The following is a 115343-nucleotide window of genomic DNA, read 5'->3' on the forward strand; positions in this document are numbered from 1 at the left end:
ACGTAAAACAAGAGCCTCTTAAAAGAACGTTTAATTTTGATTAAAAACAGTAAATTTAAGTCAGTTAACAAATGGAGTTTTTCACAAAACCCAACAGCACTTGAATCAATTTTATAGGAACCCATCAGATACGGGTAACAAATAAATGAGAAAATCTGAGGAGAAAAACGTTATTTATTGAGATAATAAGCCGACTAAAACTATTCTCAAAATAAAATGCCGATACTCGACCGAATACCGCTTAACTCCTCAGACAAATTCGATCTTCTCTTAAAAACTATCGCTTGCCAAGTGCATGGTGCAGTTTCTTCTCTTTCTGATGAATTTAATGTTTCTCGTAAAGCCGTTTACTCCGCTAAATATGCGGCTCAATCGGCACTAAAGTGCCTTGTTACTACCAACGACGAATCTGATGTCATTACATCTGTAAATGTTGACGTACCACATCTTCGCCGTTCTATTGTGGCTTTATCAATCACAGCACCTAACTCTATTCGAGCAATTGAAGAACAAATCCCACTCATTTATCCAGGCTGTAAAGTCAGTTACGGTTACATTCAAGGCGTTATCGTTGAAGCTCAAGAGCAGGCTAAGTTATTTAACGAAAAAGTGTCGCTATCAGCCATAAAGAGTGTGGCCATCGATGAGATGTTCAGCCAAGGTGACCCCGTACTTGCTGGGATAGATCTCGAAAGTGGTTATTTATTTTCACTCTCTCACGAACAAAAGCGTGACGGTGAAACTTGGGCACGAGTTTTAGGTGAAGCTAAATCACAAGGATTATCACCTCAGCACGTCGTTAAAGATGGAGCAAAAGGAATAGCGAAAGGCGTTAGCATGAGCTTTGAACATGCAGAGCAACGTGATGATGCTTTCCATGCGTTGTATATCGTAGGTAAGGCGCTGAGAAAGGTTGAACGTCGGGCGTACTACTACATTGATAAAGAGGCTAGTTTGGAAAAAAGATTGCATAAAGATGTATTCGATACAGAGAAAAAGCAGCAGGCAATGGTTGATTTATTAGGCGTGCAAGCGAAATGTGAGCAAGCGATTGAGCAATATGAAAGTGGAACGAAAAGCAGAAATCATCTCCACCAAGCTTTGACCAGTATTTCCATGAAAACGGGTAGCCTCATGACGAAAAAACAGGCTGAAGCCTTGCTAACGAAGGCTGTTGATGGCTTAAAAAATACTGAGCATAAAGATGGCATCACCGCTGCTAGATACATAAAAAATCGTTTGAAAGGACTGACATTAGCAACTCAAGCACTTCACGAAAAGTTACTGAAACTTGGCGAACTTTATCCTCAAGAATGCGTTGAAGTGGCTTGTCGCTTCTCTGAACGAAAGCGCCAATTACGAAAAGCTAAACCTTGGAAAATAGCGCGGTATCAGAAAGAATTAGTTGGCAGTTATCAGTGGTTGCGACTCCGTTTAGGCAAGAGTGCCAGCGAACTTATGCTGCAAGTGGAAGCGTTGCATCAAACTCGCCACAGAGCATCAAGTGCCATTGAAGGATTTAATGCCACTCTACGGTCTTACCTTTATGTCCGTAAAGGAGTCAATCAAGGTTTCCTCGAATTATTTAAAGCTTGGTACAACCTTCGCTCAAGACGCTGGGGGAAACATAAAGGAACTTCATCGTATCAGAATATCACAGGGAAAAAAGTTGATGACTGGCTAACAATGCTGAATTTTCCACCTTCGGATTTACACCACTAAGCACTCACAAACTTTGTGTGATTTACGGTAGCGGTTCAACTGAGGTTGAGCTGGCGATCTCTCTTTGATTTGTTACCTTTAAGACCTATATTTTGATCAGTCCTAATGAAATTGATTGCACCGAGCATATATCCAATTTCAATAAGTACCAGTAATCAACCTAACTTGTCACCTTAATATTAACCCCCTGTGTCAGACTTGTTGTCACTCCTAAAATTTAATCAATTTAAACTGTTTAGGGAGCGGAAGTTAGACACCTAAATGACACATTATTCAATTGAACGTAAAGAAGCTGTACTGAGTAAAATGCTTCCTCCACACAATATGACAATCGCTGCGATTTCAAGAGAAGAAGGCATTTCTGTACATACCCTGTATTATTGGCGAGACAAAGCAAAAGAAGCAGGACATCCAGTGCCAGGGAAAACATTAAATACAAACAATTGGTCAGCCGAAGCAAAGCTAGCTGTTGTCATTGAAACCGCAATAATGACTGAATCTCAGTTAAATCAGTATTGTCGTGAGAAAGGAATATTTGGTAGTGGGCTGAAGCAGCTTTCAGTAATGTCACTGCAGGGCCCCATTGATTACCGTCGAGTTGTCCGGATGGATAATTGTGTAAGCTGCAAAATCCAGCAAAGTTGCGCGATGATATTGGTGAAGGTCTTGGGCGATATTTACTGTTCGATGGCAGTTGTGACCAAAAAGCTGCAGCCATTGCCCAGTCTTCACGAATGGGAATGATTGCGCTGTCAGCTAATTCAGACTTTAACGATGAAAGACATTGGTCTAGTTGAGACAATGAGCTTGCCATAACCGTTAGTACTAAGTGATGTTCACCATAGACAATTCGACCTGATGCTAAGTCATCAAGGCCGTCACCAATGGCATGTACTTGTGAATGAGCTAGATCGCCTGTGCTCTATAAACGGTTTTGTTGTCGGAGTAATAATTCCGTTGCTACAGGCTTGGATAGAAACTGAAAGCTTTGAGTTAACACTAATTCAAATGGAGTTGATAACAATGCATTAAGCAAACCCGCTTCCGTGTTTTCTGGATATTCCGAAATCCCCAAACATGCACCAAAACGGGTTTGCGTAATACCTTTCAGTGCAAACGTATCGCCACCAAATAATGGTCTGACTCGGCTAATGCTTTTTGAAATATCGGCTTTGGGGCTAATACGTGACTGCCATTCACCATTAACAAGATAATCCAAGAAGGTCAGTACTTCAGAATAGAAATGGTCGTTTTTAAAATAAATGTCTAATCGCTTAGGTTGATAGGCACTTAATGACGCCATAACCGTATCAACAATACTGTCTAACGCTTTCAGTGCTTTGACTTGCTTGTCGATTAATTGCGTATGCTTAGCGCTTCGACTCAACCAGCTTAATTTATTGTTTTCGCCAGTGGCATACACCACCGTTAGATAAAGTTCATTCACCACCAATTGACTTTGACAGACTTTTTGGGCGTATTTTTCGTTGAGCTTACGGTCAAACTCACAATCAAAAGTTCCTTCAGGAAATACTTTATGCTCACGGCGGATGATATGCGTCCATAAACAAACGTTCGGACTACTGATATTTCGCAGCAACAAATTAAATTGCTCTTTCCAAAGATTGATTTGCTCAGCATCTAAGGTTTCATGCGGTACACCTTTGAGCTTTATGACTTGCAGTAAATCGCCGTTATGAGTATTAACGGTATGCTCATCAATATGAGTTTGAAATGGAATGAACTCAGCAACAGTATTTTCACGCTGCCATTCATGAGTTACGGCTTCAGCTGTCATGCGAGTTTCCTCTTTTTTGTAATGCCTCTTGTGCTAGCTCTTGTATTTGCAAATGGACTGGCAGTAGCAACACCAAAATGACGCCAACCTAATGATTTGGCCTTCGTTGAAAGCCACAATTGGATGAGCCGAAATTGTCTTGGGTCGCGTAAGCAAAGGCTATACATGCCAATGTGAGCAGGAATATAAAGTAGTAATATGAGTGGATTTTTAGTAGCTATCATCACCATAGCAACTAAACCGCCAGCGACAATAATGCCATCTAACGTCACCCCCCATTTCATCGCAGGACGAGTGGCAGCAACAAATAACGGATCTTGATTATTCATACGACTTATCCTAAATAAGTAGCCTTAAGAAACTGCAGAGATAATGAGATCAACAATAGTTGCACCACCGAACACCAATACGATGCCAGCGATGTACTTGCCGCAGGTCTCGCCAGTAATGCGGCCGAACCAAGCCAGATAACCCAAAATGGCAATTCCGATAATGGCAGCACTACGAGCAATGCCATTGGTTAGCAGGTCCATCACCCAATCCACACCTTCAGTAATTGGGTTAGCAAAGGCCAGTTCAGGCACAAGGAATAAAATGAGCAGTAAAAAAAGACGGGCAAACATCGCCCGACAAGGTGGTTGTGGAAATCTTGCGGATTGAATGTTGAGTAGTGAGTATATTTTCATCTTTGCACTCCAACCTCTTAATTGAGTTGAGCATAAAGACACTTAACATCCCTGATAGCATCAAGCTGAATAAGTCGATGTCAGGATAATTGCATTGCGTAAATTTGCTGTAAACCACTCACAACAAATATAATTTCAAATGTTTAAAAATGTTCAGAGATGTTTAGTTTTGGGATGGGATTGAGAAACAATAAAGGTAGAAGAAGTCATGAGATATCTTCTATCGGTAAACTTACACGGTAAACCTTTATACCTACATCACGATAAGATTGTGACAAATGTCACCGAAATATCATGACATACAGCCTTTACATTAATTCAGCAACTCCGCATTATAGTTGTCGACAAAGTAAAAGAAAAACTCTTATTTTACAAAGAATAATCAATAAAAAATGGATTTCAGGAAAACAACAATAAGGATATCAATGTGCTGACATTAAACGAATATAGAAGTAATTTTGAACAATCAACAAACCGCTCTGTCTCAATGCCAATTGCAGGAACAATTATATGGAGCCTAGTTGGGTTATTGAGTACGCAATTTGATCAAGATGTTGCTATCTATATTTTGCTTTTTGCAACAGGTGGCATTTTCCCTCTTGCTATCGTAATTGCCAAATTCAGAAAAGAAGATTTAATGTCTTCTTCAAACCCTCTAGCAAAACTTATGGGTCTTTGTATCTTAATGGTCAATTTGTTATGGGCATTGCACTTACCTCTTCTTTTTAGTGCACCTGAATTTGTTCCTATGAGCATAGGAATTGGATTAGGACTCCATTGGGTAGTTTATTCATGGATAGTTAATCATCCTGTTGGGATCATTCATGCCGTTCTCAGAAGTATTCTGATATTCATAGCTTGGTACTTGTTTCCTAACAACAGCTTGCTTGCAACGTCTTGTGTGGTTGTGTTTGTTTATTTGATAAGCCTTTATCAAATGCTGAATAGAGAAATCAAAAAATCATAATTTGAAGTTGGTAATTGGCTATAAACCGTAAACAGAAGGTGTGCATATCGGTCAACGAACACTTTGATAAATATTTATGGAGTTAAAAGTGAATAAAAATAATTTAAGAATAATAATTGCTTTGCCAATAATTGGGATATCTACTTTTAGTTATCAATATTTTGAAATTGGTAAAAAGTCCATAACCATTTGGGAACAAGAAGCAGGTAAGATCAAAGAAACAGCTTATATTAGTAAGATTGGCATTTATGATGAATCTTGTAATGAAATTATTTATGAAGTTTTCTATAAAAATGTAAAAAATAAGCCCAAAGAAATAAGTGAGCTTGGAATTAGTCATAAAGATGTAAATAGTGGTTATGCAAAAAAAGAAGATGGAACTCCTGATTATTCCTTATGGGTTAGCTCAGAAGGTGGTAAAGGTTTAAGAAGTCTATCATTGAGTGAGCTTAAAGATGGTAGTGGTTCAATCAAATATAGAGTCTGGATAACCCCTGAAACAAAATCTGCTGAAACAGATAGATTTTCTGCATTTATCAGATCTTTTGATGATAAAGATAATCAAATAAATCATTTTGACCAAGTTGAAATTAAGCATACTAAACTTTGGGATAATAGCTGTATTTAGAGGCAGTTAAACAAATGGAGTTGGTTGTCCCATTGGTAGACAGGTATGATATCAAGAGGTGATTTTCATACTTTTTTAGATAAACACTGTTAGCAGTAAAATATCTAGTAACTTTAGTAACCGACATCAAGATTAGATATTAATCATCTGATTTATAATGAGTTTATCGGTTACATAATCTAGTAACTTGGTGTAAACCACTATGTGACCTCATTGATTTATAAAGAATTATATATTTCTTAAATTAACTACTTTATGTGTAACTCGGTCACTTAGTGGTTACTAAAACGGTTACTTTTTGATATGCAATAAAACCTATATAAATCAGTCAAATAAATCTTAAATTTTTCTCGGTTACTATAGTTACTGGTTTTGAAGTGTATTACAGGAATTTAGAACCCTATCGTAGTTTTTGAGCTAAACCTTGGTACTGCAACAACTTGATAACCTGTGTTTAGTACTGAAACTACAAGGTAAAATGCACCAAGTTCAAAAACACTTAGCTCAATATTTTACACTCATTTTAGAGGTGGGTTTTGCGAGTATTTTGCGGGAGTTTTGCGAGTTAGAATTTTAAGCTGTACGGTAAAACGAAATTTCCTTTTGCATTTCAACTAGATAATTGGTCGGTATGAGAGGATTCGAACCTCCGCCCCCTGACACCCCATCATTACCACCCAACAAATTTAAGTAGTTAATAAATATAGAAAAATACCTAATACCCATCACAAAAAAATATACATTAAAGGTCAAAATCGACATTATGTAAATCAATGGCTTAAACCATAGTTTTGCGCACTTTTAAAATTAACTTACGTGATCTTACGGCTTAAAATTCAGCTTTAATTTAGGTTCTGATTATTATTAGATTTATTGAATATTACTTCATTCAAAGCAAAATGGTTCAATATCAAAATATCTCCTTAAGTGTGTTTTAACCAGTTGTACGCTTATTATATTAAAAGTGAGGTTCGGTAGACGCTTAAGATAAGTTTAAAGGGTAATTTAGGTAATCGAACACAACAACCAACTCAAGCAATTGTAAATAAACACTTTAATTTGATTTTTTAAACAATAAAAAGGGTAACATCAAGGGTAACTAATAGGTAATATGATTACCCTATAAAAAGTAATTTTCCTCCAAATTAAATTATTTATAAATCAATGGGATTACTTTTTTGTTACCTATAATTACCTCTGAAAGGTAATCAAATTTATCATTAATTTTCAAAATGTTATATGTGAACTCGATTAACCATTACCTTATTACCTTGAGGGTCGATATATTTTGACGTAGGCAAATACTCAATGGAAACTGACAATACCTTAAAACTCTTTGTGCAATCACAATTCAATCTTCATAGAAAGGCAACTTAAATTCACCTAGGCTCTTTCCTGATAAACTCCAGAGCATTTGCTTTTCCTATTTCTACGTCTTCAATACGTAACTCTATAGTTGCTATGCAGTCACCAATTAAGCTTATTTTTACAGACATAACCTTTTCAAAAAATTGTAAGCCCCAAAAATCACTCTTACTTTTGAAGCTCCAATCTAAAGTTGTATATTCAATTTCTGAAAGATATTTTTTAGAAAGTGGAGTTCCAAAGCTTTTTATTAAGTATGACTCAGTAACTCGTAATGGTAAGTTAAAGGCTGAATCCACTACATTTGAGAACTTACTGTAACCATCTACCGGCGCTTTTTGTATGTCATTTAAATAAACTCTTCTGTATCCTTGGTATTTAAAACGCTTCCAATCCCCTATTTTGGCGATATCACTACAAACAGGTTTGTAGTCCATAACACTTTTGCCGGGTTCGGGGCCAAATAGCACTTCAGCTTCTACCTGTGATGTGATAAGGGATAGATATAGAAACAAAGTTATTGTTTTGAAATTTTGCACGTTATGGTCAGCTCAAACTTAATTCAGTAGGTTATAGCAATGTTTTTTTGTATTGCTAACATCTTGCCTTATGTGCTTTTCGTTCGATAATCGATTTAATGAAAAGCAGTTAAAAGTAACATTAGTTTTAATTGAAGAAAGATTTCTGTACTTCTGAGGCTATAATAGGAAAAAGTGATTCCCGTTTATTTTCTGGCTGTTTTAGCCAGTTATCAATTAGTTTTTTGCTTGCCTCCATTCCCTTGACTTTGTCGAAGTCAACAACCTTCAAATACTCATTAGTGTACAAATCTAAATTTCCATTCATGAAAGTTAGCAATGGATATTCTGAAAAAGATATCAAGTACAAATCATCACTTAATTGGTAGACGCTCTCAATTCCTAAAGATGTCGCAGGAATGCTTGTTTTAGACAATCCATTCATTCGATTGCAATCACTATCTGAAATATGTGCAGTATTTCGGTTTAAGAGAATTGATTTTTTTATACTTAAAGCCTTACCTTGCCTATCAAAGCGCACATAACCATCGAAGGGGGAAGAACATCGCCCCCCTATTCCTTTATAAAGTTTGTTTTGACCAATACGATAAAATCTTGAATAGTTTTCACCATAACTAGTTATCAAAGAAGATACATCTTTTAACTCAAGTGTTTTAATTTTTTTGAACACTCTTGTTGCCGAATCTAGTTGACCAGTATATGTTTCCTCTTCGACGACTTTCCTGTTTTCAATATCGTACAGTACTGCTTTTTTTATTTTATCTCCGAGATAAAATGCTGAAAGCAAGAAAAAATTTTCGTGATTTTTATATAGAAGGTAAGTGATATATTCGCCATTATAATCATCTGAATATAGAAATATTGGACTCTTTTTTAAGGAATCTGACTCTGTACTTTTCGAGTGGGCGAAAGGCACTAGAAATAGGCTTACAAGTACCGGAAAAATCAAAACCCAATTAGTAAATTTATCTATCTTCATATCCCTAAACTCCTTCTCAGCTACCACATAGGGTACTTCCTACACTTTAAAGACGAAATTTAACAGAACAGGTAACTATTGACTACGTTTAAATGACATCGTTTCTGTTCAATATTAATCTCTATCCTTTTTGATATTGTTATTTATTCTTCCTCAGTGACTTATTTATCAATCATCACAACTCAAACGCCCGTTTAGCAATTTAAAACTCTTTCTTTTCTATGCCATTTACTCACCTATTCCTGTGTGCAATTGTTTCCACATCGCCATTTAATAAACTGTTTCATGTTGCAAACCGTTGCATACCGTTGCAAAAGCAATTCTATTTTCTGTGAGTGGTTTACAACCTTTATCTGGCATGTGATTTTCTAAATACGTTCAATTTACTCGATGCTTTCAACGGATTTTAAGTGTCTTTCATTTAGCTCAATGTTTGGAGTACGAAATGAAAGTGAACTCACTCATTTCAACTAAAACAGCAAGCACTCATGGCTTTCGGGCGCTTAGCGCCCATCTTTTTTTGCTGTTGTGTTTATGGCTGGTACCTGAACTGGCCTTTGCTAACCCGATTACCGAAGGTGTTGATTGGGTTATGGATTTGCTGACCAATGGTATTGCTCGAAGTGCAGCAATTATTGGTATTGCCATCTTGGGTTATTTGGCGTGGTTTGGTCGTATTACTGGCGAAACTTGCGGTAAATACATTGCAGGTATTGTACTCGTCTTTGGCGGCACCACCATTGTCGACCTCATCATTTCAGCTGTGAAATAGGAGCTGATGCTATGCAATATCAAGATCCTTTATTTGTCGCCGTTACTCGCCCAGCGATGAAATGGGGCGTGACTTTAGACGGCTTAATTGTCGCAGCAGGTTTAGTCGCCATTTTGATGATTGCCACTAAAAATCCGTTCACCTTACTTCTGTATTTTCCAATCCATGTCGTGATGTACGGTTTGTGTTTGCGTGATCCCCGCATTTTTAGACTGCAACATTTGTGGTTTATCACTAAAGCAAAATCCCTTGGCTGGCGTCACTTTGGTGTCGCAACCGCTTGCCCGGTTATCAACACTCGCAGCCCTCATTACGTTGCAGGCCGTTGGAAGATGACATCATGAGTGTCCATTCAATGCCAAAGCGTTTACCTAAGCAAAAACTCGCATCAAAACTATGGCAACAAGAAAACCCTGTCGCTGATTTTATTCCTTATCAAACTTTGTGTGATTCACATACGGTTAAAACCCGTGATGGTGAACACCTGCAAGTCATTAAGCTGCAAGGTATTGCCCACGAAACCAAAGATGCTGAGCAAATCGAGTTATGGAAAGAGCAGCTTAATTTAATGCTACGAAATATTGCAGCGCCTAACGTTTGCTTATGGTCACACATTATTCGTCGTGAGTATAAAGCCTTTCCGGATGGTAACTTTGAGTGTGAATTTGATCGTAAACTCAACCAAAAGTATGCCGCTAAGGTGTGCCAAAGCCAGTTGTTTATTAATGAGCTGTATCTGACGGTGATTCACTCTGATGGTATTACTCAGCCATTAAGCCTGTTTAAGAAAACACCGACACCAGAGCAATGTATTGCCCAGCAAATGAAAGCCATTCATGCACTCAATGAAGTGGTCAGTAGTGTTAAAGCATCGCTTGCTGAGTACCAACCTGAGTTGCTTGCTACCTATTTTAAAGACGGCCATTTTTATTCAGAGGTTTTGACCTTCTTAGATTTCTTGGTGAATGGAGAATGGCAGCAACGCATCTGCCCTACCATCGATGTAGCTGATGCTTTGCCTCGGGTACGCCCGCTATTTGGTGTCAATACCTTCGCTCTTAAGGGCATGATTGACACTCAATACGGGGCTTGTTTGAGTATTGCTGAATATCCTGAACGTACTGAGGCGGGTTTATTAAATGCCCTACTCTCTGCACCTTTTGGCTTTATTCTCAGTCAGAGTTATCAGTTTTTATCTAAGCCACTGGCGACTCAACTACTCATTCGTCAACAAAATCGATTAGTGACTACCGGTGATTTAGCGCAGTCACAAGTAGGCGCTATCTCGTTGGCCTTGGATGAACTGACGTCCAATCGCATCGTCTATGGCGAACATCATCTGGTACTCACCATTTTGGCCAAAAACACCAGCGATCTTAATCAGCATTTAGCCAGTGTAAAATCTCAAATGGCCGATTTATCGATCATCCCAACTCGTGAGAGCACTGGATTAGCTGCCGCTTATTGGTCACAACTGCCTGCTAACAGTAAATACCGACCTCGCCCAGCACCGATCTCTTCTCGCAACTTCGCAGGATTTTGCAGCTTTCATAATTACCCAACGGGACAGATTGATGGCAATCAATGGGGGGCAGCCGTCACCTTGTTCAAAACCGAATCGAGTGCGCCTTACTACTTTAACTTCCACGAAAGTCGCACCGAACACCAGTGCACCTTAACCAACCTAACTCATAAGGAGAACATAGAACGTGAAAATGGTATGAACGTCTCGCTCAAGGATGAGCATCACGCTTTGGGTAACACCTTAATTATTGGTGCATCTGGCTCAGGTAAAACCGTATTACAGGGGTTTCTAATTTCGCAAAGTAAGAAGTTTACCCCGACACAAATCATCTTTGATAAAGATCGTGGTTTAGAAGTTTATGTTCGGGCTTGTCGTGGGTTATATCTGCCACTGCAATTGGGGCAAGCTACTGGACTAAACCCGTTTCATATTGACGATACGCCTGATAACCGCTTGTTCTTAACCTCATTGATGAGCAAATTAGTCGGTGCTGAACTCACTCATCATCAGCAACAAGAAATCACCGATGCCGTTAGTGGCGTAATGGCATTAACTAAACCTTTGCGCCGTTTAAGCCGCTGTTTGGAATTCCTCGATCCCGTTGACAAAGATGGTTGTTATGCCCGGCTACAAAAATGGTGCAATGATGGCGAACTCGCATGGGTGCTCGATAATCAGCTGGATGAACTGGATGTAACTCAGCAAACATTATTAGCATTTGATGTGTCTGAGTTTTTAGATCATCCCGAAGTCAGAACCCCAATCGTCATGTACCTGTTTCATCGTATTGAAAAGCTGATTGATGGTCGTAGGCTACAGATCATCATAGACGAGTTCTGGAAGTTGCTGCTCGATGAATATTTTGAAGATTTAGCCAACAACAAGCAAAAAGTCATTCGTAAACAAAACGGCATTATGGTATACGCCACTCAATCGGCTAAAGATGTGTTGAAATCACCAATCGCACATACGCTGATTGAACAATGCGCCACCTTCATTTTTATGCCCAATCCCAAAGCCAAACGAGAAGATTACATTGATGGCTTCAACCTCACCGAACATGAATTTGAAATCATTAAAACCAAGCTGCAACCTAGCTCACGCAAATTTCTTGTTAAACGAGGCCATGACAGCATAGTCACGGGTCTGGACTTACAGAATTTTGATGAAGAGTTGGCCGTCATTTCAGGTACTACCGACAAAGTGACTTTATTGCACCAGTTAGTCTCAGATGTCGGCAGCGATCCCAAAGACTGGCTGCCGCTGTACTTCAAAGCATTAAGCGATAAACGAGGTGAACAATGAAACGCTTTGTTCAAACCGTCATTGCCATATGCAGTCAACGGCAATCCAGCGCCTATTTCTTTGGTACCTTGATGACTATGTTGCCTTTAACAGCGCAAGCCTTTCCTGTTATTGATGTCGCAAACCTACATCAAAACATCATTCAGGTGAAACATCTGCTTGAAGAAATCAACACCCTCAAACAACAGCTACAAACTGCAAAAGATCAATTACACAGCATCAACGGGATTCGGCATATGTCTGGTGCCATTGATTCGGTGTATGACATCAGCGTTAAAGTTGACCCAAATTTGTCTCTCAAACAACAAGGCTTACACAACAGCCAATGGCTTAACTTGGGTGGTGATGTAGCTGGACTGTATGACGATGTTAATCGTTATCGAGGTCGCTGGTTTGGACAAACTCAAGTATCACTGCAACAAACTCAAACTCGATATCAACAGCTCATGCGCTTAATTCAGAAAATTGATAATGCACCTCAACAAAAAGACATTGAAGACTTACAAGCTCGGATTGATGCCGAAGGCGTGATGATGGCCAACGAACAAGCCAAACTTCAATTACTTGAAGCACAAGCCAAGGCCAGTGACGCCCTAACTCAGCAACGCATTACCCAAATGGCCGTTGAATCTGGCGGGGAATTACACCCGATTCATGTGAACTATTAACAACCTTTTACCTTAAAAAATCCAAGGACGGGTACAACATAAAGAGAACGTACCCATGAAAGCACAACATTTATCTATTATTGCCATCGGCTCATTAGCCTTAACCGCTTGCTTTGATAGCAAACAAACTCAAGACAATACCACTGCTGCGCATACCGTTAATTGGTATCTGGCGCATAACAACCAGCTAGATGACACCTTAAACCGTTGCAGTAATAATCCAGCCAAATATCGTAATCAGCCTGATTGCATAAATGCTCTGCAAGCGGCCAATCAACGCAGTGCAGGTGAATTACACCCACTTCACATTGATGTCGACAAACTGCCTAAGCATCATGGCTGGAAATAGGTGCCCACGCCCTAAATGGAGAAATGATTATGGCAGCTCAAAGTAATCTCTATCAAAGCATCTTTCACATGGTTGACCATGCGCTCAATAACTATGTGCAGCAAGGCTCTGTACGTTTGATTGATTTTTTGTTGCCGCTGTTCAGCAGTTTGATGATTATCTGGATTTCGATTTGGGGCTTCAGCCTGATGATGGGAAAAAGTGATGCGCCGTTGCAAGAAGGCTTTTTTCGTATTCTGCGTGTCGGCTTTATTTTAGCCTTGGGGCTGACGGCAAGCCGTTACAACCAAACTGTGGTCACGTTTTTAAGTGATACCCCGCAAACTCTCGCCTCAATAGTTACGGGCAGCTCAAGTCAAGATGCTGCTGCTTTATTAGATAGCTTGTTCAGCCAAATCTTTGCTCTTGCTGATACCTCATGGAAACAAGGCGGCATCATGAACGGCAACTTTGGCATGTACTTTCTGGCCATTGCCGTGGTGCTAATAGGCAGCTGTCTCACCTTGTTAGTGGCTTTCTTTATTCTGCTCAGTAAAGTAATGGTTAGCATTTTACTTGCAGTCGGCCCGGCATTTTTTGTGTTATTACTTTTTCAAGCGACCCAACGCTTCTTTGAAAGCTGGCTGGGCATGGTGCTCAACTTTGGTTTTGTGCTGTTGCTTGGTGTTGCTTCCGGTCAGTTAATGACAACTGTAGCCGCTGATTATCTACAACAAATTTCCAGCAATCACTCTACGGTTTCTACCCTTAGTGACAGCTCAATGCTTTGCGTTGTTTTGGGGCTTTGTATTTTAGTGATGAAACAAATCCCGGCCATGGCCGCAGCCCTTGGCGGTGGAGTAGCAATTGCAGCGAACGGCGCCATTGCTCACAGCCTGCATTCACTCAGACCAACAACACTCCGCAATCAATACCGTAACTTACGCCGAGATTTGAACTACACAGGCCAAGCCATCGGATTACCGTTAAAACCTGTCGGGGCTGGCTATCACGCTTATCAGCAACACTTTGGTGGCAATAGCATGTCACAGCGTAATGGAGGAACACCTTAATGAAGAAACTACTCAGCCTGAGTTTAATTTTATTGTTGTCCCATTGTGCCAGTGCGCCTAAGCCGCCTCACTGCAAAGACGATGGTAAAGGCTTGAAGCCAGTAAACACAACTCCGATAACGCTTACCGCTAAGGAGAAAAATGACTAATATGCTGCCTGACACACTCAACCTACCGCTTTCAGAGAAACAGTTTACAAAGCAATATTTCAAAGAAGCCAGAGGTTGGGATGCCGAGCTAAGCACTCGTACTCAACGTTCTGAGCAACGAGCATGGCGTTGCTGCGCAATATTAACGCTCATTGCCGTGCTTCAAGGTATTGGTTTAGTGTGTTTACTGCCACTGAAATCCATCGAGCCATTTGTGATTCGAGTCGATAACAATACGGGCTTGGTGGATGTCGTTTCAACATTATCTAGTCACGGTAAGGTCAAATTACACGCACAAGAGTTGATGGATAAATATTGGCTCACTCAATACTTACGTCATCGAGAAAGTTATCAGTGGGAAACACGCAGCTATGACCGCAACTTAGTTGGCGTGATGTCATCAGAGCCTGTGCAACTCAATTATTCGGTGTTCACTGCGCCTAGATCCAACCCAAAAGCACCAATAAACCTATACGGCCAGTCCGCTCAAGTGCGAGTGCATATCGAAGCCATCAGCTTTATCGGTAATGAAAAAGTGGCAGGAGAACAACGTAAAACGGCATTAATACGTTACTCAAAACAAATCAAAAGACTTGGTGAGCAGCATCCTGCCAGTCATTGGGTTGCGACCATCACTTTTGTCTATCGTAACGCTCCAATGAAGCTTGAAGATCGACGTTTAAATCCGCTTGGGTTTCAAGTGCTGAGTTATCGTAATGATCAGGCAACGGGAGGTGGTGAATGAAGCCATGTTTGATTTTATCTCTTTCGAAAACAAAAAGTCGCTGGATGCCCATTTTCATAGGCATGAAGATGTTATTCATATCTTTGAATGTTAATGCTCTCGAAACCCCACACACAGGAAATCTTGATAAACGAATACGTCACATTAACTACCAAGCTGAACAAGTGGTGAAGTTGGTCGGTCATTATGGCTTTGCGACTGACATTGCTTTTGCTCAAGGAGAGAGCATCAAACAAATTGCCATGGGTGACCGTGATGCGTGGTCAGTAACGCCAGTGGCCAATCACATCTTTATCAAACCGAAAGCACAGCAAGCTATCACCAATATGACAGTGCTCACCACGCTCAATAAAAGAAGTAGAGTTTATAACTTTGAGTTGTCAGCCCATTGGTCACAACACGGAGCGCATCCTTATCCCAACGATATGATGTTTGCGATTGATTTTCGTTATCCTGCAGATCAGCAACGAATCAACATCAAAGAGCAACGCCAGCAGCAACTCAAACAACAACTGAATGCTGTACAGTCTCCACAAATTCGGAATCAGAATTACTCCTACAAAGGTGATGACAGCATTAAACCCATTCACGCCTTTGATGATGGTCGTTTCACTTACCTGACGTTTAACCGTAAGCAGGATTTACCTGCGGTCTACATTATCAATTCTGATAACAGTGAAAGTTTGGTGAACTCTAACGTTAATCCAAATTATCCAGATACCGTCATTATTCAACGAGTCGTTAAGCAGTTGGTTCTACGCCAAGGCAACGCTGTGGTGTGTTTGTTCAATCAAAACTTCGATAAAGAAGTATCTGCCAACTACCAAACCAGCAATATTCCCAATGTATCTCGCAAGCTAAAAGGAGAGCATCATGAATAATCCGCAATCCCATGAAGAAGCTTCAATAGAGACTCAAGCAGTACCAGAACTCACCGCAAATCAAGCGAGTCGCATGGCTTTGTCCAAACCCGTAATGATTATTTGTTGTTTGGTGTTGATTGGTCTATTGGTCTTAGTTAACGGTGGTTTCAGTCATGCTAAAGATGAACAACAGCAACCTAACACCAACAAAGAGATTGGGAATCATTTAGGTAAACCACCTGAGTTACCTAAGACCAACGATGAACTGAACAACACAGATGACAGCAACAATACAAAATCCAGCTTGTTGCATACGGGATTGGCCGACCTCACTTCACAGCCCGCTAATCCAGAATATGCTGCGGTATCAGCTCGCAAACAATGGACGCCTACAGAGCGTAAGCAGTTCGATGAGATTTTAGTTATCAATCGTAATTCGCAGTTGCCAAGTTCAGAGACTACGCAAAGTGAAGTCAGCAATAGCTTCACAGCTCAACAATCAAGCTCACTATCGGTACAGCTGCAAGCCACCAAACTCAAAGGCAGTGTCGCCAGTCACGTTGTCGACCCCAACCTGTTCATTACTAAAGGCGCTTTTTTAGATTGCATCTTAGAAACAGCTATCAGCTCAGATGTGCCAGGCATGACTCGTTGCCAATTAAGCCGAGATATTTATTCCACCAACGGTAAAGTATTGTTATTGGAAAAAGGCAGTCACATTGTTGGCCAGTATCAAAGCGGCTTACAGCAAGGTGTCGCTCGAATCTTTGTGTTGTGGAATAGAATTGAAACACCAAACGGCGTGATCATCGATTTAGATTCACCCGGTACCGATACTTTAGGTCGCAGTGGCCACAGCGGATTTGTCGATAGTCATTTTAAGCAACGTTTTGGCTCGGCCATTTTACTCAGCTTAATTGGTGACGCTGGTAGTTATGCTGCTAACAAAGCCAATAGCGGAGACAAAAATCAAATCCAATTCGGTAACACCATTGGCAGCAGTAAAGATTTAGCCTCCACTGCCCTGCAAGATTCCATTCGCATCAAACCCACGTTACTCAAAAATCAAGGTGAGCACATTAATGTGTTTGTTGCTCGTGATTTAGATTTCAGGAGTGTCTATGACTTGCAACTTGCTAATCACTAATTCAGCTAAGACAGACTTTAAGACGATTGAGCATTGCCGTGCTGTTGCCTTGCTGGAGCACCTTAAAGTACTCACGCCTTACATAGAGCAAGATGGCGTAACGGAGTTAGTGATCAACAAACCCAATGAATTAATGACGGAAAGCAACCAAGGCTGGCTCCAATACCAAAACGAAAAGATCACTATTGATTACTGTCAAAGACTGGCCAAATTGATTGCCACCTATTCAGGGCAAAAGCTGGATGGCAGTCATCCGATATTATCTGCCACATTGCCCTCTGGTGAGCGAGTACAAATCGCCATTCCACCTGTGACGCTTATTGGACAAATCAGCTTTACCATTCGCAAACCTGCCAGCGTAAATCTCACCTTGGATGACTATCATCAACAAGGTTATTTTCGCTCAATCAGTATTGAAACTGAGCAGCCACTAGAGTGCCAATTAACTCACCTTTACGGTAATAACAAGATAGCGACGTTTCTCAAGCTCGCCATTGAACAGAGAAAAAATATCATCGTTTCAGGCGCAACAGGCTCAGGAAAAACCACCTTCTTTCGCTCGTTACTGCAACAAGTTCCGCAAAGTGAGCGTTTGATCAGCATTGAAAATGTCGATGAACTACAACTGTATCGCACTCACCCAAACAGTGTCAGTTTGTTTTATTCAGCTGGTAATCAAGGTGTTGCACCTGTTACTCAAAAACAGCTTTTAGAATCCAGCTTACGGATGAAGCCAGACAGAGTATTTCTGGCTGAACTTATTCGTGGTGATGAAGCCTTTTACTTTTTGCGCAATATTAACTCTGGTCATCCCGGCAGTATCACCACCATGCACGCTGGCAGCCCCAAACTGGCCATGGAGCAATTAGTGTTGCTGCTGAAAGAAAGCCAAGCGGGGTCAACGCTATCCAAAGCAGACATCAAGCAACTCATCAACTTGTGTGTCGATGTGATTGTGCAGCTGCAGAATGTGAATGGCCGAAGGTTTGTTACCGAGGTCTATTATCGTGGTTAACTCGAGTAAGTCGCTGAGCATCAAAGTTTACCTATTCATCGCAAGCTTAGGCTTAATTGGCAGTCTATGGCTAAGCGGTATGATTTACCTCTATTTTGCTCACTTAAACTATCGCACAGCCACACCGTTAACCGTCATTCGCTACGGCTATTTCTACGGCCACGATAAGCGCACTCAAATATGGTTAGGACTGTCACTGCTATTAGGTTTTCTTCCTATTGGTGTCCCTATCACTTTTAAATTTAAACCTAAAAAGCAGCCGCTGTATGGTGAAGCTCGTTTTGCAACTCAAAGAGAAATCAAACAAGCGGGATTATTGGCCAACAAAGGCATCATCGTTGGTAAACAACAAGGTTTATTAACACAAGCTTATTTACAGTTCTCAGGTCAGCAACATGTTCTCATGTCAGCCCCAACTCGCAGCGGTAAAGGTGTTGGTGTCGTTATTCCTAATTTACTAAGCTGGCATAATTCGGTTGTGGTATTAGACATCAAACAAGAAAACTGGAACATCAGTGCTGGCTTTCGGAAAGCTCATGGCCAGCAATGTTTCCTGCTGAACCTTGCGCCACGGGATTACCAGAGCCATCGCTGGAATCCACTGCATTACATTTCAACCGATCCAAGTTTTCGCATTAATGATATTCAGAAAATAGGTCAGATGTTGTTTCCTAATATCGACAGTGAATCACCAATTTGGCAAGCTTCCGCTCGCTCATTATGGCTCGGTTTAGTTTTGTATCTATTAGAAACGCCGCCCTTACCTGTGACAATGGGTGAAGTGCTTAGGCAATTGAATAAAGGCGATAGCTACTTAATCGAACTGATTAATGAACGCATGGCTGGAGAATTGCCACTCTCTAATCAATGCCATTCGTCATTGAAAGAATACCTCGAAACACCTGAGCGAACCCGTGGCTCAATTCGTAAGAGTTTTAGCTCAGCATTAGAGCTTTTTTACAATCCAGTGATTGATGCGGTTACTGCTAGCAATGATTTCGATTTGCGAGAATTACGCAGCAAACGATTATCCGTTTATGTCGGTGTAACGCCTGATGATTTACAACGTCTAGCGCAGTTGATTAACTTGTTCTTCCAGCAACTAATTGACCTCAATACCCGTGAGTTGCCGGAGCAGAATCCACAATTGAAACACCAAGTTTTATTGTTGATGGATGAATTCGCCGCTATCGGAAAAGTGAACATTCTGAGTAAAGGGATCAGCTACATTGCAGGTTACGGCATACGATTACTCACCATCATTCAATCCCCTTCGCAGCTGCGTGAAATTTATGGCCATGATGGGGCTGAAACCCTGATTGAAAACCATGCCCTACAAATTGTATTTGCGCCTAAAAACCCCAAAGTGGCGAGAGAGATCTCTGAAAGCCTTGGCACCAATACCATTAAACAACGCAGTCGCAGCAAACAGTTATCAGGGCGTGGCGGTCGAAGTGAAAACATCAGCGATCACAGTCGTGCCTTAATGTTGCCGCAAGAGATCATGCGTCTTGGCACTAACAAAGCCATTTTGTTATTAGAAAACTGCTCTCCAGTGAAATGTAACAAAATCAGTTGGTATCAAGACAAAGCATTTATGCATCGAGGCAATGGTCAAACTCAGCAGTATTGGTCGTTACCCACTATTCCAAAAGTTGTGGTGAAAACTCATAAAACCACAGCCGTTACACCCATAAAAATCGCTACGGATGATGGCGAACAAACCGCTGCAAAACCGAAAAAGCAACAGTCACAACCAGTAGCACCTGAAGCCACACCACAAAACCCAAACGCCATTGGTGATGAGCAAGTTAATTCATTAGTCAATGAATACCTCAGTACTTTACCGCAAGGAAATGTTGAATGAATGATGATGCCGTTCTCGAACAACAAACCTTTTTAGCCGTGCCCTATGAAAAACGGGAGCAAGCTCGAAAAGCCATAGGTCAACTGCCCAACGGCAACAATGCACTGAGTTTTGATGGTGATTTAGGGTTATGGTTTGCTCGAACGGGTACGCCCCTTTCAAAAGTTGAACCTTGGCTACCAAACCCTGACTTGTTTCAAACACCCACACATCAAGACCCTGTTATTGAGTTATCTCAGATATTAGAAGCATCAGGATTTGTGCTACCTGAATCCCCTATCTTTGATGGACAAAAACATCGTGTTGCCACTCAAGATGATAAGCGAGGTCAAAAGAGCGGTGTCTATTGTGCTTACAATGATGGACACCCTGCTGGTTGGTATCAAGATCATCGTAATCATAGTGAGCCACAAAAATGGTCGGCCAGTTTTTCTCACAGTGATCCATTAGCAAAATTACACATTAAAGCTCATCAAGCCAATAAAAGAACACTCAGAGAGATCACCACAGCAAAACGTTACCAGCATTATGCTAAACGCTGCAGCCAAGCTTTTCAGTTGATGCCACATGCCAAGGTTGACCAGTCATATTTAGTGAAAAAAGATGTTCAACCCTTTCCAGATGTGATGCAGGATAAAAAAGGTCGCTTAGTGATCCCACTCATGGATGAAAACCATAACATTCATTCGCTGCAGCGGATCAGCCCAAACGGCTTTAAGTGCCTCAAGAAAGCCGCACAAAAGACAGGACACTTCTTCGTCGTCGGTTACAAACCACTTAAAAATGGTGAGCCCATTTTATACGCCGAAGGTTATGCCACTGCAGCTAGTATTGCCGAAGCGACGAATCGTAGTGTGGTAATGACGGTCGACGCAGGCAATATGCCTAAAGTGGCTGAAAAGCTTAAAGCTACTTATCCCGATAGTCAGCATCTATTTCTGGCCGATGATGATAGAAAAAACACGATTAATAAAGGGATTGAGAAAGCCAGAGAATCAGCCAACCTCACTCATGGCCACTTGCTCAGCCCAAGCTTTATTGTTGATGAACAAGAAGCTGGAATGACTGATTTTAATGACCTACACATCAGTCGTGGTTTAGGAACGGTTAAAAGCCAAATTGAAACTTATCTGGAGCGTTGCTGGCCACAACTTAAAAACAAACCCAAAGCGGCAGAATTAAACTCAATCACACTCGTGGGCGAGCAAGCCATTTCACCTGCGGAAACAAGTAAACCTAAACCTGCTAACCAACAGCTCAATGATCAACTTAAGCCACTGACAAAACTCGGTCACACTGACGCTCAAACTGACGAAAATACAGAAAATACAAAGCCAATAGAGCCAAAACCTAATACACTCCCTGACCGAATAAGCAAACTCTACCTTGAAGTCGATAGTAAATATTACTTTAGCAGCCGCCCTAAATGCTTAGCCTTTATCGATAAAGGCAACAAGTTGCAAACCAAGCTCAGTCACACACAAGTGATTAGTGATTTGCTCAGCATCGCTAAACAGCGCAATTGGGAATTCATTAAACTCTCAGGTACTAAAGCCTTTAAACGCCAAGCATGGCTGCAAGCCTCAGTGCAGAATATGAATGTACGAGGCTACCGACCTGATAAAGAAGACGTTAAGAAGCTCCAAGCTTTACAAGCAAAATCAAGTGTTCCAGCCACACAAGCTATCACTCCGAAAGATGAACAACTCAATGAGATTGTACAAGTAAAACCCAGCAAGCCCTTAGATAAACAAGCAACATTGAAAGCAGCACAAAAATTTAGCCAATCCTTGCAACCCGAAGCTCAAAAACAGTTTATGAAAAAGGTGATGCATAAGCTGGAGCATTTTTTTTTGAAGCCTCAAAAAACTGAACACTTATCAACCCAAACCATTAAGGAACCACAACATGACCAACAACTTGAGCACTAATTTAGACGAGAAGCTTTTTGCCTTAAACATTCCCGGCAACGTGGTTGAAGTCACGACTACAGAAGCAGAAAAACTCGGTGCATTCGAAGAAGATGCGCTAACTGAAAATGAAGCATTGGATGCCTCACAAGAAACTTCCGAAAGCGAAGATGAGGAATAGCCTATGCCAGCATCAAAACCAGCAAAAGTGCCTTATCACGAACAAATCGCCAATAAGCTTATCGAACAATTAAAAGCTGGCACCGCACCGTGGCAAAAACCTTGGAAGGCTGGTGAACCACGGATGCCGCATAATCCAATCAGTGGCACTCGCTACCGAGGCTCAAATGCCATTTGGTTGGCGATGCAATGTCGTGAAGATCCCCGCTGGATGACGTACAAACAAGCCAGCGGTATTGATGCGCAAGTTCGAAAAGGACAACACGGCACGATTGTTCAATATTGGAAACTATTCGATAAAGTAGATAAAACCGATAGTAACGGCCAAAAGATATTAGGCGCAGATGGCAAACCAATTAAAGTGAATGTGAAACTGGATAAACCAAGAGTATTCAGTGCAGTCGTATTTAATGCCGAACAAATTGATGGCTTATCAGAGCTTGAAGTTAAACAACTTCCAGAATGGCAACGCCATGAACGAGCAGAAAAAATCCTGCGAAACTCAGGCATCACTATCCATCATGATCAATATGACAACGCATACTACTGCCCCTCTTCTGACGACATACATCTACCCGCCAGAAATCAGTTCGACAGCAATGATAAATTTTATGCTACAGCTTTGCATGAATTATGTCATTCGAGTGGCGCCAGTCACAGACTCAATCGTGATATGACTGGCCGCTTTGGTGATGAATCCTACGCTAAAGAAGAACTCAGGGCAGAAATTGGTTCACTGATGCTCGGCGATGAGCTGCAAATTGGCCATGAATTTGGCCAACATGCAGCTTATGTTGATCACTGGGTTAAGGTGTTACAAGATGATCCGAAAGAGATTTTACGTGCATCAAGGGATGCTGAGAAAATTCATAGATTTGTGATTGAATATGATAAAGATATTTCACAACAAAAAATTTCCATAAAACAATCTTCTAGTTCTGCAGCATCCATCCAAAGTTCACATCAAATAATAGCCAATCAACATAAGGAAGCTGAGCTCTAACAATATTTTCTTACCATTGTTTTTAGATATGACATTTACGTTTAAATTTTACTCGGCTGTGATTCTGAACAGAGAATTTCTGACTTACTTTTAGTATGATGTTCATGAATTCAGTGAAGTAATATGTTTGGAGTAAGATTTGGATATCGAGCTATGGGAAGGCGGCTTGTTGGCGCATGAAGTTACAGCCATCGAGAAAATTAAGAAGTGTTTTCAAGATATAAATAAAACAAAAAGCAAGAACAATCAAAATACATCTAGGGGCTCTCTAAAAGATCAACTTGGAAGCCTAAAGCAACAAAACACTGACAGCATATTTCCATGGAAAGGTTATGCAGGTTTTCGCCTTGTCGATAACGGAAAAGAAGGTGAATTCGATTTAGTTATTATTACTCATTGCAATGTGATTATTGTCGAACTTAAGGATTGGAAAGGGAGAAAAATCACATATCAGAGAGGGAATTGGTTTCTCGGTAATGAAGACCGAGGTAAATCACCTGTTGAGATAACTCGCAATAAAAAGTATTTATTAGAGCGGAAACTAAGAAAGTATAAAGGGAAATTTACAAACAAGGCTCATCTTCCACAGATTCATTTTTTAGTGGTTATAACTGGAGATGCAGATGTCACTGAACTTACTGAAGATCAGCGTCAACATACGCTAACGTTGAATGAATTTTTATCATTTAAAGACAGAAATAAATTCAATAAAATCTATAGACCGCATCCTGATTCTCAAGTCCTCAATAAAGATTTTCATATCTTTGATAAGGTTTTTGATCGTAACACTACAAAGCCAAAGCAAATTTCTCTTAATGGATACTCTTCACAAGAGCTTATTTTTAAACACCCTAAAGATATTTATCAGGAGTTTGAAGCTGCCGCTGATGGAAGAACTAAAGACACTGCATTAATGCGGATATGGGATTTTGATAAAGTCGCTGGAGATAAAGCAAAAACACCAGACGGTAGATATGACATTATTTCTCGAGAAAGAGAAGTGTTGACTTATATTAAAAATTCTAATTATGACTTGTATCAGCACTGCTTAAATTCTCTTGCAACAGTGCAAAAAGACCAAATTTCTGCACAGCACACTGAACTTTATGAGCTGAAACCAAACCACATCCGAGTTAACACATTCATAAATCGTTACCTTCCAACATTTTCAGAAGCTGACAGGATTAAATTAATAAAGCTATTACTGAGTAGGTTTGCAAACTTGCACAAGTCTCAAGTTGCACATAGAGATATTGGTGACCATAGCGTTTGGTTTGCGCCAAGTAAAGACGTAGCACTTTCAAGCTTTGTGTCGGCTTACCACAAACCTCAAGGTACTGTTGGAGATCTCAGAGAGTTGCTTTCTGTAGAAGGCTCAATCCCCTTTGGAATGAATACGGATAAAAACACTACTCCGTATCAGTTAGATGTTTATACCCTTGGTGTTATGGTTTGGCATTTATTAAATGGCAAACAAATTGATGAAAAAAGTTTAAAAACATTCAAGGCGCAATTAGAAAATGATACTCACTGGACTTCTACAGTTATAAATGAGGCCATTTGTGGTGGTTTTAATAATGCTGGCGAAATGTATGATGCACTTTTAGATATTGAGCCAAAAGCTAAGATTAATTTAGATTTTGATGCCTCTTTGTTAGAGCCATACCTTCATGGTATTAAACTGAATCGTCAATACCAAGAAGATGATGCCCCTTTTATAGTTGAGACAGATGAAAAAGAAGTTTACTTATCAGATGGACTCCTTGTAAAAGCATGGTTGAACGTTTCTGTTTCTAAAGCTGACGCTCAAATCTGTACTCGGCTACTTCACTTTTTACAAAAAGTTTCTAAGCTCAAAAGCATCTCACCTACGTATTTACCTAATATTTACAATTTTGGTATTGCTAACAAATCTAATGAACTGTTCATTGTTTCTGAATTCATTAATGGCAACACTTGGAACGGACTGAAAGTTGGTGAAAACAATTTAGTTCTGGTTGAAAAACTCATACATGTCATAGAGCATTTACATTCACTGCAAATTGCTCATGGTGATCTTCATCCTGAAAATATAATCATCGATGCTAATACTCAAGACATAAAATTAATCGACTTGCCTGATTTTTCACTGAGCAGTGAAGAATGTAAAAACCACCTATACAGCCCTGACAATATTGATGGCGCTTCAGCCTTTGAAAGAGATAACTTTGCCGTAATGAAGTTGTCATTAGAAGCTCTAGGTGGAGATTGGGATGAAGTTCAAGAAGAGTTTGCAGAGCTGCATCAAGCCATTCAAGTTGAACTTAACGACAATGAATATGGCTTTAAATCACTCGAACGTTTTAAAGATGCTTTAAATCCAACAGTTGAAGAAGTAGAAATGGCTGAAATCTCAGTTCGAGGTGAGTTTGAATCTCTGGAGATTTTGCCTGAAAATGGGGTGCTATATGCTGATATCTTTGAAAATGATAGAAATGAAAATGAATTAAAAATTGAGCTTTCTGGCGTTGGTGGAAGTATCACTTTAATTTATATTCCAACGGAAAATAGATTTAAACTCGGTTTAGCTCCAAGACAACGTTCAGATGTAAGTAAAAGATTTAAAGATAAAGCAAAACTAGAACTCAATTTTGGTCTAAAAATTAGCTCTACAGAATATTCTCAGTTAAATGCATTAAATGAACGAATTTTGCAATTACCTGAGTTCAAGAGAGCTGTAGAGGTTGCAACATACAAAGAAAATAGTACAAATGTTTCACTGGAATCTGAAAGTCAGGTTACATCACATCATCACCCAGAATTAGAGTCGCAACCATCTATTACACCAATCGGCATTCGTACAACTGACTTGTGGAAAAACATCCTCAAAACTGAAGCAGAATCTTATCCATATGTCATCTTAGATACAGATTCCGAGTCTGTTCAAGATGAATCAGACCAAGTTATTCTTAACTATGAATCAGAGACAGACCCTTTGGCCAAATTCAAAAAGACAGATGTAATAGAAGCCATTAAGCTCGATGATGATAATGAAAAACTACTTGGATTGGTTGATTTAAAAAAATCTAGCTTTAAAGAAGTCCGATTATTCAAAGCAAGAAGCGCAGCAAAACATCTTCAGGAGACAGAAGAAGTCTTTTTCAGAACAAAAGCTGATAAATCATCATATGAAAAACGCAAAGATGCACTCCAGCGAATTCTGGACAATGAATCAACTATCATGGATTTAGTGGATTACTTTGAACCAACCTCTAATAAACCACCAATTGAATATGATATAGAAGTCACTGATAAAGACTTTGAAAGATACAGACGTGAAGATGATAAAGGCAATGTCATTGAGCTGAACGACCAACAAAAAACAGCTTTTAGACAATTGTTAGCTACTGGTCCAGTTTCTTTATTACAAGGCCCTCCCGGCACCGGTAAAACAGAATTTATCGCAGCATTTGTACATTATTTGGTTGAAAAGCAAGGGGCTGAAAAAATCCTATTGGTCAGCCAATCGCATGAAGCCGTAAATACTGCAGCTTCAAGAATTCGCAAACATTGCTTAAGACTTAAAACTGATCTAGATGTCGTACGCTTCAGCAATAAAGAAGCTTCAGTGTCAGATGGTCTTAAAGACGTTTACTCCCAATATTTGATTGATGAACGGCGTGCCATGTTTACCGCAGAGTCTAAACAACGGATATCTTCATTACATCAATCTCTGGGGGTACCAAAAGACTTTCTTGAAGATGCATGTGAACTAGAACTTTCGATTGTTAAACAAATTGATTGCTTCAATAAACTTACTGAAGAAGCTCATGCCGACACGACTGAAAAAACAGATAAAGAAGAATTAAGCAAGCAAGCTAGCCAGTTAATAGCACAAGTAAAAATCACAATAAGTGAACTTTTTGACATTGAAGTCAAAGACGACGACTTAAATGAATTAAGCAGCAAATTATGGGCACGATTAGAAAAAAGTTACAGCATAAAACCTCAAGAGCTTCAAAGGGCAAAAGCCTTATGTAAGATTTCACGGGATCTTATTGATGTATTAGAAAATGAACGAGTAAATTATGATGAATTCTTTGCTCGTTCAAGGCAATTGATCACAGGAACCTGTGTTGGCATCGGTCAACGACATATCGGCATCAGTGAAAACCAATATGATTGGGTGATCATAGATGAGGCAGCACGATCAATAGCAAGTGAACTTGCTATTGCAATGCAGGCTGGTAAACGAATTTTACTTGTTGGTGACCATCATCAATTACCGCCACTGTACACAACGCCTCATAAAAAAGCCTTAGCTAAAAAGCTTGGTGTTTATTCTGACGATATTGATTTAGACGAACTCCTTCAATCTGATTTCGAACGTGCATTCGAATCTAAATACGGGAAAGCTGCTGGTGCAAAGCTGCTTACTCAGTATCGAATGGTTGAGCCAATTGGAGACTTAGTCTCAGAATGCTTTTACAAAGGTGAACTTAAAACAGGCATCAGACCAATACCTGATTCTTATCAGAATTTACCTGAGGTAATGAAGTCATACACAACTTGGATAGATACAGCATGGTTGGGTAAAAGAGCCTACCACCAAGATGATTCTGGTAGCAGTATTGCAAATACGGCCGAAGTCAAAGTGATTATAAAGCTACTCAATCAAATTCATTCAAACGCAGAACAAATTGAAGACTTAGTCACGCTAAAAACAAACGATAAAGGTGAACTACCCATCGGTATTATTTGTATGTATGCCGAGCAGAAAAAACGATTAAGAAGAAAAGTCGCTGAGCAATCTTGGAGTGATACGTTTAAGAGCTTGATCCGTATTGATACCGTCGATAGCTATCAAGGTAAAGAAAACAGAATTGTCATTTTGTCTATTTCAAGAAGTGATTCTAAATTATCACCGGGATTTTTACGCTCACCTAATCGAATTAACGTTGGTTTGTCGAGAGCAATGGATAGACTTGTGATTGTCGGTAATAGCAATATGTGGCGTGGGAAAAATCAGAACTTACCTTTGGGTAAAGTTATTGATTACATTGAACAGCATGCCAAAACAGAACCAAAGGGATTTAAAGTGATAAATGCTAATACATTTAAAGAGGTGAAAAAATAAAATGGAAGAATACACAATCACCTTTAATGAAATTGACTTTATCGTACCAAGTTATCGTTATAACTTTCAGTTTTCTTATACCTCACAACAGGGGCTGCCTTTTATCCGTGAGTATATCTTACGATTAGTTCAATTAGGTGCAATGTGGCCTGAACAAATCGCCACGTATTTTGACTTGAATGAACGCGAAGTAAAAGAAGCAATAAACGATTTAATACAACGTGAAGAACTCAAATATAACGAACAAAATCAAGTTGAATTAACAGATAAAAGCAAAGGTTACTTTGATGTACTAGGTGGTGACTTAAATACAACCGAATTAAGATCATCTGGAGCATCACTTGGATTTGAACTTACATCGTTCAGCTGCGTTTCAACACAAAATAAACGTTTGCCGAATGAGTGGGGATTAGGTTTCAGGCTAGAATTACCAAGCAAAAAAGTTGCTAACAGAGACAAGTTAGTTTCAAAAGCATTTCAAAAGCATTTTCAAGAATTAATTGAAGATGGCTACATGGAGCACATGACAGGCCGAAGTGGTGGATTACCAAAAATATACAAAGTGGAGTCAGTTAAACAAATCGGTGCAGAACCGTTAAGACTAAAAATACCATTTACGATGGACTCAAATGGTAAAGCCCAAGATCTTGAAGATTTTGACAATCTAAAAGATTCTACTGAAGCATTAGAGCTCATCGCAGCCACTATAAATACCTATACTGGGCGAAACAATTACCGTGAAGTACTAGACGCAATAGAAATGTTAAATGACCGTTTCAGCAGTCAATTATTCACTTCAGAAAATTTGAAGCCACAAGAGTTTGCGCACCTTAAACTAAGTCAAGAATCACAGAGCCAAAAGCATATCCCATTCATCGGTTCACTATATAGTGATAACAACCGAAAAATGTTCGAAGATTTTTTCAAAAAACAAAAACAGAAGCTCACGGCAGAACATCACAATGGTTCGGTAGTACTGCAATACCTTGCACCTAGCGATCCATTTTGGGGTAAAAACGATAGACTAAAATCGTTCTTACTTGAACTTGCAAACCAGAATAAATCTAAGGGCAAGAAGCCTAAAAAGTTGTATGACTTTAACGTAAAACTCCCCTTTTCATCACCCATGAACACAAGAGAAGGAAGACGGGAAAAAATCGAATGGACGAGAGGCTTTGATTTTATCAAAGATAACTTATTCGGCTACATTGAAGGTTATTTAAATGGTGTAGCAGAAATAATCTTACTCGAAGATAGATTTGTTGCTGTTACCTATCATTTAAGGCTGCCAGAGTCATACAGAGTACCTGTACCAATCGGTTTTATTTCTACTGACAACGGAATTATTAATACAGTGACTCAATCCTTAGAGTGTAACCGTGCAGTAAACCCCATCTTTTCAGAGTAAAAACCATCCCTTAAAATCTTTGCCACTTTTCAACTATTGAGACGCGGCATGACAAACCGAAAAACACCTGAACAGTGGCAAGCTCTGGTAAGGCAGCAAAGCGAAAGTGAATTAACCGTTACCGCTTTTTGCCGCAAGTATAAGTTGGCCATCAGTTGCTTTTACACTCACAAAAAAAAATCGAAGCAACAATCAAGTTTTACTCAAGCCGTTGTTACTACTGCATCAGCTCCCCCCATTCCAGCTCAACAGCCAGTGATCAAACTTGAAACCAAGATAGGTGATTTAATTTTCCCTGCTCAAATACCTCCTCAAATTATTATCGATGTCATCAAAGGATTGCAATCATGATTATGTTTCAACAATTGCCCAATGTGTATTTATACCGTGACTTCATTGATTTTCGTAAATCGATTAATGGGTTAAGCGCCGTTGTTGAACAACAAATGGAATTGCCTTCTACCGATGGCAGCGTGTTTGTGTTCTGCAACAAAAACCGAGATAAACTTAAAATCCTTTATTGGGATAAAACAGGTTTTGCGCTTTGGTATAAACAACTGGAAAGAGACAAGTTCAAGTGGCCAGCCAAGATTGATACCGAGCAGATGGTGCTTTCTGAGCAGCAATTTCACTGGTTACTTTCAGGTTACGATGTCGTTGGTCATCAACAAGTTTTTGTTGAAAGTTATTGTTGATTGATCGCTAAAACGGATGTTGATTTCATTAATTAGATCACTGATATCGCCTATTATCATTTGGTTTTTGGTAAAATAATGCCATGACCAAAAGTATCCAATCTTTACTCGACGACAACGCCTTACTCCAACAATTACTGTTGAAGCAACAGGCTTTGCTTGAGAGTAAGGACAGTGAAATTGCAGAGTTAAATCAATCATATCAAACCTTACTGGAGCAATTTCGTTTAGCTCAGCATCATCGCTTTGGTCGAAGCAGTGAAGTTTGTGAGGCTCAAGGTGAATTGTTTAATGAAGCTGAAACTCTGGTTGAAGACGATATTTTAGAAGCTGATACCACACCTGAGCGAGAAACCACTCCGCCAAAGACAAAAGAAAAGCCTAAACGCAAACCATTACCTAAACACTTACCACGTGTTCAAGTGATCCATGACATTGATGAAGCAGACAAACAGTGTGACTGTTGCGGTCATCAGCTTCAACAAATGGGCAAGGATGTCAGTGAAAAACTGGAGTTTATCCCTGCTAAAGTTAAAGTTATAGAAAATATTCGCTTAAAGTACAGCTGCCAGCATTGTGAGAAAAGCGGTACTCAACCCAACATCAAGCAAGCATCTGTGCCTAGCAGTCCAATACCAAAAGGTTATGCTACGCCGAGTTTGCTCAGTCAAATTATCACCAGTAAATATCAATATGCCTTACCGCTTTATCGACAAGAAACCATGTTCAAACAACATGGTATTGAAATCAGTCGACGCACCATGTCGGACTGGATGATGAAATGCGGTGCGTTATTTAAACCCTTGCATCAACGGTTGAGAGAAATACAGCTTTCACAACCCGTGATTCAGGCAGATGAAACTACAGTAAAAGTCATCAATGATGAACGAGCGAAATCGTATATTTGGGTGTATTGCTCAGGTGCTGATTCACCAGCATCGAGTAATATGGCATTTAAAGGCGTTTCCATCATGCGTAATATCGTGCTGTTTGATTATCAAAATGGCAGTCGCTCCGGTGCTTGTCCATTGATGTTCTTGGGGGATTTTAATGGTTACCTGCAAACTGACGGCTATGCGGCTTATCAAAAGGTTAACGCTGAGCTTGTCGGTTGCTGGGCGCATGCAAGAAGAAAGTTTATTGAAGCTCAGACAGCGCAAGGGAAAACCAAAGTTGGTAAGGTCAATGTCGCCATCAGTTTCATTCAAAAACTGTATGCAATAGAGAAAAACATTGCTGACTTATCTGTTGATGAAAAAATGAAAAAAAGACAAATTAAGTCCGAACCTATCTTGGCAGATTTTAAAGCTTGGCTGGATAAGTCAGCACTGCAAGTATCAAGTAAAGGCAAACTAGGTGAAGCCATTACTTACAGCTTAAATCAGTGGAGTAAATTAAAACGCTACACAGAAAGCGGCTTGTTGAATATCGATAATAATCGTGCCGAACGAGCAGTAAAACCGTTCGTCATCGGCAGAAAAAATTGGTTGTTCAACATCAATCACAAAGGTGCTGAAACCAGCGCCATGCTCTACAGCATAATCGAAACTGCAAAAGCTAACGGTCTAATTCCTTTTGATTACATCAATCATTGCTTAGAAGAACTCGCAAAATCACCGATCGAGCTTGAAAGCTTGCTGCCATGGAATGTTAAGCTGGGCTAGATGTAGTTCAGCGGACGTTTACCTTAGAGTCATATATGTCTGAATATTTTGATGATGAAAACTCAAAACATTTAGGAAAACTGAATAAGTAACACTAAATTAAGCAGTGGTTATCAATTCAACTACTGCTTAATAATTACTCATAAAAACAGTTAATTACCATTGATTAATAAACCTGATTAATAAACCTGATTAATATCATTGTTTGTTCCACAATATTCTCATATTATTCCAATACTCAATTTTTGAGGCTCTCATATGACTGATGAAATATTAACGATTCAAGAGTTAGCGGGCTATCTTAAGCTAAATAACAAAACGGCTTACAGGCTTGCCAGTGCAGGTAAACTTCCAGGCTTTAAAGTGGGCGGGAGTTGGCGCTTTAAACGAGTAGATATAAATCAATGGATAGACCAACAAAAACGACAGGGATAGTGGTTATATTCCCAATTTATTCATCGAGTGTTCACTTTAACAAATGCGTTAAAGCAGAATGTTAATTTCATCATTTAAAAATCAGTCGCCTCACAGTATTACTTTCAGGATTACATAAATAATGGCTAAAAAACCTGCGGCAAAAAAGAAAGAAAAATCATTTGAAGAAACACTCTGGGATGCAGCGAACAAGCTGCGTGGTAGTGTTGAATCGTCAGAATACAAACACATCGTATTGAGCCTGATTTTCCTTAAATTCATCAGTGATACGTTCGAGAAGCGTAAGCAAGACCTGATTGATGCAGGGCAAGAAAAGTATGTTGATTTAGTTCAGGCATACACCAAAGAAAACGTCTTTTACCTACCAGAAGAGAGCCGCTGGAGCTTTGTTCAGCAAAACGCTAAACAAGAAGATATTGCGCTGAAGATTGATACTGCTCTTAGCACTATCGAGAAAACCAACAAAGCCCTGCAAGGGGCATTACCTAAAAACTATTTCTCTCAGTTAGAATTTGATACCAGTAAGCTAGCTGCATTGGTCGATGTTGTTGACAATATCGAAACTCTAAATAGTCCACATAAAGATATTGTAGGTAGGGTTTACGAATACTTTTTAGCTAAGTTTGCGATAGCTGAGGGTAAGGGAAAAGGTGAGTTTTACTCCGAAAAGTGTTGTTAACCTCATTGCTGAGTTGATTGAGCCATACAGAGGAAAAATCTATGACCCTTGCTGTGGCTCTGGCGGTATGTTCGTTCAATCAATGAAGTTTATAGAAAACCATAAAGGTAACACTAAAGATGTTGCTATTTACGGACAAGAAGCAACTCCTACAACATTTAAGCTAGCAAAAATGAACCTTGCTATCAGAGGAATTTCTGGAAACCTCGGTGTTGCAGCTAAAGATACATTTGCTAAAGACCAACACGATCTGCTAAAAGCTGATTTTATAATGGCAAACCCACCATTTAATCAGAAAGACTGGCGAGATAGTAGTGAGTTACTTGATGATAAACGTTGGAGTAGTTTCGATGTCCCTCCTGTAAGTAATGCTAACTATGGTTGGATATTACATATGGTGTCTAAGCTATCCGAAGAAGGTATTGCTGGATTCATTCTATCAAGTGGGTCTACTTCAGCATCAGGAAATGAATACAAAATACGTAAACAACTGGTCGAAAATAATTTGATTGAGGCAATAATAACTCTTCCAAGAGATATGTTTTATAACACAGATATAAGTGTAACACTATGGATTATAAACAAAAACAAAGAGTTTAAAGAACATCAAACAGAAGAAGGTATTGTTAACCTTCGAGCGAGAAGCGAAGAAGTTTTATTTATGGACCTTAGAAGGCTTGGCTCTGAATTTGAGAAAAAATATATAGAGCTGACAGAAAATGATATTAAGGATGTTTCTAGTATTTTTCACAACTGGCAAAGAAATGATCGTTTTGACAATTATAAGAATAAAGTTGAATTCTGCTACTCTGCATCAAAAGAAGAAATCATAAAGAAAGATTACTCTCTTGTTCCTAGTAAATATATTCCTTTTTCAGCTACTGATTCAAAGATCGATTTTGAAACTGAAATGTTAACAATTCAATCTGAGTTATCTGCATTGATGAAAGAAGAAAAAAAAGCACAAGAAGAATTATTTGAAGCATTTAAAGGAATAGGTTATGAAATCTAGTCTTATTGGTGAGCTAATCTCGATGGTTGACGAGAAGAATAAAGATCATAGTGTATCAAATCTGCTGGGGATAAATATTTCCAAAAACTTTATGCCATCAATCGCTAATTCAACTAATTTAGATTTGACTAAATATAAAGTCATCAAGAAAGGGGTCTTTGCTTGTAATATTATGCACGTTGGTCGTGATGAAAGATTACCGATTTCACTCTACAGAGATGATAAACCTGCTTTAGTATCTCCTGCTTATAAAACCTTTAAAGTAATTGACGAAAAATCTGTTTTACCAGAATTTTTAATGATGTTTTTTCAACGGCGGTGTTTTGCAAGACAGTTGTCACTCTTTGCATGAAATTTAAGCTACATTTTTTTCATCTTTCTCAGTATCGTTTTCATTATCTGGGTTTAACATCACATCCCCAGCAGGTTCGCAGTTCCTAACATCACCCGACCAGCGAGATGGATGCTCAGCTTTTGCAGACTTCAATACTTCTTTTCGCTTCATTAATACCAAATTGTCTCTCTCTTCATGCCTCTCTTGAGGGGTGACGTAATTGATCTTGCTGTGTTTATGTTCTTTGTTGTACCACTGTACAAAGCTTTCAACCCAATCTTGAGCCTCTTCTAAGCTTGCGAAACCTTTCGCCGGCCAGTCTGGGCGGTACTTTAATGTTCTGAATAATGCTTCAGAGTAAGGATTATCATTACTCACACTTGGGCGACTCAATGATGGTGTAACGCCTAATTCTTCTAGCTTTGCTTTCATAGTAAAAGACTTCATTGGCGCACCATTATCTGAGTGCAAAATCAGTGGTGTATTAAAGCATTGCTCTCGTAACATCGTCCTCTGTATAAGCTCTGCGGCCTTAATTCCACACTCTTGTTCATGGACTTCATAACCAACTATTTTTCGGCTGTAAATATCTTCAAACATATACAGATAATAGAACTTACCTTTGATGATCGACGCACAATAAGTGATGTCCCATGACCAAATCTGATTCGGCTTTGATGCCTTGTAGCTCTTTGGTTTGCTTCTCTTTTTCACTTCTTTTTCTCGGCCTCGACGATTAAGTTGGTTATGTTGCTTTAGCACTCGATAGAAGCTCGACTCTGACGCAATATAAATCCCTTTATCCAACAAAGACGGAACAATTTGTGACGGTGGCAAACTGGCATATTCATTTTGATTACAGGTATCTAAAATCAGCTGACGTTCCTGCTCAGACAACTTGCTTTGAGGCTCGGGGCGAACCGAGTCAGGGCGCAAATCTTTTTGAACTTGACCATCTTTATACCAACGGCGATAGGTTCTTTTGCTCAACGGAACTTCCTTACAAGCAGGTTCTAGTCTCGCACCTGCACGGCACGCTTCTTGGATTAATTCGATAAGTTGCTGCCTTAGATTCAGTGGCGTTAATTCTCCTCGTTTTCGTCCTCCCATAAGAGGTTGAGCTTTTTTCTTAGCACCAACAAAGCCGTTGTTTCTGCTAAGGCTTTTTCCTTTCGTCTTAGATCTAATTTCAGTGATTTAATCTCAGATTTGTCGAGTTTAGCCTGTTTTTTTGCTTTTACTTTTTGCGCTGTGCTTGACTGAAAACCACCGAGGCAATCTTGTTTCCATTGCTTGACTTGCTCTTTAAATATTCCTTTCTCACGACAATACTGATTTAACTGAGATTCAGTCATTATTGCGGTTTCAATGACAACAGCTAGCTTTGCTTCGGCTGACCAATTGTCTGTATTTAAGGTTTTCCCTGGCACTGGATGTCCTGCTTCTTTTGCTTTATCTCGCCAATAATACAGGGTATGTACAGAAATGCCTTCTTCTCTTGAAATCGCAGCGATTGTCATATTGTGTGGAGGAAGCATTTTACTCAGTACAGCTTCTTTACGTTCAATTGAATAATGTGTCATTTAGGTGTCTAACTTCCGCTCCCTAAACAGTTTAAATTGATTAAATTTTAGGAGTGACAACAAGTCTGACACAGGGGGACGGCCAGAGTTTGATCGATTAACTTGGTTTTATTGTGATTCCAGTATTCGTGGCGGATTAGATTGGGATCGATTCTGCGAAATTGAAGTTCCGTTACCTCATCTAGATATTCAAAAAAAGTATGTTGCAATACACCACGCTTTAGAAGTTAGAAAAGAGATAAGTCAACGCTTTGAAGCGATACTTAAACCATTATCTCCTATATTGCTGCGTGGTGTAGTTGAACAAATGGAAAATGAAAAATAAGAGTTAACTTAAATGAAATTCACAGAAGAAAGGCTGGAACAAGCCATCATTGAACTGCTAGGGAAAGAAGGTTATCCACATACGTGTGGTTCGGTGCTGGACAGAGCACCCGAAGATGTTTTGATTAAGTCTGATCTTCGTGAATTTCTAGCGAAACGTTATCAAACCGATGGCATTACTGCTTATGAAATAGAGCAAATCATCCATAAGCTTGAATACCTTCCTGCTTCGGATCTCTACGATACCAACAAAGCCATTATGAAATTTATTTCTGATGGATTTTTGCTAAAGCGTGAAGATGCCAGCCAAAAAGATTTATACATTCAGCTTATTGACTTTTTATCGGTAGCTGAAGGCTCGAATCCTTCAGATAATAACATCTATCGAATGGTCAACCAGATGGAGATACAAGGCTATGAGCTGCGTATCCCTGATGGCATTCTCTACATTAACGGTTTGCCGCTTGTGGTGTTTGAATTTAAAAGTGCCATTCGTGAAGAAGCGACCATTTATGATGCATATAAGCAACTAACTACTCGTTATGACCGAGACATCCCAGAGCTATTCAAATACAACGCCTTGTGTGTAATAAGTGATGGTGTAAATAACAAAATGGGTTCTTACTTTGCCCCGTACGAATTTTACTACTCTTGGCGCAAAATTACGGGTGAAGAAAAGCTTGATAAGGACGGTATTAATTCACTCTTTACCATGATCAGCGGCTTGTTTAACAAGCAGCGTTTAACCGATGTGATCCGTCATTTTATATACGTACCTGACACCTCAAGCAAACAAGAAAAAATCGTTTGTCGTTATCCTCAGTATTACGCAGCTACAAAGATTTTTACCAATATTAAGCAACATATGAAACAGGTAGATAACCAAGGTAATTTGATTGATGCTGATGGCTTACGAGATGGTAAAGGTGGTACTTACTTTGGAGCAACAGGCTGTGGCAAGAGCTACACAATGTTGTTTTTATCTCGCTTATTGATGAAAGATGTTGAGCTGGGTAGCCCGACCATCATTCTTATTACTGACAGGACTGATTTAGATGATCAGCTTGCTGGGCAATTTACCAATGCAAAAACTTATGTAGGCGACCAAAACATCATAAGTGTAGAAAGCCGTGCAGAGCTTCGTGAGCAGCTGAAAGGTCGGAAAAGTGGTGGTGTTTTTTTAACAACCATTCATAAATTCACTGAAGATTTAGCACTACTCACTGAACGAACCAATGTTATTTGTATTTCAGATGAAGCGCACCGTAGCCAAACCAATTTAGAACAGAAAATTACGGTTACCGAAGATGGCGTAAAAAAGACGTTCGGCTTTGCTAAGTATCTACACGACTCGTTACCAAACGCTACTTATGTCGGCTTTACGGGTACACCAATTGACGCAACACTCGATGTATTTGGTGCAGTGGTGGACAGCTATACAATGACAGAATCGGTCTTTGATGAAATTACGGTTCGTATTGTTTATGAAGGTCGTGCGGCAAAAGTGCTATTAGATGGCAAGCAACTTGAGCAGATAGAAAAGTATTATAAAGAATGTGAAGAAGCAGGCACAAACGAATATCAAATTGATAAAAGTAAAAAGACCATGGTCAGTATGTCTACCATACTGGGCGATCCTGATCGTATTAAAGCCATTGCGAAAGATTTTGTTGAGCATTATGAAAACCGTGTTGAAGAAGGCACGACTCAAAAAGGCAAGGCAATGTTTGTCTGTAGTAGCCGTGAAATTGCTTATCAACTTTTCAAACAATTAGTTTTACTTCGCCCTGAATGGGATGAAGTAAAAGTATGCGAGGACGGTGCGACATTATCTGAAAACGATAAGAAAAAAGTTAAGCCGATGGAACGAGTTAAAATGATCATGACTCGTGACAAAGACGATGACAAAACGCTTTGGGCGAAGCTTGGCACTAAAGAGCATCGTAAGGAGCTGGATCGTCAATTTAAAAATGAGAAATCGAACTTCAAAATTGCCATCGTGGTTGATATGTGGCTAACCGGTTTCGATGTGCCATTCCTCGATACCATTTATATTGATAAGCCTCTTCAGAAACATAATTTGATTCAAACTATTTCTCGAGTAAACCGTAAGTTTGAAAGTAAAGAGAGTGGTCTGGTTGTCGATTATATCGGTATTAAGAAGCAGATGAACCTTGCTCTTTCTCAATATACTGGCGGTCAAAAGCAAGACATGGAGGACATTAAACAATCTGTGATTGTGGTGAAAGATCATCTGAGTTTGCTCGATGCTTTATTTCATAAGTTCAATTCCATGCCTTATTTTAACGGAACATCATTAGAACAGCTGCACTGTTTAAATGCTTCCGCTGATTATGCTTTGAGAACAAAAAAGTTTGAAACAACCTTTATGGATTTAACCAAACGCCTTAAGTCGGCTTATGACATTTGCGTAGGCAGTAGCGAGTTAAACCAAGCCCATAAAGATAAAATTCATTATTACCTAGCAGTTCGTACTATTGTATTCAAGATCACCACTGGGGGCGCACCTGATGTTGATCAAATGAATCGTAAGGTACGAGATTTAGTTAAAGACGCATTACTTAGCGATGGTGTCGAAGAGATTTTTAAACTTGGTGATGACCATGACGGTGAGATTGATATTTTCGATGAAGATTATCTTGTCAAGTTAGAGGTGATTAAGCAACCAAATACCAAGCTACAGTTGCTTCAGCAAATGCTTACTAAGGCTATTGGCGAGTTTAAAAAAACCAATAAGGTTAAAGGCATAGACTTTACAAAAAAGATGAATGAGCTGGTTGAGAAGTACAATGAGCGCGATGAACAGGATGTGCTTCGCTCTGAGGTAATTAACGACTTTTCTGACGAAATTATTAATCTATATAATGAACTGCGTGAAGAAATGGCTTCGTTCGGTGAGATGGGAATAGATTTTGAGGAAAAAGCTTTCTTCGACATTCTGATCACATTGGCACAAAAATATGACTTTACCTATCCAGAAGACAAATTGCTGGAGCTCTCCAAAGAAGTAAAAAAAGTAATCGATGATAAGGCTAAATACACCGATTGGAACAAACGAGAAGACATTAAAGCTGAGCTACATTTTGACTTAATTATCCTTCTTGATGAGTGGGGTTACCCACCAATTGATCGTGATGAAGTGTATAAAGAAATTTTTGAACAGGCTGAGAATTTTAAAACAAATAGAGCGTCGTAATCAGTTAAAGGGCAAGGACGAATGATAACTAAAGAAAAACTTAAAACGCTGATTTGCGCTGCACTATCTGAAGCGAATTTGACAATAGTTGATGCCGATGTAGATAAGCATTCACTTGAAATACTTCCTAAGTTGGAAAAAATAACAAGTTACCCCGATTGGGATGATTCAGCTACTCGCCCTGATACGATGGCAGAAATTGAGTTCATTGTTATTCAATTAAATGACAATGAGAAATTTAAATCTCATTTAATGCAAACCCTAGTTAAATGTTTAAAGCTAAGTGACAAAGCAAGCCGTCCATGTTGGTTTGTTGGTGCTCATTGGAGTGGTGTTGATCAAACTAAAAAGTTTCTTGAAGAAGGGATCTGGGAAAATGGTTACGATGAAAGATACATTCAGGAAGTAAACAGTATAAAAGTCGGCGATAGGATTGCTATTAAATCTACTTATACCCGAAAAAGAAATCTGCCTTTTGATAATCGAGAGCACACTGTATCTGTTATGGGTATCAAAGCTGTCGGTACAGTTTTAGAAAATAAAAAAGATGGCAAGGTTGTATCCGTCGTTTGGGATAAAACATATGAAAAGCCAAAAGAATGGTATTTTTATACTGGTAGGCAAACTATATGGAAAATAGAACCAGGAGAATGGATCACTGATGCTCTGATTGATTTTACCTTTAATGAAGCTGAACAACAGTATAAGAAATTTACCAATAATAACTTTTGGAAAGAAAGGTTTGGGGATATTCCAGAGGTAGATGTTAGATTTAAATGGACAAAATTTTATGAGTCAATTGCAGACTCTTTACTTGAATTTAAAGAAAATAGACAACCTTTAATTGATTTTGTTCTCAGCGTTGCAGATAAGTTTGAACTTTCATATTTACGAAATAAAGGACTTACAGATATTGACCCGTTGACTGTTATTGGGTTATTCAATCGTGGGATAACAAACGAAAATCGAAAAGCTATTGCAAGTGAATTAGCTTCTTTTTTAAAGGTTGACGTTCCTGCACCAGATTCGTTTGAAGCTATACCAATCCTCAATAACCAGAGATCTTGCTTTTTTTGGGGCATGGGAAAACGGGATGATGATGTTATCGATGAGCTTTGGACTTTATTCGAAACAGCAATACTTTTTGCTGATGAAGAGTCCGGTGTTCAACCTGAAAATTTTGTTTTTAATTACAATACTGTTGCCTCCCATAAAGGAATAAAATGGAACCTTACAATGGGGCTCTACTGGATTCGTCCTTGGTTTTATCCTACGTTGGAAAGCCAATCACAAGATTATCTAAAATCTCTTTCTGTAAAACCGCAGTTCACAGGCGTAAAAAAAACTTGTACAGGCGATGATTATTTGAGGCTTAGAGAAAATTTGCTACTACGCTTTTCTGAAGATACTTTTCCTGTTCACTCATTCCCTGAACTATCTTTAAACGCTTGGCAAAAGCCTATTCAAGTTGAGCCTGATTCAACATTAACATGGAAAAAATCAATTTTATCAAGAATCGAAGATTTGTGTAAAAATAAAGAATCTTCTGAATTTTCCCGTACTGAATTCTTAGAACTGTACTTTGACGAACTTAGTGATCTATTCCCTGAAAATAATGCAGTTAAATCCACAATTGATAGACATATGCAGATTTTGAGAGATGAGGGTGAAATTGAATTCTTAGAAAGAGGAAATTATGAGTGGCTTAGCTATGACTACGTAGAGGTGCCATTGATGGCTATTCCTGCACAAGCGGCTATCGAATCTTATCACATAGACAGTATTATTAATGATGGCTGCTTTTTAAGTAAACAAATCTTAACCGATGTACTAAGCCGTTTAAGAGACAAGAAAAACTTAATTCTTCAAGGCCCTCCTGGCACTGGAAAAACTTGGCTGGGAAAACGATTGGCATACGCTTTAATCGGTAAAAAGCAAAAAGCATTTATTAAGGCAGTACAATTCCACCCTAACTTATCTTATGAGGATTTTGTTAGAGGCTGGCGTCCAACTGGTGATGGCAAACTATCTTTGTGTAATGGTCCATTTATGGATTTTATTGAACTTGCACAGCAAAACCCAGCAAATAAATATATTGTTGTCATTGAAGAGATAAATCGTGGTAATCCTGCCCAAATTTTCGGTGAAATGTTAACCCTTCTTGAAACCGATAAACGAACACCCAGTGAAGCATTAGATTTGAGCTATCGAAAAGAGTCAGATGATCCTGTTTACATTCCTAAAAATCTATATGTAATAGGCACAATGAATATTGCTGATCGGTCTCTAGCATTAGTTGATCTAGCTTTAAGGAGAAGGTTCGCATTTATAAATTTACACCCTTCTTTTGGTGAGCCTTGGCGAAATTGGGTCAATAATAAAGCTGGTATTGAAAAATCCATTCTAGAAACAATTGAAGCTAGAATAAATTCATTGAACAACGAGATTGCAACCGACAGTAGTTTAGGAGCACAGTTTAAAGTTGGTCATAGCTATTTTACACCTAGTGAAGAGATTACTAATCCTGAAAACTGGTTTCAGCAAGTAGTTAAAACTGAAATTTATCCTTTGCTTGAAGAGTATTGGTACGATAATTTGGAAAAAGCTATTGAACAAAAAGAAGAATTGTTGAAACCGTTATGAAGGTAAAAGATTCAGAGTCATTTGTTCAATATAGTGCTGGAATTCCAGTTAGAAACCTATGGTTGCTAATGCTTTATGCTTCAGATTTTAAGTACTTAGCATCGGAGTATTGTGGTAGTGAATCAATTGATGAGAATGTAGCCGATTTAGTAGCAGATATTCTTTGTTCTCAAGTTGAAACAAGGTTGAAACGAAACCTTACTTTTGGATATCGAAGAACATCTGGCGAGTTAACTCGTATAAGAGGGAAAATAAATTCTTTAGAAACTTTTTCCAACCAACTACTTCTTAAAGGAAAAGTAAGCTGTAATTATGAGGAGCTATCCATTGACACTCCTAGGAACAGGTATATTTGTGCGGCACTCGAAAAAATTTCTAGTTTGGTAACTAAAAAATCAATCAAGTCTCATTGCGTTAAGCTAAGAAGACAAATGGTTCACCTTGGAGTTTCCCACCTCTACTCTATTGATTACTCACCTAAAAATGATAGATTTGGTCGACATGAAAAATCGGATAAACAAACACTAATTGCAGCAGAGTTAGCTTTTAATCTTGCACTGATTAATGAGTCATCAGGAAACAAAGAATACCCAAGGCCCGATAAGCAGGAGCACTGGGTTCGGGATTTATTTGAAAAAGCCATATCTGGTTTTTATAAAATGAAGCTAAGCGGTCATTGGAAATTAAAACCAAAGAAAAAAATTCAATGGCAAGCAGAAGATAAATCATCAAATATAGATAAATTTTTACCTACAATGGAAGTCGATATTTTTTTGGAGTCTAAATATCTTCAAAAAAGAATTTTTATCGATACTAAATTTACAGGTATAACTCGCAAAAATCGCTTTCAACAAGACAGGTTCAAGCGTGACTATATTTTTCAACTCTATTCTTACTTAAGATCACAAGAGAGTGACAACGACCAATTTAGCTTGAATTCAACCGGAATGTTACTCCACCCGTCAATTGGAGTTAATTTTAATGAACAGGTAACAATACAAGGGCATATTATTCGCTTTTGTACCGTGGACTTAACCTTGAGTTCTTCTGAAATACATAAGCAGCTTCTGGCTTTAATTTATTGATACCTATTGTTCTAAATCGGTACTTTTTAACCTTTGTACTGAATGAACGCTTTTAAGTTTAATCGATTCTCCAATTTCCATTTTGTCTTCATTGTTTCTCACCATGACATATTTTTTCAAACTCGCCGTTGCCTCCGCCGCTACGCCTTGTCTTTCCAACTCTTTAGCAAATTGCTCACGCCATACTTGTGGTAATCCTTTTCTAACATGAAGTCTTCTACCATCAAAACCAAGATTTTTAATTGTAAGATGAACATGTGGGCTGTCTGTGTCAGTGTGGAGTGCAAAGACATATTGATGGTTTTCTGAGAAGTTTTTTTTGGCAAATGAGCGAACAGCTTGTTTTACTGCTTTAGGTTCTGTGCCGAATGGCATGGATAGCACAAGGTGTGTGCTGTGTCGGGTTCGCTTTCGTTGTTGGTAGTCGGTTTCATTCCAGTCTTGTGCGAGTTGATGAATGGTTTGTTGGTCTTGGTACACTTGCCCTACTTCGTCTTCTAGCTCTAGTTTTCCGTTGCGGCTGATGTAATCAAAATGGTTTGCAGTGTGTGCATTGTTGTAACCAAAGCCGCTGATTTTTACCATAACTTCAGGTGGCTTTTTATTGTGTCTACCATTACCTCTAACTCGGTTGGATTTGGTTCTGACATCGCCGTTGAGTAAGTTGTATATTCTATCGTTAATTAATCGGCTCATTATTCACCTAAAACTTATGAACAAAGTGACAATGGCGCTGGGTACCCGCTTTCGCTGGTACGACGAAAAACTACTCATCACTAAACTCCAATTCCCATCGTTTACAGTTTTGGTTGATCAGCTTGTTTACCATTGATTTGTGATCTGCAATTTTGTTATCCAGCATTTCAATCATTTCTCTGGTGATTTTGTCACTGTGCCGGAAATCGATATTCAAGACTCTGGCAATTTGATTGAGATTCCGGCCTAGTGCCGCAAGTTGTCGATTGGAATCTCTTAGCACTTGCATTTCATCATCAGTAAGAACTGGTTCACGGTATAGGTTTGCCATGATAGATGCCCTTACCCAATTACTTTGGCTTAAGTACCCTTCTGCTATGGCTTGCTGCTGAACTTTTTGTAGGCAATGTTTAGTAAGGCGAACTGACACTCTGTCGGTTTTGAGTTCGTTAATTTCGGCATCGTTACCTGCTTCCGGTGTGACCTTGTTGATCATCATCCGCAGCATATTGGATTGGCTGATACCGCTGTCTTTACAAAACTGTTGCCAGTTAGATTTTTCAAGATCGGATAAGCGTGTTTTAACGATATTATCACCCATGCTGTACTCCTGAATCAGCTAGGACTTAGTGTTTTCTTTATTTCACTTTTTTGTTTAAATTTCAAGCAAGAGATTGTAAGTTTGAAGCTATATTTTGTGTGGTACCAAATGCAGAAAAAACTGGTACCAAATGTCACCGACGATGGCACCATTTGTCACCACCTTGCGAATCCTGCATTAGTAAAATAAGCACTATCTTTCAATTTTTACAACAATTGGCTTATTTCAGGTATCGGAATAAAAACCACGCCAAAATTGGTTTTGTTCATCTCTTGCGGCGAGATGCAAATACCATTCACACTGATTAACTGTGTTTATTAGGGGGCAGTAGCAAAGTCAGTACAAGGCGTAATGACGAATCATAGCCTTAGCTATGGTGAGGAATTGCAACACAGTAATGGCGAAGCTAATGTTCCATTTATTACATAGTTAATTGGTACGAATGGTATATTCACTTTAATGTGTGAAAAATCCCGTTCTATGATAATTTAGCCTGATTCGGGAGTATAAAAGTTAAGATTTACTATTTTTTGAGTATTTATTAATTGTCTCTACACTTTAACTTGTTACGACAATGATAAATTAAGGCTATTTTCAATATGATGGAAACACTTGCACAGCGCCTCAAATTTGTTATGAAAGAGGCAGGTATAAACCAGTCTGAGCTTGCTGTACGTGTCGGTATCAAACAACAGGCGATTAGCCGTATGCTCAGGGGGGTTACTAAAAACTCTCGCTACTTTCTGCCCATTTGTAATGAGCTAAGTGTCAGTCCAAAGTGGTTAATGGAAGGCATTGGAGATATTTATACCAGAGATATTAATTCTGACGCTGTAATTCATCGCATACCTTTATTAACGCTCAAACAAGTGTTGAACTGGCCACAAAATAAAGCGCAACTGGCTGATGAAATTATTGAGACTTGGTGGGAAATATCCAGCACCAATGTTGGCCAAGATGGTTATGCAATTCGAGTACGTGGCGACAGTATGGAAGGCCAAGGTCATCGATGTATTTCTGAAGGGTGTGTATTGATTGTAGAATCGACATCTGAGTACGAATCTGGTGACTTGGTGATTGCTAAACTACCAACATCATCTTCAGCTTGTTTTAAGCAAATTGTTGATGAAGCTGATGCAACCTACTTGATGTCCTTTAACCAAAATTATCCTTTGATTAAGTTTGAAAATGGCGAAGTGTTGGGTGTAATACGACAAGCGATTTACGAATATTACTGATCTGCCCATTAAATTGTTGCAACCACTAACCACATTTTGTTTTTCAACATTTGCTGAGCACGTCTTACCGTTTGCTTCTCGGAATGGAATAGCTTGATACTGATTTGCCCAAGTTCTTGCTGCCTTAATCTTAAAGGATTGGCTACAAACCAATCTGTAAAGTAAATGCCATCTGATATTCGCCATTCATAGCCTTGCTGATCTTCTATCTTGATGCTGTGAAGTAAATCTGCTGCTATGTAAGTTAAGATTTCAAAAAAACTTTCAAACTCATTTTCTTGTTCATTTAAATCCTTATAGCTTTTGATAGCTTGGGTTAAACAAATGCTAAAAAGAGACTCATCAAATATTCTAATACTGCCTGAAAGGTAATAGGCAAAAGCCTTAAGGTGAATTGCAGCTTCTGGAAAACTTGATAAAAACTGAGTTAACTTAGGCGATAGGCTTAAATGCTTTACTCTCCAACAATCTAGCGTTTCATCGACACTGATGGTTGATACTTTTAACTGGATAATTTTTGTCATAGATCACCTCGCTATATTACTTCAATAACGAATCCATTCAGACTCTCCTGTTCACTAATTCATACTTTTCCTGTAAAAAATATCTCTGAAAATCAAACTGTTTTCATGTGCCAAAGTAAACAAAGATTAATTTCTTGTTCCTTGACTATATAGAACGGTAAATCTTAAGCTGGCTCGAAACATCCAGAATAACAAGCCTTGCGTAATTCATTAATTACTTTAGCTAATTTGGCGTTTACAAAAATTATGCAATGAAGCCGTTAAATCAATGTTAGGTAAGTTTGTAATAAAGATTAAGACTATTGAAGGAATAAGACTCTTAACAAAAACAAGGTAATAAGTGACTATGCAAGTGACATTCAAAAAAGCCTTTTTCATCGTTTTTTTGCCGTTTGCCATTGCCTTTATTCTAAGCTGCCTTTTTAGAACAATGAATGCGGTATTAGTGCCGACTTTACTGCATTTAACACAAGCCACGCCATCTGAGCTAGGATTGTTAAATGCAACCTACTTTCTCGCCTATGCTCTATTTCAAATACCGTTAGGTACTCTTCTCGACAACTATGGTGCAAGAAAGATCCAGTCTGTGTTGTTTATCATCGGTGGCCTTGGGTTGCTCTTATCTGGAGTAACGAATCACATTGGAGTTATCGCTATTGGCCATGCTTTGCTTGGGATAGGAATGTCCGGTGGTTTAATGGCAGCATTTAAGATGATCGTTCAGTGGTTTCCCAGCGAAAAAATTCCGATATTAAATGGAATCATGATGACCTTTGGCGGCATTGGAATACTTCTATCAGCAACGCCTACTGAATATTTAGTTTCTCATTACGGGTGGAAGGTTCTTAACATCAGTTTTGGCATTTTTGCTATCTGTGTTGCCGCACTTATTTATTTAGTCGTTCCAGAGACAAAAGTAGCCACTGAAAAGTCTAGCCTATCAAAGCAACTTAAAGCTCTTTCTGAAATATTTAAATCAAAATATTTTTGGTCTATTGCACTCATTACCACAAGTGTTTTGCCAAGCTTTATGGCCATTCATGGTTTATGGATTGAAAACTGGCTGCAAACTGTGTCAAACGCACCACAAAGCAAGATTGACGTTTACCTAGTTATCATGGCTATCGCTATGACCATTAGCTTGTTGTCAACCGGGTATATAGCCAGAGTAGCCAATCACTTCAAAATACCACTTGAGAACATACTGGCTTTTCTTGTTGTTATTTATATCGCAATTGAGCTGGTACTGATCACCGCCCAAAGCAATTACGACTGGATTTGGTGGGTGCTGTTAAGCTTAATTTCCCAAATTTTTAACTTGTCATACGCAGTGCTAACTCAACACTTCCAAAAAACACATTCAGGCCGGGCAAATACAGCATTGAATGTTGTGGTATTTTCTTCTGTTTTTGTCATCCAATATCTCATTGGATTAATCGTCACAGCATCGAATCATTACTTTGATTTAGCAACAAGCTATAAAGTGAGCTTTATGCTGCCAGTGTTGATTCAAGCGTTCTGTCTTGGTGTGTTTTTTCGGTTAAAAAAAGAGCTTACTGTTTAAAAATAAGTTCTGCACCGCTTTCATGCTTGAGTCTCTTTTATAGCATTTTCGATGCAGTTCTCCTACTTAATGCTGTTAGTTCTAACGACCATTTTTGGTTTTAACAGAAATGTTAACCATAAATAATATCTAAAATTTCTTCATAATGTTTCTTCCACGTCATATGTGAATGAACAATACCATCACAATTTATATTTTTAATTTTTTCTGATTCAAAAGTTATCGGGTTTATACCAATAGGATTGCTTAAACCTGCGTTGGCAGTTCTATATATCACAGAGAGAACCTTATCGTGTACGCTATGACAGTTATAGATGCACCCATCGACTGCACTTGATGCTTTTTGCCAACCACTCTTATCGTCTTTTCCTACAGCACCACCTAAAAGAATAACATCACTGATATACTTTTTACTTTTTGAGGACAATGCCTCTAAAGCATAATAAATCACTCGACATCCAAGTGAATGTCCTACTAATCTAAATTTTTGTCCTTCAGTCCTAGATATAGCATCAGCTAGCTGGACACCTGATTGAGCAGCTCTCACCATAGCTTCATGCCACGGATTACCAATTAGGTCACCAAGCATTGCAACGTAACCTAATGGGTTTAATTTTTTTGCGGCATTTTTACCTCCGGCTTTTCCTAATTGAAGTAAAATTCTCTTTGCAGCTTGATTTCCTACTCCCATAGCAAAAGCTTCACCAAGCTTTAAGTTAGTCTTTGATGCCCAGTTGAGAGAATACATAGTTTGAGAAGGATCAAATGCCAATTGAGCACATTGCCAGTCATAAAAATCAACTTCATTTTCTTGCGTGAATCCATTGATAAATACCACTTTCTTATCTTCATCTCTTTTCCGTAATAATGAGATAGCGAAACTCTTGTCATCACCATGATATTTATTGGCAATGACTCCTCCCATTACACCACCTAAAGCTAAACCAGCAGCAGAAACTATAGATGTACCAGCTGCTACAGAACCACCTATTGCAGCCAGTGAAGCACTAGTCAAAGCTGCCCCTGATAAAGAGTTAATTGCAACGCCAGTGGAAGCAGTTCCAAGTAATCCCATGTTGCCTAATGCAGCCGCAATAGGTGCTGCACCAGCACCACTAGTGACTGCTACACCTGCAATACTAACCATTCCAGCCACACCATATCCTGTATATTTACTGGCCTTCATTAGATTAAACTTTTCTCTTTCGAATATTTTTTGGTATTCAGCTATATCATCAAGTTTCATGCTTAAATTCGGAAATGAAGCTATCGTTCCATCATGCTCAGCACATAGTTCATTATCCCAAGATTGAGCAAGCTTTGAGAACTTACTCTCCTTTTCAATCACTTTTAATATTGTATTATTTGGTTTTCCTTTCGCCATGTTGTTACAAAACCGACAAACAAGAGTTTCGTTTTTACATAATGAACAAATATAAGTATTTCTCTTAAAGTTTTCTTTTTTAATAAGGCGATGACTAGTTTTTTCGTAGCACCAAGAGCAATAGGCTGTTTTAGTTTCTGTCATATTAATTTATTTTCAAAATTATTAGGTGAGTAACTTTGTTGTTCGTTAAGTTATCTGTGGAAAGTACAAACATATTCTTGGCATTTTAATTTATAATTATTCTGCAAATTTCTCGTACATACTTTTTGCTTTTGCGTTGAACTCTTCTTTAGTAATAGCACCTTCATCAAATAATCGTTTTAGCTTATCCATTTCATCATCAAACTTTTTTCTTTTTTCAGAAGACATTTTTGTATAAACATCCCACAGACGCTTTGCAGTATCTAACGTTATTGTCCCTCCGAAAACCCAATACACTAGAGTCCACCCAGCAGCACCAACAACTCCAATTGGGGCAAATGCTGTTGTTGCTGCAATAATAGCTGCTGTACCTCCTGCTGCTAAAACTCCTTTCATTATAGGGTTATCAACTGCTGTTAATAATTTATCAAGATCAAACATTTAAAATAAAAGGCTTCAAAGTAGTAGGTACTTTTATGATATCTTGAACAATTTTGATTTGCTATCCAAATAGGGTACTAAAGATTTCTAGATTTGATACAGAGCATAGTTTTCTCAGTAATTGAATATTCTCCCCCCCAACAATTCACCTACAACCCGCCAAAACTCATCAGCCTGCTCCAGCATTGGCCAGTGTCCTGCACCTTTGATTATCACTCGCTCGTAATCAACCTTTTTTAAATTTTCTAGCTCCAGCCGTGACATAGTATGCTCACCATGAACGTATAAATTTTTGCAAGCCAATCTGTCGTAAATAGAATCAATATGATTACCAGCAAGCATTTCTGTGGATGATTTTGCCCATGCATGAACGATATTTGGATCGGATTTTTTGATGTTTTCAAGGTAGCGGTTAAGGCTGGGATTTGACTCTGCACCCTCCTTTAAACGAGAGTACATATATTCGACAAACTCAGTAGCGTTTTCATAATCATTGGCTTTTGTTATAGAGCGAGCATCAATCTTATCTTCGACTAACATACCTTCGACATTGATGAAAAAGATTACGTTTTCTGATCTAGTCAGTAGATTAGCAGTCAGATGTGTGGCAATTGTAGCTCCTAAAGAATGGCCAAGAATGATCAAGGGCTTTTCTGACGAATATGTTGTAATTAGCTGTTCAAGTAAGGTAATTACATTTTTTAAATCTAAATACTTATCTTCGAAACAGCTTTTGCCAAAACCGGGAAGATCGGGAATGAATATATTGAATTGCTGAGCTATCGATGTTTCAAATACGCCTTGCAAGCTTTCACTACATTCCGTAAACCCATGAATTAACCACATATCAGCTGGTGCATTTTGATTTTTTATATAGACAATATGTGTACCTGTACTTTCATCAAACATCTCTAATGGCATTTGAATCTCCTACTATCTGTTACTGTCTACTTTTTTGATTTGTAACATCTGATTAGCGCCTTTGGTAAAGTGGTAGTCGACATCGACAATCTCAAAGTTCACTGATTGCTGTTCAAGTGCTGTTAATACAAACTTTAACTGCTCGGGTGTTTTTCTATCGTTTCCAATCAGCGGAAAAATTCTGACTTCTTTTGCAACTCTTACCAACTCAAGCACAGACTTGATATGAAAATCAGTCGATAAGATTTCCGAGTATAAACACAGAAAGTTTCCACATAATGCCAAATCAAAACAGTCATCAACAAACGGTAATATTGGTAGACTTGCGTTTAAATATCTATCATCGTCCTTTGCTTTAGAAAAGTCGTCCAAAAAAGTCTTTGAAGCATTGAGCCGATGAGCTTTTAGATCTTTAGGGTCTTTGAAGTAATTCCAGTTAAAGTCATTTACTGAGTTCAGTATCTTTGGGTAAATCAGCTCGTATGAAGTGTTAACTTTTTGGTCAATTTTTTCAGGAGTTAATCGGTAAAGAGGATCACAGGACGTTACATCCACTCCTAATGCAGTAGCTGTAACATTGAATGACGATGCACCATCGGCACAACCTAAAATCTTCCTTTTGAGATCAGCCTTTGTTAAAGAGAACATTCTTTGGTATTCATCAAATGAACGGCTCCAAACCAATACATGATCTAGCAAAAACGGCATAGGCTATTTCTCACTCCGATTCATCAAGGTTCTGTTTATCAATCCTTATTGACGGAACCGTTAAGTTCTCAAAAATAAAATCAATAAAACATCTCATTCGCTTGGGTAGATTCTTATTGGCGTAGGGATGAATCAGGTAAATTGAATTTGTGATTGTTTTATACTGAGTCAGCAACGGCATTAATAATCCCGCATTAATTTCATTGGCCACAATAAATGTCGGCGCATAAATCAGGGCTACACCACTTAAAGCAAGGTGTTTTACGAATAGCGCATTATTGGTAAACACATTGGTTTTTACTGGGATGCTGTAAACTTCGTCACCATCAAAAAATGTCCAAATTCTTTCGGCTGGCTGAATGCCGTGATGACAGTCTAAGCAATTATGTTTTTCGAGATCATTGAGTGTTTTTGGTGTGCCATGGTGCTTTAGATAGGATTCACTGGCGCAAACCGTATAGCCATGCGTAAGAACTAACCTCGATATCGCTGATGAGTCCTCTAATCGGCCGCATCGGAAAGCAATGTCATATTCATCAATGGCTGGCAATGCGCCAAGTGCACCGTCCAGTGTGATCTCCAATTCAACATCACTGTATTGTTGTAAAAACTTCTCCAATAGATCAGAGAGAATTAAGTTGCTGAAGTTTTGTAACGCTGATATCTTGATCTTCCCTTTGGGGTTTTCATGTATATCAATAACCTGCTCGCAAACAGAGCCGAGTTCGGATTGTATGTTTGCACATTGCCGATACAGAATTTCACCAGCTTCAGTCAAAGCTAAGGTTCGTGTTGTTCTCTTTAATAGCTTGACACCTAGTGATGCTTCTAATTGAGAAATGCGCTTACTCACAGCAGCAGCGGTCTTTTCGTTTTTATCTGCTGCGGCCGTGAAGCTTTTATACTTAACGACATCAACAAACAGCATCATATCGTTTACTGGAAGCATGGTGACTCCATGACTTAATTGAGCTTATTCGTATTTATCGCTAATGTTCCTAACAAGCTCAATACAGCTAGCAGCATCAAATAGTAGGCTGGCATTATAGGGGCTTGAGTGACTTTTATCAGATAGGTGGTTATGAGCGGCGTCGTTCCGCCAAATGCTGCAAAGGCAAGATTATAAACCAGTCCAACACCTGTATATCTGACTTTGGCCGGAAATAGCTCGGCTAACATCGCACCGTAACTTGATGCTACTAAAGAAAAGGACACACCAAGAGTAACAAGTGAAAACAATACCGCTAGAGTCGAGCCGTTAAGCAAAGTCTTATACATCGGATAGGGTAAAACTATTAATAATAATGAACCGATAAGGATCAACTTTTTTCTACCAACAACATCTGAAAGGTAACCAAATAGGAGCATAAACACAGAGAAAATAGCTAAGCTCACGCTGTTTAATAGATGCACTTTTTCAACCGGAATTGAGTTATGCAATTTGAAATTAATCAAATACGTGGGCATATAGAGAAACAACAAAAACATGCTAACCGCATCCAAGCATAAAATTGATAAGCCTTGTAATAGTGGCAAGAAGTGGTTTTTCAACAAGTACACAATGGGAATATAGCTTTCTTTGCGCTGACTTTTTGCTGCTTTAAACAGAGGTGTTTCTGATATATTTTTTCTCATATAGCCACCGACAACACCTAAGATGGATCCAATCAAAAAGGCAATTCGCCAGCCCCAGTGGTAAAACTGGGTTTCAGTTAACGAATAATGCAGCAATGCTGTGACACTCTGACCAAATAAGACCGCCAAACTGAGGGCAAAGAAAATGAGGACAATTGCCCTGCCTCGCTTGTTTGCAACTATGTGTTCAATCGTGAAAGTTATCGCTCCGGGAATTTCTCCACCCACAGCAAGACCTTGTACTACACGCAGTAAAACCAACGTGAGTGGCGCTATAACTCCGATGTGCTGGTAGTTGGGTAGCAATGCAATCAATAACGACGGAATCGCCATCAAGAGAATTGAGAAATAGAAAGCTTTCTTTCTACCTTGTAGATCACCGTAATGGCTGAAAATCAAGCCACCAATCGGCCTTGCTAGATAACCTACAGTAAAGGCTCCGAAAAGCCCTAATAATGAGTTGATATGCTGCGTTGCAGGGAAGTATTGCGGGCTAATGGTGTTCGCTAGAAACGCAAATATCATAAAATCATAGAACTCTAATGCCCCGCCAAGTGCCGCAACAGCAATGACCTTTAACTCTGAGGTTTTGAATTTACGCAATATGTTCATGCATAGGTTGATTAGATATGGCGTAGAGCTTGGTTATCAGATAAAAACTGCAGCCACTCATACCTTTCGGTAATTTAGCCTTCTTCAAGAGAAGCAGAACTAAAAGCTTTAATTGAGTAATAGTTTTAATGCCTTATAAATGACTCGTTGTTATTGATTAGGCTAATTTCTACAGCCTGAATACAAGCTGTCTAAAACGTATTTTGTTCAAGAATAATCAAGGACTTCCACCTGTTTTACTGAAATTCAACAGTTTTAGGTAAAAGTTAACTTTACAAACGCCTCCACGTTAGGTACTCATAAAAAACACTAAATACAACTTAGATTGTAATAATTTGTATAAAAGGTGATTCCCATGAGTAAACGTTCATCAAATAAATCAGAGCAAGTTTGGTATACAGGCCATCAGTTATGCAAACTACTTGGCATTGAAAGAACCACATTATGGCGCTGGAAAAAGCACAGATTTTTCCCTGAAGCAGACATCACAATTGTCGGGCAAGATCGATACGACATAAGAAAAGTTAAAGTTTTCCTACAAAGTAAATTGTAAAAACATCAACATAACTTTGACTATGGAGTATATGTATGTATCCAGAGTTACAGAAAGAAGTCCTTCGGCGCTTGCCAGAGGATTACGACTTTAAAAACCAAACCGATGACTATCTACAACAAGGAATTTGCCCCAGTTGCGGTAAACGTGAGCTTTACACACATAAAAACGCCCCTTGGATTTTACGGTGTGGACGCTTAAATAAATGCTCCTATGAAACGCATATTAAACAGGTCTACCCAGAACTGTTTAACTCTTGGAGTGAACGCTTTCCAAGTAAGACTGATGAAAAAACTGGCTTTGTTACCAATCCTAATGCGGCCGCTGACGCTTACCTTGCTTATGGCCGAGGTTTAGAGCTCTCAAAGATTAAAGATTGGTATCAACAAGGCTCTTATTATTGTGGTGAAAAGCAGATTAGTACTGCAACGGTAAAGTTTACTTTAACAAATGGCGCAACGTGGGAACGGTTTATCGATAAACCTGAACGCTTTGGCAGTATGAAAGCTCGTTTCTCAGGCAGTTACAAAGGCCACTGGTGGCAAGCCCCTGATTTTGATATCAACCAAGTGATTACAGCTAAGGAGTTATGGTTAACCGAAGGCATATTCGATGCGTTGTCTTTATTGCAAGTAGGTATTATGGCCGTCAGTGTTATGAGCTGTAATAATTTCCCTACTAAATCATTAAAAACATTCCGAGAAGAATTACGCCATACTACTCCACCAACCTTAGTTTTCGCCTTTGATACAGGTAAAGCAGGCGAATCCAATACCATCAAATTTATTGAGCAAGCTAAAAAGCTTGGCTGGAATACAACTGCAGCACAGCCGCCTAACGGAAAAATTAAACTTGATTGGAATGATTTATTGCTACGTGAGCGATTAACACCTAAGCACATTGAGCATTATCTATATTTAGGCCAATTACTGATAGCACCAACGGCCAAACACAAAGCCATTTTGATGTATCAGCAAAGTAATCAACATGAGTTTCCATTTGACTTCCAGCTTTGTATGTACTGGTTCAAATTCCATTCTGAAAAATACAACAAGACGGCAGAAAAAGATGATGAGTTAACAGCCCTCAACGAAGCGGCAAGCGTGCAACTCTTATGTATGTGCTATCCCCATGCGCTTTATTTTCAAGAGAACTTAGCCAATGATGAAAGCTGGTATTACTTTCAAATTGATTTCCCACATGGATTGACTGTTAAGCGTACATTTACAGGCGCACAAATTACTTCTCACAGTGAATTCAAAAAACGCCTATCAACGGTTGCCGCTGGTGCGATTTATGAAGGTAATACCATTCAACTCAATAAATGGTTTCGACATCACCTTTACAATATCAAACGAGTGAAAGTCATCGACTTTACTGGCTACAGCTATGAGCATAAGTGTTATGTGTTCAATAATATCGCCGTTAAAGATGGTGTGCTTTATCCTATCAACGAAGAAGACCACTTTAACGTAAAGCAGCTTTACATTAAAAGCCAGAATCCTGCGACAGTTGCTCCTAACTATGACTTAACCGAGTTTAATCCAGACTTTTTTCAATACATTTGGCAAGCATTCTCGATGAAAGGCGTTATCGCCCTAGCCTTTTGGCTTGGCAGTTATTTCGCTGAGCAGTGCCGAGATTTATTTGGCGGTTTTCCGTTTTTAGAGTTAGTGGGTGAGCCGGGAACAGGTAAATCGACCTTACTCGAATTTATGTGGAAGTTATCTGGCAGAACCAACTATGAGGGTTTTGATCCAGTGAAGTCGAGTAAAGTTGGTGTCAGTCGTAACCTTGCTCAAGTGGCCAATTTACCTGTAGTCATGATTGAAGCGGACAGAGGTGACGCTTCTACATCAGGCAATACTAGTTTTCACTGGGAACAATTTAAAACCGCTTACAATGGCCGTGCCGTTCGCTCAACGGGTAATAAAAATCACAGTAATGACACTAATGAACCACTTTTCAGAGGCGCCATTGTTATCAGTCAAAATGCGATTTTGAAAGCTACACCGCCGATTTTAGAACGCATCATTCATATTTATACCGACCGAGCTAATCACTCTCAAGAAACCAGAGTCGCCGTCGACAAGCTTAATCGCTGGCCAATGACTGAATTGTCAGGTTTTATGATTAAAGCCTTGAGTAAAGAAAAACAACTACTTGAATTACTCCGCAAACGGCAACCCAAGTTCGAGGTATGGCTTAAACAAGAGACCATGATCAGCAGAGAGCGTATCAGCCTAAACCACGCCTTGCTATGTGCTTTAATTGAAGCGCTAAGCTTAGTCATTGAACTGACGCCCTCTCAAATATCACAATCTCAAGATTTGCTAAAACAAATGGCTATAGACCGTGAACATTCATGTGGAGCAGATCATCCTGTTATACAAGAATTTTGGGAAATGTATGATTTTTTAGAAGGAACAAACGGAAAAGTAGTTAACCATTCTCGTGACCCTAAATTTATTGCTATTAACTTAAATCAATTTGCTGAGGAGTCAGCAATTAGAAAACAAAAAATTCCCTTATTAAGCGATCTCAGGGCGTTGTTGAAAGACAGTAAAACTCACAAGTTCATTGAAGTAAAACCCGTAAACAGCGCCGTCAACGATCGTTTAAATAAGTCTCATCCAAACTTAAATAAACCCTCCACGGCTAAGTGTTGGATTTTCAAACAGATGTAGAAGCAATAGGTAAATGATATGAAACAGAAACTTATGAAAGTAAATCAGTGGATAAAACGAGAATTTGCAAAAGGTTCAGAACCTTCACTTGTTACTGTTCGTAAATGGATCAAAACTGGGGTCATTGCAGGCCGTTTTATCAATGGTGGAGCCTACGTTTTTGATGACCAATCCGCTGGCTTGGATGATAACGTTAAACAAATAGTACAAGACTTGATGAGGTTATAATGGCTGCACGCCCAAGAACAAAAGCGATGAAGCATTTACCTGAGCATCTTTATTACGATTCTCGCCGTGGCTCCTATCGCTTACGACTAATAACAGGGCGTTTCAAGATGCTGGGTAAAGACAGGGAAATGGCTATTGCTGTTACAAAGGAATACAACCGTGTCGCTAGGCAAGATGTTGCTGTAACCGTTGACTCGTTATTGAACAGTACCTATGAATTTAACGAACCCAGTTTTGGCGATCATGTTGATAAGTTGCTGTTGCGAATTATTCATGAAGAAGAGCCATCCGAAGACTTTATCAACACCATGAAAATGGATGCCGACCGTACCAAAGAGTTTTTTGCAACCGTCCCTAGCACTCAAATCACACTCCAGCATGTTAATGATTACCTAAATGAATACCATTCTGAGGCAAGTGCTAATGTACATAATAGGAAAGTGGCATGGCTAAAAAAACTATTTAGTTATGCAATGGATGAAAGCTTGATGGAGAGCAACCCAGCAGCTTTGAAAAAGAAAAAGCGGGTTGAAAAAAAGCAAAGGCAACGACTAAAGCTTGAGTGGTATCGAGTTATTCATGCAGCCGCGCCACTCTGGTTGCAAACAGCCATGGATTTATCGTTACAAACTACTCATGCCCGGTTAGAAATTTCACGAATTCAATACAATATAAAAGAGCCAAGTAAAAAATTGTGTGGTTGTTTATGGCTAGATAAACCTGAACTCACCAGTATTGGCAATGTTTATGGCAAGTTGTATATTCATCGGCAGAAAGTTGCGGACAAGGAAGCTGCACATGTTGCTATTCCCATTGGAGAAAAATTAAAAGCAATTATTGATCGTAGCAGAGATAGAACCGTTAGCCCTTTTGTCGTTCATAGGCTGCCTCAAAAATGCCCGAAGAATTTGAGCAAAGACGTTGTTCATTTAACTCAAGTTTCACCCGATTACATAAGCCGCACTTTTTCAAAAATAAGAGATAAAGTTGGTTGCTGTGAGCACTTAGAGTTTTCACAGCGTCCAACATTTCACGAAATCAGAGCGTTAGCTGCTCACTTATTTGACATCAATGGGATCGACCCACAATCCCGTATGGCGCACACTGATGCGAAAAGTACGAGAATATATACTCAAAACCATATTGAATGGGTTGGGGTTCCCTTTGCGGAAGTAGATGTTTAATGAGTTTACAATTAAAAAGTAGATCTGAAGATAATAGAATGGAAAATGTAGTGCGCTTTTCACAATTATAAAAATAGCACTACAATCAAAATTTTATTAAATAAAAACAATCATCATACAGTGGTTCCTTGAATAGCGGAAGAGCGTAATCTTGCCCCGACTGTAGATTCAACAATTTTATTTTTTATAGCTTCAACTTTATCTGTCCGCTGAATAGCAATGTCAAGACTACGGGCAATAACTTCTAATCCCTTCTTATTTATCATTTGCAGTTTATCTAATGCAACATTCCTATCATTAATATCATTTAACTCATTAACTATTTTTTCCAGATCAATATCTAGAAATAATTTTTTTGTACTTTCTACTTGCTTTACTGGGGAAAGATTAATTTTTAAATCTAACTCATTATTTAATACGCGTTTGATATCATCTACACATATCAATGATGCCTGCTTTGCTAGTATTGTTAAAAACTTTGCATAATCATTTGTTTTTGATTTATTCATTAATAACTCCAGAGCGTGAAATAAATTCAGTAACAAGATCTTCTAACTCTTCAACTATCCCACTATAAGTCTGATTAGTATAACCATTTAAAACAACTGGTATGCATTCTTGAGGGGCATCAGCAAATATTGTTTTGTTCTCTCTAAAGTTACTTTCAAAAACTGGTACTTTTAATCTTTTAGTTTGAGCTATAAACTGCCTTTGTGCAGCTATAGGCTGCTGATTTCTAATCTGAATCATCGTAAAAACAACACCTAAAATCTCAGGGTTCACTTTTTCAAATGACTCATCCATAGATCCAAATTCATTAAACTCTTGAATTAATTCATTCATGCTTCTTTGTAAATATTCAATACCAAGAGTTGAAAGATAGTCAGGTTTGGCTGGAATCAAAATTTGATCAGATGCTACTATCGCATTCTTAGTAACAATATTAAAATTTGGTGGACAATCAACAAGTACAATATCGTAATTGTTACGCTCACCTAGCTCTACAAGTGCGTTTTTCAACTTACCGTGAACTTTAATGTAGTTCACTTTTGATTGCTTAAGATTCGCACCACCAAGTAAGGTTGCTAGCTCTAAATCTACATTAATTAGCCCTAAATGTGATGATATTAAATCTAAACAACCATTGGAGCCCTTAGGTAATCTAGAGTTAGCTTTGCTAGGTGTATGAACAAGCTCATGCAAAGGCATTACCTCTTCACTTTCGCTTATTCTGTCAAACCAACTTTTAATCGTTTTATCTTGACGTAAATTTTCATCCCAAAACTCTGGTTTTTCTAATGAAAAAGTTAAACTAGCCTGAGCATCCATATCTAACAGTAGAACTCGATATCCGGTATACGCCAATTGTGCTGCAATATTTGAGGTGACTGTAGTCTTACCAACTCCACCTTTATAATTTATTACCGATACGATTTTCATTAATAAAATCACCTTATCAAAAAGTAGCATTTAAGTAGAATAACGAAGCTCACAGGATATATTATTTACCATTAAATTCAACACCTTGAATAACAATTCAAATTAAGTGGACATATTTTAAATAATTTTGGGCTTCTTCCAATAAAATTTTTAGGATCATAGTGTAGCCTTCAGTATCAGCACATTACCTATTAATCACTGAGTTATCTAGTAACTTTCAATTATCACAATATGACTTGTGCTTTTAAATTTAAAAATTGGAGCCAAATTAATATCTTAAATGCCGAGGAACAGCTTAAATGTTGTATGGGTGTGGGTCTTTTAAAACGACGAAGTTATCCACATCTGTATAACCTCTGTTTGGATTGCTTTTTGTGATACTCCCAATACTTTTCAATATCACCACTCGATCTTAACGACCTAAGTTTTAATATAGCTTCTGCACCTTCAAGACTCCATCTCGCTCCAGTGATATCCAACCTATCATTAATCAGATGACGACAAGCTCCCTCAATGACACCGCTAGCAATTGGGAAACCTTGCTCTAACGCTTTACCGTATTCTAATCTTGATTTATTTCTCAATAGATAACCGATGCACTTATTAATGCCTTCTCGTTGTTTTAATTTCCGTTTTGTTGCACTGATCCCAAGGCCTTTTGCTACTTGTGACGCATTACCTCGTAAGATTTCAGTCGCTCGCTTTTCTATCCAATCTTCGACTTCTGGATCATCTTTTTCAAATAAGCACCACGCCGCTTTCCAGAGATATTCAAGCACATGGATGAAATCCATGACCACCGTTGCATTGATGTTGAGTTTCTTCATCACCCGATAAATTTGTTTTAGCTGATGAGGATGACCATCAACGAGTACAACCCACTGACGGCTTTGAGTTGGGTCTCGTTCCAGAGCTTCTAAAAATGCTTCTTCAATCACAGTCGCAGCGCTTCTTTCTACGCTTGCCCACACACGTTTATTTCTTGGTGGCACACGTAATGGACGAACATTTGAATTATCGTTTCTAGACATGATTGATTCTGGGGTACGATGCAAAGGCTTGGTGGTGTATACCGCTGCAACTTCTGCCATTCGTTTGCGGTCTTTTTTTTCTCCAGCACTTAGGCGTCCTTTGAGCTTCTGTTGTTTCGCTGCTTTTTGCGTGCCCTCTCTCAAGCTATTAGGTTGCATAACGATGCCTTTTCCATCCATAGTCAATACCAGTAAATCAGATGTATTTTCTGGCTTAAGGTATCTCTGCTGGAGATAAAAACCATCAAAATCTTGTGCAATATCCTGCACAATTTGCCTTGCTTGTCGCTTGGGCACGTGCGCACCTGTGGTGGTATCTATTGAGCTTACTGCATCATCATATGAGCCTTTGACTGCTTCTGTAGCGAGTCTTAGGCGTACACCATCAGAGTATTTATCTTTCGAAAGATTCAGCTCACCATCCATTGGAAACACGCTATCACACCGACGTTGACTGTAACCTTTTCGATGCATCGTTACGGTACCAAATAAACTTTCTAAGTTTCGTTTGCAGTTATTTTTCAAATGATTCAATGCAATGTCACGGTTGGAACAAACTTGCTGACGGGGCTCTTCAGCGGTTTTGATATCTAAGAAACCCTGTAATAAACACCGCAACAACTCAGTTCCTTCGGTATCGATATAAGCTTCAACTTCTCCATGGCTCTCTTGCTTAACTTGCTCGTCTTCGAGGTGCGAAATAATACGTTCAAATTGCAATTTGGCTTCAGAAAAGAATGAAAATTCGAGTGAGTTTGAGTATGCTAGTTTCATGAAAGGAGCCTTTTTATATACTTGTTGTGTGTGGAAACTGATAAGTACTATAAAATTGCTCCTTTCGCACCATTTATTAAACCCATCCAATTGATAATTAATGATCTTTTCATGGTTTTCGTCGATCAAAAAGATCTACACCCATGTTGTATACAATGAAGTGGTATTAATTTTTATTAGAAGCAGACTACACTTGATTAACTTGGCGTACATTTTCTTCCTTGTAAAAATGTCATTTTTTATGAAGAGTTTTGGATGAGAAAAATAAAAAAAAGGTTTAAAAATAGCTGAGGTTTTGCGCAAATTTTGCGCCAGTTTTGCGCACTTTAATATTCACATATGCGACAACAACAAAAAAATCCATATAAATCAACAAGAAAGTTGGTCGGTATGAGAGGATTCGAACCTCCGACCCCTGACACCCCATGACAGTGCGCTACCGGACTGCGCTACATACCGACAATAGACTCAAACACTTCCAATAAAGAGAAAAACTTGAATTAGATCATGACTAACTCTAACAACTGAATTTTATTTCATCAAGCCGTTTAAATTAATACCAGAAAGTAACGTTCAAAAAACAAGCAAATAAACTACTGACAAATGATACTTAAATTACAACTTATGCTTCATATTTAATCATTTTGTCACCTTAAATTAATTTTAGAGTAATCATTCTGATCTAAAGTTTTCAAACTTCACTTTCAATCAAAATTAATCAAACTTTAAAGACCATATTTGTAAACATAAAAGTAACTAATTTGAATTTTTAGTCACTTTTTTAGCTTGTTTTTGTGTGATGCAGTTCACATACACCTACTTTAATTTACTTGATAATCGCTGCAGCTATTACATATAACGAATAATAATTTATAGGGGTTATAATGATTTTTGGTAACAAGTCACAATTAAAAACTAAAACTGCAATTGCATTAGCAGTGGCTGCATCACTTGGTTTAACAGCATGTAACAGTGATAATAATGACAAGAAAAATCACAAGGACCAGATTAAGCTACGTGTGATGGAAACATCCGATCTTCACACCAACATAATGGATTATAACTACTACAAAGATGCTGAAGATCAGACTATTGGTCTTGCTCGTGTTGCAAGTATCGTTAAAAGTGCCCGTGCTGAAGTGAAAAACTCTGTTCTCGTAGATAATGGTGATTTACTTCAAGGTAGTCCAATGGGCGACTACATGGCTGATGAGTTCAAAAAGAACAACAACGCGCTCACTGATACTCACCCTGCATATAAAGCGATGAACCTACTCGATTATGACGTAGGTAACATTGGTAACCACGAGTTTAACTTTGGTCTAGAATTTTTGGATCAATCTATCGCTGGCGCAAACTTCCCTTACATTAACTCGAATGTTATTTGCGATACAAATTGTGGCAACGATGAATTAGACAAATACGATAACCGTTTTACGCCATACATTATTAAAGAAAAAGTGGTTGTAGATACCGACGGTGACGAGCATAAAATCAAAGTTGGTTACATCGGCTTTGTCCCACCTCAAATTATGCTTTGGGATGCAAAAAATCTTGCTGGTCGTGTTGAAGCTAACAGCATTATTGAGTCAGCAAAAATTTATGTTCCACAAATGAAAGCTGAAGGTGCTGATATTATCGTTGCAATTCCTCACTCAGGCATAGGTAATCCAGACGACAAAAATCCTGATATGGAAAACGCTGTTTATAAGCTAACTCAAGTTGATGGCATTGATGCGGTTATGTTTGGTCATAGTCATCAAGTATTCCCAAGCGAAAAATATGCAGATCTAGAAAATGCAGATATTGAAAAAGGTACAATTAACGGTACTGCATCTGTAATGCCTGGACGTTGGGGTGATAACTTAGGAATTGTAGATTTAGTGCTTGAGAAGGATGGTGATTCCTGGACGGTTGTTGACTCTCAAAGTAGCACTCGTGCAATTTTCGATGCTAATGAGAAAACACCTCTCGTTACAGTAGATAAAGATATTCATGATGCAGTAGAGCTTGAGCATAAGGGTACTCGTGCTTATGTAAACGCTCCAATTGGTAAGGCTTCTGCGAATATGTATAGTTTCTTATCTATGGCTCAAGATGATCCAACGGTTCAAATCGTTGCTGACGCACAGATGTGGTATGCACAAGATAAGCTTCCAGAAAACTTAAAATCGTTACCAATCTTATCTGCTGCGGCACCATTTAAAGCCGGTGGTCGTTATTCAGATAGTGATTCAGATCAGTATGTTCAGGTAGATAAAGGCAACTTAGCCATTAAAGATGCAGCAGATCTATATCTGTACCCAAATACAATGGTTGCATTGAAAATTACTGGTAATGAATTGAAAGAGTGGTTGGAGTGTAGTGCAAATCAATATAACCAGATTGATCCAGCTAAAACTGAAATGCAGCAACTAATCAATCGTGATGGCCATCCAACTTATAACTTCGATAGCATCGACGGCGTGACTTATAAGATTGACGTAACTAAACCAAGTAACTATGACCGTGATTGTGTTGCTCAAGATATTACAGGCGGTAGTCAGCGAATTATCGACCTTGAATATCAAGATCAGCCAGTTACTGCCGACCAAGAATTTGTAGTAATCACGAACAACTACCGTGGTTTTGGTGGTAAATTTGCAGGTACAGGTGCGGACTATATCGTGCACGACTTTGCCGTTGAAAATCGCCAAGTTTTAACGGATTACATTAAAGAAAAATCTGAGTTTGATCCTAAAACTGGTGAATCAGCAAAAGAAATTAACACTGAAGCAAATTACAACTGGAATTTCAAAAATATTGATTCTTCTGTTGAGCTTAACGTTACCTTCGAAACTCAAGATAGTGAAAAGACACATAACTTTGTTGAAGCGAATAAACGTCGCGCAATGGAAAAACTTGCAGTTGAGGATACCGTACCTGGCTTTGCCATTTACAGCATCGATATGACTCAAGAGTTAGAAGATTAAATAAAATAATAACTCTTACCCTGCCAAGCCCTCTTCATTTTATATATAGTAACTTACTATTACTAGTTAAAAGCATATAAAAGATGAGTGAGTGAATTGTTTATTAATATCAACGGTCTAACAACTCACTCACTTTTCATATATGTATAAATAAAGTATATAAAAGCAAAATCACACTTAAACTGTAGTGTAAATCGTATAAGCCACACCTCAAGAACCAAGACTGTGCAACTAGGCTGGGTGCAGTTTCTACAACGATGTCTGTAAGTCGTGACAAGATAGCACTGCCGACCAGTCGGTATGTAACTCAGAATTGGACAAAAGTGAGTTTCGGTTTCACTTCATAATCAATAGATTGCATTAGAAAAAGTATCTCTAAAATCAAATTATGAACATCAAATCGCTGTGAGTCTCGACTAGCCCTAAAAATTCAACTTAGGGCTTGCAACTGAAATGCGCACAACGGGGGTTATGGTAAATAAGTTTTATCCGCTTTAATGGTTTATTATATAATCACGCTTAATAGTGCAGTATTTTAATACCATATATTTTAAGGCTCTTGTTAGATCCGGGGTTTGACGCCAAATTGTACGAAAACGTACGCCAAGGGATAGATATTTTTTCTATAAACTCGATTGTAGACAAAACTGTCTAATGAGTGCCTAAAAACGATTTAATAGACAACCTTTAGAGCTATTTTTGACTGTTAATAATATCAAGATATACTAGACGAGTTTTTTAAACGAACTCATACTGCATAAGGGTTTGAAGTGTGTTTTGAGAGGCTTAGCGTACGTTTTCGTACCGAAGGACTTCAAACCCCTATACATGGTTAAAATGGGCTTAATGCACTTAAATTTAACTGGTGAATTTAAGGTCTACTCCAATAAAACCTTTTTATCGGAAAGGAATTCCAGATTTTCCGATTTATTCAAAATCACACTTCACCAAACGCAATATTTTGAATGTAAAAGCTGAACAAGCAAGTAGAGATTAAGTACCTTATAACCTAATGATATTTAGATGAAAATAGTATTTCGTGAGAGATAAGGATGAAAAGGGCGCAATACCCCTACTTCATAATGGATTGAAGTATTTTTTTAGAGGATTAGCTTACGTTTTCGTACTGAAGGGATTCAAACCCCGATCCAAATCACTTTGGTAAGAAAAGAAATTTCCTGTTTGATAAGTGTTGTAAGTAAAAACTAGAGTGAGGGAAGTATGGCCACTAATCTTAACGCTACTTTAAACCAAAATATACTTTTTCACACAAGTAAAAATGGTCAATTACTGGAGTTCTCTCAGGCTCATTTTGATCATATTAATTCTCTTTTGAGCAGCAATGCTGACTCTCTGACTCTTAAAATTAAAAGCCCTAGGAGAATGCCTGAAACAGTCACATATAGAGTTAGAGCATCATCTACGGAGTATTTTGAACTGAGAAGGCTGAAAGCATTTTTAGGGTGTGTTCCTTATGAGAGATATGATTCACAAACTAGGGAAATTGAGCGTGTTTATCGGCAATTTCAATTTTCGCCTGCTATGAGTAAACTATATAGCACAGCTTTAGGTTCACCGCGTACCGATAGAGCGCATGGGGTGACGTTAAAAACAGGGTATTGCACTCTTAATCGAGTGCTGAAAGACTTACGAGAAATGCCAAGATGTAACTTAGTTTTTATAGAAGCTGAAGGCATTTTTTTTCATGACAGGGTAGCTCCTTCTAAAAATATTTTTCATGACAGGGGAGTTCCTTCTAAAAGAGAAAGAGAAAGAGAATGTGAAAAAACGTACCGATTATCAGATAACTTTATTCCTGATTTTGCGAAGTTCAAATCAGAAAATCCTACCGTGAAGTTCATTTTAATGAGTCAAGATAAGGAATATTTATCTTGTCCAGAGTTTAAACGTAATAGAGAAGAATGTTTATCTTTGTTTGATGCAGAACTGTCGATAGTAAATACCGAGCAGTTAACAGCTTGTGTACAAAAGATGTTTAATGTTGATGGAGAAAAAGTTAATGCGAGTGTAGTGGCATTTAATGAATCAACAATACTTAGCGCTGTAAGTCAGTTAATAGCAATTTCGCGAACATCTACATCCGTTGATAAGCCAGTTGAAGTAGGTTGTGCCTATCAATATGTTGCAAATTTAGGGGAGCAATACAGCGTTTTAGCGTTTCAGCAAGGTAATAAAACTGTAGAAGAATTTTTCCATAATAACGCTGATTTTAAATATCAGTATGATACTTGGCGATTTTATAAAGATAAGATATGTGTTGTGGCATGAACCAGATGATTTGATGTCATTTACAGATATTATCTAAGAGATGGTTCATCGACATAGTAATAACCATCATCTTTATCTAATAAACCACCAAACCAATCAATACCTTTATATCTATCCTCACCATGCCAAGGATCATTAATTATCACCTTGTCGCCAAAAATTCCTTTTATTATAACCAAATGTCCAGACCGAACCTTAGAAAAAACGAGAAGTCTGACAAACTCACCACTGCAAACAAAAGGTCCATGTTCTTTTAGAATTGTTGAAATTTTTTCAACACTGACACCACTGAAATATCCAGTACGTAATTTATTAAACTTTAAACCATATCGACGCATTAAAACACTTGAGTCTGACCCTTCAAAAGCACCTCTCTTACCTGCATTATTTTCGATAGTTTTATCGGGATAATAAAAACTAAGCAACATGGCGAAAGATACTTCGCCACACTCATTAATTAGGTATTGATGTATATAAGGAATATTATATTCAATGTCATATACACCGTTAGCATTCGGATGTTTAGAACGATAGGACGACGTTGAAGCTTTCTTTCTTTTATTTACCAGTCGAGAGAGTATAATTGGGACATGCATATCAAAACCTCTATTCTATACGGTTAGTTTTATCCAGTTATATTTAAAAAGTGTATGATATGGAAACAGAACTATCATATACAAATAAAATACTCTAATTAGTCGATATATTTTATATCTTTTGGTGCTAGTTTATAATTAGTGCTCGACTAATAGTAAAACCACCTTTAGTTATTATTGTTATATACACGCTGGCACGTTCTCCAAGGTGCGTTATTAGACAACAACTAGAAGTGCGATTTGGCGACAATTAGATTCCCCTATTTGTAATATTATTTCCTTTCAGCCTGATGCAATAAATAATTCCCATTTTTGGTACTAGCTACGCTTGCATTCTTGACAACATAGGCTTTCAGGATGTTTGTTTTAGTAAGAGATGTGACGAAATATTCGTGTTCATTTACTAAACAAAATTAGTACAAACTTAACATTTAATTGTTGCCTAATAGTGCGTATTTTCTCGTTGCATTTACCATAACTTATCTTGTGCGCATGCCGAAAAGCCACTCGACACCCACATAGAGCGAACGGCTTGAAAGCTGTGCATAACTTGGCGGAAAATGGCTGGTTTAAGTCAGTTAACAAATTGTGATTTTCACTACATCAGCACTTGAAGCAAATTTATAGCACGAACCACTATATAAGTTAATCATTAGGTCTGCTATGTCATAAAATAGTCGTTCCAAAGAATATGATTTTTAACGAGTAAACATTAGAAATAGTATTGCAGTGAATGTTCGTTGCCAGCACAGAATGGGGCAAAAGCTTCTTAGACGTTTTCGAGTTATAACCTATGAACAGCATTAAAAATGCAGTTCCATGATCGTTTCATCAAATTCATCTTGCTCAACAACTTGAAAACCAAAACGCTCAAAGAAACCTTTCATTACATCGTGACCTTCAACATAACAAATTGAGATGGCATTACACTGAGGAATTTGTTTGATCTCTTTTAAAGCAAGCTCAACTGCTTTAGTACCATACCCTTTACCTTGGTGATTGATGTCTATCATCAACTGGTCAATATAGATTTCGTTTGGTTTGTTATCTGGTAAGGGAACTAGCGATTTAGAAAGTACCAATCAATATTTTAAATTTTTTTTGTCATACCTGCAAAGGCTGGTATCCAGTGACTTTTATAGAAAAGCTTAAAGGCACTAGACTCCAGCCTGCGCTGGAGTGACGAGGATTCATCGGTATACTTTCTTCCGCAGCGTCCCTAAGTTTGGATAATACTGGATAAAACCTACTGCTTCATCGTCAAGATAAATACCTCGGTTAACATAATCGTCATGGAATTTTGATGCTGCAATTGACTCAGAGTTGAGCGCAACAAAATCTTCTTGTTCTTTGGTTATTTCTAACTCAATCATGTCAACCCAATTGTCTTTTGTAATATCCCTAAGGTTAATTTTCATTCATGACTTCCTTTTTGGTTTATAGCTCAAGTGATATTGGGCTAACAGCTATATTTTCAATGGGTTGATAAAAAATAAAAGTTGGATTTCTTTAAGGTTGAAAATCAATAGTGAGCTTACGGCAGCATAGCGTGCAAAACTAAATTATTTCAGGTACAGCTAGACCTAGGCGATTAGCCCAAGTCCATTTTTTACAGCTGTATTATTTTTCAGTGCCGACTGTTTCTCGATAATTCCACGGTAGGTATTCTTCAGGATTGGTTTTCACTTTATCCTTCTCTCTCTGTAAAAATGTGAAATACTCAAACACATTGATGCCAGCTTCACTTGCTGTTGCAATCATTGACGTGATGACATCACCAATCGTAGCGCCAAGTAACGTCTTATGGAACATCGCATTTTTTCGGTCACGAACGATGATTTTTAACATGGCTTCGATACGGTTATTATCGATGTATACACCTTCGTAGTGGCAAAAATAGCTCAAGCCAACATAGTGTTTGACAAAATATCGCATCGCCTTACCTAAACCACTATTCTCTTCAACTGTTTCATCGTTAAGGTGTGTTGTACACCACTGCTTGATGGTTTTCATTACAGGCAACGAATGTTGCTGATGGTAACTCAGCCTTTCTGTTGCCGTAAACTTTTGCTCTTTAGTGTGCTGCTCGTAAGCCCAAATTTCACCATAACGTGTCAGTACGTGCTCGACTTCATCGGGGAAATGGTTAATGACATCAACAAATTGTCGTCTGGCATGACTGTTACACAATGACAGCAGACATTCTCTTACCGTAGGGCGATTACTGACCAGAGCGTCACTCATCATTATCGGCCTAGATTGATGAGTACCGCGTTTGTGCAACAGGCTATCGATGAATTCGCCAGCATGACCAATATTAGTTTCAAACAACACGATACTATCATTGGCTTGAGTGGTCGCAATAACACCTGATGTGTACACGCCGCTGCGCATTTGTGTCTTGTCACTGTTACGCACCGGTTTTTCTATTGGCGTAGCATCCAAAATTCGGTGAGTCGTGTCATCGAGATAATAATGCTTCGCATCGGCCGCGAGGTTAACCAACATTTGATAAACAGGGTAAATATCATTGGCCACATATTCAACTTGGTCAAACACAGTAGACGCAGTGATTTTGACACCAAGCAGCTTTTGAATGCTCCCTTGGCGATAAAACGGCAACCCGGCAAAATACTTGTGTATGGCCATTAATGACCGAGCTGAGTAGCCGTATTTTTGTTGCTCGCTCCCGTCGGCTAACACTTCAACTGGCAAAGCGGCGGTAGCGTAAGCGCCACAAGCATTACAGCGAAAGCGCTCCATGACATGCTGCTCTGGCTTAAACGGACTTTGCCCTGTGATACGCAGTAAACTGCCTGGGTCGGTTTTGTACATTTTACCCATGTGGCACTCTAGGCAGTTATCACCCTTTTTCACATCTGTACTCTGATGCACTATCACAACTGGCTTAGCGGGAGTGAAATCTTCACCGCTCTCTTTGGGTTTACGATTTTTACCCGCAGTGTGTTTACCGCTTCCTTTATTGCTTTTACTGACACGAGACAAGGCTTCTGAAGACTTTTCAATGCCAAGTAACTTACGCAATTTGTGCACGGTGACATCGTGATTGGTTAATCGTTGCTGCATCGTCGATAACGTCACTAAGGCATCAAGTAACAACTGACAATCTTCTGGAGACAGTGCTAATTCATGCTCTTTGGCTTCAGTAACACGAACTATCAGTGCTTCCAGCGCGTTGTGGTCGATATCAGTAAACGGTTTACTCATTAAAGGACAGTCCAGCTTAGGCGAATAGGAAAAATGAATTCGGCGGGCAGTATGATCCGATAAATAAAATAATCAACCGGTAAGTGCGATTTATTTCAAGCGACTTGAAGATAAATAAGGTTCACCACTCAGTAATTGCCGTAATTGTGCCGCAGCCATCGGTTGCATAACGCCATGATGACGTGGCCATCCATGAAATTTTCCTTTTGATAACCGTTTGGTCATCAGCCAAAAGCCATTATGCTCATAAGTGAGGGCTCGTATCATGGTTTTGTTGCGATTAATGAAGACGAATATCGAGCCTGAACGCGGATTACTCGACAAGCGCTGTTGGCACACGGCCGCCAGTCCATCGATACCACAGCGAAAATCAGCAGGCTGAGTCGCAATGAAGATACGACTGTTGGAAGTTAAATAGATCATGATTTCATTGCCCCGATAAGGGCGCAAATAAAGTGAACATCCACCACACCTTGTATATGAATATTGTCGCCATTAGATAGATTCAACTCAAGTTTTACTGGGGAATTGGGCTTGATGACCTCAGGTAAGTTGGGTAATTCAATGAAGTCTGTAATGGACTCTGCCGAGTTTGATACCTGGCACCATTGTTTAAATTGAGAGCTACTGATACGTAAAGCGGTGCAAATTTGTGATGATGAGTAATGCTCTAGCAATGAAATGGCTTGCTCGCGGAGAGTGTTTGGTATTTTAGTTCCGCGACTCGGCTTATTTATGCGCCAATGGGCGAAGACTGTGGCGACGCGAGTTAATGGCTCTATATTTGGCATGATGGGCTCCGATAATTAATCTGCCATCATTACATCAAATTATTGGGTTAAAGTTGCACTATGCTGCCGTAAACTCACAATCAATAAAAGGGTTTCGAAACCCTTACAACTTGTGGATAACTAGGTTCCCAATTAAGTTTTGAAACATAGTAGCAGTAGAAGTAGAAGTAGAAGTAGCAGTAACAGGAGCAGGAGCAGTATCTTTGTCCAATCCCCTTTGGGTTGGACGGCGGTGCAAACATCTCCCCCCTAATATTTATTTTCTTTTCCATCAAGCAGCAGCCCGCAGCAGTATGTCGAGAAAGGTGTCATTTTTTGTAATCTTGCCGATCTTCTCATGACAACAGTTTGGGCGTATGTTGAGCATACATTTGGTGAAACTGCATTAAGGTGCTCTGATGAATAAGTTACTCTCTCCTCAAGAAGTTTCTGATTTGTTGGGTGTAACGATAGGTACGCTTGCTGTTTGGCGTTCAACAGGTCGTTATTCATTGAAATACATCAAGGTCGGACGCTTGATCATGTATGGTATTGATGATGTTGAGCATTTTCTTTTACAAAGAAAACATGAACATACTTCATTGCCTTGCAATCAACAGTAAGCTCAGTTGTTAACCTGAAATATCAGTGCTAACATTTGTACGCACAAGTTCTTACTCAGTAATTTATTATGGATACAAGAATTCAATTTCGTGTTGATGAAGAAACAAAACGCTTAGCTCAGTTGATGGCTGAAAGCCAGGGTCGTACTTTAAGTGACGCTTGCCGTGAGCTTACTGAACAACTCGCTGAACAACAAAGAAAAGCGATGTCTCATGATGACTGGCTAACTGAGCAGGTAAATGAAGCCTTTGATAAAATGGATTCAGGCCAAGCTGTATTTGTTTCTCATGATAAAGCGAAGAGTAGTATGGCTATGCGTAAAGCCAAGATACGGAATAAATCATGATTTATTGGGAAGAAGAGTCGCTCAATGATCGTGAAGCTATTTTTGAGTTTCTGTATGAAGTAAACCCGTTTGCCGCAGAGAAGACCGATGAGATCATCGAGAAGAAAGTTGAGAACCTTATAGAGCAACCACTTATGGGCGTTCAACGTGACAGTATACAAGGTCGATTACTTATTATTCCTGAAGTGTCGATGATTGTCTCTTATGATATTCAAAATGATGATATTCGGATTCTGAGGGTATTGCACCAAAAGCAAAAGTTTCCTAGAACTGAATAACATATTCTAAATCACTTTACTAAATCATTTCGTCTATATGCTGGTGCAAAGCTAAAAGTTCTTCATGGGATAGTTTGTTTACTTCTTTTATCAAGAACTCAAGCCTTGTTGCTTGTGGTTCTGAGCCTAGTAATTTAGCAGTTGTTACATCAAGCTCAGCTCGTACTCTTTCTACATCTAAATGCGCATAGGTACTTGCAGTAATGCTAATATCACTGTGACCTAAAAGTTTACTGGTTACTTGCAAGTTACCGCCACGCATAACACTCCAACTGGCAATAGTTCGCCTTAAATCATGTATCGTGACGTTTTCACTTTTTACTTCACTGCGAAGCCCTGCTTTTTCAGTGATCCTAAACCAGAAACTGCCTTTGCCAGATTTTTCCACGATGTGCTTGTTACTTGCTGTAATGGCAGGGAATACATATTTTTCACCAGCCTTAGCTTCCAGACTTCTTCTTTCCAAAACTGACAATGACTCCTTTGTCAGCGGAACAGCATGAGGCTTCTTCGCTTTCATTTTTGAAGTAGGTATTAACCAGAGTTGATTCTGATAGTCGATTTCAGCCCATTCCATACTAAACACACAGCCTTTGCGTTGCCCAGTGAGTAGCAACATCATTACCACATCACGATAAATTGGCTTTTCTTCTTCTAGAGCATTGAGTAAGGATTTCACTTCACTTTCTGAAAGCACTCGTTCTCGCTTAGTACCTGCATATTTTTTAATTTTAGAAAATGGATTTTCTGGTTGATCTCGGTAGATAGACTTTAATAGTGTTAGGCATTTATTCCGAACCGCTGGCGAAGTACGAATGACGAGTAGCTTTAAAAACTTTTCAGCATCTGCATGAGTGAAGGATTCTGATCTCAGCTTCTCAAGCTTGGCTTTGATGTGATTCCGCCACATAGAATCGGCGTCATTAAGTGACTTTTGTCGTCTCTCGCCTGAGCGAATTTTAATTTTGAATTCTTCAACGTAAGCTTGATAAAGCTCACCAATCGTAATTGATTGCTCTTCTTCCTGTTGGAGCTTTTGTTTTTCTTGCCTCTTCAGCTCATTAGGATTTTGGCCGTCAGCGAAATTAAACGACACTTCTTTGGCTCTGTTTCTAGCCTGCTCAACGCTAAGGTTTGGAAATTGACCGATAGAGACTGTGACATATTTGCCAAGGTGAAATCGCCTGAAACGGAAATATTTTCGACCTGACGACATGACTTCAAGTAGCAGTCCTTTTACAGAATCTCTAGAACCATTGTCCGATACTCGATAGCGATTTTTTTGTGGCACTAAAGACTCAAGATTTCTTTTATTAAAACCTACTTCAGAAGTCATATACGCTCGCCAGCTACTTGCGAAACACCTCGGAATTGTGCCAAGTATGTGCCAAGTTGTACATGCAATTAAGTTAAGTTTGGGTAAGTTTCATTAAAGGTGAATATGAACAAAAGCAAGCTAACAGCATGATTAATAGAACTATATTAAATTTGGTTAAAATTGATTAAATGTCAAAGCTCTTTCCTGTGGGGAGACCACATTTAAAGCTTTTACATGCATTTTCAATAAGTTACGAATTAGCTGGATGTTTGTGCCAAGTTGGGACAAAGAATTATCCATTCTCACTGCAAAGAATACCTACTGTTTACCAATTTTCTGGTTCGATTTTTTTGAAGCTGCCTTCAATTTCACTCAAGTGATTAACCAATTCAGTTAACATTTTTTCAGTTTCTTCTTTACTTGTGAGTTTGAGCAGTGTCTCTAACTCATGCTTAAGAGAAAACTTAACTTCTGATTGCTCAGAAAAAGTAACGCATTTTCCGCAAAATGCTTCACAAGCTTAGGGTAAGGTCTTTTCATGAAATTACTAAGTCGTATCTGATGGTCTTGATCACGGGCGAGTGTAGGATAATTTTCAGAGATTATAGCGCGATGGTAAAGCGTAAACCTGCCGTTTCTATCTAATCTTCACTTGCCACTTGTATTATTGTGTTGAATCTTTGGCAGTTAAGGTGAAGCCCAGTAATAATACACTTCGAGCTTCAGGTAACCTACAAACCGCTATTTATTAACAGCACAGCGTATTGAAAGCCAACTTAATTTTGAATGCTATAGTTTATCTGGCTATGCGCTGCATTATAATCCGAGTATTCTTTCCAGCATATCGGTATCGACATCATTTGGTGACCATCTTGGCCTTAAACGTTCGCCGAGCACTTTATTCATCTCTTTTACGGTCTTAAAACGGGTGCATTCAACATTTATCTGTTCAATCCGCTCAGACAAGTCATCTACGTGCTGATGTAAGTTTGCGGTACTGGCTTTTTTTGTTTTTTCCCCGAAGCGATACCACACCATAGTTTCTATTGAGCTAGGCTCATCAAGTCGGTGATATTCATCTTCAAGCTGACTGACTTTTTCATTTAAAGACTCAATCATGTCGTTCAATGATTCCTTTGAAAGCTCAAGCTCCATATCCGGCAGCCATTGCTGCGCCAGCTGTAGCAATGTGTAGATGTCCTTTTCTTTTTTGGCTTTCGATAATTGCTGCATCAGCTGATGCTTTTCATCTTTTTTATCTTGTGATTCTTCTTTATCCGGGTGCAGTACCACGGCCAGTTTTTTGTAAAGTTTATTCAACTGCGATGTTTTTAAGGCGCCGTTAACCTCCAACTCTCCTTTGAACATGTTTTCGGATTGTTTTTGAGACTCTGAAAAAAATGTTTCCTCATCCAAGTCATTCTCTTCATTGTCTTCATTGTCTTCTTGTGACAGTTTCTGCTTGAGAAGGGCTTCCATAAACTCATCAACTTTTTCGGGATTACGCATCACGTCCAGCAGCGTCTCATCATCGTGCTCCACTGACATCTGAAACATGGATTCCAGCATCTCACGAAAATCCTCTACTTCGTCTGAATCTGGCTCGTCATAACAACCATTGGCTTTTGCCTCCTCCAGCTCCTGATACAGATAATCTGACATCTTATCTCTTAACGGTTTGGCACTCTTCTTACGAAACGGGTTGTGCTCAAGCGCATGAATTTCATCTTTAATCCATGAGACGAGCTCTTCACGCTTCTGACCTTTAATGGTTTTTCTCGGCAAAAAGCTCAACAGCTTTTCAATATACCCTTCTAACTGTTCGCATAACGCTTCTTCTACCGGGCCGATAATTTCCTTAGCTTCATCATAAAAGGCGTTAATCTTATGACTCTTTTTTTGATTGCGCTCCTCTAGGCGCACTATCCGCTGCTGAAGCTCGACCAGCTTCGCCAGACGACTATTTTTCTTATGCTTTTTTGAATTGGAGGTATTGGTGGAGGAAACAGTGAGTTCACGGATACTAAGCTGAGACATAACAGGTGCCGAAAAATAAAAAACATTCTAGCAATAAAGTGAGCGAGACCCTAGACCGATTTTCAGCATGACTGACAGAGATTGTTGTCAAAATAATAACTTAGGGACGTGGCGGAAGAATGTATACCAATTTTATCGTCACTCCTGCGAACGCAGGAGTCCAGAGTCTTTGGTTAATTTGGGCACAAGTCGCTGGATACCTGCGTTCGCAGGTATGACAAATTAAGCGTTGAAATTTAAATTGGTATTATTTGAACTGCGACATCCCTTATGCCATATTGAACCGTTCAGAGCTGTTGCAGTCTGGCTTTGAGGTTCGTCAGACGTTTTTGTGAGGTAACGGTTCTGGCCGCCATGGTCACCGCTTTATGCTGCCCCAGTAATATCACCAAGTTCTTACCACGGGTCACTCCGGTGTATAACAGGTTCCTTTCCAGCAGCATATAGTGCAATGGCATCGCCATCGGGATAACTACGCAAGAATACTCAGAGCCCTGACTTTTATGAATAGAAATAGCATAAGCCAGAGAAACTTCATCTAACTCATTAAATTGGTAAGGTACTTCACGACCTTCAAATTCAATAATTAATTCACTTTCCTCAATATCGACACTTCTGACACGACCGATATCACCGTTAAACACCTCTTTGTCATAGTTATTCACGGTTTGAATGACCTTGTCACCGGGAGCGTAAGTCCAGCCGTAGCGGGTCACTTTAGGGTGAGCCTCTGGGCTCAGCGCTTCCTGTAGGGCAATATTAAGGCTGCGAGCTCCCAAGCCGCCACGGTTCATCGGTGCCAGTACCTGAACATCATTCACCGGATCTAATCCGAATTTTTGTGGCAACCGCTGAGTCACTACCGTCATCAGTTTATGGAATGAAACTTATATTGGCGGTTATTACACTCAGGAATACGAGCTAGCTTTTAATGGACTCTCAGTCATCCAACGCTTTATCCATTTTAATGATGCACTGGTCACTCAAACCGCATTTTACCTTGAAAGTGAATACCCAACTGAGTCAGCACAGAAGTTTTTGGATTCAATTTCTCTATAAAGAATCGCATATTTTAATTTAACTTCAAGCTTCTAATAACTAGTGCAGGATTCGCAAACTGATGTCGTTTGGTGCCTCTTTCGTCTGCAAATGGTGCCAAAGACAAATATCGCCCAATTCACCAAATAAATTGCTGGAATTTTCAGTAGCAAAGTGAGATAACCAAGATAAGTAAGTTCATCTTAACATGGTAGGTTGCATGGGCGGTTCTTTATGGGAAAGCATAATGTAATAAAAACTCGTTTATCTGACTCCGAAAAAATAACTGGCAACAGTATTGTGATTCCTGTGGTGTCACTCAATCCAATATGCTGCGCATGATCATCAACCGAGTGTCACCTTGCTCTGATATAGAGACTCAATTTAAAGAAGTACTCACCAATCGAATTACCATTCGATTAACCAGTAACAACCTTGCCGAAATCACTAAGCAAGCCAAGCTTGAGGGTTACCTCAATCAAAGCAATTGGGTTCCTGCTGCGGTGCTATCAAATATCCATCGTGATCCCGTTCTTACCGATAACGAAACTCAAGCCTTAAGAGAATCCAACCGACAACTTGCTGCCATTGGTCGCAACCTGAATCAAATAGCCAAGATTCTGAATATTGAATTTAGAGAAAGCGATAAAATCACTAAAGAGATGATTCAACTACTTGAAGATAAGCTCATTCAACACAAACAAAAAGTAAACACACTTTTAACCAAGAACTGCCAGCGCTGGAGTATCAATGATGAGCCATTCAGCGACTGATTACACTTCCGACTTACTAACGGGTGATGTTCGCCATAAATCAAACCGCATCAAAAGCTCATCTTGTTACACAAGAAAACCGCCTGAAGTTATGGTCAAAATCAGTGGTTATTGTTACAGCAGTGACCACACCAAAAGCCATTTTGACTACATTACTCGCAACGGTAAATTAGAACTCGAAGACAAACTTGGTGAAACCTACAATGACAGAAATATCATCCATCAACTCGCTAATGACTGGCAAGATCCACAAACAAACTCAAAGCGAAGAACCAGACACAGCACTCACCTCGTCCTCTCCATGCCTGACGGCACCGACCCCAAGGCAGTAAAGCAAGCTGTAAGACAATTTGCTAAAAAGATCTTTGCACATAATTACCAGTACGTCATGGCTCTTCACACTGACACCGACAGCCCACACGTTCATTTAACGATTAAGAATTTAGGCTTTGATGGAAAGCAGCTACATGTCCGTAAAGGATTGCCACAAATTTGGCGAGAGCAATTTGTGTGTGAGCTGGAAAGACAAGGCGTAGCAGCTGAGGCTACGCCAAGTTTGAATAAGCTCAGAATGACTAAACAAATCGAAAATCAGGATCACTACGATAATGATTTAAGTGTTCATCATTAGAGTAAAGTCTATTACCAGCTTCTAAAATCGTGATGACTAAAGTCTGGTTGTTCTGTCGATATTTTCATTTCAGTCAATTCATGACCACAGTATGGGCAGTGGTTTATTTCAAGGGTTGCTTGCCAAACTTGGTCGCCAACATTTTCCAGATAATGGCTTTCTTCAAGATCTTCTTCTGTAGCTTCATGGTAAACGCATAGCTGCCATGTTCTTTTTGTGTCACTAGCTGACTGATAACCTTCGATATAACAACCATTTTTTGGCATGGGTTCACATTCATGAAGAATACTTTCTTGCATAGTTACTACTCTCAGTTTTGATTAAGGCATAAAATGCGGAAGGTTTTTCATCTCGGCAAAGCATTGCTCAAGCGTTTGATCCTGAAACAATTCAAACCATTGTCCTGTATGGCGCATATAAGCAAGATTAAAACTATCGTTACCCATATACTCTAGTCGAGCAAACTTAGTTTCAAATTCAGGGCTTATGGCATTAGGGCCTGGTGAATGATATTTCCCACAAAAATAAAAATATCTACCACGCCATCGACCATAAATATCAACCAGATAATTAAATTGATCATTCACATTTTCTGGTAATACACACTTCTGTTTAAACTCTTCAATTAATGAAGTTGCTGAATCCGCAACTTTGTTTTTAGTTGCTGCAGATGGCTTAGCGGGTTCTGGTTGCCATCCCATTCTACGTTTAGTCAATTTAATTTTCCCCTAAATTTGTTTGCTTGCCTAAGCATTAGATAGTAACTTCATTGCTATTCCTTTGTGAATATCATTATTATTTTTTGGAAATAAAGGATAGATTCAACATGTCATTTAAAGATAAATATCTCATTGGCCTAAATGTTGTCACATTAGCGCTAATCGTTTTCGTTGTTGCTTTCGGTGCAAATGCCAAATTCTTGTTTGGCTGGTATGCCCTGATATTTGGCGTTCCATCCATACTGGTTATGATATTTAGAAGCTCTCAAAACAAAAATTAAAACAAATGCCTTTGCGTTAAAATCTTCTGAACTGCGGCAGAGTCAGTTTGCGCTCTCAGTTCAGAAAACCGTCTTTTTCCGATGCGCTTATCACCAGCTTTTAATATGTCAGTTAAATTCCAAAAATCATTGTCATAGCGCCTTGCAACCAGCTCACTTTTAGGAGTATCTTAATACTCACGAATTAAATTTGAAATAGCCGAAATATCAGTTGTGTAAGGGAAGTGGCAAAAGTCTTCACAATTTGGATTTTCTGACTTAATAAAATCTTTTGGATAATCCCAAATGACTTCTTTTGCCAAGGTGATCCAATATCGTGGAATATTGGTATCACCATATTGAGATTTCATTCGATATACACTGCAATGCAACTGCAAGGGCAATTGTTCATCTTTTACAAGATAAAATTCTTTTTGAAGCTTGCTCCAACGTTTTGACATGAAAAACCTGAACCATTCAAATGTAAAGCAATAATCCAATGATGATGGCAAGATAAATGAAATCTCGCCCCATCACTGTTGGCAGCCACCAGTATTTCAAACGCTTTTCATTCTGTTGATTTTGTAGTTTGAGCAATTCAGTTTCTAACTCAAGTTTTTGAGTTTCCAATTTAATTAGCTCTGTTTCCATCTTCAACTTTCGAGTTTCCAAGATATTCAACTCGCTTTCAGCCTTAAGTTTTTCAAGTTCACTGTTTTCAACATCCATATTGTCGCTCATTCCAAATTCCTTTTAATCAGGGTAGTGTAGGTTTAGCGGCTTAAACTCGCCAAGTTCAATTACTGCCGAATGCTGCTCAAGCAACACTTGAATGCGCTCCATTTGTTGCACACTTGGTAAATCGTAACGGCCATGACTACAAACCAAAAAACCACCATTGCCGCCAGCACAATACATATTCATACTACCGAGAAGATCGCAAAAGTCATCGAGAAAATTATCTTCTTGCTCCTCGTTATCGACGAGTTTCACCTTAAATTTTTGCCCGTAGACACTGTATTCATCGACAAAAAGCTTTTTCCTTAAACGGCGGTTCCGTTTTGCATTTAATTTTAATACCATCACTCACCTTCCAAATTACTTACAACTCCTTCTAAACAGTAGTACCAAACCGCTCTAGAAAAGCTTCACGAATTTGATTAATCACCACTCGTTTAATCGAACGCTTTTTTAAATGTCCACGGATGAGCATTCTTGCCTTTAAGCTCAGTTTATCTTTCATGAATTCGTGGCGTAGTTTCAACCAAACAAAGAATAAGGTTTGAGCATCAATGACGCCATCATTGATAATGCTTTTTAACTTACTGATTACATGATCGTATTCACCATTTAGTTCCAAAGCATCCAAGTTGAATTGAGATTCATCATTTTGCTTTAAAATACGTTCAAGCCACTCTTCAACTGTTTGAGGGCGTGTTTCTTCTAAAGATATTTTTCGTAAAAAAGCTGGGATTTCCAAATGATCCAATTCGTTCATAGAAGGCGAACTGCTTGGAGCCATACATCTTCTGTCCTCTTCTATATCATCAAATTCAGGGCTAGAGCATGGTTCAAAGCTAAGGCTTTGTGAGTAGAGTTCTGATGTACTTTCATTTAATACCCTTCCCATGCCGAATGCACCGACTGGCATTTGATGTGGAATTTCTTGTAATTCAGGAAGTTTTGTAGCTTTATCTTCAGTTCGTACTTTTACTAATACGCAGCTGGTGTATTCAGTGACGAGTTGATAACGCTCAGAAACCTTTGCAGCGTCTTCAGGCGGCAGACTCTTTAATTTTTCATAAGCGGCTATGCGAGCCAGAGTGCTGACCGATTCTTCAGCTTTGGTCTCCGTTATCGGTAAACTAAACTCATGGACGACTGACTCGAATTGATAAAAGTATTCAGGTGAACGAGTAAGTAAACCATCAGACCAACTGAAACTGTTACAGGTATCTCCTAAATAAAGCTCGGGTAACGATGCTGGGAATGAAGTTGTAGTTATTGGCCAATCAATACATACGCTATGAACACAAGGTTGATCGATACGGTTAACGTGGCGAACAATCCGTTTAGCCATATCATCGTTGACAGTTACAAACTCAGCCGCCCCTTTTGAACTTCTTGCTAACTCAGTCAAAAATGCTTCGTTAACGCTACTGCCAACACCAATAATAAAGTGACGGTGATTTGAGTTTTTTGCTGCTGAAGTAATTTCTTCTGCTTGCCAAACCGCCCCGTCTGTTATGAGCAAAAGCTCGGTTCTAGCATCAAGCATAGAAGTGAGGCTATAACTACGCTGCAGGGCTTCACGCATTTCAGTTCCGCCCATGTTCGCGTAAATATCAGTAACTGATTTTATCGCCAGCTGAATTTGTGCAGATGAAGCATTAACCATTGTGTCAAACATTAATTTGGTGCGGCTACCAAATAGCACGATGTTAAAATAATCTTTCGGGGTTAAAGATAAGAGCACTTGGTGCACAGCAAATTTAGCTTGTTCAATCGAATCGCCCATCATTGAGCCTGAACAATCAACAACAATCTTCAGATTACGCCCTGATTGACTCGTATTGTTAATTAATGGTGGGCATAAAGATGCCAAATGTACTTGGCCATCAATGTCATTGCCAGTGAGCGCTTCACCGATATAGCCGTCAGGCTTACTAATGGACAACACTAAATCACGATCCATTAAGTTACTGTTTTCAGCCAAATTGACTGATGTACAACCCTGTTGATGTGCTGTCGCTAACGAGTGTGTTGATGACGCAATTCTGGCCGAGGCCAATATTCCCTCTATTAATAATTCAAAACTAAACGGATATTCGGCCACTAGACTATGACGGGGTTGTTCATGCGGCTCGAATCCTGCTCGCAAAGGCTGCCCATATCGAGGTGTAAAGGTTGTTGGAAAATAAAAGCGTAATTGCTCGCCTTGCCATTGCAATAACTGTGCATATTTAATGCGAATTACTGCCATCTCGTAAGGCAATAAATTTCCGAGGTTAACGCTATAAAATCCTGGGGAAACTTTACTCAATAATACAGCAGTATTGCCATCTTCTATTGCTTCTTCATACTCTTGTTCTGCGGCCGCTTTCGCTGAAACATGACCTTTTAGTGTTTCGCCATTAATCACTACTTCTAAACTGAGTAACACGGCATCAAGTGGAAGTGGAAAACTGTAAACGGTTTCAATATTTGTATCACAATCATTTAAATAGTGCTGTTCGATACTGACTTCAGCCAAAATACCATTCAAATTGGCATTAACAGTCACGGCTTGCAATGGAATTGATGCATGATCTGTCGATGTTAATAACGCTTGAGGCATAAAACTCATTCCTTGATGTTGTTATAAGCGGAAAGAACTGTCGAGATAAGTTGTCGCATTTGATCTGAATTCAGCCCAGCTTTAGTAGGTTCAATTTGTAATGTCAGCCCATCAGCAATATGAACATGGCTACAGACTTCAATATCACCGGGTTGTTTGGGTTTGATAGGAGGAATAGGTTTAGAGTCACCATTACTGTTAAGTAACTCTTTGATCCGCTCTAATGACAAACCAGCATCTTGCCATTTACGGATCTCAAGTAATTGTTCAAGATGCTGTTGATGATAAAACGCAGCACGCCCTGTACCTTCAGGTGCTGAAAGTATTTGTTTTTGAATGTAGAACCGTACTGTTCGTGGCGTTAAATCCACTAACTTGCACAATTCAGCTAAAGAGTATTGATTTGATGTTTTCATGACACCAATACTATACAGTTATAGTGTCACCATCAAGTGTTAAGTTAATTAAAGTGCAGATGATCAATTAGAAAATGAAATTCAATTGTGAATGCTCAAATTCAACTGATATTTTTTTGTGTCTTAGCTTTACTTTTTTCACGAAGCCAATAGACAGAGCTGTTAGTCTTTTTCATTTGGGTGTAGATCTTTTTGATCGACGAAAACCATGAAAAGATCATTAATTATCAATTGGATGGGTTTAATAAATGGTGCGAAAGGAGCAATTTTATAGTACTTATCAGTTTCCACACACAACAAGTATATAAAAAGGCTCCTTTCATGAAACTAGCATACTCAAACTCACTCGAATTTTCATTCTTTTCTGAAGCCAAATTGCAATTTGAACGTATTATTTCGCACCTCGAAGACGAGCAAGTTAAGCAAGAGAGCCATGGAGAAGTTGAAGCTTATATCGATACCGAAGGAACTGAGTTGTTGCGGTGTTTATTACAGGGTTTCTTAGATATCAAAACCGCTGAAGAGCCCCGTCAGCAAGTTTGTTCCAACCGTGACATTGCATTGAATCATTTGAAAAATAACTGCAAACGAAACTTAGAAAGTTTATTTGGTACCGTAACGATGCATCGAAAAGGTTACAGTCAACGTCGGTGTGATAGCGTGTTTCCAATGGATGGTGAGCTGAATCTTTCGAAAGATAAATACTCTGATGGTGTACGCCTAAGACTCGCTACAGAAGCAGTCAAAGGCTCATATGATGATGCAGTAAGCTCAATAGATACCACCACAGGTGCGCACGTGCCCAAGCGACAAGCAAGGCAAATTGTGCAGGATATTGCACAAGATTTTGATGGTTTTTATCTCCAGCAGAGATACCTTAAGCCAGAAAATACATCTGATTTACTGGTATTGACTATGGATGGAAAAGGCATCGTTATGCAACCTAATAGCTTGAGAGAGGGCACGCAAAAAGCAGCGAAACAACAGAAGCTCAAAGGACGCCTAAGTGCTGGAGAAAAAAAAGACCGCAAACGAATGGCAGAAGTTGCAGCGGTATACACCACCAAGCCTTTGCATCGTACCCCAGAATCAATCATGTCTAGAAACGATAATTCAAATGTTCGTCCATTACGTGTGCCACCAAGAAATAAACGTGTGTGGGCAAGCGTAGAAAGAAGCGCTGCGACTGTGATTGAAGAAGCATTTTTAGAAGCTCTGGAACGAGACCCAACTCAAAGCCGTCAGTGGGTTGTACTCGTTGATGGTCATCCTCATCAGCTAAAACAAATTTATCGGGTGATGAAGAAACTCAACATCAATGCAACGGTGGTCATGGATTTCATCCATGTGCTTGAATATCTCTGGAAAGCGGCGTGGTGCTTATTTGAAAAAGATGATCCAGAAGTCGAAGATTGGATAGAAAAGCGAGCGACTGAAATCTTACGAGGTAATGCGTCACAAGTAGCAAAAGGCCTTGGGATCAGTGCAACAAAACGGAAATTAAAACAACGAGAAGGCATTAATAAGTGCATCGGTTATCTATTGAGAAATAAATCAAGATTAGAATACGGTAAAGCGTTAGAGCAAGGTTTCCCAATTGCTAGCGGTGTCATTGAGGGAGCTTGTCGTCATCTGATTAATGATAGGTTGGATATCACTGGAGCGAGATGGAGTCTTGAAGGTGCAGAAGCTATATTAAAACTTAGGTCGTTAAGATCGAGTGGTGATATTGAAAAGTATTGGGAGTATCACAAAAAGCAATCCAAACAGAGGTTATACAGATGTGGATAACTTCGTCGTTTTAAAAGACCCACACCCTTTTCATTTCAAACAAATCAATAGCTAATAGCAGATCACTTAACTTCTTGTAACCATAATTACGCTGATCAAATGAAGCATGATTTGAAATGTGGCTGCCAACTAAATTTAACCTTGCCCAACCATCATCCTCTTCAACTGCCGTAATTGCTTGCCTAATCAAACTTATTAATTTGGCATCTCTTTTTAACTTACTACCTGTCAATAACCGTATTTCTTCCGCTTTATTGATTTAAGTATCAAGATACAAAAACTTTAAAAAAGAGTCCATTATCTGTGATTTTCTATGCTGTGTGTGCGGCAGCTGACATTCGTACTGTCTGTATATTCGATAATTAGACTTTCTAAGCTGCGTGTGCGGCAGCTGACGTCCTAATCATCCAGATATGAATTTCTCACATTTTCTAAGCTGCGTGTGCGGCAGCTGACCCCGTTGAGTCTATGAAGTGAATTGCATTAGCTTTCTAACTCAAGTTTCGGAGTTCATTTTTAGCTAAAATCATGGGTACTTTCCAGTAGAAATAGCCTCTTGGCGTAATGTAAAAGTATCCATTTGCATGACTTGATTAAAAAACGAGGTCACTTCTTCGTTGATTTTATTCAGTATGATTTCGCTTTCTGTTGTTGATAACGAAGAAATACTAGAAACTGCATCGCTGATCAAAGCCTTAATTAAGCCCCATAATTTACAAGCAAAATCTAAATTTTGTAGACTGTCGCAAAGTAGGTTCCTTGAGTCACAGACTTTGCTGTTTTCATCATTTTGCTTCGCATGCAGAAGCAAACAAAACCTCAACCCTGTTAGATGAATTGAAGCAATATAAGCACTGTAATGACGACTTTGCTCACTCAAAAAGCCAAGATGTTGTTTGGCTTCCTTGAAGTACACTTCAATTCCCCAACGCAAAGCGTAAATCTCAAGAATTTTTTCATCGCTTAGCGAAGCGTCCGTACTTAAAAATAATGCCCAATCGTGTTTACCTCCTTTTTTCTTATCAGGATTAACACCTCGACAAAAGACGAGTTTAACCTTAATCCAATTCGGCTCAAGCTTTGCCGTTTCTGCTAGATTCAACTCAACGACAATGGACTTTGTTTGATAAGGCAACCCTGCTAGTTTTTGTCATCGGCCTTTTACTTGAGTTTTGAATAGTTCGGCGGCACTGCACTCTGATTTATCCGCTAAGCGGTACTTCATTTTGTTTTTTTCATTCGGAGAATAGCCGTCAAATCATGCTCAAGCGTCATGCTGATAATAGGCTTGGTGGCAAACCAAGAGTCTGCAAGAAAATAATCAGCTTCAATACCAACTCCCAGCGCACGTTTAACCATACCTGCAACCATAGCAGGCTTAGTTTGAGCCACAGATTGCTTGTAACGTTTAATCTTTAAATTTATGGGTTAGAGGTTGTGCTTTGGTTTGACTGATGAAGAGTTCATTATCCAGTGGGACAAATTGACTATCAGAAGCGTAGCCAAAACTCAGTACTTGCTGTCCCATAACACAACGCCCTGTCAAATGGTCGAAGTGACTGGATACGCCGGGCATTTTCTTACCACGACGTTGCTTTACTGAATCATCGACAACCAAAGCTCTGGCTTTACTCTTGCCTTCCTGTTTTATGAGTTTTTTAGCGGTGTAAAGTTGCAGTTTTCTCCAATTCAAGTCTTCTCGGTTGAGTAAATCATAAAGCACATCTTTCTTAGCAGAAGAAAAGCTGAGTAGTGACTCTTTAGGGAACTAGCGATTTAGAAAGTACCAATCAATATTTTAAATTTTTTTTGTCATACCTGCAAAGGCTGGTATCCAGTGACTTTTATAGAAAAGCTTAAAGGCACTAGACTCCAGCCTGCGCTGGAGTGACGAGGATTCATCGGTATACTGTCTTCCGCAGCGTCCCTTAGCAAACATAGATATGGTATCAACCTTCAACCAAACCCAAAGCATTAGTAAGTAAACGGCTTCGGTTGCTTCAATACCCGAACGTTTACTGAAGCCACAAGATGTCAACATTGAAACAAAACCAAGCTGTTTCCATGATGTGCTGAACGAATTATCAATTTGAGTGCCTGAACGCTGTAAAAAATTAGAAGTAAGTGATGGTAGAGAAAGTGATTTCATGTCAATATTTGTCTGAGAGTTGGTGTGTTTTAGTTTTTGTCTAAGCAACAAGATTATAACACATTAACTCTCATCTTTTCTTTATATATCAGTAAAATACGCTCACTTCATTATTGAATCTGAACTCCGAAACTTGAGTTATAAGAAATATTCAAAGAGCATTAAACTTGTTTTGAACTTAGTATTCTTAAGGACTGTCCTAAATTCGTAAGTTGTCATTTCACTTGCTGAAGTGTCCCTTGTGAACGAATTTGATAGTGTTTGTGTAATAATTAGCCCATAAAAGCCATTAATTTAGAAGTAACGGATGCCGACAACAGATACCAAAGTGCAATTCAGTCAACGTCTAAATCAGCTGTTAGACAGACATAATTTCCCTCCTAAGAACATGGGAAGGATCACTTTACTATCCGATCTGTTTGAGATTACACATAAAGGCGCTGGGAATTGGCTAAACGGCAAAGCGATACCATCAAGAAAAATGCTTAAGGTGATTGGTGAGCATTTTGGTGTTTCTGTTGATTGGCTTATCTTTGGACATCAACCTGACGAGTCTTTACCATCAGGGAATATTGATATTCCTGTTATTACCAAGGAGCAAATATTACCTTTCTTAAATAGTGGCATATCAGACTTTAACCAATACATTTCTGTGCAAGATCGCATCAGTTCAAAAGCTTTTGTAATTGATGCTAAGGACAGTGGTTTTGAGTTGGACTTCTTACTATCAAACAGTGCCAAGCTAGTTTTTGATCCTGATCTACCTCCGCAAGATAAACGCTTCGCCTTGATTCAGGTTAATGATGTTCTTTTGATCAAGCAATTACTTGAATACGATAAAGGTAACTTTGCAGTGAAATCGGTTAATAAAGGAGGCCAGTCAGAATTAAAAATGCTCAACAAAGGCAATTCAATTCTGGCTGTACTGATTGAGATTAGGTTTTAGAGCTGACTCGTTTTTGGACGTGCGACGTGAAGTCGTATGAAGCGCTGTTCACCGCTTAGAGTGAACCTGCCGTATCACCGGTTGAACCTAGGACTCTGAATAAAGTAGCGAGTCTGACAATGTAATGAAGTCGATTCGACGGGAAAATAATCGTGAGAGGACGTTCCTCCTGATAACCACATGAATCGGGTAAGTGCTAGGTAGTCAGTATGATGAAATATGTGAATCCATGCAAGGTGCGTTATGCGATAGAGCAGCGGAAGTGGTTATTACGCTGTGGCCAAAAGGCATTGAGAGTTGGCAAAGAAATTGTCCAATGTTCTTTCGTGATCAACAAATCTCTCCGCACTATAGTGGGCATCTAACCTGATATTGCGTGACATACGGAACACGGTAAGCCTGTACCGCTCCCACTGAGAAAGCTGTCTGCGAAGAGAGCCGATTAGCTGTGCAAGTAAAGGAGGCTGGAAAAAGCAAATGCTGCATTGTAATGATGCATATACAGACTTGTGTCTGGCGCGAAAGCGAGCCTACTTCCAGCTGGTCTCCCGTTGCAAGAGATTTTGAGGAACTTTATTAATGAAGAAACGCAAATGATGACTTCACCAGAAGTTAGTGCCTCTTCGGACGATGCTAAATGGCAATCCATTAACTGGAAAGCAATTAAACAGCACGTATTAAAGCTTCAAATGCGTATTGCAAAGGCAATTAGAGAAGGTAAACGAGGCAAAGTAAAAGCTTTGCAATGGATACTGACTCACTCGAAATCAGCAAAATTTCTTACTGTGAAAAGAGTTTCACAAAACAAAGGCAGTAAAACGCCTGGAATAGACGGCATCATTTGGAACACGGATTCCCGTCGCATGATTGCGGCTAATCAACTGAGTAGAAAGGCTTATAAAACCAAGCAGCTCAGACGTATCTATATCCCCAAGAAAAACGGCAAACTCAGACCACTAGGCATTCCGTGTATGAATGATAGAGCGCATCAAGCGTTGTATCTTTTAGCACTGGAGCCTATATCTGAAACAGTTGCCGATGCAAATAGCTACGGGTTTCGGCCTAACCGTAGTACCGCTGATGCTATTCAGCAATGTTTCATTTGTATGAGCAGAAAAGCCTCAGCGAATTGGGTTCTTGAGGGTAACATCAAATCTTGCTTCGATAGGATTGGTCATCAATGGCTAATCGATAACATTCAATTAGATAAAAGAATGCTCAAGCAATGGCTTGAATGTGGTTTTATCGATAAAGGATTATTCTACAAAACGGAAGAAGGAACGCCACAAGGTGGAATAATCTCGCCAACATTAATGCTGCTTACCTTAGCTAGTTTAGAACAACTTGTTAAGTCTATCGCACATAAGACGGGTGATAAAATCCATTTTATTGGGTACGCCGATGACTTTGTAATTACAGGCACTTCAAAAGAAGTACTTGTTAATCCTAAAAACATCAGTTGAACGCTGAGTATACACGTAACTATTTGAGCAGTATGATGATTTTATCATCATGGCTTTCACCCAATGAGTGAAGTGCTCTACGCTCACAAGCTTGCTAAAATGACTGCTATTTGCGTTGTAACTTTTGCAAGTAGAATAACTACTTGCTGCAAGCTACACCTTACTATCAGCCATTTTTTCTACGCTTGAGAACGCAGTCAACTGATGTTTCTAGGTTAATGAAGTCAAACCGCAGATTGCTCGATTTCTGCAAGAAAGAGGCTTAACACTTTCTGAAGAGAAAACGCATGTTACACACATTAATGATGGTTTTGACTTTCTGGGATTCAATATTAGAAAGTACAAAGGCAAACTGCTTATTAAGCCAAGCAAGCGCAATACACTGTTATTTTTGAGAAACCTGCGTCAACTCATTAAAAAGCATGCAACTATGTCAGTAAACGATTTAATCAAGTTGTTGAATCCAAAGCTGAGAGGATGGGCAAATTATTATCGCCATTGCGTTGCAAAGAAAGTCTTTGACTATGTAGGACATCAATTATTTCAAGCGTTATGGAGATGGGCTGTTAGAAAACACATTACAAAAGGACGGCAATGGGTTGCAAGAAAATATTTTCTAGACCGAAATGGCTATTGGCGATTTCATGGTCGTCAGAAAATAGCGGATATGGATTGTGCGTTTAACCTTGTTGAAATAGCAAAAACTCTAATTGAAAGACATGTAAAGATTAGAGGGGCTGCTACGCTTTATAATCCTGAGCACACCGCTTATTTACAAGAGCGCAAACTCAATAAGCAAAGCAGAAACTCTTGGTTTTAGCCTGTCATGCCTGTAGTGTGAAGTTGCTGGGTAACATAATATGCCTTAGTCGAGGCTTAAGCCCAGTGCAGTGAAAGTTGCACGCTGGGTTCTTAGGAGAACAACATCTGGTAACAGGTGTCGTTTATCCGACAGAAACACGCCAGCCGACCAAGTTGGCAAAGGAGGGGTAAAACCAATTTACGCTCAATTTAATTATTTTTTTGAGTCTGAGATACAACTATGAGCTATGAAACGGCTCCCCTGTGCGGTGGAAAATTTTTTGTTATACATTTATAGAATGCCTTAAAGCTGAATATTTTTGTATTTATCATTTCAGTGCGTTATTTCTTAGCTTGTTAATTCACTCACTTATTGAGTAATGTGATGGCGACAGTGCGCACTCCTGCTGAGCAACAATCAATATATAGATTCATGCTTACAAGTCTCCAAGAATACCCAAGCGAAGCCGTATCCTATCTAAACTTTGAGGTTTCAAAGTTTGATGGTGATGAAAACTTACAACAGTGTTATCAAAGATTAAGCAAAACCAATAGACAAAAGCTGTATGATTTTTTCAACAATAAATCATCGTCGACTCGCTTTAACTCTCGTACACGAGAGACTCATTACTGTATGAAGCCAAGTAATGCTTACCGACATTTTGCAACTGAGCCCCGCTCCATTACTCCAAAATCGAGCACTCGATATACCAAGCAAATACAGCAACCATCTCCCTCCGCTCACTCCTTTTTTACTCAGACAAGTGCACTTATTCACTCTTGGAAACTTAAAAAGAAAACCAAAAATCAACTGGGTATTGATTTAAATGCATTAATTGGTGGTTGCACTAAACTTTCTCAGCTTATTGAAATCATTCACAGCCTAAAAAACGACAAGCAGGTCATGGAAACATCATGGGACATAAGGTTAATCCATAAAATGTTACACAAAGCCGCCGAGTTTTCTGACAGCCATTCATCTAATTTCGACGGCATTTTTAGTGACATAATACGATTTAAATCGTCCTATGAATCGAAAACATGCATCATATTACTGAAATTAATTAAGTTAAATCTAAATTTTTCAGATGGTAAAAGATTGGTGCTAGGCAATACAGCTGAAGCTAGCTTAATGCAAAAATGGGGCATCAAGCCTGATGTTGCTGTTTACAATGCCTTTATCACGGTATGCGCTAAAACCGGCCAGTTTGACAGTGCTTGGCAACTGGTGTGTGGTGATAAGCCTGTGATGGCACCTCACTTGTCATTAAAATCCAATCAAATCACCTGCATGAATTTGCTGACGGCCTGCGCTGAAATGGAGCATTATGCCGAAGCTAAATCATTAGTGTTGGGCGATACAGATACAGCCAGCTTAATGCAACAATGGGGCATCAAGCCTGATGTTGCCATTTACAATGCCTTTATCACGGTATGCGCTAAAACAGGCCAGTTCGATAGTACTTGGCAACTGGTGTGTGGTGACAAGGCCATGATGGCACCTCATTTACCACTAAAAGCAGATACAATCACTTGCATGAATTTGCTGACGGCCTGCACTGAGGCGAGGCGTTTTGCAGAAGCCAAATCATTGGTGTTGGGCGATGGCGATACAGCCAGCTTAATGCAACAATGGGGCATCAAGCCTGATGTTGCCATTTACAATACCTTTATCACGGTATGCGCCAAAACTGACAAGTTTGATAGTGCTTGGCAACTGGTGTGTGGCGATAAGCCCCTGATGGCACCTCATTTGCCATTGAAAGCCAATCAAATCACCTGCACGAATTTACTAACAGCCTGCGCTGAATCGGGGCGTTATGCAGAAGCCAAATCATTGGTATTGGGTGATGGCGATACAACTAAAGTCAGCTTAATGCAGCAGTGGGGCATCAAGCCTAATGTTGCCATTTACAGTGCCTTTATCATGGTATGCGCTAAAACGAGCCAGTTTGATAGTGCTTGGCAACTGGTCTGTGGTGATAAGCCCGTGATGACACCTCATTTGCCATGGAAAGCCAATCAAATCACCTGCACGAATTTGCTAACTGCCTGCGCTGAGACAGGGCGTTATGAAGAAGCCAAATTATTGTTGTTGGGCGATAGCGATACGGATACAGCCAGCTTAATGCAAAAATGGGACATCAAGCCTAATGTAGCCATTTACAGCGCCTTTATCACGGTATGTGCTAAAACTGGCCATTTTGATAGCGCTTGGCAACTGGTGTGTGGTGATAAGCCCGTGATGGCACCTCATTTACCACTAAAGGCAGATTCAATCATCTGCACGAATTTGCTGGTTGCCTGCGCTAAAGCGGGGCGTTATGCAGAAGCCAAATCATTAGTGTTGGGCGATACAGGTACAGCCAGCTTAATGCTGCAGTGGGGCGTCAAGCCTAATATTGCCATTTACAGCGCCTTTATCACGGTATGCGCTAAAACGGGTCAGTTTGATAGTGCTTGGCAACTGGTGTGTGGTGATAAGCCCGTGATGGCACCTCATTTGCTATTAAAAGCCAATCAAATCACCTGCACGAATTTGCTGAGCGTTTGCGCTGAAGCGGGGCGTTATGCCGAAGCCAAATCATTGGTGTTGGGCGATACAGCTACAGCCAGCTTAATGCAGCAATGGGGCATCAAGCCTAACGTTGCCATTTACAGTGGCTTCATCACGGTTTGCGCAAAAACCAACCAATTTAATAGTGCTTGGCAACTGGTGTGTGGTGATAAGCCCTTGATGGCACCTCATCTACCACTAAAGGCAGATTCAATCACCTGTACGAATTTGCTGACGGCCTGCGCTGAAACGGGGCGCTATGCTGAGGCCAAATCATTGGTGTTGGGCGATGGCGATACAGCTACAACCAGCTTAATGCAACTGTGGGATATCAAACCTAATGTTGCCATTTATAATGCTTTTATCACGGTATGCGCTAAAACTGGCCAGTTTGATAGTGCTTGGCGACTGGTGTGTGGTGATAAGCCCGTGATGGCACCTCATCTACCACTAAAAGCCAATCTAATCACCTGTATGAATTTGGTGAGCGCTTGCGCTGAAACGGGGCGTTATGTAGAAGCCAAATTATTGGTGTTGGGCGATGGCGATACAGCTACAGCCAGCTTAATGCAACAATGGGGCATTAAGTCTGATGTTGCCATTCACAATGCTTTTATCACGGTATGCGCTAAAACTGGCCAGTTTAATAATGCTTGGCAACTGGTGTGTGCTGATAAGCCAGTGATTGCACCTCATTTGCCATTAAAAGCCAATCAAATCACCTGCATGAATTTGCTGGCGGTCTGCGCTGAAGCTGGACGTTATGCAGAAGCCAAGTCATTGGTGTTGGGCGATGGCTATACGGCTACAGCGACAGTCAGCTTAATGCAACAATGGGGCATCAAGCCTGATGTTGCCATTTACAATGCTTTTATCACGGTATGCGCTCAAACGGGTCAGTTTGATAGTGCTTGGCAACTGGTGTGTGGTGATAAGCCCGTGATGGCACCTCATCTACCACTAAGGGCTGATTCAATCACCTGCCTGAATTTGCTGACGGCCTGCGCTGAAATGGAGCGTTTTAAAGAAGCCAAGTCATTGGTGTTTGGCGATACAACTACAGCCAGCTTAATACAACAGTGGGGCATCAAGCCTAATGATGCCATTTACAATGCCTTTACTAAAGTATGTATTAAGGCAAAGGAGTTAGACACTGGAATATGGTATTTAGAAGAAATAATAAACAAATGTAACATGAGTACTTTTTCACAAATTCATGCTCAACTTGCGCCGCTTGAAAAAGATAATTTCGCAAGCATGATTGATAAAGGGATAACACAAGGAATATATAAAAAAAATGTTGGCTTAATGAATCATTGTATAGATTTGCATATGGATAAAATCTTCGAAGGACATTCAGGCGATGGTACACATATTCGAGGTGTTCCATTAGCTTTCGCAAGACTATTATTTTGTTACCACAAACAAAACAATGAACCCAACATCACATCGATCATAACTGGGTACCATGGCAATAATACGTTAAAAAATGGAATGATAAGTTTTCTCAAAGATGAATTTGGACTTGAGTTTATCGAGGATGAATTCAACTCAGGAATGATAGTATTGAGCAAGTCTGCCCATTAAGTAGAGTAGGCTACTGGCTTCGCTATCGCTTATCCAGCAGCCCCTCTTCGATTCCGTGCATGAGGTTTTCCCTCACACGGCTCTGTTGTTACACTTCTCTCAGCCCCTTCACTTTGCTTATCATCTTGTCGTGGGTAAATACTCAAGACCAGCTTGGCGTAATTTTTCGTAAGCACCTCGTGATAGATACTTGCTTCGACGTTGACTTAAGCGACGATGCCAGCGATAGAACCGGTTTACTACAAATCCATTTATTCTGAAAAATACACCTCTGGGATAACCTATCCCACCAAAATAGTGTTTCCATCCCCTCAGAACTTGATTAACCTTATTTATCAGTACGCCAAGTGTATTTGAGGTTCGGTGTTTCACTATGTCTCTGATTTTATTTTTCAGCTTTGTTTGGCTCTTCTTAGACGCCTGTATCTTGATGTAACTGGTGCCTTTGATGAGGCCTGTGATCCGTTGAAAGTTAAAACCGAGGAAATCAAACTCATTCATCAGCTTTCCCATATCCACACAGTGGGTTTTACTTTGATTTAGCTTCAGACCTTCATCACTTAATTGCTGTGTTATCCAGTCCAGTTGCTCTTGTGTGTAGGTTTGCTTATGAAGTACAACAAAATCATCTGCATAGGTAACGATTTTACACGGTGTTTTTTCGTGTATTTTCAAACAGAAATCGTTGAGATAGATGTTAGCCAGTAGTGGAGAGATAACTCCGCCTTGCGGAGTGCCACATCGGCTTGCTTCTATTCGCCATTTCCCGTTGACCGTCTCTATGCTGATGGGCGCTTTGATAAAGCTTTTCAGTAAACTCAGAAAGCTGCTGTCGCTTATTCGCCTTTCTACTTTTGCCATCAACTTAGCGTGCGGGATGGTATCGAAATAGGCGCTCAAGTCAGCATCGAGTACGTGCTGGTAGCCTTGTTTTAGGCTCATTTCAATGACTTTTACCGCTTGCTGGGCGCTTCGACATGGACGGTAGCCATAACTGTGTCCATGTAAATGAGGTTCGTAGACGGATTGCATCACTATTGTCATCGCCATTTGCACAATTCTGTCACTGATTATCGGGATCCCAAGTTTCCGCGTTTTGCCGTTGTCTTTGAGTATTTCTACTCGTTTGACTGGGCTAGGTCGATAGTTTTTCTGTTGTAATTGAGTTTGAATTTCTTTGGGTGTGGGTCTTTTAAAACGACGAAGTTACCCACATCTGTATAACCTCTGTTTGGATTGCTTTTTGTGATACTCCCAATACTTTTCAATATCACCACTCGATCTTAACGACCTAAGTTTTAATATAGCTTCTGCACCTTCAAGGCTCCATCTCGCTCCAGTGATATCCAACCTATCATTAATCAGATGACGACAAGCTCCCTCAATGACACCGCTAGCAATTGGGAAACCTTGCTCTAACGCTTTACCGTATTCTAATCTTGATTTATTTTTCAATAGATAACCGATGCACTTATTAATGCCTTCTCGTTGTTTTAATTTCCGTTTTGTTGCACTGATCCCAAGGCCTTTTGCTACTTGTGACGCATTACCTCGTAAGATTTCAGTCGCTCGCTTTTCTATCCAATCTTCGACTTCTGGATCATCTTTTTCAAATAAGCACCACGCCGCTTTCCAGAGATATTCAAGCACATGGATGAAATCCATGACCACCGTTGCATTGATGTTGAGTTTCTTCATCACCCGATAAATTTGTTTTAGCTGATGAGGATGACCATCAACGAGTACAACCCACTGACAGCTTTGAGTTGGGTCTCGTTCCAGAGCTTCTAAAAATGCTTCTTCAATCACAGTCGCAGCGCTTCTTTCTACGCTTGCCCACACACGTTTATTTCTTGGTGGCACACGTAATGGACGAACATTTGAATTATCGTTTCTAGACATGATTGATTCTGGGGTACGATGCAAAGGCTTGGTGGTGTATACCGCTGCAACTTCTGCCATTCGTTTGCGGTCTTTTTTTTCTCCAGCACTTAGGCGTCCTTTGAGCTTCTGTTGTTTCGCTGCTTTTTGCGTGCCCTCTCTCAAGCTATTAGGTTGCATAACGATGCCTTTTCCATCCATAGTCAATACCAGTAAATCAGATGTATTTTCTGGCTTAAGGTATCTCTGCTGGAGATAAAAACCATCAAAATCTTGTGCAATATCCTGCACAATTTGCCTTGCTTGTCGCTTGGGCACGTGCGCACCTGTGGTGGTATCTATTGAGCTTACTGCATCATCATATGAGCCTTTGACTGCTTCTGTAGCGAGCCTTAGGCGTACACCATCAGAGTATTTATCTTTCGAAAGATTCAGCTCACCATCCATTGGAAACACGCTATCACACCGACGTTGACTGTAACCTTTTCGATGCATCGTTACGGTACCAAATAAACTTTCTAAGTTTCGTTTGCAGTTATTTTTCAAATGATTCAATGCAATGTCACGGTTGGAACAAACTTGCTGACGGGGCTCTTCAGCGGTTTTGATATCTAAGAAACCCTGTAATAAACACCGCAACAACTCAGTTCCTTCGGTATCGATATAAGCTTCAACTTCTCCATGGCTTTCTTGCTTAACTTGCTCGTCTTCGAGGTGCGAAATAATACGTTCAAATTACAATTTTGCTTCAGAAAAGAATGAAAATTCGAGTGAGTTTGAGTATGCTAGTTTCATGAAAGGAGCCTTTTTATATACTTGTTGTGTGTGGAAACTGATAAGTACTATAAAATGTGAGCTTACGGCAGCATAGCGTGAAAAACTAAATTATTTCAGGTACAGCTAGACCTAGGCGATTAGCCCAAGTCCATTTCTTACAGCTGTATTATTTTTCAGTGACGACTGTTTCTCGATAATTCCACGGTAGGTATTCTTCAGGATTGGTTTTCACTTTATCCTTCTCTCTCTGTAAAAATGTGAAATACTCAAACACATTGATGCCAGCTTCACTTGCTGTTGCAATCATTGACGTGATGACATCACCAATCGTAGCGCCAAGTAACGTCTTATGGAACATCGCATTTTTTCGGTCACGAACGATGATTTTTAACATGGCTTCGATACGGTTATTATCGATGTATACACCTTCGTAGTGGCAAAAATAGCTCAAACCAACATAGTGTTTGACAAAATATCGCATCGCCTTACCTAAACCACTATTCTCTTCAACTGTTTCATCGTTAAGGTGTGTTGTACACCACTGCTTGATGGTTTTCATTACAGGCAACGAATGTTGCTGATGGTAACTCAGCCTTTCTGTTGCCGTAAACTTTTGCTCTTTAGTGTGCTGCTCGTAAGCCCAAATTTCACCATAACGTGTCAGTACGTGCTCGACTTCATCGGGGAAATGGTTAATGACATCAACAAATTGTCGTCTGGCATGACTGTTACACAATGACAGCAGACATTCTCTTACCGTAGGGCGATTACTGACCAGAGCGTCACTCATCATTATCGGCCTAGATTGATGAGTACCGCGTTTGTGCAACAGGCTATCGATGAATTCGCCAGCATGACCAATATTAGTTTCAAACAACACGATACTATCATTGGCTTGAGTGGTCGCAATAACACCTGATGTGTACACGCCGCTGCGCATTTGTGTCTTGTCACTGTTACGCACCGGTTTTTCTATTGGCGTAGCATCCAAAATTCGGTGAGTCGTGTCATCGAGATAATAATGCTTCGCATCGGCCGCGAGGTTAACCAACATTTGATAAACAGGGTAAATATCATTGGCCACATATTCAACTTGGTCAAACACAGTAGACGCAGTGATTTTGACACCAAGCAGCTTTTGAATGCTCCCTTGGCGATAAAACGGCAACCCGGCAAAATACTTGTGTATGGCCATTAATGACCGAGCTGAGTAGCCGTATTTTTGTTGCTCGCTCCCGTCGGCTAACACTTCAACTGGCAAAGCGGCGGTAGCGTAAGCACCACAAGCATTACAGCGAAAGCGCTCCATGACATGCTGCTCTGGCTTAAACGGACTTTGCCCTGTGATACACAGTAAACTGCCTGGGTCGGTTTTGTACATTTTACCCATGTGGCACTCTAGGCAGTTATCACCCTTTTTCACATCTGTACTCTGATGCACTATCACAACTGGCTTAGCGGGAGTGAAATCTTCACCGCTCTCTTTGGGTTTACGATTTTTACCCGCAGTGTGTTTACCGCTTCCTTTATTGCTTTTACTGACACGAGACAAGGCTTCTGAAGACTTTTCAATGCCAAGTAACTTACGCAATTTGTGCACGGTGACATCGTGATTGGTTAATCGTTGCTGCATCGTCGATAACGTCACTAAGGCATCAAGTAACAACTGACAATCTTCTGGAGACAGTGCTAATTCATGCTCTCTGGCTTCAGTAACACGAACTATCAGTGCTTCCAGCGCGTTGTGGTCGATATCAGTAAACGGTTTACTCATTAAAGGACAGTCCAGCTTAGGCGAATAGGAAAAATGAATTCGGCGGGCAGTATGATCCGATAAATAAAATAATCAACCGGTAAGTGCGATTTATTTCAAGCGACTTGAAGATAAATAAGGTTCACCACTCAGTAATTGCCGTAATTGTGCCGCAGCCATCGGTTGCATAACGCCATGATGACGTGGCCATCCATGAAATTTTCCTTTTGATAACCGTTTGGTCATCAGCCAAAAGCCATTATGCTCATAAGTGAGGGCTCGTATCATGGTTTTGTTGCGATTAATGAAGACGAATATCGAGCCTGAACGCGGATTACTCGACAAGCGCTGTTGGCACACGGCCGCCAGTCCATCGATACCACAGCGAAAATCAGCAGGCTGAGTCGCAATGAAGATACGACTGTTGGAAGTTAAATAGATCATGATTTCATTGCCCCGATGAGGGCGCAAATAAAGTGAACATCCACCACACCTTGTATATGAATATTGTCGCCATTAGATAGATTCAACTCAAGTTTTACTGGGGAATTCGGCTTGATGACCTCAGGTAAGTTGGGTAATTCAATGAAGTCTGTAATGGACTCTGCCGAGTTTGATACCTGGCACCATTGTTTAAATTGAGAGCCACTGATACGTAAAGCGGTGCAAATTTGTGATGATGAGTAATGCTCTAGCAATGAAGTGGCTTGCTCGCGGAGAGTGTTTGGTATTTTAGTTCCGCGACTCGGCTTATTTATGCGCCAATGGGCGAAGACTGTGGCGACGCGAGTTAATGGCTCTATATTTGGCATGATGGGCTCCGATAATTAATCTGCCATCATTACATCAAATTATTGGGTTAAAGTTGCACTATGCTGCCGTAAACTCACTATAAAATTGCTCCTTTCGCACCATTTATTAAACCCATCCAATTGATAATGAATGATCTTTTCATGCTTTTCGTCGATCTAAAAGATCTACACCCAATTTCTTTTAACAGCGCAACGACTTTCTTTTGCTGCTCTAGATAACTGAATGTGATGCCATCAATTCCTGCTCCGCCTTTATTGGCTTTGCATCGTCGATAGGCTTCTTCGAGTATATCTAGGCGACTGAGTTTATCGTACAAGCTGTAAAATCGTAGCTCCGAGTTAAGCTTTGAGCGTAAGTAAAGTTTTCGCTGTAATATTCTGATATTTACTGGAGTGTTAGCCATATGGCAATTTCACCTCAAAAGTTACGTTAAAAAACGGGTGTAACACTGAGCCCCTTCCCTGATGTGAAGTTATGTTGTCTTCACGGTTAACGGTACTATGGGCTCATCCGACTGCCTGAGCGCCCTATCTGAAATTTCGGTTTACCTTATATTCGGATAGTGCAAGTCACTACCTTCCAACACTCAGGCTCTCCCACGTTCACTTTATTTCCTTCAATACATGCCACTTCATATTACGCCGGAAGATCAAACAGATGCATTTACCAGTTGCTTCTCTGTTTGTGTCAGGGTTCGTCAACTAGGAAAGACTCCCCATCTTCATTTTTTGATTTACGACGCTTAACTGAATTCGCTTGATGCTGCGGCCTACATTACATCTCAACCTTTATTCAAGGCCTTTGTCACAGGGCTTCATGTCATAGCGGTTACCCATTATGCATGCCAGTCAGATTTCGGGATGAACTGGTAATTATCCCGTCAGGTACGTTTCAACCTGATGGACTTATTATAAATAATAACGTTGCTGTCTCTGGTTTATGGCCATGTAATCGCTTGGCTGCGTATACGTTGAGACAAATCCCGCAACAGAATAAAGCGCTTCGTGGCGCTCCCTAAAAACATCAGTTGAACGCTGAGTATACGAGTAACTGTTTGAGCAATACGATGATTTTACCATCATGGCTTTCACCCAATGAGTGAAGTGATCTACGCTCACAAGCTTGCTAAAATGACTGCTATCTGCGTTGTAACTTTTGCAAGTAGAATAACTACTTGCAAAAGCTACGCCTTACTATCAGCCATTTTTTCTACGCTTAAGAACGCAGTCAACTGATGCTTCTAGGATTAACTGTAGTTGCTTGCATTTATAAATCGGTTTGCTCGCATTTATCCGTCATTTTCTGCTCGCAATAAATGACTTTATAAAAACGAGCTTGCTTACATTAATTGCTTTTATCAAATTAGTTGCTCAGATTAAGTGACTTTATAAAGCTATGTTGCTCACTTTAAATGATTCTATAAATGAACCAATTTAAATGAGCTACAAATTAAATAATATCATATGGTTGACTCGTTATTGGACAAAAGCTACTTAGCGCAAACGCATAACCTTCTCGATTCACATTAAAAAAACTAACTGAATAACATCCTAAAACGTGCACCGTTGTCTGGTTGAACATAAGTCAAATCGCCGCCATGTTGCACCATTATATGGCGGGATAAACTTAAACCAATACCAGAGCCTTGTGGTTTAGTAGTAAAGAAAGGCACAAAAATCATCTCATGCACATGTTCAGCGATGCCTTCACCGTTATCAATAATATCGAGGCTTACTTGAGCACTTTCATTTTGATGTAGGCTAATCGTTATTTGCTTATTTTTGAGTTCACTTACCGCTTCTGTAGCGCTTTTTAAAAGGTTTATCAGTACCTGCTCTAACTGCGCAGCATCAGCCATTAATGAGTAATCACTGGGTAACTTCAGTTCCAAATCAACTTGCAATTGCTGCCATTGTGTTTCAAACAGCTTTAAGGTTCTGTTCACTAAATCTTTAAGTGAAGTGATTTGCAAATTCGGCGCTGGTAATTGGCTCAACGAGCGGAATCGACCAATAAACTCATCCAAATGTGCAGTTCGCTTAGCAATGGTATCTAGTGCTAATTGTAAATCTTGCTTATCTTCCTCATCGTCAAAACTGAGCTGCTCTGGTATTAACGTGGTCGCAGTTTGTGATAATGAAGTAAGGGATGCTGCGACTTAGGTTATACCGACGTATAATCCAAACAGAGTAATTTACGGTTGCAGCCAAATGTCTACTTCAATTTACCTTTCTAGTGAGTCCAAAAGGATAATTAAACTTGCATCCAGTAAACTTCATGGGATGGAGAAAAGAGTTTTTATGGCCGAAGTATCCAAAACCTTCTGCTGTGGGAGTCCACGCTTAACTGAAACAGAATTTGGCTGGTGTCGAAAGGCTGTTGCGCTTGGGCTTCATGAACAAGAAACGGGCTTCGAGTGTTTCGGACACTATGACGGAAAACCTCGAAGTGAAGTGAGTCAGCCTCAATTAGAAATAGATATTAGAGCGTTAGTAGATCCTGAATCGCAAGCCGACCCGAAGTTTAAAAATACGTTTGTGTATACCCGAATTACAGCGAAAGGCGTCAGAAAAAAGTTAATTGAAGAAAAAGGCTGGCTACCTGAAGAATTACCTAAAGAAAGAACCATTAACGACATATTAAATCGACTGGGATACAGACTTCGACGAGACCAAAAAACTAAACCCCAAAAAAAATTCCTCAAACAGACGCTATCTTTGAAAACGTAAACAAAATCAATAAAGAAACAACCGGTAATAAAAAAGTCATCCGTATTAGTATAGACTGTAAAGCGACAGTTAATGTTGGTGAGTATTCCCGTTACGGTAAATCTCGTAGTGCTGATGCTGTTCAAGCGTTGGATCATGATATGGAAATAAAAAAGAAAATGATCCCGTTCGGAATTCTTAACCTCGACAATGATCAACTTCATTTTTTTTATGGCAACTCAAATAAAACAAGTGACTTCATTTGTGACGCACTTGAATGGTGGTGGGATTCAGTTAAAAGTGAAAATCTAGAAGTGGAAGAACTCATTATTTTTTCAGATAATGGTCCTGAAAATAGTGGCTGTCGTACTCAATACCTGTTTAGATTAGTAGCGTTTAGTGAACAATCGAAACTCAAGATTCGAAACGTCTACTACCCGCCATACCACAGTAAGTACAACCCGATAGAACGAGTCTGGTCATCGTTAGAGAGGCATTGGAATGGCACATTACTGAGTACAGCCAAAACGGTAATAGAATGGACAAAAACAATGACATGGAAAGCGATGAGCCCAGTAGTCAATTTAATTGATAAAATTTACTCAAAAGGAGTCAAGCTCAATAACAAAGAAAAAGAAGAGCTGGAAAGTAAAATAGTCAGAAATAGTGAATTACCAAAGTGGGATCTTACAATCACTCCAATTGCGGTAGATTTTTAAATGCTAGATCCCTAATGCCTCGTTTTGCCACGGTTTGGCAATAAAATCAGCGGCTCCAGCTTTGATGGCTTGGACTGCTAAGTTCATATCGGCATAAGCCGTCATCATAATCACGGTAGTGCTTGGTTTCAGCGTTAAGATCTGCTTTAGCCAATGAAACCCCTCTTTGCCACTGATAGCATCTTGAGTGAAGTTCATATCCAGCAGCACTACATCAATATCAAACTGGTTTAAGTAATGGCTGATTTGTTGCGGATCAGTTGTGGTTTTAACTTGTTGATAGTGCTGGAACCCATCAGATACGGGTAACAAATAAATGAGAAAATCTGAGGAGAAAAACGTTATTTATTGAGATAATAAGCCGACTAAAACTATTCTCAAAATAAAATGCCGATACTCGACCGAACACCGCTTAACTCCTCAGACAAATTCGATCTTCTCTTAAAAACTATCGCTTGCCAAGTGCATGGTGCAGTTTCTTCTCTTTCTGATGAATTTAATGTTTCTCGTAAAGCCGTTTACTCCGCTAAATATGCGGCTCAATCGGCACTAAAGTGCCTTGTTACTACCAACGACGAATCTGATGTCATTACATCTGTAAATGTTGACGTACCACATCTTCGCCGTTCTATTGTGGCTTTATCAATCACAGCACCTAACTCTATTCGAGCAATTGAAGAACAAATCCCACTCATTTATCCAGGCTGTAAAGTCAGTTACGGTTACATTCAAGGCGTTATCGTTGAAGCTCAAGAGCAGGCTGAGTTATTTAACGAAAAAGTGTCGCTATCAGCCATAAAGAGTGTGGCCATCGATGAGATGTTCAGCCAAGGTGACCCCGTACTTGCTGGGATAGATCTCGAAAGTGGTTATTTATTTTCACTCTCTCACGAACAAAAGCGTGACGGTGAAACTTGGGCACGAGTTTTAGGTGAAGCTAAATCACAAGGATTATCACCTCAGCACGTCGTTAAAGATGGAGCAAAAGGAATAGCGAAAGGCGTTAGCATGAGCTTTGAACATGCAGAGCAACGTGATGATGCTTTCCATGCGTTGTATATCGTAGGTAAGGCGCTGAGAAAGGTTGAACGTCGGGCGTACTACTACATTGATAAAGAGGCTAGTTTGGAAAAAAGATTGCGTAAAGATGTATTCGATACAGAGAAAAAGCAGCAGGCAATGGTTGATTTATTAGGCGTGCAAGCGAAATGTGAGCAAGCGATTGAGCAATATGAAAGTGGAACGAAAAGCAGAAATCATCTCCACCAAGCTTTGACCAGTATTTCCATGAAAACGGGTAGCCTCATGACGAAAAAACAGGCTGAAGCCTTGCTAACGAAGGCTGTTGATGGCTTAAAAAATACTGAGCATAAAGATGGCATCACCGCTGCTAGATACATAAAAAATCGTTTGAAAGGACTGACATTAGCAACTCAAGCACTTCACGAAAAGTTACTGAAACTTGGCGAACTTTATCCTCAAGAATGCGTTGAAGTGGCTTGTCGCTTCTCTGAACGAAAGCGCCAATTACGAAAAGCTAAACCTTGGAAAATAGCGCGGTATCAGAAAGAATTAGTTGGCAGTTATCAGTGGTTGCGACTCCGTTTAGGCAAGAGTGCCAGCGAACTTATGCTGCAAGTGGAAGCGTTGCATCAAACTCGCCACAGAGCATCAAGTGCCATTGAAGGGTTTAATGCCACTCTACGGTCTTACCTTTATGTCCGTAAAGGAGTCAATCAAGGTTTCCTCGAGTTATTTAAAGCTTGGTACAACCTTCGCTCAAGACGCTGGGGGAAACATAAAGGAACTTCATCGTATCAGAATATCACAGGGAAAAAAGTTGATGACTGGCTAACAATGCTGAATTTTCCACCTTCGGATTTACACCACTAAGCACTCACAAACTTTGTGTGATTTACGGTAGCGGTTCAACTGAGGTTGAGCTGGCGATCTCTCTTTGATTTGTTACCTTTAAGACCTATGTTTTGATCAGTCCTAACTAATGCCTTAGCAACTGACACATACGATGGAGCTCTATAGCTAATATGAAATTCTACGACACAATTACTAAATACGTCTATGAGGAGCGTAAGGTATGGCCTTCCAAGCGGTATATTGAGTTCGTCATCTACGAGAATTAAATCCAGTGGTGTGTGATCTATTTCCACCCTTTCTAGAATTCGAGTTGGCCGTATATGTGAAAGGCATTTCTCAAACATTCTATCCGCTAAATATTTACCATAGCGAGCAACAGCCTCGGGATATGGTGGTAACTTATTGATTCGTCGATTAAAGCTTTTATATGAGATTTTTGGTATTTTGCCATCAACGATTTTGTTGTTTTCAATCGTAATTAAGTCACAATAATGCTCGTAGGCTTTCATTATCGATGGGCGTATTGCTTTGTAATACCTTTCTAGTGCAACTTTAAAGAACTCTTCATCGCCAGATATTCTTTTAGCTGTATTGCCTTTTTTCTGATGAAAATCAACTAATGAAGTTATTTCACCTCCGCTGTCTTGGAATTTTTTCCTCCACCTAACTACTGTTCTCCAACTAGGAATCTTCTTTGTTTGCTCTGAATACAACTCAGCTAAGATAGGCTCTAAACTTTTTTTAGTCCAACCTGATGTTATCTTTTGTTGTATTAATGAAATAATCCTAAACCGCTCAATAGCTTGTTCCTTCAACTCGTTAGAATAAGTATCTAAATCTCGTTTTATTAATACCGACTCTTCTAATGGAATATATTGTTTCGGAGTAGTTGCCTGCTCTCTTTGATAAATGTTTTCGAACTCATCTTTGAAGCTGCTCATGACTCACACCAAAAAGTAGGATTACCATCAAGTTTCTCATTGATGAGATCTACCTTAACTTTCCCTGTTGCTACGAGTTGCAATACATTAGCTCTTAAGTTTCCAATATCCTCTTCAAATTGAGTTAAAAGACAGAATAATGATAACCTCCCAACCTTGTGTATGATGTTTAATATTTTTTCTTGAAGGTCATTTTCAAGTGTAAAACTTGAATAGCGGTGAAGTATTTTTAAATTTTCAAGTAATGGTTGTCTTCGGACTTGTTCATCTGTTACGAGAATTAAAGAAATACCTAATTTTTCTCCTGATTCCTTTCTGGCCTCAGGGCGGGATCGTGCTTTAGATCTTGAAAATAATTAAATCAATTTTGAACTTTCCTGAGTAACGATGATCAGATCGACAAATGAATACTGATTTGAGTCTGATTATGGACGTAATGAAAGAGATTGAACAAGTTGAAGATTATCGTGTTGAAGCTAATAAAGAGTATGATTTAGCTGATATTATTTTTCTTACAATTGCCGCAGTGCTTTGTGGTGCTACAGGCTGGAAAGCCATCAACATTTTCGGTGAAGCTCAATTAGATTGGTTAAGACAATATCGGCCATTTAGTAATGGCATCCCGACACAACACTCAATCGGACGGATAATTAGAGGTGTTAAAGCCGAAAGTATGATGTCTTGCTTTATTAACTTTTCCAATACATTACGGGAGCGAGATGGTAAAGAGCATATCAGTTTTGATGGTAAAGTTGCTTGTGGCTCTAAACACGGTGATGACATAGCGGCGCTTCAACTAATGACGGCAATGGTTGTAGATAATGGGCTGATAATACGTCAACAAGAAACGTCGACCAAAACGAATGAAATCCCAGTAATGCAATCCATGCTAAAACACATGGATATTGAAAATGCAGTGATTACCGCTGACGCCATGCACTGCCAGAAAGAAACTGCAACCTTAATACGTGAAGGAAAAGGTGATTACGTTCTTCAAGTGAAAAAGAATCAAGGTAAATTACTTGCTGAAATAGAAGCTTATTTTCATAAGTGCTATCGAGACACACCAGAGCTTTTAAAGCAGAATCACTTTACAGAGTTAGACGGTGAGCACGGACGAATAAATGAAAGACATTATCGCCTTTTGCCAATTACAAATTGGTTTGACGAAACGGCTAAATTTGTAGGCAGTCAGGCCGTTGTTGAAGTCACTCGGATGCGAGAAATGAAGAATAAATCAAGCCATGAAACGTCTTATTACATAACCTCGTTAGCCAGTGACGTGGAAGGCATCGCTGGATATATACGGAAGCACTGGGCAATTGAAAATAGTCAGCATTGGGTTCTCGATGTCACTTTTAAAGAGGATGACTGTAAAATTTATGCTGATGATGGTGCAAAAAATTTAGCAACTATTAGGCGAAAGGTTTTGAACTTAATTAAAAATCACTCTTCAAAAGACAGTGTGGCTGGCAAGATACAGCGAGCCTGCTGGGATGCAAAATTTAGGGCTGAGATTTTATTTGGAGAATAATTCATCAAAGCATAATCCCGCCCTGTTTCTGGCCTTAAATCGCACTTTGAACTCAGACTTTAGCGCTTGCCTGATTGCTTTATATTCAATATATTGTTTAGTCTGATCTTTAAAAGTGATCACTGCGTCTGGGGTATACGGAAGCTCCTTTCCTTCAAAATGATACTTGTAACCTTTCGGCTGAGATTCAAAACTAACAACGTCCTCGTCAAATTCATGATGAAAACAAGCGTCAAACTCAATAGTACCTTCACACATAACTATTTTATTTGTTTTTATACTCACAAATTTAAGAACGCTTTTATTGGGAGAAGCTTTGCGAAGATTTCTGATGTACATCTCAAAACCATTAAATTAAGCAAAGTAATCTTAAGAGGATAATCACACTTTTAATTTTGAGATAATAAATACTTTTTTACGATAAGATATTTGACAACTTATGGGTTAGATTTGTCATCTTATGATGTGATTTATAACAGGTTATGGGTTAAATTTGTCACTATATGGGTAAAATTTGTCATCTTATGGGTACAATGACAAATAAAACTCAATATTTACCGTAAGTTATTGATTGGATTGCTCCCCAAGATACCGTTATCAGCTTAGCCCTTGAACCGTAGGTTCAAGGCGGGTAAACGATAACTTCCTAAGGCTTCTCGATACGAGCCGAGCTTGCACAATGTCAGCCAAACATTCACCCTTAAGTCAAAATTATCGGCACAGGGACATTACTGATTAGAACATGTATCCCAGGGAGCAAATTTGATTGGTCAATTTTAAAGATGACCTAAATTCTGTGTAGTTACTTCGAGCTACGTACTACTAACGCTTCTTCTAACGTCGATTGAAGCAAATTGATCCGCTCATCCATTTGTGAGACATAATCCTGATTTCGACGTTGCTCAGTATACAATTCATGACCAATATTTAGTGCGGCCATAATCACGATTTCTTCGCGGCATAAACTGTTTGAGCGAGTTTTTAAGTCACTTAACTGTTTTTCAAGATTTTCAGCAATTTTAATCAGTGCTTCTTCTTGTTCTGCCGGACATGCAATTGAGTAGGTCCGACCCAGTAACGTTATATCAATGGCCCTGTTACTCATAGCGATCCAACATCCTTATGTTGTATTAAGTGCGGACTATATAAGTCTAGACGCAAAAGTGCAATACGCCCGAACTATATTCCGCCATCAATTGGATTAATTGCTGATTCTTTAACTTGTAAATACTCACACCGACAAAAAATTGCCTGTATTTCATACTAAAAAATCACGATGATTTATTATTTTTTCAGAATCGAACTACAATTATTGAATGAATATTGAATCAAGGATGTAGTAATGAGTATTCCATCAAATCCAGCAGGTAGTATAAAGAGCGGCCAATTAACGATAAAAATGGATGAACAAGCTGTAGAAAAATTAAAGCAAAGTGCCACACCAGAAGCACAACCTTTTGAGGTAACATTTAAAACCGATAAAGGATTGCAAGTATTACAGTTCTTAATTTCAGCAAAGAAGAATGAAAACCTCGAAGAAACTATTGCCCAATTCCATGTTGAGAATGAACATGTTTTTGAGGACGAAAACCCCACAATATCAAGTAATCAACTTGACTTTATTGCAAAAAAATTATCTGATTATTTAAATGACCAACGAATAGCATCTGCATCTTATGATATGTCTAGCAGCGAAAAAGAGAGCTCTAGAGTTTCGGGTGATGGCTGGAGAGAGGCGACCAAAGAAGACCTTCGGCATATTGACGAAAAAGATATATGGGCAGAATACGATGTAAACTCGATTCAGTTTCCTGACAAAATCAGCAATCCACAAGACTCTTTAGTGACTAGAGCCACTAACAAAAGATTCGTGAGCAATGAAATTAATCGCAATGTAAATAAAGTTATAACAGCGTTTGCTTCGCTCTGGCAGAAATAATCTTTCATTCATAAATTTCAGGCTATATAGGATCCTATTTAGCTATCTGATAGAATTATGCTCAATTAATTAAGATTAAACGGAATATACTCATGAGCACCCCTCCGTCATTACAGATTGAAAAATTAATGGCTATTTTAATGGCTGAAGGTATCGGCTTACATCCTTCAGAATTACATGGAACTATAGTGGGGATAATCAGTGGCGGAGTTGAACAAACTACTGAGGCTTGGCAACCATTACTCATTGAGTTAAGCAATAATAATGAACCTTTCCCACCATCTGTTCAAAGTCAGCTTAATGAGCTCTATCAAGATACACTAAACCGTTTAGACGACTTCGACTTCGGCTTTACTTTACTATTGCCTGAAGAAGAAGAGCCACTAAATGTGAGAGTTGATGCGTTATTTTTATGGGTCAATAATTTCCTTTCTGCACTTGCTATCGCACAACCTAAACTCAATGATTCGTCTGAACGCATTCAACAGTACATTGAAGTAATGAGTAATATTTTCTCCGATGGTGCTGAAGTTGGTGATGACGAAGACTCAGAGTCTGCTTTTTTTGAATTATTAGACTTTGTTCGAGAAGCGGCAATGAATTGTTATTCAGAATTTGCCCCTGAAGTCATGGTTGATGATAGTACCAACTGCAATACACTTCACTAGCCCATTACCCTGATTGATCAAAATCATTTGTTTTTACTGTTGAATAAGTCAAACTGCTTATTCAACAGTATATGTTTTGTCGAATAGATGGATTCAGAATGACAATCAAGCCTTCCCAATTGAAGCAAACTCAGCAAAATCAAGATAAAAATGCTATTAATCACTATGATGTAGTCATTATTGGTGGTGCTATGGTTGGTTCGGTATTAGCGCTCGGACTTGAACAGTTAACCAAAAGACATAATAAAACCCTAGATATTGCCATTATTGAAGCATTTGCACCAAGCTCTGATCACCCAGGGTTTGATGCTCGTGCAATCGCATTAGCACACGGTAGTATTCAAGCATTAACTCAACTTGATATTTGGCAGCATATTAGTGAATTAGGTACGGCAATTAAGCATATTCATATTTCAGATCGCGGCCACTTTGGCATGACTGAATTAGATGCTAACAGCTTTAACATTGCATCGATGGGCGAAGTAATTGAACTCAACCCCGTTGGTTATAAGCTTTTTAAAGAGTTACAAAAATCATCTATTGACATCATTTGCCCTGCTAAGCTCGACAAGATTGAAGCTAATGATGAGTTTCACCATGTTAAGCTTGACTCAGGTCAAGTGCTGACTACAAAACTAATCGTTGCTGCCGATGGTGCTCAGTCATCCGTACGCATGCAATTCAATTTACCTCAAGAAGAAATTGATTTTAAACAAACAGCGTTAATCGCTAACATCAGCTTGCAAAAATCGCACAAAAATCGAGCTTGGGAGCGCTTTACAAACAGCGGGCCTTTAGCATTATTACCAATGAGCCCGTCTAATGGTCAGCAACGTTTATCTATGGTTTGGGCGCTTGATCCGGATAATGCCGAACTAATGAAGCAAGCAACCAAGCCTGTGTTTTTGAACTCACTACAACAAGCATTTGGTTTTCGTGCAGGACAATTTATCGATGTTGGAGAGCGCTATTCTTACCCTCTAAAATTGACTTACATGCCAAGACCAATCCACCATAGGTGTTTATTTGTCGGTAATGCTGCACAAACTTTGCACCCTATCGCTGGGCAAGGATTTAATCTAGGGTTACGAGATATTATGGGTGTGCTTGATGTCATTGAACACGCGCTTATTGAAAATTTACCAATGGGCAATGTGGCAATGACTCACGCCTATTTAAAAGCTCGTGAGAAAGACAGAATGAATACAATTAATCGAGTTGAGTTTTTAGTCCGTGGTTTTTCTAATGATCTTTGGCCACTTACATTAGGACGAAATCTTGGATTACGGCTGTTATCTTGGTTGCCGCCGCTCAAAGCTCCTATTGCAAGCAAGGCCATGGGTTTCACCACAGACACAATTTTATAATGGAATTTTAGAATGTTTAATACCCAAAGCTATGACGTAGCCATTGTTGGTGGCGGCATGGTCGGATTAGCTACCGCAATAGGATTAGCACAAGCTAATATCAATACAATTATCATTGATGCTGGTTCTGTTGAAGCCGTGAGTGGCGAGCCTAAACTTAGAGTCAGCGCGATTAACAAAGCCAGCCAAACCCTTCTTGAGAATATTGGTGCATGGCAATATATCAACCAAGAACGATTGGGCGGGTATGACACTATGGAAGTGTGGACAAAAGATGGTTTAGGCTCAATAAAATTTGATGCCAAGAGCCAGAACGAATCACTGCTAGGCAACATTATAGAAAACGATAATATCAGCAACTCACTAATTAAACGTGCAGCTGAACTCGAGCAACTTACTCACATTGAAAACGTAAAAGTGGCCAATATTGCTTTGGGTGATCGTGAAGCTTGGTTAACCCTCGAGAATGGTGACAACCTCACTGCAGCGGTTGTAATAGCCGCTGATGGTGCGAACTCTTGGGTAAGACAGCAAAGTAAAATTCCACTCAGTTTTTGGGATTATGATCATCATGCTATTGTTGCAACCATAAAAACTGAAGTTCCACATCAACATTGTGCCAGACAAGTATTCTTAAGCAGCGGTCCTTTGGCTTTTTTACCATTAAACCAAGACAATTTGTGCTCTATTGTATGGTCAGTGTCCCCGCAAAAAGCAAAAACCTTATTAGCAATGGACGATAACGAATTTTCCAAATCTCTTACAGCCGCTTTTGATTCAAGATTAGGTTTGTGTAGTGTTGAAAGTAAGCGTTTAAGCTTCCCATTAAAAATGCGTTATGCTCGACATTTTGCAAGACAGCGATTGATCCTTGCTGGTGATGCGGCTCACACCATTCACCCCCTTGCAGGACAGGGGGTCAATTTAGGCTTTCTTGATTCAGCCAGTATCATTGAAACTCTGTCTGAATTAAAGCTTCAAGGCAAAGACTTAGGTGAATATCAAAATCTCCGCCAACTTGAACGTTGGAGAAAAGCTGAAGCTATAGAAATGATAGCCGCCATGGAGTCGATAAAGCGTTTATTCAGTGGCGACAATATATTCAAAAAAGCCCTATGTGACTTTGGATTAAATTTTGTCGATAAGTTTGAAATACTGAAAACTGTATTCGCTAAACAAGCCTTAGGGCAAAAGGCTCGACTTCCTAAGCTGTGTAATACCAATTACAGTAATTAACTTCCCACTCAGCAAGAGCTAATGGATTTCAGTACAAGGCGCAAGTTTGAAGTACTATATACCCTAACGGCCGCCATACAAAGCTGGCGTTCAACGCACTTCGTGCTTTTGTCGGGATAATTCAAAAACTTGTAACCTAGTAATGAAATCCTTTAGCCTTGCCCTTCGGGAGCTTGTATGTGTCCAAATTACTACGCAAAACTGTCTCAACGTAGCAATGTAATAACAACAGTTTTGTATGTCGGTAATAACTATGTCTTCATCAATTTCACTTGTACTTTGAACACATACATAGCTCTGAGCTGGGTATTTAATTACTGTAATTGGTATAAACCATCTTCCACCTAAATAAATAGGTTGGGAGCGTCCATATACGCAAAAAGTTACTGATAACAAAGCATGAATAGCAGCAAAGAGTGGTTACCAACATACAAAACTGTCGTTACTTCGTTTCTACTTGCAAAATTTATAACGCAGCTAGCGGTGATTTTGGCAAGTATATGTATGTTCAGGACTCTCCTGATGGATGAATTCGGGTTGCTTAATTTTGTATTTAACCGATTTATTTAGGTTCTACTGAATACTAATCTATCAACCCCAATTGTTTGAGTGTACCTTGTTTCAACAATCACTCAAACAACAACCACACTCATAGCAACCTTCTAAACCGCCCACGCAACCGCGCAACAGCATTAACCTATAAAAATCAACATATTACACTTCATTGGAATTAAAACAACTCTATGCAAATAGTTTATTTTTAGTCTCTCTCAAAATTTACATCACATATCACCTTCAACCACTCCGATACCCTTGTTTTTATTCACGGATTATAAAATCTAATCCATCACTCACAAAACTAAGAAAAATTTTGTATACAAAATGAAGGCGCAAGGTATAATTTCGCAGTTTTTTGCCAATTGCTTCACAGAATTGGCATTTACCTCTAACTCCTGAAAGGGAAAATAATGGCTAATAAAACTGTACTTTTTGACAAACACTTGGCTGCGAATGCCAAAATGGTTGATTTTCACGGCTGGGAAATGCCGATCAACTATGGTTCACAAATCGAAGAGCATCATGCTGTTCGACAAGATGCCGGTATGTTTGACGTATCGCATATGACTGTTGTCGATATTATGGGTACTGATGCCAAGGATTTCTTGCGTATTCTATTGGCTAATGATGTTGCTAAACTCAATGTCACAGGTAAAGCATTATATGGCGGCATGTTAAATCATGAAGCTGGTATTATTGACGACTTGATCACATATTATTTGGACGAAACCCATTATCGTCTGGTTGTGAACTCAGCGACAAGAATTAAAGACTTAGCGTGGATAAATAAACAGGCGCAGTCATACCAAGTTGAGATCATAGAGCGCCCTGAACTTGCTATGGTTGCGGTACAAGGGCCTAATGCTAAGCAAAAAGCAGCACAAGTGCTCAGTTCACAACAACAAAACGCTGTTGAAGGGATGAAACCATTTTTTGGCGTACAAGCCGATTCGTTATTTATTGCAACAACTGGTTATACAGGCGAAGCAGGGTATGAAATAATTGTCCCTAATGATAAAGCTGAATCACTGTGGCAAGCTTTGCTAGAAGCAGGGGTTCGACCATGTGGACTTGGTGCACGTGATACCCTGCGATTAGAAGCTGGAATGAATCTTTACGGCTTAGATATGGACGAATCGGTAAACCCGCTTGCTGCAAATATGGGTTGGACAATTGGCTGGGAGCCACCAGAACGTAACTTTATTGGCCGAGAGGCTCTCACAGCCATTAAGGCAGATGGTACTACTAAAATGGTCGGTTTAGTCATGGAAACCAAAGGCGTTTTACGCCACGGTATGAACGTATTCTTTACTGATGCAGAAGGAAATGAGCACCAAGGTGAAATAACCAGTGGTACTTTCTCTCCTACTTTAGGTTTTTCGATTGCCATGGCGCGAGTACCTAAAGGCATCAGTGATACCGTGGAAGTTGAAATGCGTAAAAAACGGGTCGAAGTAAAGGTCGTAAAACCTTGTTTTGTTCGTAATGGAAAGCAAGCATTTTAACTCACAATTTTAAACAGATTTCAGATTTAAAGATAACGCAACAAGGAATTACAATAATGAGCAATCTACCTACTGAACTAAAATATGCCACTTCTCACGAGTGGGTTCGTAAAGAAAGCGATGGTAGCTACACTGTTGGTATCAGTGACCACGCTCAAGAATTGCTGGGCGATATGGTATTTGTTGAATTGCCTGATGTTGGTGACACCTTATCTGCAGGCGAAGATTGTGCTGTAGCTGAGTCAGTTAAGGCGGCTTCAGACATTTATTCTCCTCTTTCTGGCGATGTTGTCGCTATTAACGAAGAATTAGAAGACTCACCAGAAAATGTAAACAACGCTGCATTTGC

General features: G+C 39.4%; 103 protein-coding genes, 1 tRNA gene, 1 other RNA gene and 5 pseudogenes (1 of these 110 cut by a window edge). 58 read left to right on the top strand and 52 right to left on the bottom strand.

Annotated features, from left to right (window positions below; genetic code table 11):
• The first annotated feature begins 216 nt into the window (after window positions 1-216).
• Together E2I05_RS14880 and E2I05_RS22615 are read left to right on the top strand one after the other, a co-directional pair.
• Complete coding sequence (locus tag E2I05_RS14880; RefSeq protein ID WP_133309491.1) at window positions 217-1722, top strand: transposase; 1506 nt, start codon at window positions 217-219, stop codon at window positions 1720-1722.
• Window positions 1723-1983: 261 nt separating this feature from the next.
• Window positions 1984-2301 (top strand): annotated as a pseudogene (locus E2I05_RS22615) (transposase); the annotation flags it as partial.
• Here E2I05_RS22615 and E2I05_RS22860 read toward each other — a convergent pair.
• From E2I05_RS22860 to E2I05_RS14900, 3 genes and pseudogenes are all read right to left on the bottom strand, one after another.
• Window positions 2195-3520 (bottom strand): annotated as a pseudogene (locus tag E2I05_RS22860) (VirB4 family type IV secretion/conjugal transfer ATPase). The pseudogenes E2I05_RS22615 and E2I05_RS22860 sit on opposite strands and share 107 nt — an antisense overlap.
• Window positions 3517-3849, bottom strand: coding sequence for a VirB3 family type IV secretion system protein (locus E2I05_RS14895; protein ID WP_121853758.1), 333 nt, complete (start codon window positions 3847-3849; stop codon window positions 3517-3519). Before E2I05_RS14895 ends, E2I05_RS22860 begins: the two are co-directional and overlap by 4 nt.
• A gap of 24 nt (window positions 3850-3873) precedes the next feature.
• Window positions 3874-4248, bottom strand: coding sequence for a TrbC/VirB2 family protein (locus E2I05_RS14900; RefSeq protein WP_243641081.1), 375 nt, complete (start codon window positions 4246-4248; stop codon window positions 3874-3876).
• A gap of 385 nt (window positions 4249-4633) precedes the next feature.
• Here E2I05_RS14900 and E2I05_RS14905 point away from each other — a divergent pair, with 385 nt between their 5' ends.
• Both E2I05_RS14905 and E2I05_RS14910 read left to right on the top strand, forming a co-directional pair.
• Entirely contained in the window at window positions 4634-5173 is a 540-nt protein-coding gene (locus E2I05_RS14905) for a DUF7010 family protein (protein WP_243641082.1), read from the top strand.
• A gap of 88 nt (window positions 5174-5261) precedes the next feature.
• Window positions 5262-5801: a hypothetical protein gene (locus tag E2I05_RS14910; RefSeq protein ID WP_121853760.1), complete on the top strand. Its 540-nt coding sequence runs from the start codon at window positions 5262-5264 to the stop codon at window positions 5799-5801.
• A gap of 1379 nt (window positions 5802-7180) precedes the next feature.
• Here the strand turns inward: E2I05_RS14910 and E2I05_RS14915 are convergent.
• Together E2I05_RS14915 and E2I05_RS14920 are read right to left on the bottom strand one after the other, a co-directional pair.
• Window positions 7181-7705 (bottom strand): hypothetical protein, encoded by a 525-nt coding sequence (locus E2I05_RS14915; RefSeq protein WP_121853762.1) that lies wholly within the window; start codon window positions 7703-7705, stop codon window positions 7181-7183.
• A gap of 127 nt (window positions 7706-7832) precedes the next feature.
• On the bottom strand, window positions 7833-8684 hold the full coding sequence (locus tag E2I05_RS14920; RefSeq protein WP_133309721.1) for a hypothetical protein: 852 nt from the start codon (window positions 8682-8684) through the stop codon (window positions 7833-7835).
• Window positions 8685-9129: 445 nt separating this feature from the next.
• Between E2I05_RS14920 and E2I05_RS14925 the strand changes: the two genes are divergently transcribed.
• From E2I05_RS14925 to E2I05_RS15030, 23 genes and pseudogenes are all read left to right on the top strand, one after another.
• Window positions 9130-9456 (top strand): TrbC/VirB2 family protein, encoded by a 327-nt coding sequence (locus E2I05_RS14925; RefSeq protein ID WP_121853764.1) that lies wholly within the window; start codon window positions 9130-9132, stop codon window positions 9454-9456.
• An 11-nt stretch (window positions 9457-9467) separates the two neighbouring features.
• Entirely contained in the window at window positions 9468-9800 is a 333-nt protein-coding gene (locus tag E2I05_RS14930; protein ID WP_121853765.1) for a VirB3 family type IV secretion system protein, read from the top strand.
• The gene (locus tag E2I05_RS14935) at window positions 9797-12286 is read left to right on the top strand and encodes a VirB4 family type IV secretion/conjugal transfer ATPase (protein WP_207805288.1); all 2490 of its coding nucleotides are present in this window, start codon (window positions 9797-9799) and stop codon (window positions 12284-12286) included. The genes E2I05_RS14930 and E2I05_RS14935 overlap by 4 nt, the downstream gene beginning before the upstream one ends.
• Window positions 12283-12954 (top strand): type IV secretion system protein, encoded by a 672-nt coding sequence (locus E2I05_RS14940; RefSeq protein WP_121853766.1) that lies wholly within the window; start codon window positions 12283-12285, stop codon window positions 12952-12954. Before E2I05_RS14935 ends, E2I05_RS14940 begins: the two co-directional genes overlap by 4 nt.
• A 55-nt stretch (window positions 12955-13009) precedes the next feature.
• The gene (locus tag E2I05_RS14945) at window positions 13010-13303 is read left to right on the top strand and encodes an EexN family lipoprotein (protein ID WP_121853767.1); all 294 of its coding nucleotides are present in this window, start codon (window positions 13010-13012) and stop codon (window positions 13301-13303) included.
• Between the two features lie 29 nt (window positions 13304-13332).
• Window positions 13333-14355 carry a TrbL/VirB6 family protein gene (locus E2I05_RS14950; protein WP_121853768.1) on the top strand — a complete coding sequence of 341 codons (1023 nt, stop codon included), beginning with the start codon at window positions 13333-13335 and terminating at the stop codon, window positions 14353-14355.
• The gene (locus E2I05_RS22105) at window positions 14355-14504 is read left to right on the top strand and encodes a hypothetical protein (RefSeq protein ID WP_165905495.1); all 150 of its coding nucleotides are present in this window, start codon (window positions 14355-14357) and stop codon (window positions 14502-14504) included. The genes E2I05_RS14950 and E2I05_RS22105 overlap by 1 nt, the downstream gene beginning before the upstream one ends.
• Window positions 14497-15249: a VirB8 family type IV secretion system protein gene (locus E2I05_RS14955; protein ID WP_243641083.1), complete on the top strand. Its 753-nt coding sequence runs from the start codon at window positions 14497-14499 to the stop codon at window positions 15247-15249. The genes E2I05_RS22105 and E2I05_RS14955 overlap by 8 nt, the downstream gene beginning before the upstream one ends.
• Entirely contained in the window at window positions 15246-16130 is an 885-nt protein-coding gene (virB9, locus tag E2I05_RS14960; protein WP_121853769.1) for a P-type conjugative transfer protein VirB9, read from the top strand. Before E2I05_RS14955 ends, virB9 begins: the two co-directional genes overlap by 4 nt.
• On the top strand, window positions 16123-17259 hold the full coding sequence (gene virB10 / locus E2I05_RS14965) for a type IV secretion system protein VirB10 (RefSeq protein ID WP_179952725.1): 1137 nt from the start codon (window positions 16123-16125) through the stop codon (window positions 17257-17259). Before virB9 ends, virB10 begins: the two co-directional genes overlap by 8 nt.
• The gene (gene virB11 / locus E2I05_RS14970) at window positions 17234-18274 is read left to right on the top strand and encodes a P-type DNA transfer ATPase VirB11 (protein ID WP_121853770.1); all 1041 of its coding nucleotides are present in this window, start codon (window positions 17234-17236) and stop codon (window positions 18272-18274) included. The genes virB10 and virB11 overlap by 26 nt, the downstream gene beginning before the upstream one ends.
• Window positions 18234-20141, top strand: coding sequence for a type IV secretory system conjugative DNA transfer family protein (locus tag E2I05_RS14975; RefSeq protein WP_121853771.1), 1908 nt, complete (start codon window positions 18234-18236; stop codon window positions 20139-20141). Before virB11 ends, E2I05_RS14975 begins: the two co-directional genes overlap by 41 nt.
• On the top strand, window positions 20138-22072 hold the full coding sequence (locus E2I05_RS14980) for an LPD7 domain-containing protein (protein ID WP_121853772.1): 1935 nt from the start codon (window positions 20138-20140) through the stop codon (window positions 22070-22072). Before E2I05_RS14975 ends, E2I05_RS14980 begins: the two co-directional genes overlap by 4 nt.
• Entirely contained in the window at window positions 22050-22232 is a 183-nt protein-coding gene (locus E2I05_RS14985; protein ID WP_121853773.1) for a conjugal transfer protein TraD, read from the top strand. The genes E2I05_RS14980 and E2I05_RS14985 overlap by 23 nt, the downstream gene beginning before the upstream one ends.
• Before the next feature lie 3 nt (window positions 22233-22235).
• Entirely contained in the window at window positions 22236-23234 is a 999-nt protein-coding gene (locus E2I05_RS14990) for an ArdC family protein (protein ID WP_121853774.1), read from the top strand.
• A gap of 139 nt (window positions 23235-23373) precedes the next feature.
• A complete protein-coding gene (locus E2I05_RS14995; RefSeq protein ID WP_121853775.1) occupies window positions 23374-28350 on the top strand; it encodes an AAA domain-containing protein in 4977 nt (1658 codons plus the stop codon).
• Window position 28351: 1 nt separating this feature from the next.
• A complete protein-coding gene (locus E2I05_RS15000) occupies window positions 28352-29758 on the top strand; it encodes a hypothetical protein (protein ID WP_121853776.1) in 1407 nt (468 codons plus the stop codon).
• Between the two features lie 48 nt (window positions 29759-29806).
• A complete protein-coding gene (gene tnpA, locus E2I05_RS15005; RefSeq protein ID WP_133309533.1) occupies window positions 29807-30109 on the top strand; it encodes an IS66 family insertion sequence element accessory protein TnpA in 303 nt (100 codons plus the stop codon).
• Window positions 30106-30453: an IS66 family insertion sequence element accessory protein TnpB gene (tnpB, locus tag E2I05_RS15010; protein WP_133309592.1), complete on the top strand. Its 348-nt coding sequence runs from the start codon at window positions 30106-30108 to the stop codon at window positions 30451-30453. The genes tnpA and tnpB (E2I05_RS15010) overlap by 4 nt, the downstream gene beginning before the upstream one ends.
• Window positions 30454-30536: 83 nt before the next feature.
• Entirely contained in the window at window positions 30537-32117 is a 1581-nt protein-coding gene (tnpC, locus tag E2I05_RS15015; RefSeq protein WP_133309591.1) for an IS66 family transposase, read from the top strand.
• Window positions 32118-32375: 258 nt separating this feature from the next.
• Complete coding sequence (locus E2I05_RS15020; RefSeq protein ID WP_121855271.1) at window positions 32376-32552, top strand: helix-turn-helix domain-containing protein; 177 nt, start codon at window positions 32376-32378, stop codon at window positions 32550-32552.
• A gap of 121 nt (window positions 32553-32673) precedes the next feature.
• Window positions 32674-34243, top strand: a pseudogene (locus E2I05_RS15025) (type I restriction-modification system subunit M).
• Window positions 34233-34595, top strand: a complete 363-nt coding sequence (locus E2I05_RS15030; RefSeq protein WP_179952726.1) for a hypothetical protein — start codon at window positions 34233-34235, stop codon at window positions 34593-34595. The pseudogene E2I05_RS15025 and the gene E2I05_RS15030 overlap by 11 nt, the downstream one beginning before the upstream one ends.
• A 3-nt stretch (window positions 34596-34598) precedes the next feature.
• On the opposite strand, the gene E2I05_RS15035 is transcribed toward E2I05_RS15030, so the two are convergent.
• A protein-coding gene (locus tag E2I05_RS15035; RefSeq protein WP_425325188.1) for an IS3 family transposase occupies window positions 34599-36160 on the bottom strand; the annotation gives its coding sequence in 2 pieces (ribosomal slippage) (window positions 34599-35680 and window positions 35680-36160; 1563 coding nt in all).
• Window positions 36161-36497: 337 nt separating this feature from the next.
• Here E2I05_RS15035 and E2I05_RS15040 point away from each other — a divergent pair.
• From E2I05_RS15040 to mcrC, 3 genes are read left to right on the top strand one after another with little or no spacing between them, the layout of a single operon-like run.
• On the top strand, window positions 36498-39701 hold the full coding sequence (locus E2I05_RS15040) for a type I restriction endonuclease subunit R (protein WP_121853967.1): 3204 nt from the start codon (window positions 36498-36500) through the stop codon (window positions 39699-39701).
• Between the two features lie 21 nt (window positions 39702-39722).
• Complete coding sequence (locus E2I05_RS22625; protein ID WP_243641091.1) at window positions 39723-42344, top strand: AAA family ATPase; 2622 nt, start codon at window positions 39723-39725, stop codon at window positions 42342-42344.
• Window positions 42341-43429, top strand: a complete 1089-nt coding sequence (gene mcrC / locus E2I05_RS15050) for a 5-methylcytosine-specific restriction endonuclease system specificity protein McrC (RefSeq protein WP_121853968.1) — start codon at window positions 42341-42343, stop codon at window positions 43427-43429. The genes E2I05_RS22625 and mcrC overlap by 4 nt, the downstream gene beginning before the upstream one ends.
• A gap of 3 nt (window positions 43430-43432) precedes the next feature.
• On the opposite strand, the gene E2I05_RS15055 is transcribed toward mcrC, so the two are convergent.
• The gene (locus E2I05_RS15055) at window positions 43433-44125 is read right to left on the bottom strand and encodes a relaxase/mobilization nuclease domain-containing protein (protein WP_121853969.1); all 693 of its coding nucleotides are present in this window, start codon (window positions 44123-44125) and stop codon (window positions 43433-43435) included.
• 70 nt (window positions 44126-44195) lie between these two features.
• Complete coding sequence (locus E2I05_RS15060; RefSeq protein ID WP_121853970.1) at window positions 44196-44726, bottom strand: plasmid mobilization protein; 531 nt, start codon at window positions 44724-44726, stop codon at window positions 44196-44198.
• Between the two features lie 599 nt (window positions 44727-45325).
• Between E2I05_RS15060 and E2I05_RS15065 the strand changes: the two genes are divergently transcribed.
• Complete coding sequence (locus tag E2I05_RS15065; protein WP_121853971.1) at window positions 45326-45964, top strand: LexA family protein; 639 nt, start codon at window positions 45326-45328, stop codon at window positions 45962-45964.
• An 8-nt stretch (window positions 45965-45972) separates the two neighbouring features.
• Here E2I05_RS15065 and E2I05_RS15070 read toward each other — a convergent pair whose 3' ends face one another.
• Entirely contained in the window at window positions 45973-46488 is a 516-nt protein-coding gene (locus E2I05_RS15070; protein WP_121853972.1) for a hypothetical protein, read from the bottom strand.
• 352 nt (window positions 46489-46840) lie between these two features.
• Between E2I05_RS15070 and E2I05_RS15075 the strand changes: the two genes are divergently transcribed.
• A complete protein-coding gene (locus E2I05_RS15075) occupies window positions 46841-48052 on the top strand; it encodes an MFS transporter (RefSeq protein ID WP_170179640.1) in 1212 nt (403 codons plus the stop codon).
• Window positions 48053-48164: 112 nt separating this feature from the next.
• Here the strand turns inward: E2I05_RS15075 and E2I05_RS15080 are convergent, their stop codons facing one another.
• The 6 genes from E2I05_RS15080 to E2I05_RS15105 form a co-directional block, all read right to left on the bottom strand.
• A complete protein-coding gene (locus tag E2I05_RS15080) occupies window positions 48165-49580 on the bottom strand; it encodes a DUF726 domain-containing protein (protein WP_121853974.1) in 1416 nt (471 codons plus the stop codon).
• Window positions 49581-49676: 96 nt separating this feature from the next.
• Window positions 49677-50021: an SHOCT domain-containing protein gene (locus E2I05_RS15085; RefSeq protein ID WP_121853975.1), complete on the bottom strand. Its 345-nt coding sequence runs from the start codon at window positions 50019-50021 to the stop codon at window positions 49677-49679.
• Between the two features lie 114 nt (window positions 50022-50135).
• Complete coding sequence (locus E2I05_RS15090) at window positions 50136-50930, bottom strand: alpha/beta fold hydrolase (RefSeq protein WP_170179641.1); 795 nt, start codon at window positions 50928-50930, stop codon at window positions 50136-50138.
• A 24-nt stretch (window positions 50931-50954) separates the two neighbouring features.
• On the bottom strand, window positions 50955-51650 hold the full coding sequence (locus E2I05_RS15095) for an SAM-dependent methyltransferase (protein ID WP_121853977.1): 696 nt from the start codon (window positions 51648-51650) through the stop codon (window positions 50955-50957).
• Between the two features lie 10 nt (window positions 51651-51660).
• The gene (locus E2I05_RS15100; RefSeq protein ID WP_121853978.1) at window positions 51661-52599 is read right to left on the bottom strand and encodes a LysR family transcriptional regulator; all 939 of its coding nucleotides are present in this window, start codon (window positions 52597-52599) and stop codon (window positions 51661-51663) included.
• Window positions 52600-52613: 14 nt separating this feature from the next.
• Window positions 52614-53897 (bottom strand): MFS transporter, encoded by a 1284-nt coding sequence (locus tag E2I05_RS15105; protein ID WP_121853979.1) that lies wholly within the window; start codon window positions 53895-53897, stop codon window positions 52614-52616.
• 355 nt (window positions 53898-54252) lie between these two features.
• On the opposite strand from E2I05_RS15105, the gene E2I05_RS15110 reads away from it, so the two are divergent.
• From E2I05_RS15110 to E2I05_RS15125, 4 genes are read left to right on the top strand one after another with little or no spacing between them, the layout of a single operon-like run.
• The gene (locus E2I05_RS15110; protein ID WP_121853980.1) at window positions 54253-54450 is read left to right on the top strand and encodes a hypothetical protein; all 198 of its coding nucleotides are present in this window, start codon (window positions 54253-54255) and stop codon (window positions 54448-54450) included.
• A gap of 35 nt (window positions 54451-54485) precedes the next feature.
• Window positions 54486-57137, top strand: a complete 2652-nt coding sequence (locus E2I05_RS15115; RefSeq protein WP_121853981.1) for a toprim domain-containing protein — start codon at window positions 54486-54488, stop codon at window positions 57135-57137.
• An 18-nt stretch (window positions 57138-57155) separates the two neighbouring features.
• On the top strand, window positions 57156-57365 hold the full coding sequence (locus tag E2I05_RS15120; protein ID WP_121853982.1) for a hypothetical protein: 210 nt from the start codon (window positions 57156-57158) through the stop codon (window positions 57363-57365).
• Window positions 57365-58549 carry a recombinase gene (locus E2I05_RS15125; RefSeq protein ID WP_121853983.1) on the top strand — a complete coding sequence of 395 codons (1185 nt, stop codon included), beginning with the start codon at window positions 57365-57367 and terminating at the stop codon, window positions 58547-58549. Before E2I05_RS15120 ends, E2I05_RS15125 begins: the two co-directional genes overlap by 1 nt.
• A 113-nt stretch (window positions 58550-58662) precedes the next feature.
• Here E2I05_RS15125 and E2I05_RS15130 read toward each other — a convergent pair whose 3' ends face one another.
• From E2I05_RS15130 to E2I05_RS15145, 4 genes are all read right to left on the bottom strand, one after another.
• A complete protein-coding gene (locus tag E2I05_RS15130) occupies window positions 58663-59058 on the bottom strand; it encodes a hypothetical protein (protein WP_121853984.1) in 396 nt (131 codons plus the stop codon).
• Complete coding sequence (locus E2I05_RS15135) at window positions 59051-59989, bottom strand: ParA family protein (protein WP_121853985.1); 939 nt, start codon at window positions 59987-59989, stop codon at window positions 59051-59053. Before E2I05_RS15135 ends, E2I05_RS15130 begins: the two co-directional genes overlap by 8 nt.
• A 335-nt stretch (window positions 59990-60324) precedes the next feature.
• Window positions 60325-61794, bottom strand: coding sequence for an ISKra4 family transposase (locus tag E2I05_RS15140; protein WP_133309465.1), 1470 nt, complete (start codon window positions 61792-61794; stop codon window positions 60325-60327).
• 382 nt (window positions 61795-62176) lie between these two features.
• Window positions 62177-62253, bottom strand: a tRNA-Pro gene (locus E2I05_RS15145).
• A gap of 425 nt (window positions 62254-62678) precedes the next feature.
• Here E2I05_RS15145 and E2I05_RS15150 point away from each other — a divergent pair.
• Entirely contained in the window at window positions 62679-64766 is a 2088-nt protein-coding gene (locus tag E2I05_RS15150; RefSeq protein ID WP_121855064.1) for a bifunctional 2',3'-cyclic-nucleotide 2'-phosphodiesterase/3'-nucleotidase, read from the top strand.
• Between the two features lie 1221 nt (window positions 64767-65987).
• Complete coding sequence (locus E2I05_RS15155) at window positions 65988-67055, top strand: hypothetical protein (RefSeq protein WP_121855063.1); 1068 nt, start codon at window positions 65988-65990, stop codon at window positions 67053-67055.
• 29 nt (window positions 67056-67084) lie between these two features.
• Here E2I05_RS15155 and E2I05_RS15160 read toward each other — a convergent pair whose 3' ends face one another.
• From E2I05_RS15160 to E2I05_RS15185, 6 genes are all read right to left on the bottom strand, one after another.
• Entirely contained in the window at window positions 67085-67651 is a 567-nt protein-coding gene (locus E2I05_RS15160; protein ID WP_121855062.1) for a papain-like cysteine protease family protein, read from the bottom strand.
• Between the two features lie 803 nt (window positions 67652-68454).
• Complete coding sequence (locus E2I05_RS15165; RefSeq protein ID WP_121855061.1) at window positions 68455-68733, bottom strand: GNAT family N-acetyltransferase; 279 nt, start codon at window positions 68731-68733, stop codon at window positions 68455-68457.
• 108 nt (window positions 68734-68841) lie between these two features.
• On the bottom strand, window positions 68842-69069 hold the full coding sequence (locus E2I05_RS15170) for a hypothetical protein (protein WP_207805332.1): 228 nt from the start codon (window positions 69067-69069) through the stop codon (window positions 68842-68844).
• Window positions 69070-69271: 202 nt separating this feature from the next.
• On the bottom strand, window positions 69272-70879 hold the full coding sequence (locus tag E2I05_RS15175) for an IS66 family transposase (RefSeq protein WP_133309504.1): 1608 nt from the start codon (window positions 70877-70879) through the stop codon (window positions 69272-69274).
• Window positions 70880-70969: 90 nt separating this feature from the next.
• Window positions 70970-71302, bottom strand: coding sequence for an IS66 family insertion sequence element accessory protein TnpB (gene tnpB / locus E2I05_RS15180; RefSeq protein ID WP_133309503.1), 333 nt, complete (start codon window positions 71300-71302; stop codon window positions 70970-70972).
• Window positions 71299-71670 carry a hypothetical protein gene (locus E2I05_RS15185; RefSeq protein WP_133309722.1) on the bottom strand — a complete coding sequence of 124 codons (372 nt, stop codon included), beginning with the start codon at window positions 71668-71670 and terminating at the stop codon, window positions 71299-71301. The genes tnpB (E2I05_RS15180) and E2I05_RS15185 overlap by 4 nt, the downstream gene beginning before the upstream one ends.
• A gap of 398 nt (window positions 71671-72068) precedes the next feature.
• Between E2I05_RS15185 and E2I05_RS15190 the strand changes: the two genes are divergently transcribed.
• The 3 genes from E2I05_RS15190 to E2I05_RS15200 all read left to right on the top strand — a co-directional run bounded on the left by E2I05_RS15190 (window position 72069) and on the right by E2I05_RS15200 (window position 72897).
• Entirely contained in the window at window positions 72069-72272 is a 204-nt protein-coding gene (locus E2I05_RS15190) for a helix-turn-helix domain-containing protein (RefSeq protein WP_243641140.1), read from the top strand.
• A gap of 68 nt (window positions 72273-72340) precedes the next feature.
• Entirely contained in the window at window positions 72341-72619 is a 279-nt protein-coding gene (locus E2I05_RS15195) for a type II toxin-antitoxin system TacA family antitoxin (protein ID WP_121854767.1), read from the top strand.
• Window positions 72616-72897 (top strand): type II toxin-antitoxin system RelE/ParE family toxin, encoded by a 282-nt coding sequence (locus E2I05_RS15200; protein WP_121854768.1) that lies wholly within the window; start codon window positions 72616-72618, stop codon window positions 72895-72897. Before E2I05_RS15195 ends, E2I05_RS15200 begins: the two co-directional genes overlap by 4 nt.
• A 19-nt stretch (window positions 72898-72916) precedes the next feature.
• Here the strand turns inward: E2I05_RS15200 and E2I05_RS15205 are convergent, their stop codons facing one another.
• The 3 genes from E2I05_RS15205 to E2I05_RS15215 all read right to left on the bottom strand — a co-directional run bounded on the left by E2I05_RS15205 (window position 72917) and on the right by E2I05_RS15215 (window position 77121).
• Window positions 72917-74233, bottom strand: coding sequence for a tyrosine-type recombinase/integrase (locus tag E2I05_RS15205; protein WP_121854769.1), 1317 nt, complete (start codon window positions 74231-74233; stop codon window positions 72917-72919).
• A 798-nt stretch (window positions 74234-75031) separates the two neighbouring features.
• Window positions 75032-76252, bottom strand: coding sequence for a J domain-containing protein (locus E2I05_RS15210; RefSeq protein WP_121854770.1), 1221 nt, complete (start codon window positions 76250-76252; stop codon window positions 75032-75034).
• Between the two features lie 287 nt (window positions 76253-76539).
• Window positions 76540-77121, bottom strand: a complete 582-nt coding sequence (locus tag E2I05_RS15215) for an ATP-dependent DNA helicase (RefSeq protein ID WP_121854771.1) — start codon at window positions 77119-77121, stop codon at window positions 76540-76542.
• A gap of 498 nt (window positions 77122-77619) precedes the next feature.
• On the opposite strand from E2I05_RS15215, the gene E2I05_RS15220 reads away from it, so the two are divergent.
• The gene (locus tag E2I05_RS15220) at window positions 77620-78063 is read left to right on the top strand and encodes a plasmid mobilization protein (RefSeq protein ID WP_121854772.1); all 444 of its coding nucleotides are present in this window, start codon (window positions 77620-77622) and stop codon (window positions 78061-78063) included.
• Window positions 78041-78694 (top strand): relaxase/mobilization nuclease domain-containing protein, encoded by a 654-nt coding sequence (locus E2I05_RS15225; RefSeq protein WP_243641141.1) that lies wholly within the window; start codon window positions 78041-78043, stop codon window positions 78692-78694. Before E2I05_RS15220 ends, E2I05_RS15225 begins: the two co-directional genes overlap by 23 nt.
• A gap of 11 nt (window positions 78695-78705) precedes the next feature.
• On the opposite strand, the gene E2I05_RS15230 is transcribed toward E2I05_RS15225, so the two are convergent.
• Together E2I05_RS15230 and E2I05_RS15235 are read right to left on the bottom strand one after the other, a co-directional pair.
• A complete protein-coding gene (locus E2I05_RS15230; RefSeq protein ID WP_121854773.1) occupies window positions 78706-78993 on the bottom strand; it encodes a hypothetical protein in 288 nt (95 codons plus the stop codon).
• 21 nt (window positions 78994-79014) lie between these two features.
• On the bottom strand, window positions 79015-79410 hold the full coding sequence (locus E2I05_RS15235) for a DUF3024 domain-containing protein (RefSeq protein ID WP_207805318.1): 396 nt from the start codon (window positions 79408-79410) through the stop codon (window positions 79015-79017).
• 110 nt (window positions 79411-79520) lie between these two features.
• On the opposite strand from E2I05_RS15235, the gene E2I05_RS22110 reads away from it, so the two are divergent.
• Window positions 79521-79694, top strand: a complete 174-nt coding sequence (locus E2I05_RS22110; RefSeq protein ID WP_165905548.1) for a hypothetical protein — start codon at window positions 79521-79523, stop codon at window positions 79692-79694.
• 170 nt (window positions 79695-79864) lie between these two features.
• On the opposite strand, the gene E2I05_RS22375 is transcribed toward E2I05_RS22110, so the two are convergent.
• The 5 genes from E2I05_RS22375 to E2I05_RS15260 are packed head-to-tail and all read right to left on the bottom strand — an operon-like array spanning window position 79865 to window position 83426.
• Window positions 79865-80134 (bottom strand): hypothetical protein, encoded by a 270-nt coding sequence (locus tag E2I05_RS22375; protein WP_207805319.1) that lies wholly within the window; start codon window positions 80132-80134, stop codon window positions 79865-79867.
• Window positions 80135-80150: 16 nt separating this feature from the next.
• Window positions 80151-80414 carry a hypothetical protein gene (locus tag E2I05_RS15245; RefSeq protein WP_121854774.1) on the bottom strand — a complete coding sequence of 88 codons (264 nt, stop codon included), beginning with the start codon at window positions 80412-80414 and terminating at the stop codon, window positions 80151-80153.
• A 12-nt stretch (window positions 80415-80426) separates the two neighbouring features.
• Window positions 80427-80756, bottom strand: coding sequence for a 50S ribosome-binding protein YggL (locus tag E2I05_RS15250; protein WP_121854775.1), 330 nt, complete (start codon window positions 80754-80756; stop codon window positions 80427-80429).
• Between the two features lie 31 nt (window positions 80757-80787).
• Window positions 80788-83010, bottom strand: coding sequence for a VIT domain-containing protein (locus tag E2I05_RS15255; protein WP_165905549.1), 2223 nt, complete (start codon window positions 83008-83010; stop codon window positions 80788-80790).
• A 5-nt stretch (window positions 83011-83015) separates the two neighbouring features.
• Window positions 83016-83426: a MerR family transcriptional regulator gene (locus E2I05_RS15260; protein WP_121854777.1), complete on the bottom strand. Its 411-nt coding sequence runs from the start codon at window positions 83424-83426 to the stop codon at window positions 83016-83018.
• Between the two features lie 321 nt (window positions 83427-83747).
• Here E2I05_RS15260 and E2I05_RS15265 point away from each other — a divergent pair, with 321 nt between their 5' ends.
• Window positions 83748-85217, top strand: coding sequence for an ISKra4 family transposase (locus tag E2I05_RS15265; RefSeq protein ID WP_133309465.1), 1470 nt, complete (start codon window positions 83748-83750; stop codon window positions 85215-85217).
• 10 nt (window positions 85218-85227) lie between these two features.
• Here the strand turns inward: E2I05_RS15265 and E2I05_RS15270 are convergent.
• The 5 genes and pseudogenes from E2I05_RS15270 to E2I05_RS22225 form a co-directional block, all read right to left on the bottom strand.
• A pseudogene (locus E2I05_RS15270) lies at window positions 85228-85434 on the bottom strand (OST-HTH/LOTUS domain-containing protein); the annotation flags it as partial.
• A 309-nt stretch (window positions 85435-85743) separates the two neighbouring features.
• Complete coding sequence (locus tag E2I05_RS22780) at window positions 85744-86352, bottom strand: transposase (protein WP_342354316.1); 609 nt, start codon at window positions 86350-86352, stop codon at window positions 85744-85746.
• 86 nt (window positions 86353-86438) lie between these two features.
• Window positions 86439-86609, bottom strand: coding sequence for a transposase (locus E2I05_RS22635; RefSeq protein WP_244935393.1), 171 nt, complete (start codon window positions 86607-86609; stop codon window positions 86439-86441).
• Window positions 86610-86625: 16 nt separating this feature from the next.
• On the bottom strand, window positions 86626-86940 hold the full coding sequence (locus E2I05_RS22640; RefSeq protein ID WP_244935394.1) for a transposase: 315 nt from the start codon (window positions 86938-86940) through the stop codon (window positions 86626-86628).
• Between the two features lie 75 nt (window positions 86941-87015).
• Entirely contained in the window at window positions 87016-87366 is a 351-nt protein-coding gene (locus E2I05_RS22225) for a hypothetical protein (RefSeq protein ID WP_179952727.1), read from the bottom strand.
• Window positions 87367-87673: 307 nt separating this feature from the next.
• Here E2I05_RS22225 and E2I05_RS15285 point away from each other — a divergent pair, with 307 nt between their 5' ends.
• From E2I05_RS15285 to E2I05_RS15300, 4 genes are all read left to right on the top strand, one after another.
• Entirely contained in the window at window positions 87674-88312 is a 639-nt protein-coding gene (locus tag E2I05_RS15285; RefSeq protein ID WP_121855067.1) for a hypothetical protein, read from the top strand.
• 593 nt (window positions 88313-88905) lie between these two features.
• A complete protein-coding gene (locus E2I05_RS15290; RefSeq protein ID WP_121855066.1) occupies window positions 88906-89775 on the top strand; it encodes a reverse transcriptase N-terminal domain-containing protein in 870 nt (289 codons plus the stop codon).
• A gap of 391 nt (window positions 89776-90166) precedes the next feature.
• Window positions 90167-90595: a group II intron maturase-specific domain-containing protein gene (locus tag E2I05_RS15295; RefSeq protein WP_279387047.1), complete on the top strand. Its 429-nt coding sequence runs from the start codon at window positions 90167-90169 to the stop codon at window positions 90593-90595.
• Window positions 90596-90961: 366 nt separating this feature from the next.
• Window positions 90962-94720 (top strand): pentatricopeptide repeat-containing protein, encoded by a 3759-nt coding sequence (locus E2I05_RS15300; protein WP_133309723.1) that lies wholly within the window; start codon window positions 90962-90964, stop codon window positions 94718-94720.
• 120 nt (window positions 94721-94840) lie between these two features.
• Here E2I05_RS15300 and ltrA read toward each other — a convergent pair whose 3' ends face one another.
• The 7 genes from ltrA to E2I05_RS15335 all read right to left on the bottom strand — a co-directional run bounded on the left by ltrA (window position 94841) and on the right by E2I05_RS15335 (window position 101970).
• The gene (gene ltrA / locus E2I05_RS15305; protein ID WP_133309724.1) at window positions 94841-95893 is read right to left on the bottom strand and encodes a group II intron reverse transcriptase/maturase; all 1053 of its coding nucleotides are present in this window, start codon (window positions 95891-95893) and stop codon (window positions 94841-94843) included.
• A gap of 33 nt (window positions 95894-95926) precedes the next feature.
• Window positions 95927-97327: an ISKra4 family transposase gene (locus E2I05_RS15310; RefSeq protein WP_133309725.1), complete on the bottom strand. Its 1401-nt coding sequence runs from the start codon at window positions 97325-97327 to the stop codon at window positions 95927-95929.
• Between the two features lie 217 nt (window positions 97328-97544).
• Entirely contained in the window at window positions 97545-99152 is a 1608-nt protein-coding gene (locus E2I05_RS15315; RefSeq protein ID WP_133309726.1) for an IS66 family transposase, read from the bottom strand.
• A gap of 90 nt (window positions 99153-99242) precedes the next feature.
• Entirely contained in the window at window positions 99243-99575 is a 333-nt protein-coding gene (gene tnpB / locus E2I05_RS15320) for an IS66 family insertion sequence element accessory protein TnpB (protein WP_133309503.1), read from the bottom strand.
• On the bottom strand, window positions 99572-99943 hold the full coding sequence (locus E2I05_RS15325) for a hypothetical protein (protein ID WP_133309536.1): 372 nt from the start codon (window positions 99941-99943) through the stop codon (window positions 99572-99574). Before E2I05_RS15325 ends, tnpB (E2I05_RS15320) begins: the two co-directional genes overlap by 4 nt.
• Window positions 99944-100020: 77 nt before the next feature.
• Window positions 100021-100347, bottom strand: a complete 327-nt coding sequence (locus E2I05_RS15330) for a hypothetical protein (protein ID WP_133309727.1) — start codon at window positions 100345-100347, stop codon at window positions 100021-100023.
• Between the two features lie 1131 nt (window positions 100348-101478).
• A complete protein-coding gene (locus E2I05_RS15335) occupies window positions 101479-101970 on the bottom strand; it encodes a sensor histidine kinase (protein ID WP_121855304.1) in 492 nt (163 codons plus the stop codon).
• 274 nt (window positions 101971-102244) lie between these two features.
• Between E2I05_RS15335 and E2I05_RS22645 the strand changes: the two are divergent.
• Window positions 102245-103371: pseudogene (locus E2I05_RS22645) on the top strand (ISAzo13 family transposase).
• Between the two features lie 3 nt (window positions 103372-103374).
• On the opposite strand, the gene E2I05_RS15350 reads toward E2I05_RS22645, so the two are convergent.
• Complete coding sequence (locus E2I05_RS15350) at window positions 103375-103683, bottom strand: response regulator (RefSeq protein ID WP_424450125.1); 309 nt, start codon at window positions 103681-103683, stop codon at window positions 103375-103377.
• A gap of 75 nt (window positions 103684-103758) precedes the next feature.
• Between E2I05_RS15350 and E2I05_RS15355 the strand changes: the two genes are divergently transcribed.
• Complete coding sequence (locus E2I05_RS15355; RefSeq protein ID WP_133309425.1) at window positions 103759-105264, top strand: transposase; 1506 nt, start codon at window positions 103759-103761, stop codon at window positions 105262-105264.
• Window positions 105265-105299: 35 nt separating this feature from the next.
• On the opposite strand, the gene E2I05_RS15360 is transcribed toward E2I05_RS15355, so the two are convergent.
• Window positions 105300-106187 carry a hypothetical protein gene (locus tag E2I05_RS15360; protein ID WP_121855314.1) on the bottom strand — a complete coding sequence of 296 codons (888 nt, stop codon included), beginning with the start codon at window positions 106185-106187 and terminating at the stop codon, window positions 105300-105302.
• A 403-nt stretch (window positions 106188-106590) separates the two neighbouring features.
• Here E2I05_RS15360 and E2I05_RS15365 point away from each other — a divergent pair, with 403 nt between their 5' ends.
• Window positions 106591-107721, top strand: coding sequence for an ISAs1 family transposase (locus E2I05_RS15365; protein WP_133309729.1), 1131 nt, complete (start codon window positions 106591-106593; stop codon window positions 107719-107721).
• Here E2I05_RS15365 and E2I05_RS15370 read toward each other — a convergent pair.
• The 3 genes from E2I05_RS15370 to zapA all read right to left on the bottom strand — a co-directional run bounded on the left by E2I05_RS15370 (window position 107707) and on the right by zapA (window position 108826).
• A complete protein-coding gene (locus tag E2I05_RS15370) occupies window positions 107707-108060 on the bottom strand; it encodes a TnsA endonuclease N-terminal domain-containing protein (RefSeq protein ID WP_121854817.1) in 354 nt (117 codons plus the stop codon). The genes E2I05_RS15365 and E2I05_RS15370 overlap by 15 nt on opposite strands.
• 237 nt (window positions 108061-108297) lie before the next feature.
• A non-coding RNA gene (gene ssrS / locus E2I05_RS15375) (6S RNA) lies at window positions 108298-108480 on the bottom strand.
• A gap of 43 nt (window positions 108481-108523) precedes the next feature.
• Entirely contained in the window at window positions 108524-108826 is a 303-nt protein-coding gene (zapA, locus tag E2I05_RS15380) for a cell division protein ZapA (RefSeq protein ID WP_121854816.1), read from the bottom strand.
• Window positions 108827-109063: 237 nt separating this feature from the next.
• Here zapA and E2I05_RS15385 point away from each other — a divergent pair, with 237 nt between their 5' ends.
• The 6 genes from E2I05_RS15385 to gcvH all read left to right on the top strand — a co-directional run.
• Complete coding sequence (locus tag E2I05_RS15385; protein WP_121854815.1) at window positions 109064-109660, top strand: hypothetical protein; 597 nt, start codon at window positions 109064-109066, stop codon at window positions 109658-109660.
• Between the two features lie 92 nt (window positions 109661-109752).
• Window positions 109753-110328: a UPF0149 family protein gene (locus E2I05_RS15390; RefSeq protein ID WP_121854814.1), complete on the top strand. Its 576-nt coding sequence runs from the start codon at window positions 109753-109755 to the stop codon at window positions 110326-110328.
• Window positions 110329-110426: 98 nt separating this feature from the next.
• A complete protein-coding gene (gene ubiH / locus E2I05_RS15395; protein ID WP_133309730.1) occupies window positions 110427-111695 on the top strand; it encodes a 2-octaprenyl-6-methoxyphenyl hydroxylase in 1269 nt (422 codons plus the stop codon).
• Between the two features lie 12 nt (window positions 111696-111707).
• Window positions 111708-112931 (top strand): FAD-dependent monooxygenase, encoded by a 1224-nt coding sequence (locus tag E2I05_RS15400; protein ID WP_121854812.1) that lies wholly within the window; start codon window positions 111708-111710, stop codon window positions 112929-112931.
• Window positions 112932-113899: 968 nt separating this feature from the next.
• Complete coding sequence (gene gcvT, locus E2I05_RS15405; protein ID WP_121854811.1) at window positions 113900-114994, top strand: glycine cleavage system aminomethyltransferase GcvT; 1095 nt, start codon at window positions 113900-113902, stop codon at window positions 114992-114994.
• Window positions 114995-115050: 56 nt separating this feature from the next.
• Window positions 115051-115343: the 5' portion of a glycine cleavage system protein GcvH gene (gene gcvH / locus E2I05_RS15410; protein ID WP_121854810.1), read on the top strand. 97 nt of this gene lie beyond the right edge of the window; the window shows 293 of its 390 coding nt (coding positions 1-293); its start codon is at window positions 115051-115053; its stop codon lies beyond the right edge, outside the window.

The organism is Parashewanella spongiae (assembly GCF_004358345.1).
Taxonomy (GTDB): domain Bacteria; phylum Pseudomonadota; class Gammaproteobacteria; order Enterobacterales; family Shewanellaceae; genus Parashewanella; species Parashewanella spongiae.

Excerpts from the sequence above, each read along its gene's own strand:
- E2I05_RS15260 (WP_121854777.1), bottom strand. The coding sequence starts at position 83,426 with ATGAAAACATCAAATCAATACTCTTTAGCTGAATTGTGCAAGTTAGTG.
- E2I05_RS14895 (WP_121853758.1), bottom strand. The coding sequence starts at position 3,849 with ATGAATAATCAAGATCCGTTATTTGTTGCTGCCACTCGTCCTGCGATG.
- E2I05_RS14945 (WP_121853767.1), top strand. The coding sequence starts at position 13,010 with ATGAAAGCACAACATTTATCTATTATTGCCATCGGCTCATTAGCCTTA.
- E2I05_RS15225 (WP_243641141.1), top strand. The coding sequence starts at position 78,041 with ATGATGAGCCATTCAGCGACTGATTACACTTCCGACTTACTAACGGGT.
- E2I05_RS15175 (WP_133309504.1), bottom strand. The coding sequence starts at position 70,879 with ATGAGTAAACCGTTTACTGATATCGACCACAACGCGCTGGAAGCACTG.
- E2I05_RS15215 (WP_121854771.1), bottom strand. The coding sequence starts at position 77,121 with ATGACGGTAGTGACTCAGCGGTTGCCACAAAAATTCGGATTAGATCCG.
- E2I05_RS15190 (WP_243641140.1), top strand. The coding sequence starts at position 72,069 with ATGAATAAGTTACTCTCTCCTCAAGAAGTTTCTGATTTGTTGGGTGTA.
- mcrC (WP_121853968.1), top strand. The coding sequence starts at position 42,341 with ATGAAGGTAAAAGATTCAGAGTCATTTGTTCAATATAGTGCTGGAATT.
- E2I05_RS15205 (WP_121854769.1), bottom strand. The coding sequence starts at position 74,233 with ATGACTTCTGAAGTAGGTTTTAATAAAAGAAATCTTGAGTCTTTAGTG.
- E2I05_RS15250 (WP_121854775.1), bottom strand. The coding sequence starts at position 80,756 with ATGGTATTAAAATTAAATGCAAAACGGAACCGCCGTTTAAGGAAAAAG.
- E2I05_RS15080 (WP_121853974.1), bottom strand. The coding sequence starts at position 49,580 with ATGACAGAAACTAAAACAGCCTATTGCTCTTGGTGCTACGAAAAAACT.
- E2I05_RS15210 (WP_121854770.1), bottom strand. The coding sequence starts at position 76,252 with ATGTCTCAGCTTAGTATCCGTGAACTCACTGTTTCCTCCACCAATACC.
- E2I05_RS15300 (WP_133309723.1), top strand. The coding sequence starts at position 90,962 with ATGGCGACAGTGCGCACTCCTGCTGAGCAACAATCAATATATAGATTC.
- E2I05_RS15390 (WP_121854814.1), top strand. The coding sequence starts at position 109,753 with ATGAGCACCCCTCCGTCATTACAGATTGAAAAATTAATGGCTATTTTA.
- E2I05_RS15065 (WP_121853971.1), top strand. The coding sequence starts at position 45,326 with ATGATGGAAACACTTGCACAGCGCCTCAAATTTGTTATGAAAGAGGCA.
- E2I05_RS15160 (WP_121855062.1), bottom strand. The coding sequence starts at position 67,651 with ATGCATGTCCCAATTATACTCTCTCGACTGGTAAATAAAAGAAAGAAA.
- E2I05_RS15200 (WP_121854768.1), top strand. The coding sequence starts at position 72,616 with ATGATTTATTGGGAAGAAGAGTCGCTCAATGATCGTGAAGCTATTTTT.
- tnpA (WP_133309533.1), top strand. The coding sequence starts at position 29,807 with ATGACAAACCGAAAAACACCTGAACAGTGGCAAGCTCTGGTAAGGCAG.
- tnpC (WP_133309591.1), top strand. The coding sequence starts at position 30,537 with ATGACCAAAAGTATCCAATCTTTACTCGACGACAACGCCTTACTCCAA.
- E2I05_RS15355 (WP_133309425.1), top strand. The coding sequence starts at position 103,759 with ATGCCGATACTCGACCGAACACCGCTTAACTCCTCAGACAAATTCGAT.
- E2I05_RS14990 (WP_121853774.1), top strand. The coding sequence starts at position 22,236 with ATGCCAGCATCAAAACCAGCAAAAGTGCCTTATCACGAACAAATCGCC.
- E2I05_RS15155 (WP_121855063.1), top strand. The coding sequence starts at position 65,988 with ATGGCCACTAATCTTAACGCTACTTTAAACCAAAATATACTTTTTCAC.
- E2I05_RS15315 (WP_133309726.1), bottom strand. The coding sequence starts at position 99,152 with ATGAGTAAACCGTTTACTGATATCGACCACAACGCGCTGGAAGCACTG.
- E2I05_RS14935 (WP_207805288.1), top strand. The coding sequence starts at position 9,797 with ATGAGTGTCCATTCAATGCCAAAGCGTTTACCTAAGCAAAAACTCGCA.
- tnpB (WP_133309503.1), bottom strand. The coding sequence starts at position 71,302 with ATGATCTATTTAACTTCCAACAGTCGTATCTTCATTGCGACTCAGCCT.
- E2I05_RS15185 (WP_133309722.1), bottom strand. The coding sequence starts at position 71,670 with ATGCCAAATATAGAGCCATTAACTCGCGTCGCCACAGTCTTCGCCCAT.
- E2I05_RS15115 (WP_121853981.1), top strand. The coding sequence starts at position 54,486 with ATGTATCCAGAGTTACAGAAAGAAGTCCTTCGGCGCTTGCCAGAGGAT.
- E2I05_RS14940 (WP_121853766.1), top strand. The coding sequence starts at position 12,283 with ATGAAACGCTTTGTTCAAACCGTCATTGCCATATGCAGTCAACGGCAA.
- E2I05_RS15365 (WP_133309729.1), top strand. The coding sequence starts at position 106,591 with ATGAATACTGATTTGAGTCTGATTATGGACGTAATGAAAGAGATTGAA.
- E2I05_RS15285 (WP_121855067.1), top strand. The coding sequence starts at position 87,674 with ATGCCGACAACAGATACCAAAGTGCAATTCAGTCAACGTCTAAATCAG.
- E2I05_RS15245 (WP_121854774.1), bottom strand. The coding sequence starts at position 80,414 with ATGAGCGACAATATGGATGTTGAAAACAGTGAACTTGAAAAACTTAAG.
- E2I05_RS15230 (WP_121854773.1), bottom strand. The coding sequence starts at position 78,993 with ATGCAAGAAAGTATTCTTCATGAATGTGAACCCATGCCAAAAAATGGT.
- tnpB (WP_133309592.1), top strand. The coding sequence starts at position 30,106 with ATGATTATGTTTCAACAATTGCCCAATGTGTATTTATACCGTGACTTC.
- E2I05_RS14930 (WP_121853765.1), top strand. The coding sequence starts at position 9,468 with ATGCAATATCAAGATCCTTTATTTGTCGCCGTTACTCGCCCAGCGATG.
- E2I05_RS14980 (WP_121853772.1), top strand. The coding sequence starts at position 20,138 with ATGAATGATGATGCCGTTCTCGAACAACAAACCTTTTTAGCCGTGCCC.
- E2I05_RS14975 (WP_121853771.1), top strand. The coding sequence starts at position 18,234 with ATGGCCGAAGGTTTGTTACCGAGGTCTATTATCGTGGTTAACTCGAGT.
- E2I05_RS14955 (WP_243641083.1), top strand. The coding sequence starts at position 14,497 with ATGACTAATATGCTGCCTGACACACTCAACCTACCGCTTTCAGAGAAA.
- virB10 (WP_179952725.1), top strand. The coding sequence starts at position 16,123 with ATGAATAATCCGCAATCCCATGAAGAAGCTTCAATAGAGACTCAAGCA.
- E2I05_RS22625 (WP_243641091.1), top strand. The coding sequence starts at position 39,723 with ATGATAACTAAAGAAAAACTTAAAACGCTGATTTGCGCTGCACTATCT.
- E2I05_RS15095 (WP_121853977.1), bottom strand. The coding sequence starts at position 51,650 with ATGCCGTTTTTGCTAGATCATGTATTGGTTTGGAGCCGTTCATTTGAT.
- E2I05_RS15265 (WP_133309465.1), top strand. The coding sequence starts at position 83,748 with ATGAAACTAGCATACTCAAACTCACTCGAATTTTCATTCTTTTCTGAA.
- E2I05_RS15135 (WP_121853985.1), bottom strand. The coding sequence starts at position 59,989 with ATGAAAATCGTATCGGTAATAAATTATAAAGGTGGAGTTGGTAAGACT.
- virB9 (WP_121853769.1), top strand. The coding sequence starts at position 15,246 with ATGAAGCCATGTTTGATTTTATCTCTTTCGAAAACAAAAAGTCGCTGG.
- E2I05_RS15105 (WP_121853979.1), bottom strand. The coding sequence starts at position 53,897 with ATGAACATATTGCGTAAATTCAAAACCTCAGAGTTAAAGGTCATTGCT.
- E2I05_RS15170 (WP_207805332.1), bottom strand. The coding sequence starts at position 69,069 with ATGAAAATTAACCTTAGGGATATTACAAAAGACAATTGGGTTGACATG.
- E2I05_RS15000 (WP_121853776.1), top strand. The coding sequence starts at position 28,352 with ATGGAAGAATACACAATCACCTTTAATGAAATTGACTTTATCGTACCA.
- E2I05_RS15360 (WP_121855314.1), bottom strand. The coding sequence starts at position 106,187 with ATGAGCAGCTTCAAAGATGAGTTCGAAAACATTTATCAAAGAGAGCAG.
- E2I05_RS15220 (WP_121854772.1), top strand. The coding sequence starts at position 77,620 with ATGCTGCGCATGATCATCAACCGAGTGTCACCTTGCTCTGATATAGAG.
- E2I05_RS15060 (WP_121853970.1), bottom strand. The coding sequence starts at position 44,726 with ATGGGTGATAATATCGTTAAAACACGCTTATCCGATCTTGAAAAATCT.
- E2I05_RS15370 (WP_121854817.1), bottom strand. The coding sequence starts at position 108,060 with ATGTACATCAGAAATCTTCGCAAAGCTTCTCCCAATAAAAGCGTTCTT.
- E2I05_RS15150 (WP_121855064.1), top strand. The coding sequence starts at position 62,679 with ATGATTTTTGGTAACAAGTCACAATTAAAAACTAAAACTGCAATTGCA.
- E2I05_RS15110 (WP_121853980.1), top strand. The coding sequence starts at position 54,253 with ATGAGTAAACGTTCATCAAATAAATCAGAGCAAGTTTGGTATACAGGC.
- virB11 (WP_121853770.1), top strand. The coding sequence starts at position 17,234 with ATGACTTGCAACTTGCTAATCACTAATTCAGCTAAGACAGACTTTAAG.
- E2I05_RS14925 (WP_121853764.1), top strand. The coding sequence starts at position 9,130 with ATGAAAGTGAACTCACTCATTTCAACTAAAACAGCAAGCACTCATGGC.
- E2I05_RS22110 (WP_165905548.1), top strand. The coding sequence starts at position 79,521 with ATGTCATTTAAAGATAAATATCTCATTGGCCTAAATGTTGTCACATTA.
- E2I05_RS14950 (WP_121853768.1), top strand. The coding sequence starts at position 13,333 with ATGGCAGCTCAAAGTAATCTCTATCAAAGCATCTTTCACATGGTTGAC.
- zapA (WP_121854816.1), bottom strand. The coding sequence starts at position 108,826 with ATGAGTAACAGGGCCATTGATATAACGTTACTGGGTCGGACCTACTCA.
- E2I05_RS22225 (WP_179952727.1), bottom strand. The coding sequence starts at position 87,366 with ATGAAATCACTTTCTCTACCATCACTTACTTCTAATTTTTTACAGCGT.
- E2I05_RS22105 (WP_165905495.1), top strand. The coding sequence starts at position 14,355 with ATGAAGAAACTACTCAGCCTGAGTTTAATTTTATTGTTGTCCCATTGT.
- E2I05_RS15400 (WP_121854812.1), top strand. The coding sequence starts at position 111,708 with ATGTTTAATACCCAAAGCTATGACGTAGCCATTGTTGGTGGCGGCATG.
- tnpB (WP_133309503.1), bottom strand. The coding sequence starts at position 99,575 with ATGATCTATTTAACTTCCAACAGTCGTATCTTCATTGCGACTCAGCCT.
- E2I05_RS15055 (WP_121853969.1), bottom strand. The coding sequence starts at position 44,125 with ATGAGCCGATTAATTAACGATAGAATATACAACTTACTCAACGGCGAT.
- E2I05_RS15085 (WP_121853975.1), bottom strand. The coding sequence starts at position 50,021 with ATGTTTGATCTTGATAAATTATTAACAGCAGTTGATAACCCTATAATG.
- E2I05_RS15385 (WP_121854815.1), top strand. The coding sequence starts at position 109,064 with ATGAGTATTCCATCAAATCCAGCAGGTAGTATAAAGAGCGGCCAATTA.
- E2I05_RS14920 (WP_133309721.1), bottom strand. The coding sequence starts at position 8,684 with ATGAAGATAGATAAATTTACTAATTGGGTTTTGATTTTTCCGGTACTT.
- gcvT (WP_121854811.1), top strand. The coding sequence starts at position 113,900 with ATGGCTAATAAAACTGTACTTTTTGACAAACACTTGGCTGCGAATGCC.
- E2I05_RS15195 (WP_121854767.1), top strand. The coding sequence starts at position 72,341 with ATGGATACAAGAATTCAATTTCGTGTTGATGAAGAAACAAAACGCTTA.
- E2I05_RS15100 (WP_121853978.1), bottom strand. The coding sequence starts at position 52,599 with ATGCTTCCAGTAAACGATATGATGCTGTTTGTTGATGTCGTTAAGTAT.
- E2I05_RS15040 (WP_121853967.1), top strand. The coding sequence starts at position 36,498 with ATGAAATTCACAGAAGAAAGGCTGGAACAAGCCATCATTGAACTGCTA.
- E2I05_RS15330 (WP_133309727.1), bottom strand. The coding sequence starts at position 100,347 with ATGGCTAACACTCCAGTAAATATCAGAATATTACAGCGAAAACTTTAC.
- E2I05_RS15030 (WP_179952726.1), top strand. The coding sequence starts at position 34,233 with ATGAAATCTAGTCTTATTGGTGAGCTAATCTCGATGGTTGACGAGAAG.
- E2I05_RS22375 (WP_207805319.1), bottom strand. The coding sequence starts at position 80,134 with ATGTCAAAACGTTGGAGCAAGCTTCAAAAAGAATTTTATCTTGTAAAA.
- E2I05_RS14985 (WP_121853773.1), top strand. The coding sequence starts at position 22,050 with ATGACCAACAACTTGAGCACTAATTTAGACGAGAAGCTTTTTGCCTTA.
- E2I05_RS15255 (WP_165905549.1), bottom strand. The coding sequence starts at position 83,010 with ATGCCTCAAGCGTTATTAACATCGACAGATCATGCATCAATTCCATTG.
- E2I05_RS15120 (WP_121853982.1), top strand. The coding sequence starts at position 57,156 with ATGAAACAGAAACTTATGAAAGTAAATCAGTGGATAAAACGAGAATTT.
- E2I05_RS15130 (WP_121853984.1), bottom strand. The coding sequence starts at position 59,058 with ATGAATAAATCAAAAACAAATGATTATGCAAAGTTTTTAACAATACTA.
- ubiH (WP_133309730.1), top strand. The coding sequence starts at position 110,427 with ATGACAATCAAGCCTTCCCAATTGAAGCAAACTCAGCAAAATCAAGAT.
- E2I05_RS15090 (WP_170179641.1), bottom strand. The coding sequence starts at position 50,930 with ATGTTTGATGAAAGTACAGGTACACATATTGTCTATATAAAAAATCAA.
- E2I05_RS14880 (WP_133309491.1), top strand. The coding sequence starts at position 217 with ATGCCGATACTCGACCGAATACCGCTTAACTCCTCAGACAAATTCGAT.
- E2I05_RS15020 (WP_121855271.1), top strand. The coding sequence starts at position 32,376 with ATGACTGATGAAATATTAACGATTCAAGAGTTAGCGGGCTATCTTAAG.
- E2I05_RS15290 (WP_121855066.1), top strand. The coding sequence starts at position 88,906 with ATGATGACTTCACCAGAAGTTAGTGCCTCTTCGGACGATGCTAAATGG.
- E2I05_RS15140 (WP_133309465.1), bottom strand. The coding sequence starts at position 61,794 with ATGAAACTAGCATACTCAAACTCACTCGAATTTTCATTCTTTTCTGAA.
- E2I05_RS15325 (WP_133309536.1), bottom strand. The coding sequence starts at position 99,943 with ATGCCAAATATAGAGCCATTAACTCGCGTCGCCACAGTCTTCGCCCAT.
- E2I05_RS15070 (WP_121853972.1), bottom strand. The coding sequence starts at position 46,488 with ATGACAAAAATTATCCAGTTAAAAGTATCAACCATCAGTGTCGATGAA.
- E2I05_RS15125 (WP_121853983.1), top strand. The coding sequence starts at position 57,365 with ATGGCTGCACGCCCAAGAACAAAAGCGATGAAGCATTTACCTGAGCAT.